Origin of the sequence: Bradyrhizobium sp. SZCCHNRI1009, assembly GCF_032487575.1 — a bacterium.
Taxonomy (GTDB): Bacteria; Pseudomonadota; Alphaproteobacteria; order Rhizobiales; family Xanthobacteraceae; genus Bradyrhizobium.
The window spans coordinates 573,130-686,663 of record NZ_JAUEUL010000002.1 but is presented as its reverse complement, the minus strand read 5'-3'; the positions used below and the strand labels follow the sequence as shown (position 1 = coordinate 686,663).

Annotated in this window: 106 protein-coding genes, 1 tRNA gene and 2 pseudogenes (2 of these 109 only partly in view); 59 read left to right on the top strand and 50 right to left on the bottom strand. The window is 65.9% G+C overall.

Translation table 11 applies throughout. The features are described from left to right. A protein-coding gene (locus QX010_RS06765; RefSeq protein WP_316178403.1) for an ABC transporter ATP-binding protein crosses the window boundary here: on the top strand, positions 1-823 show its 3' portion. It extends 284 nt beyond the left edge of the window; only the last 823 of its 1,107 coding nucleotides appear in the window; its start codon lies off the left edge, out of view; it ends in the stop codon at positions 821-823. 210 nt (positions 824-1,033) lie between these two features. Then, positions 1,034-1,504, top strand: a complete 471-nt coding sequence (locus QX010_RS06760) for a universal stress protein (protein WP_316178401.1) — start codon at positions 1,034-1,036, stop codon at positions 1,502-1,504. A 291-nt stretch (positions 1,505-1,795) separates the two neighbouring features. Here QX010_RS06760 and QX010_RS06755 read toward each other — a convergent pair whose 3' ends face one another. Both QX010_RS06755 and QX010_RS06750 read right to left on the bottom strand, forming a co-directional pair. Further along, on the bottom strand, positions 1,796-2,173 hold the full coding sequence (locus QX010_RS06755; protein WP_316178400.1) for a hypothetical protein: 378 nt from the start codon (positions 2,171-2,173) through the stop codon (positions 1,796-1,798). 37 nt (positions 2,174-2,210) lie between these two features. Then, complete coding sequence (locus QX010_RS06750) at positions 2,211-2,579, bottom strand: CapA family protein (protein WP_315802382.1); 369 nt, start codon at positions 2,577-2,579, stop codon at positions 2,211-2,213. A 212-nt stretch (positions 2,580-2,791) separates the two neighbouring features. On the opposite strand from QX010_RS06750, the gene QX010_RS06745 reads away from it, so the two are divergent. From QX010_RS06745 to QX010_RS06695, 11 genes are all read left to right on the top strand, one after another. Beyond that, entirely contained in the window at positions 2,792-3,976 is a 1,185-nt protein-coding gene (locus QX010_RS06745) for a hypothetical protein (protein WP_315802381.1), read from the top strand. Between the two features lie 119 nt (positions 3,977-4,095). Continuing rightward, a complete protein-coding gene (locus QX010_RS06740) occupies positions 4,096-5,265 on the top strand; it encodes a hypothetical protein (protein ID WP_316178399.1) in 1,170 nt (389 codons plus the stop codon). Further along, entirely contained in the window at positions 5,262-7,799 is a 2,538-nt protein-coding gene (locus QX010_RS06735; RefSeq protein ID WP_316178398.1) for a hypothetical protein, read from the top strand. Before QX010_RS06740 ends, QX010_RS06735 begins: the two co-directional genes overlap by 4 nt. A 93-nt stretch (positions 7,800-7,892) precedes the next feature. Continuing rightward, positions 7,893-8,717, top strand: a complete 825-nt coding sequence (locus QX010_RS06730) for a DsbA family protein (RefSeq protein WP_316178397.1) — start codon at positions 7,893-7,895, stop codon at positions 8,715-8,717. Positions 8,718-8,939: 222 nt separating this feature from the next. Beyond that, positions 8,940-11,780, top strand: a complete 2,841-nt coding sequence (locus QX010_RS06725) for an AMP-binding protein (protein ID WP_316178396.1) — start codon at positions 8,940-8,942, stop codon at positions 11,778-11,780. A gap of 11 nt (positions 11,781-11,791) precedes the next feature. Beyond that, a complete protein-coding gene (locus QX010_RS06720) occupies positions 11,792-12,238 on the top strand; it encodes a YbhB/YbcL family Raf kinase inhibitor-like protein (RefSeq protein ID WP_316178395.1) in 447 nt (148 codons plus the stop codon). Positions 12,239-12,646: 408 nt separating this feature from the next. Beyond that, complete coding sequence (gene acsA / locus QX010_RS06715; protein ID WP_315802375.1) at positions 12,647-14,458, top strand: acetate--CoA ligase; 1,812 nt, start codon at positions 12,647-12,649, stop codon at positions 14,456-14,458. After that, complete coding sequence (pdhA, locus tag QX010_RS06710) at positions 14,455-15,459, top strand: pyruvate dehydrogenase (acetyl-transferring) E1 component subunit alpha (RefSeq protein WP_315802374.1); 1,005 nt, start codon at positions 14,455-14,457, stop codon at positions 15,457-15,459. The genes acsA and pdhA overlap by 4 nt, the downstream gene beginning before the upstream one ends. 6 nt (positions 15,460-15,465) lie before the next feature. Continuing rightward, entirely contained in the window at positions 15,466-16,473 is a 1,008-nt protein-coding gene (locus QX010_RS06705) for an alpha-ketoacid dehydrogenase subunit beta (protein ID WP_316178392.1), read from the top strand. A gap of 8 nt (positions 16,474-16,481) precedes the next feature. Continuing rightward, positions 16,482-17,693 (top strand): dihydrolipoamide acetyltransferase family protein, encoded by a 1,212-nt coding sequence (locus QX010_RS06700; RefSeq protein WP_315802372.1) that lies wholly within the window; start codon positions 16,482-16,484, stop codon positions 17,691-17,693. Then, the gene (locus QX010_RS06695; protein ID WP_316178390.1) at positions 17,690-17,971 is read left to right on the top strand and encodes an acyl carrier protein; all 282 of its coding nucleotides are present in this window, start codon (positions 17,690-17,692) and stop codon (positions 17,969-17,971) included. The genes QX010_RS06700 and QX010_RS06695 overlap by 4 nt, the downstream gene beginning before the upstream one ends. Before the next feature lie 151 nt (positions 17,972-18,122). Here the strand turns inward: QX010_RS06695 and QX010_RS06690 are convergent, their stop codons facing one another. Beyond that, complete coding sequence (locus tag QX010_RS06690) at positions 18,123-19,094, bottom strand: bifunctional enoyl-CoA hydratase/phosphate acetyltransferase (protein ID WP_316178388.1); 972 nt, start codon at positions 19,092-19,094, stop codon at positions 18,123-18,125. A 388-nt stretch (positions 19,095-19,482) separates the two neighbouring features. Continuing rightward, complete coding sequence (locus QX010_RS06685; protein ID WP_315802369.1) at positions 19,483-20,007, bottom strand: dienelactone hydrolase family protein; 525 nt, start codon at positions 20,005-20,007, stop codon at positions 19,483-19,485. Between the two features lie 325 nt (positions 20,008-20,332). Here QX010_RS06685 and QX010_RS06680 point away from each other — a divergent pair, with 325 nt between their 5' ends. Beyond that, the gene (locus QX010_RS06680) at positions 20,333-20,989 is read left to right on the top strand and encodes a hypothetical protein (RefSeq protein WP_316178387.1); all 657 of its coding nucleotides are present in this window, start codon (positions 20,333-20,335) and stop codon (positions 20,987-20,989) included. Between the two features lie 24 nt (positions 20,990-21,013). Here the strand turns inward: QX010_RS06680 and QX010_RS06675 are convergent. Beyond that, positions 21,014-21,088 (bottom strand) — tRNA-Gln (locus QX010_RS06675). A 289-nt stretch (positions 21,089-21,377) separates the two neighbouring features. On the opposite strand from QX010_RS06675, the gene QX010_RS06670 reads away from it, so the two are divergent. Beyond that, positions 21,378-23,156 (top strand): acyl-CoA dehydrogenase, encoded by a 1,779-nt coding sequence (locus tag QX010_RS06670; RefSeq protein WP_315802338.1) that lies wholly within the window; start codon positions 21,378-21,380, stop codon positions 23,154-23,156. 1,108 nt (positions 23,157-24,264) lie between these two features. Next, positions 24,265-24,558, top strand: a complete 294-nt coding sequence (locus QX010_RS06665; protein ID WP_316178384.1) for an HdeA/HdeB family chaperone — start codon at positions 24,265-24,267, stop codon at positions 24,556-24,558. A gap of 125 nt (positions 24,559-24,683) precedes the next feature. On the opposite strand, the gene QX010_RS06660 is transcribed toward QX010_RS06665, so the two are convergent. After that, the gene (locus QX010_RS06660; RefSeq protein ID WP_316178382.1) at positions 24,684-24,941 is read right to left on the bottom strand and encodes a hypothetical protein; all 258 of its coding nucleotides are present in this window, start codon (positions 24,939-24,941) and stop codon (positions 24,684-24,686) included. 78 nt (positions 24,942-25,019) lie between these two features. Continuing rightward, positions 25,020-25,319 (bottom strand): hypothetical protein, encoded by a 300-nt coding sequence (locus QX010_RS06655; RefSeq protein ID WP_316178380.1) that lies wholly within the window; start codon positions 25,317-25,319, stop codon positions 25,020-25,022. Between QX010_RS06655 and QX010_RS06650 the strand changes: the two genes are divergently transcribed. Together QX010_RS06650 and QX010_RS06645 are read left to right on the top strand one after the other, a co-directional pair. Beyond that, positions 25,309-25,512 (top strand): hypothetical protein, encoded by a 204-nt coding sequence (locus tag QX010_RS06650; protein ID WP_315802334.1) that lies wholly within the window; start codon positions 25,309-25,311, stop codon positions 25,510-25,512. The two genes, QX010_RS06655 and QX010_RS06650, sit on opposite strands and share 11 nt — an antisense overlap. Positions 25,513-25,705: 193 nt before the next feature. Continuing rightward, positions 25,706-25,963, top strand: coding sequence for a hypothetical protein (locus QX010_RS06645; protein WP_315802542.1), 258 nt, complete (start codon positions 25,706-25,708; stop codon positions 25,961-25,963). 287 nt (positions 25,964-26,250) lie between these two features. Here QX010_RS06645 and QX010_RS06640 read toward each other — a convergent pair whose 3' ends face one another. Further along, positions 26,251-27,516 (bottom strand): DUF892 family protein, encoded by a 1,266-nt coding sequence (locus tag QX010_RS06640; RefSeq protein WP_316178378.1) that lies wholly within the window; start codon positions 27,514-27,516, stop codon positions 26,251-26,253. Positions 27,517-28,029: 513 nt separating this feature from the next. Here QX010_RS06640 and QX010_RS06635 point away from each other — a divergent pair. The 3 genes from QX010_RS06635 to QX010_RS06625 all read left to right on the top strand — a co-directional run bounded on the left by QX010_RS06635 (position 28,030) and on the right by QX010_RS06625 (position 29,304). Next, positions 28,030-28,407 (top strand): hypothetical protein, encoded by a 378-nt coding sequence (locus QX010_RS06635; RefSeq protein ID WP_315802332.1) that lies wholly within the window; start codon positions 28,030-28,032, stop codon positions 28,405-28,407. A gap of 1 nt (position 28,408) precedes the next feature. Then, complete coding sequence (locus QX010_RS06630) at positions 28,409-28,777, top strand: hypothetical protein (protein WP_315802331.1); 369 nt, start codon at positions 28,409-28,411, stop codon at positions 28,775-28,777. Positions 28,778-29,019: 242 nt separating this feature from the next. After that, entirely contained in the window at positions 29,020-29,304 is a 285-nt protein-coding gene (locus QX010_RS06625) for a hypothetical protein (protein WP_315802330.1), read from the top strand. A 29-nt stretch (positions 29,305-29,333) separates the two neighbouring features. Here QX010_RS06625 and QX010_RS06620 read toward each other — a convergent pair whose 3' ends face one another. Continuing rightward, on the bottom strand, positions 29,334-30,149 hold the full coding sequence (locus tag QX010_RS06620) for a hypothetical protein (RefSeq protein ID WP_316178375.1): 816 nt from the start codon (positions 30,147-30,149) through the stop codon (positions 29,334-29,336). Between the two features lie 251 nt (positions 30,150-30,400). Between QX010_RS06620 and QX010_RS06615 the strand changes: the two genes are divergently transcribed. Both QX010_RS06615 and solA read left to right on the top strand, forming a co-directional pair. Then, positions 30,401-31,165: a crotonase/enoyl-CoA hydratase family protein gene (locus QX010_RS06615; RefSeq protein ID WP_315802328.1), complete on the top strand. Its 765-nt coding sequence runs from the start codon at positions 30,401-30,403 to the stop codon at positions 31,163-31,165. 21 nt (positions 31,166-31,186) lie between these two features. Beyond that, positions 31,187-32,377, top strand: a complete 1,191-nt coding sequence (gene solA / locus QX010_RS06610) for an N-methyl-L-tryptophan oxidase (RefSeq protein WP_316178373.1) — start codon at positions 31,187-31,189, stop codon at positions 32,375-32,377. Here the strand turns inward: solA and bla are convergent, their stop codons facing one another. Beyond that, positions 32,378-33,265: a subclass B3 metallo-beta-lactamase gene (bla, locus tag QX010_RS06605; protein WP_316178371.1), complete on the bottom strand. Its 888-nt coding sequence runs from the start codon at positions 33,263-33,265 to the stop codon at positions 32,378-32,380. It lies immediately after the preceding gene. Positions 33,266-33,371: 106 nt separating this feature from the next. Here bla and QX010_RS06600 point away from each other — a divergent pair, with 106 nt between their 5' ends. From QX010_RS06600 to QX010_RS06570, 7 genes are all read left to right on the top strand, one after another. Further along, complete coding sequence (locus tag QX010_RS06600) at positions 33,372-35,048, top strand: bifunctional metallophosphatase/5'-nucleotidase (RefSeq protein ID WP_316178369.1); 1,677 nt, start codon at positions 33,372-33,374, stop codon at positions 35,046-35,048. 111 nt (positions 35,049-35,159) lie between these two features. After that, the gene (locus QX010_RS06595) at positions 35,160-36,089 is read left to right on the top strand and encodes a histone deacetylase family protein (RefSeq protein ID WP_315802324.1); all 930 of its coding nucleotides are present in this window, start codon (positions 35,160-35,162) and stop codon (positions 36,087-36,089) included. A 100-nt stretch (positions 36,090-36,189) separates the two neighbouring features. After that, on the top strand, positions 36,190-36,441 hold the full coding sequence (locus QX010_RS06590; RefSeq protein ID WP_315802323.1) for an exodeoxyribonuclease VII small subunit: 252 nt from the start codon (positions 36,190-36,192) through the stop codon (positions 36,439-36,441). Positions 36,442-37,401: 960 nt separating this feature from the next. Then, positions 37,402-39,327 (top strand): 1-deoxy-D-xylulose-5-phosphate synthase, encoded by a 1,926-nt coding sequence (gene dxs, locus QX010_RS06585; RefSeq protein WP_315802322.1) that lies wholly within the window; start codon positions 37,402-37,404, stop codon positions 39,325-39,327. A 30-nt stretch (positions 39,328-39,357) separates the two neighbouring features. Beyond that, a complete protein-coding gene (locus QX010_RS06580) occupies positions 39,358-39,915 on the top strand; it encodes a nucleoside 2-deoxyribosyltransferase (protein WP_315802321.1) in 558 nt (185 codons plus the stop codon). A 398-nt stretch (positions 39,916-40,313) separates the two neighbouring features. Beyond that, positions 40,314-41,051 (top strand): TlyA family RNA methyltransferase, encoded by a 738-nt coding sequence (locus QX010_RS06575; RefSeq protein WP_316178366.1) that lies wholly within the window; start codon positions 40,314-40,316, stop codon positions 41,049-41,051. Beyond that, positions 41,044-42,279 carry a class I SAM-dependent RNA methyltransferase gene (locus tag QX010_RS06570; protein WP_316178364.1) on the top strand — a complete coding sequence of 412 codons (1,236 nt, stop codon included), beginning with the start codon at positions 41,044-41,046 and terminating at the stop codon, positions 42,277-42,279. Before QX010_RS06575 ends, QX010_RS06570 begins: the two co-directional genes overlap by 8 nt. Positions 42,280-42,629: 350 nt before the next feature. On the opposite strand, the gene QX010_RS06565 is transcribed toward QX010_RS06570, so the two are convergent. Both QX010_RS06565 and QX010_RS06560 read right to left on the bottom strand, forming a co-directional pair. Continuing rightward, the gene (locus QX010_RS06565) at positions 42,630-43,184 is read right to left on the bottom strand and encodes a septal ring lytic transglycosylase RlpA family protein (protein ID WP_315802318.1); all 555 of its coding nucleotides are present in this window, start codon (positions 43,182-43,184) and stop codon (positions 42,630-42,632) included. Between the two features lie 300 nt (positions 43,185-43,484). Continuing rightward, positions 43,485-44,339 (bottom strand): DUF1194 domain-containing protein, encoded by an 855-nt coding sequence (locus QX010_RS06560; RefSeq protein WP_315802317.1) that lies wholly within the window; start codon positions 44,337-44,339, stop codon positions 43,485-43,487. Between the two features lie 224 nt (positions 44,340-44,563). Here QX010_RS06560 and clpS point away from each other — a divergent pair, with 224 nt between their 5' ends. Next, positions 44,564-44,869 carry an ATP-dependent Clp protease adapter ClpS gene (gene clpS, locus QX010_RS06555; RefSeq protein ID WP_035654766.1) on the top strand — a complete coding sequence of 102 codons (306 nt, stop codon included), beginning with the start codon at positions 44,564-44,566 and terminating at the stop codon, positions 44,867-44,869. Positions 44,870-44,878: 9 nt separating this feature from the next. On the opposite strand, the gene QX010_RS06550 is transcribed toward clpS, so the two are convergent. Beyond that, entirely contained in the window at positions 44,879-46,069 is a 1,191-nt protein-coding gene (locus QX010_RS06550; protein WP_315802316.1) for an adenylate/guanylate cyclase domain-containing protein, read from the bottom strand. Between the two features lie 9 nt (positions 46,070-46,078). Continuing rightward, a pseudogene (locus QX010_RS06545) lies at positions 46,079-46,250 on the bottom strand (chorismate synthase); the annotation flags it as partial. Between the two features lie 95 nt (positions 46,251-46,345). Here QX010_RS06545 and QX010_RS06540 point away from each other — a divergent pair. Continuing rightward, positions 46,346-47,107, top strand: a complete 762-nt coding sequence (locus QX010_RS06540) for a hypothetical protein (protein WP_316178361.1) — start codon at positions 46,346-46,348, stop codon at positions 47,105-47,107. A 1-nt stretch (position 47,108) separates the two neighbouring features. Here QX010_RS06540 and aroC read toward each other — a convergent pair whose 3' ends face one another. The 3 genes from aroC to fabI form a co-directional block, all read right to left on the bottom strand. Then, entirely contained in the window at positions 47,109-48,194 is a 1,086-nt protein-coding gene (gene aroC, locus QX010_RS06535) for a chorismate synthase (RefSeq protein WP_316178359.1), read from the bottom strand. Positions 48,195-48,310: 116 nt separating this feature from the next. After that, complete coding sequence (locus QX010_RS06530) at positions 48,311-48,910, bottom strand: histidine phosphatase family protein (RefSeq protein ID WP_315802313.1); 600 nt, start codon at positions 48,908-48,910, stop codon at positions 48,311-48,313. A gap of 12 nt (positions 48,911-48,922) precedes the next feature. Then, positions 48,923-49,756, bottom strand: a complete 834-nt coding sequence (fabI, locus tag QX010_RS06525; protein ID WP_315802312.1) for an enoyl-ACP reductase FabI — start codon at positions 49,754-49,756, stop codon at positions 48,923-48,925. Positions 49,757-50,059: 303 nt separating this feature from the next. Here fabI and QX010_RS06520 point away from each other — a divergent pair, with 303 nt between their 5' ends. Together QX010_RS06520 and QX010_RS06515 are read left to right on the top strand one after the other, a co-directional pair. Next, positions 50,060-50,548: a sigma-70 family RNA polymerase sigma factor gene (locus QX010_RS06520; protein ID WP_316178356.1), complete on the top strand. Its 489-nt coding sequence runs from the start codon at positions 50,060-50,062 to the stop codon at positions 50,546-50,548. Positions 50,549-50,639: 91 nt separating this feature from the next. Beyond that, the gene (locus tag QX010_RS06515) at positions 50,640-51,413 is read left to right on the top strand and encodes an anti-sigma factor (protein ID WP_316178354.1); all 774 of its coding nucleotides are present in this window, start codon (positions 50,640-50,642) and stop codon (positions 51,411-51,413) included. Between the two features lie 371 nt (positions 51,414-51,784). Here QX010_RS06515 and QX010_RS06510 read toward each other — a convergent pair whose 3' ends face one another. Together QX010_RS06510 and QX010_RS06505 are read right to left on the bottom strand one after the other, a co-directional pair. Continuing rightward, positions 51,785-52,747, bottom strand: coding sequence for a DnaJ C-terminal domain-containing protein (locus QX010_RS06510; RefSeq protein WP_315802309.1), 963 nt, complete (start codon positions 52,745-52,747; stop codon positions 51,785-51,787). 112 nt (positions 52,748-52,859) lie between these two features. Continuing rightward, a complete protein-coding gene (locus QX010_RS06505) occupies positions 52,860-53,264 on the bottom strand; it encodes an RT0821/Lpp0805 family surface protein (RefSeq protein ID WP_315802308.1) in 405 nt (134 codons plus the stop codon). 125 nt (positions 53,265-53,389) lie between these two features. Here QX010_RS06505 and pdxH point away from each other — a divergent pair, with 125 nt between their 5' ends. Further along, positions 53,390-54,040: a pyridoxamine 5'-phosphate oxidase gene (pdxH, locus tag QX010_RS06500; RefSeq protein WP_316178352.1), complete on the top strand. Its 651-nt coding sequence runs from the start codon at positions 53,390-53,392 to the stop codon at positions 54,038-54,040. Positions 54,041-54,181: 141 nt separating this feature from the next. Then, on the top strand, positions 54,182-54,934 hold the full coding sequence (locus tag QX010_RS06495) for an SDR family oxidoreductase (RefSeq protein ID WP_315802306.1): 753 nt from the start codon (positions 54,182-54,184) through the stop codon (positions 54,932-54,934). A gap of 245 nt (positions 54,935-55,179) precedes the next feature. On the opposite strand, the gene QX010_RS06490 is transcribed toward QX010_RS06495, so the two are convergent. Beyond that, entirely contained in the window at positions 55,180-55,500 is a 321-nt protein-coding gene (locus QX010_RS06490; protein ID WP_409997915.1) for a hypothetical protein, read from the bottom strand. 313 nt (positions 55,501-55,813) lie between these two features. Beyond that, positions 55,814-56,791: a magnesium transporter CorA family protein gene (locus tag QX010_RS06485; RefSeq protein WP_315802305.1), complete on the bottom strand. Its 978-nt coding sequence runs from the start codon at positions 56,789-56,791 to the stop codon at positions 55,814-55,816. Between the two features lie 344 nt (positions 56,792-57,135). Between QX010_RS06485 and QX010_RS06480 the strand changes: the two genes are divergently transcribed. Beyond that, positions 57,136-57,816 (top strand): L,D-transpeptidase, encoded by a 681-nt coding sequence (locus tag QX010_RS06480; RefSeq protein WP_315802304.1) that lies wholly within the window; start codon positions 57,136-57,138, stop codon positions 57,814-57,816. 94 nt (positions 57,817-57,910) lie between these two features. Here QX010_RS06480 and QX010_RS06475 read toward each other — a convergent pair whose 3' ends face one another. Continuing rightward, positions 57,911-59,380: an extensin family protein gene (locus QX010_RS06475; protein ID WP_316178348.1), complete on the bottom strand. Its 1,470-nt coding sequence runs from the start codon at positions 59,378-59,380 to the stop codon at positions 57,911-57,913. Here QX010_RS06475 and QX010_RS06470 point away from each other — a divergent pair. The 4 genes from QX010_RS06470 (at position 59,327) to QX010_RS06455 (ending at position 64,662) form a co-directional block, all read left to right on the top strand. Next, a complete protein-coding gene (locus QX010_RS06470; protein ID WP_315802302.1) occupies positions 59,327-60,955 on the top strand; it encodes a fatty-acid--CoA ligase in 1,629 nt (542 codons plus the stop codon). The genes QX010_RS06475 and QX010_RS06470 overlap by 54 nt on opposite strands. A gap of 165 nt (positions 60,956-61,120) precedes the next feature. Beyond that, positions 61,121-62,326, top strand: a complete 1,206-nt coding sequence (locus QX010_RS06465) for an ABC transporter substrate-binding protein (RefSeq protein WP_315802301.1) — start codon at positions 61,121-61,123, stop codon at positions 62,324-62,326. A 118-nt stretch (positions 62,327-62,444) separates the two neighbouring features. Further along, positions 62,445-63,668, top strand: coding sequence for an MFS transporter (locus QX010_RS06460; protein WP_410051463.1), 1,224 nt, complete (start codon positions 62,445-62,447; stop codon positions 63,666-63,668). Positions 63,669-63,801: 133 nt separating this feature from the next. Next, a complete protein-coding gene (locus tag QX010_RS06455) occupies positions 63,802-64,662 on the top strand; it encodes a DUF1499 domain-containing protein (RefSeq protein WP_315802299.1) in 861 nt (286 codons plus the stop codon). A gap of 86 nt (positions 64,663-64,748) precedes the next feature. Here the strand turns inward: QX010_RS06455 and QX010_RS06450 are convergent, their stop codons facing one another. The 3 genes from QX010_RS06450 to ribB all read right to left on the bottom strand — a co-directional run bounded on the left by QX010_RS06450 (position 64,749) and on the right by ribB (position 68,210). After that, positions 64,749-65,663 (bottom strand): MBL fold metallo-hydrolase, encoded by a 915-nt coding sequence (locus QX010_RS06450; protein WP_315802298.1) that lies wholly within the window; start codon positions 65,661-65,663, stop codon positions 64,749-64,751. 191 nt (positions 65,664-65,854) lie between these two features. Continuing rightward, positions 65,855-67,069 (bottom strand): acyl-CoA dehydrogenase, encoded by a 1,215-nt coding sequence (locus tag QX010_RS06445; RefSeq protein WP_315802297.1) that lies wholly within the window; start codon positions 67,067-67,069, stop codon positions 65,855-65,857. Positions 67,070-67,133: 64 nt separating this feature from the next. Then, positions 67,134-68,210 (bottom strand): 3,4-dihydroxy-2-butanone-4-phosphate synthase, encoded by a 1,077-nt coding sequence (gene ribB / locus QX010_RS06440; RefSeq protein ID WP_316178342.1) that lies wholly within the window; start codon positions 68,208-68,210, stop codon positions 67,134-67,136. 175 nt (positions 68,211-68,385) lie between these two features. On the opposite strand from ribB, the gene QX010_RS06435 reads away from it, so the two are divergent. Continuing rightward, positions 68,386-69,624 carry a PLP-dependent aminotransferase family protein gene (locus QX010_RS06435; protein ID WP_316178340.1) on the top strand — a complete coding sequence of 413 codons (1,239 nt, stop codon included), beginning with the start codon at positions 68,386-68,388 and terminating at the stop codon, positions 69,622-69,624. 12 nt (positions 69,625-69,636) lie between these two features. On the opposite strand, the gene QX010_RS06430 is transcribed toward QX010_RS06435, so the two are convergent. Next, a complete protein-coding gene (locus QX010_RS06430) occupies positions 69,637-70,917 on the bottom strand; it encodes an amidohydrolase/deacetylase family metallohydrolase (protein WP_316178338.1) in 1,281 nt (426 codons plus the stop codon). Positions 70,918-71,092: 175 nt separating this feature from the next. Between QX010_RS06430 and QX010_RS06425 the strand changes: the two genes are divergently transcribed. Beyond that, a complete protein-coding gene (locus QX010_RS06425) occupies positions 71,093-71,539 on the top strand; it encodes a hypothetical protein (RefSeq protein ID WP_315802293.1) in 447 nt (148 codons plus the stop codon). Between the two features lie 144 nt (positions 71,540-71,683). Further along, entirely contained in the window at positions 71,684-71,911 is a 228-nt protein-coding gene (locus tag QX010_RS06420; protein ID WP_315802292.1) for a hypothetical protein, read from the top strand. Between the two features lie 91 nt (positions 71,912-72,002). Here QX010_RS06420 and QX010_RS06415 read toward each other — a convergent pair whose 3' ends face one another. The 3 genes from QX010_RS06415 to QX010_RS06405 form a co-directional block, all read right to left on the bottom strand. After that, positions 72,003-72,824, bottom strand: coding sequence for an aldo/keto reductase (locus tag QX010_RS06415; RefSeq protein ID WP_315802291.1), 822 nt, complete (start codon positions 72,822-72,824; stop codon positions 72,003-72,005). A 192-nt stretch (positions 72,825-73,016) separates the two neighbouring features. Then, the gene (locus QX010_RS06410; protein ID WP_316178335.1) at positions 73,017-73,436 is read right to left on the bottom strand and encodes a hypothetical protein; all 420 of its coding nucleotides are present in this window, start codon (positions 73,434-73,436) and stop codon (positions 73,017-73,019) included. A gap of 317 nt (positions 73,437-73,753) precedes the next feature. After that, positions 73,754-74,635 carry an aldose 1-epimerase family protein gene (locus QX010_RS06405; protein WP_316178334.1) on the bottom strand — a complete coding sequence of 294 codons (882 nt, stop codon included), beginning with the start codon at positions 74,633-74,635 and terminating at the stop codon, positions 73,754-73,756. Between the two features lie 330 nt (positions 74,636-74,965). Between QX010_RS06405 and QX010_RS06400 the strand changes: the two genes are divergently transcribed. Beyond that, positions 74,966-76,162 carry an amidohydrolase family protein gene (locus QX010_RS06400; protein WP_315802289.1) on the top strand — a complete coding sequence of 399 codons (1,197 nt, stop codon included), beginning with the start codon at positions 74,966-74,968 and terminating at the stop codon, positions 76,160-76,162. 356 nt (positions 76,163-76,518) lie between these two features. On the opposite strand, the gene QX010_RS06395 is transcribed toward QX010_RS06400, so the two are convergent. The 8 genes from QX010_RS06395 to QX010_RS06360 form a co-directional block, all read right to left on the bottom strand. Further along, the gene (locus QX010_RS06395; protein WP_316178332.1) at positions 76,519-77,034 is read right to left on the bottom strand and encodes a MarR family winged helix-turn-helix transcriptional regulator; all 516 of its coding nucleotides are present in this window, start codon (positions 77,032-77,034) and stop codon (positions 76,519-76,521) included. 13 nt (positions 77,035-77,047) lie between these two features. Then, positions 77,048-77,752 (bottom strand): ABC transporter ATP-binding protein, encoded by a 705-nt coding sequence (locus QX010_RS06390; RefSeq protein ID WP_315802286.1) that lies wholly within the window; start codon positions 77,750-77,752, stop codon positions 77,048-77,050. Then, positions 77,749-78,540, bottom strand: coding sequence for an ABC transporter ATP-binding protein (locus tag QX010_RS06385; protein WP_316178330.1), 792 nt, complete (start codon positions 78,538-78,540; stop codon positions 77,749-77,751). The genes QX010_RS06390 and QX010_RS06385 overlap by 4 nt, the downstream gene beginning before the upstream one ends. Next, positions 78,537-80,423, bottom strand: a complete 1,887-nt coding sequence (locus tag QX010_RS06380; RefSeq protein ID WP_316178329.1) for an ABC transporter permease — start codon at positions 80,421-80,423, stop codon at positions 78,537-78,539. Before QX010_RS06380 ends, QX010_RS06385 begins: the two co-directional genes overlap by 4 nt. Before the next feature lie 182 nt (positions 80,424-80,605). Further along, a complete protein-coding gene (locus tag QX010_RS06375; RefSeq protein WP_410051928.1) occupies positions 80,606-81,793 on the bottom strand; it encodes an ABC transporter substrate-binding protein in 1,188 nt (395 codons plus the stop codon). Between the two features lie 42 nt (positions 81,794-81,835). Further along, the gene (locus QX010_RS06370) at positions 81,836-82,420 is read right to left on the bottom strand and encodes an amino acid synthesis family protein (protein WP_316178325.1); all 585 of its coding nucleotides are present in this window, start codon (positions 82,418-82,420) and stop codon (positions 81,836-81,838) included. A 42-nt stretch (positions 82,421-82,462) separates the two neighbouring features. Further along, positions 82,463-83,350 (bottom strand): UPF0280 family protein, encoded by an 888-nt coding sequence (locus tag QX010_RS06365; protein ID WP_316178323.1) that lies wholly within the window; start codon positions 83,348-83,350, stop codon positions 82,463-82,465. Continuing rightward, positions 83,347-84,798, bottom strand: a complete 1,452-nt coding sequence (locus QX010_RS06360) for a 6-hydroxynicotinate reductase (protein WP_316178321.1) — start codon at positions 84,796-84,798, stop codon at positions 83,347-83,349. The genes QX010_RS06365 and QX010_RS06360 overlap by 4 nt, the downstream gene beginning before the upstream one ends. Positions 84,799-85,083: 285 nt before the next feature. Here QX010_RS06360 and QX010_RS06355 point away from each other — a divergent pair, with 285 nt between their 5' ends. From QX010_RS06355 to QX010_RS06310, 10 genes are all read left to right on the top strand, one after another. Next, positions 85,084-85,566 carry a (2Fe-2S)-binding protein gene (locus tag QX010_RS06355; RefSeq protein WP_315802279.1) on the top strand — a complete coding sequence of 161 codons (483 nt, stop codon included), beginning with the start codon at positions 85,084-85,086 and terminating at the stop codon, positions 85,564-85,566. Then, positions 85,566-89,111, top strand: coding sequence for a molybdopterin cofactor-binding domain-containing protein (locus tag QX010_RS06350; RefSeq protein ID WP_316178318.1), 3,546 nt, complete (start codon positions 85,566-85,568; stop codon positions 89,109-89,111). Before QX010_RS06355 ends, QX010_RS06350 begins: the two co-directional genes overlap by 1 nt. 153 nt (positions 89,112-89,264) lie before the next feature. Then, positions 89,265-90,047, top strand: a complete 783-nt coding sequence (locus QX010_RS06345) for an IclR family transcriptional regulator (RefSeq protein WP_316178317.1) — start codon at positions 89,265-89,267, stop codon at positions 90,045-90,047. Then, complete coding sequence (locus tag QX010_RS06340) at positions 90,047-90,922, top strand: ABC transporter permease (RefSeq protein WP_316178315.1); 876 nt, start codon at positions 90,047-90,049, stop codon at positions 90,920-90,922. The genes QX010_RS06345 and QX010_RS06340 overlap by 1 nt, the downstream gene beginning before the upstream one ends. An 8-nt stretch (positions 90,923-90,930) precedes the next feature. Then, a complete protein-coding gene (locus QX010_RS06335; protein WP_316178313.1) occupies positions 90,931-91,809 on the top strand; it encodes an ABC transporter permease in 879 nt (292 codons plus the stop codon). Between the two features lie 14 nt (positions 91,810-91,823). Continuing rightward, on the top strand, positions 91,824-92,888 hold the full coding sequence (locus QX010_RS06330; protein ID WP_316178311.1) for an ABC transporter substrate-binding protein: 1,065 nt from the start codon (positions 91,824-91,826) through the stop codon (positions 92,886-92,888). Continuing rightward, positions 92,885-93,973 carry an ABC transporter ATP-binding protein gene (locus QX010_RS06325; RefSeq protein WP_316178309.1) on the top strand — a complete coding sequence of 363 codons (1,089 nt, stop codon included), beginning with the start codon at positions 92,885-92,887 and terminating at the stop codon, positions 93,971-93,973. The genes QX010_RS06330 and QX010_RS06325 overlap by 4 nt, the downstream gene beginning before the upstream one ends. 64 nt (positions 93,974-94,037) lie before the next feature. Next, positions 94,038-94,697, top strand: a complete 660-nt coding sequence (locus QX010_RS06320) for an AroM family protein (protein WP_316178307.1) — start codon at positions 94,038-94,040, stop codon at positions 94,695-94,697. Then, entirely contained in the window at positions 94,694-95,794 is a 1,101-nt protein-coding gene (locus tag QX010_RS06315) for a DUF917 domain-containing protein (RefSeq protein WP_316178306.1), read from the top strand. The genes QX010_RS06320 and QX010_RS06315 overlap by 4 nt, the downstream gene beginning before the upstream one ends. A 3-nt stretch (positions 95,795-95,797) precedes the next feature. Beyond that, complete coding sequence (locus QX010_RS06310) at positions 95,798-97,351, top strand: hydantoinase/oxoprolinase family protein (protein WP_316178305.1); 1,554 nt, start codon at positions 95,798-95,800, stop codon at positions 97,349-97,351. 10 nt (positions 97,352-97,361) lie between these two features. Here QX010_RS06310 and pncA read toward each other — a convergent pair whose 3' ends face one another. Further along, entirely contained in the window at positions 97,362-97,997 is a 636-nt protein-coding gene (gene pncA / locus QX010_RS06305; RefSeq protein WP_316178473.1) for a bifunctional nicotinamidase/pyrazinamidase, read from the bottom strand. A 170-nt stretch (positions 97,998-98,167) separates the two neighbouring features. Between pncA and QX010_RS06300 the strand changes: the two genes are divergently transcribed. Together QX010_RS06300 and QX010_RS06295 are read left to right on the top strand one after the other, a co-directional pair. After that, positions 98,168-98,461 (top strand): hypothetical protein, encoded by a 294-nt coding sequence (locus QX010_RS06300; RefSeq protein WP_316178303.1) that lies wholly within the window; start codon positions 98,168-98,170, stop codon positions 98,459-98,461. A gap of 59 nt (positions 98,462-98,520) precedes the next feature. Next, positions 98,521-98,721 (top strand): hypothetical protein, encoded by a 201-nt coding sequence (locus QX010_RS06295; protein ID WP_315802268.1) that lies wholly within the window; start codon positions 98,521-98,523, stop codon positions 98,719-98,721. Positions 98,722-98,723: 2 nt separating this feature from the next. On the opposite strand, the gene QX010_RS06290 is transcribed toward QX010_RS06295, so the two are convergent. Both QX010_RS06290 and QX010_RS06285 read right to left on the bottom strand, forming a co-directional pair. Continuing rightward, entirely contained in the window at positions 98,724-98,930 is a 207-nt protein-coding gene (locus QX010_RS06290; RefSeq protein WP_316178301.1) for a DUF3606 domain-containing protein, read from the bottom strand. A gap of 76 nt (positions 98,931-99,006) precedes the next feature. Further along, positions 99,007-100,557, bottom strand: a complete 1,551-nt coding sequence (locus QX010_RS06285; RefSeq protein ID WP_316178300.1) for an aldehyde dehydrogenase family protein — start codon at positions 100,555-100,557, stop codon at positions 99,007-99,009. A gap of 824 nt (positions 100,558-101,381) precedes the next feature. Between QX010_RS06285 and QX010_RS06280 the strand changes: the two genes are divergently transcribed. Together QX010_RS06280 and QX010_RS06275 are read left to right on the top strand one after the other, a co-directional pair. Further along, on the top strand, positions 101,382-102,008 hold the full coding sequence (locus QX010_RS06280; protein ID WP_315802263.1) for a LysE family translocator: 627 nt from the start codon (positions 101,382-101,384) through the stop codon (positions 102,006-102,008). Positions 102,009-102,142: 134 nt separating this feature from the next. Then, positions 102,143-102,913, top strand: coding sequence for a serine O-acetyltransferase (locus tag QX010_RS06275; RefSeq protein ID WP_316178298.1), 771 nt, complete (start codon positions 102,143-102,145; stop codon positions 102,911-102,913). A gap of 81 nt (positions 102,914-102,994) precedes the next feature. Here QX010_RS06275 and QX010_RS06270 read toward each other — a convergent pair whose 3' ends face one another. From QX010_RS06270 to QX010_RS06225, 10 genes and pseudogenes are all read right to left on the bottom strand, one after another. Continuing rightward, positions 102,995-103,546, bottom strand: a complete 552-nt coding sequence (locus QX010_RS06270) for a hypothetical protein (RefSeq protein ID WP_316178296.1) — start codon at positions 103,544-103,546, stop codon at positions 102,995-102,997. Positions 103,547-103,698: 152 nt separating this feature from the next. Beyond that, on the bottom strand, positions 103,699-104,169 hold the full coding sequence (locus QX010_RS06265) for a DoxX family protein (RefSeq protein ID WP_315802261.1): 471 nt from the start codon (positions 104,167-104,169) through the stop codon (positions 103,699-103,701). 185 nt (positions 104,170-104,354) lie between these two features. Continuing rightward, complete coding sequence (locus tag QX010_RS06260; RefSeq protein WP_316178294.1) at positions 104,355-104,609, bottom strand: hypothetical protein; 255 nt, start codon at positions 104,607-104,609, stop codon at positions 104,355-104,357. Between the two features lie 134 nt (positions 104,610-104,743). Beyond that, positions 104,744-106,366, bottom strand: coding sequence for a PAS domain-containing protein (locus QX010_RS06255; protein WP_410051922.1), 1,623 nt, complete (start codon positions 106,364-106,366; stop codon positions 104,744-104,746). Positions 106,367-106,942: 576 nt separating this feature from the next. Next, positions 106,943-107,326, bottom strand: coding sequence for a DUF302 domain-containing protein (locus QX010_RS06250; protein ID WP_316178292.1), 384 nt, complete (start codon positions 107,324-107,326; stop codon positions 106,943-106,945). A gap of 182 nt (positions 107,327-107,508) precedes the next feature. After that, positions 107,509-107,643: pseudogene (locus tag QX010_RS06245) on the bottom strand (EF-hand domain-containing protein); the annotation flags it as partial. Positions 107,644-107,693: 50 nt separating this feature from the next. Further along, positions 107,694-108,428 (bottom strand): thioredoxin family protein, encoded by a 735-nt coding sequence (locus tag QX010_RS06240; protein ID WP_316178290.1) that lies wholly within the window; start codon positions 108,426-108,428, stop codon positions 107,694-107,696. A gap of 707 nt (positions 108,429-109,135) precedes the next feature. Next, positions 109,136-110,836: a response regulator gene (locus QX010_RS06235; protein ID WP_316178288.1), complete on the bottom strand. Its 1,701-nt coding sequence runs from the start codon at positions 110,834-110,836 to the stop codon at positions 109,136-109,138. Then, a complete protein-coding gene (locus QX010_RS06230; RefSeq protein WP_316178286.1) occupies positions 110,826-112,352 on the bottom strand; it encodes an ATPase domain-containing protein in 1,527 nt (508 codons plus the stop codon). Before QX010_RS06230 ends, QX010_RS06235 begins: the two co-directional genes overlap by 11 nt. A 210-nt stretch (positions 112,353-112,562) precedes the next feature. Next, positions 112,563-113,534, bottom strand: the 3' portion of a protein-coding gene (locus QX010_RS06225) for a YihY/virulence factor BrkB family protein (protein WP_316178284.1). The gene runs 63 nt beyond the window's last position; 972 of the gene's 1,035 nt are visible here — the last part of the coding sequence; the start codon falls outside the window, past its right edge; it ends in the stop codon at positions 112,563-112,565.

Sequence of the window (113,534 nt, the reverse complement as noted above, 5' to 3'; positions counted from 1 at the left end):
CATCCTGTTCGGGATGGTGACGCGGCGAATCCCGGAGGTGCAGCAGCAGCAGGCTCTCGCGCGCGTGACCGAGCTGCTGCATATTGAGCAGCTACTGCAGCGCAAGCCCGGCCAGCTATCCGGCGGACAGCGCCAGCGCGTCGCCATGGGACGGGCGCTGGTGCGCGAGCCCGATGTTTTTCTGTTCGACGAGCCTTTGTCCAATCTCGATGCCAAGCTGCGGGTGGAGATGCGCACCGAGATCAAGAAGCTGCACGCCCGGCTCGGGCAGACCATCATCTATGTCACTCATGATCAGGTGGAGGCGATGACGCTGGCTTCACGCATCGCCGTGATGGACAATGGGCGGATCCGTCAGTTCGCCGCGCCGGAAACCGTCTATGAGCAGCCGGCGGACCTGTTCGTTGCAGGTTTCATGGGCTCGCCGGCGATGAACCTGGTGCCGGCACGCGTCGTTCAGGGTGATGGAATCTGGCTCGAAGTGGAAGACGCGCGCGGCAATGTGCGACTTGCCGTTCCGCCGGGAGCGTCAGCCTCGATTGGCGCTCATGTCGGGCGCCATCTGAAACTGGGACTCCGGCCGGAAATCATCACCCGTCAGGGCACCCAGAAGCCGAGCGGGTTGCTCTGCACGTTCCAACGTCCAGTCGATGTGGTCGAACCGACCGGACCCGATACCATGATCGTGTTCGATCTGGGCGGTGTAGAGATGATCGCGCGCGTCCACCCCGAGGACAAGGCGCCTGTCGGCAGCCTCTATTCTTTCGAGGTCAACATGGACAAGGCGAATCTGTTCGATCCCGACTCCGGCAAGCGGGTCTGACACCCCTCCGGCTGGATGCAGGACCAGCCTTGGTGTTGGAGCTTGATGGAAATCAACCTCCCCGCCTGCAAGATCGAAACAATAGCAGCCTGTCATCACGGTTGCTGCAAGTGCCTACGCTTTCTTTAGCGGCTCCGCTTTGCGGCACGCGGAGCTGTGGTCGAGAACTGCATCGGTCGGGCCGCAATGGTTTCACAGTCAGGATGCCGCATGCATAAACATATTCTAATCCCGACGGACGGCTCGACGTTGTCGCAGGCTGCGGTTGAGTACGGCATCGCCCTCGCCAAGTCGGCTAGCGCCACGGTCACGATATTGACCGTATCCACCCCCTTCCACACCTTTGCCGTTGAGCCGGCAATGGTCACGGACACGCCGGCGCAGTACGCGAAGCAGGTCGCGGCCCTTGCCACGAAGTACCTCGATGCGGCCAAGGAGGTCGCGTTGGCCGCTGGCGTCGGCTGCGAGGCCGTGCATGTCGAACATGATCATCCTTATCTGGCTATAGTCGACATGGCGAAAGCGAGGTCATGCGACCTGATCGTCATGGCATCGCACGGCAGGCGCGGGATCACCGCCATCATGCTCGGAAGCGAAACGAACAAAGTACTGACACACAGCAACGTGCCGGTGCTTGTCGTTCGCCCGCCGGACCGGCCGTTCGTCTCTGTCGAATCCTGAACTCGACCGCTTCTGCGGCCGAGGTATGACTGCTCGCGTCTCATGGATGCTGCGCCGGGCAATGCCGAAGCACCCCAGGATCTCGCCGAGACGGTCACCGTCTCAAGCTGACACCCGCCAAGGCAGACGGCCGGCGCTCACACCCTTGCCGAGCGCACTTTCGATGCCCACCGGCGTCCAATATCTTGCACGCCGGTTGACACACCTCGCCGCAGCCCAACCGTATCGCGGAGCGATCTGCTCGGCGCGCTTCGCTGAAATGTCGCAGGCTGCCTATCAGCACGCAGCCATTCAGGCCGCAGTTGGCGCCGCTCTTTCACGCTGCTCGGCCAGACTGCGCTGCAGGGCCTCCGCAAACATTACGACCTTCGCTTGGTACGTAGCCGATGCGACCTCACGTGCCGTGATTGCGAGACATCCGACTGGAGGCTTGCCCGCGAGTTCCTGCATCTGGCCGAAGGCTCTGTCAAGCGTGCAAAAGAACGCCACCGCAGGAAGTCTTGACCTGCTTGCCAGCAGGAAGGCGCGGACGGGCGACGAAAGTGACCAGGCCCACACCGGCGTGCCGACAACAACGAGATCATAGCTCGATGGATCCTTGGCTATCGTAGCAATGCGCGATGGGACCTGCCGTCGCGCTTCGATCACCGATCGTACATAATCACGCATCCCTCTCCGGCTTACGGCCTCGACGATCTCTTCGCTGTCACAGCTCAGCGCTGTCCAGGCCGGCGTAGCCCCAGTCGAGCACGTGGTTATTGGCCAGGACACAGCGGTCGATTCCTGCTGCGATGAGGCAGTCCGCGTTCTCTGGGCTCATGCGGTAGTTGATGCCCTTGTGAGCCCCGTCGTTACTGTGGGTCACGGCCGTTTCGAGATTGACGATCCGTGCATCCGGCTGCATGCGCGCGAGTTCGTCCAGGGCGGCGCCCCAGATGTAGGATGGTGCATTGCGCCGCGAAATGGGGCCGCTCGCCTGCTCGGCAAGGACCACATAATCCTCGGCCGACCGCGAGGCCTGCTGCTCAATGAGCTTCCGAGATGCGTCAGATGAAGCTGGACGGGTCGCAGTCATCGTCAGCGCGAAGGCGAAGGATCTTGGAGGGTCGAATTCGGGTCCGCTGCGACGGGCGGTTTCGCCCCGCTGTCTTCGGGGCCACGCGTACAAGGAAAGCTGAAGGCGCCGTCGTCGATGACGTGACGAGCATGCCGCGTCGATTGAGGCATCTCAATTTCAATAGATTGGACTTTGCCTAAGCTGGGGGTATCCGGGCTGGGACGACGACGATGACATTTCCCACGGGCTGGTGGATCCAAGGTGTCGCCATCATGGCGGCAGTCGCGCTGCTCGGCTCCTCTGCGCGCGCAGGATGCAGCTTCGAGGACGTTGCCAACGCGTTCTGCGGAACGCTCAAGGCAACATCGGACTGCAAGTCTGTTTGCGAGGATGACGCATCCTGCGCTGCCGCGGTCGCACTTGAAATAGCTCTTGCGGGGGTCGCCCTCGAAGGATCGGACACCGGAAAAGGACAAGGGCTGGTCGATCAATTCTGCGCGGAAGCCAAAGTGAAGGGAAAGGATATCGTCGGTGCGCTGAACACGATATTCGGCAATGCAATCGCGAAGGAAGTGCTCGGCGATTTGTCAACTGAGCTCGCAGCCGTGGGCTCAGCTGCCAAGGTTGTGCAGTGCGCCTGTGAAACGGAGCAGAGCACGAATTCGATCGGCGCCGATATCGGCGCGTGCATTCAAGATGCGTTGTGCGGGGGGCTGGGGATCGGCTGCAATTGCTCGCGGCCACCGCCTCAGATGGCTTATTGCGGATCGGTCGACGTCAAGCATTGCCAGACGGAAGGTCACTTCGATCAGATGAAGGACCCCGCCTGCGTTCCCTACAGCTCGATTGCGAACTGCAATGACAAGTGGCAGAAGTGCGGCTACGGCGACAATATCCCAACGGTGGAGAGGATTGAGTCGGCGGAGGGAACGCTGGCCGTTCAACTACCTCCCACGCAAGAGGATACGGGCTGTGACCCGGTCATATCTTGCTTTTGTCCCAAGCCGATGGTGCCGGCCTGGCACGAGATCTCCAATCCGAACAGCGACGTGCATCGCTGGCTATTCGCCTGCGATTGTCCATATGAGGCCAACAATCCGGATCATCAAACACACCCAGGCCCGATCCTACCGAGCGGCTTGTCTCAGTGCCTCTGCGACAATACGGGTAAGCCGGCGAACCTGGGTTTTGCGCCGTTCGGCATGTGTCCGCCGCCGGCGTGCCCCGCGGGACAGACGCGTATGGGCCTGACCGGTGCGTGTGTGACACCGTGCTCCGATCCAACCCAGGGCATGGCGTTTGATGGCAGTTGCTGTAATCCCGCGCAGATGACGTCCTGCGGGCAATGTTGTCCGGTGGGCACGATACCTGACCCGAACAGCGGCACCTGTGTGCCGAAGCAGGCGGTGAAATGAGATTGGCGTCGTGACGCCACGGCCGGCACGATCGGCCGTCTATCGATTGACGCATCTCAAATTCAATGGACGCGGGTTCGGTTATCTCTATCGGGCCAAGTCAGTGGCGGGCGATAGTCATGCAACTTCGAGGAAGTTGGTGGTTCCACGGCGCAGCGATCGCCGCCGCAATGCTGCTGTTAGCGTCGCCGGCGCGAGCAGGCTGCAACCCAAGCGACATATTCAATGCTGCCAAACAGACGGTGGGCGGACTGTCGAGTTGCGCGGATGCCTGTGCGGACGGAGCTGGGTGCGCTGCGGCGGCTGCAGCCACCGGGGTCCTCACCGAGGTCGCCGGCGCTGCGGGGCAAGGCGCGGTCAACTCGTTCTGCAGCAAAGTACAGGGAAACCTCACCCAGATCCTCGCCCAACTGCAGTCGGCGGGCGGCTCGAAGATTGGACAGGGCCTGCTCGGGGAGCTCGCCAATGTGCTGTCCGCCGTCGGTTCGCCCGCGAAGGTCATGCAATGCGCCTGCTCAACCGAGCAGGGGGCGGGTTCCCTTGGCTCGGACATCGGGCAATGCATGGAGGACGCGCTGTGCTGGCTTCAGGAAGAGATTGGTCTCGGCGCTTGCGATTGCACGCGACCACCGCCCCGTTTCGCCAATTGCGCTGCCATCGACCTGAAGAAGTGTGAAGGCAAGGACTTCCTCACCAGAATGCATGACCCTGCATGTGTTGCGCCCGGCTCGATCGGCCACTCCATCCCGAGCTGCCAAAGCACGGGGAGCTACATGGAGCCGTGGCAGCCGACATTGGCATGCACGACGAGTGCCGAGGGAACACTCATCGAGCAGTTGCCCCCTTCCGCTGAGGGTACAGGTTGCGAAGGAGTGCAGTATTGCTTCTGCCCGTCGCCGATGAAGGCTGACTGGCAGGAAGTCCCCAATCCTGATTCAGGCGATCATCGATACGCCTTCGCGTGCGAGTGCCCGGACGGCACGCATCCCGGCGCCATGATGCCGAGCGGGATCTCGTCATGTCTGTGTGACAACACGAACCAGCCCGCCAACTTGGGCTTTGCGCCGTTCGGCATGTGTCCGCCGCCGGCGTGCCCCACCGGACAGGTTCGCATCGGCGGCATCGGCGACTGCATCACGCCGTGCGCCGATCCGAGCCAAGGCATGGCGTTCGATGGGAGTTGCTGCAATCCGGCCCAGATGACCTCCTGCGGGCAATGCTGCCCGCTGGACACCATCCCCGACCCGAAGAGCGGCACCTGCGTTCCGCGACCTGAGCCCCCGAAATGAGGCGACAGAGCATCATGGAATATTGTCGTCATACCTCGTTGGCTATCGCCGCCCGTGCGATGCTGCGCATCGTCATCGTGTCGAGCTTGGCACTCGCGCTCGTCAGCACGGCATCGGCTCAGGCCCCCCGGAGCATCTACGCGCCGGGCCAGGCGGTCGTCACCGGCTTCTCCGGCGGTCTGCGTCCGTTCGAGATCGAGCCTGGCCAGGACCCCGATCTGAACTCCTTCATTAATCCAGACGGACCGTCGCTGCGCGTCGTTGATCTCAGCCGCATGGGCGGGCCGCCGGAAGCACAGGTGGTCGGCGCTCCGAAACCGTTCACGGTGAGCGCGAAGTGGATCGGACAGGTGTTCGGTGTTGCGCTGGACGACCAGTCGCCCCCCAACATCTATGTCGCGGCGACATCGGCCTATGGGCTGCCCATCGTCGCACCCGGATCGGATGGCAAGCCGCAGCACATCAGATCCGGGAGGACCGGTGCAGTCTTCATGCCGGCACAATGGGGCCCCGGAGGAGGCCCTGGGTCGATCTGGAAGATCAACGGCCTTACCGGCGAGGTGAAGCTATTTGCGAACGTCCTCACTGAGGGAAAGGCGAACTCGGGCGCAGCGCTCGGCGCGCTCGCGTATGATTCTGCCACGAAGTCGCTGTTCGTCGCCGACCGCGAGACCGGCCTGATCCATCGCCTCGACCCGAACGGCGCGGATCTCGGCGTCTACGATCACGGCACCGCCGGCACGGCCGCCGTCGGGCTTGCGCCGATGCCCGCTGCTGGCGGGGCCGGCATTAATCTCGCGAGCCCACAGTTTGATAGCGCCCGCCCCGAGACCTGGGGCTATGCCGCGACGGCACGGCGCGTGTTCGGTCTCGCGATACGCGATCGTCGTCTCTATTACGCTGTCGCCGACGGACTGCGCATCTGGTCGGTCGGCCTCAAGCCGGATGGTTCGTTCGGCTCGGACATCAGGATCGAGGTCGCAGTGCCACCCGCGGCCGGCCCGACCGAAATCTCGCGCATCACCTTCGATGATGCAGGGCGGATGTATCTTGCCGAGCGGCCGGCGCCGACTGGCGCGCAGGATTTCGAGGCGCTGTCGGCGCCATCGATCGGTCGCGCGCTGCGCTATACCATGATCGGCGTCACCGAGGCCCAACAGCCGATCTGGCAGGCCGTGCCGGACGAATATGCGGTGGGCTTCCCCGAGACCTTCCGCAACGACAATGGCGGCGTCGCCATCGGCTACAGCTACGATGAGCGCGGCAACATCAATCCCCGCTCCTGCGGCGGCTTCGTCTGGATCACCGGAGAACAGTTGCGCTACACGACCGACCCCAAGCTCTCCGCAGAGCTTGGTCATACAGACATGCTCGCAATCGACGGCCTGCAGGGAAATCCAGCTTGGCGCATCCGTCGTGGCGATGCGCCGCCGCGGATGAGCTATTTCATCGATTATGCCGATGCGCCGCCCGATCTGTCGGCCCGGGGGCATCTGGGAGACATTGCTATCCTGCGGATCTGCGCGGAGCAGCCGGCGGAGCTGCTCCCGGGCCCGCTCCCGGCCGGCGTGCCGCTGCCACCGCCGAGTTTCCGCGCCTGTCAGACGCATGTGTGCGGTCCCCCGGGTTTCCCGGTCTGTCCGATCAATCAGGTGTGGAGCAAGGGCGCTTGCGCGTCGAACTGCGCGCCGCCTGAAATCCTCCTGGGCGGCAGGTGCTGTTCACCTGCCGACCTCGGACCCGGCGGTGCCTGTTCGAGCGGCTCGATTCCATCGACTGACATTGCCAAACCGATGTGCGGGGTCACCCAGACGGCGATCGGCCCCAAGCAGGAGTGCTGCAACAACGATCACATCTATTCCGGTCCGGGTGGCGTTCAGGCTTGCTGCCTGAGCGCTCTCGTGAATGGCGTTTGCGAGCCCTCCATTCCGAAAATCCCAAACGGAAAGTGCCCGGATTGCTGTTCGCCCGGCTATGTGAAGATCGCGGGCAAATGCTGCCTGAAAAGCCAGGCGACTTCGAAAGGGGTTTGCTGTCCGATCGGACAGACGTCGAGCGCCGACGGGACACAGTGCCAGCCAACGTTCAAGATTCCCAAGATCTCGCTTTGCTGTGCCGCAGGCTACGTCCCGACCGCGGCGGGCAAGTGCTGCGCGACCGCAAACCTGACGACGAGCGGCGAGTGCTGTCCGGCCGCCGTCAATCCGAAGGATCGCTCGCGATGTGTTGCGCCAGCCCAGAAGAAGTCCGTTCCGCAAGAGCCCTGCGCCGCGGGCAAAGTTCGCGACGACGAGGGCGTTTGCGTGGCGCGAAAACCCTCGCCTGTGCCTGTCGTGCCCGGGCCGTCACCGCGACGTCCCTCGATACCCAAGGTTCCAGACAAGCGCGCGCCGTCTAACACAGGCCCGATCACCTGCCCGCCCGGCATGGTTCCCGGGCCACTCGGCAAGCGCTGCTGGCCGGCCGCACGTGGTCGCATTGCGCCGCTTGCGCCTCGCTGGACTGCACCACCGCCGCTCGAGAGAGGTCGCTAGGAGCTTTGTGTGGTGCCGATGATGATGCAGTGCTCGCTTGTCGTGGTGAAGAACACGAGTGGAAGGAACTGAGGGATGATTGGAGTAACTGACATGCCGAAGCTCTCGCGCATTCGTATTCGTGCCATCACAGCAGTCACGCTCGTTGCCGCGGCGATCGCCGTACCCAGGACAGCCCAGGCTGAGTGGCAGCGCGCGGACATCGACCAGGCGATCCAGCAATATCTCGCCGCGCACCCGGAAGCCCTGGGGCCGGCAATCGAGAAATACCTGGCTGATCACCCGGAGGCGGTGCGCACTGCCCTGATGGCGCTGATTGCCAAGCGCAACGCTGTCGCCCAGACCGCGCCCGCGGCTGCGGCGGCCAGCGTCAAGCAGGCGATCAGTGACAACGCCAAGGCGCTGTACAACGCGCCGTTGCAGACGACACTCGGCGCCGCTGACGGCACCAGGACGGTGGTCGAATTTTACGACTTCAACTGCGGCTATTGCCGCAAGGCGCTCGGCGACACCCTTGCGCTGATCGCCGACGAACCGAACGTGCGCATCGTGCTCAAAGAGCTTCCGATTCTCGGGCCGGACTCCGTCGAAGCCGCGAAGGTCGCGATCGCGCTGCAGATGCATCATCCCAGTGCCGGGGAATCCCTGGAGTTTCATCGCCGCCTGCTGGCGAAGAAGGGAAGGGTCGATCGTGCCGCGGCGCTTGAGGTGGCCGCAGATCTCGGCTTCAACGCAGGCGAGATCGAGAAGGATGCGGCGAGCGTCGAGGTGAACGAGGCCCTGCAGCAGAACACGCGCCTTGCCTCGGCGCTCGGCATCAATGGCACGCCGGGTTATGTCGTCGGCGACAGCATAGTCCCCGGGGCGGTCGGGGCCGCAGGGCTGAGGGCACACCTCTCGGCTGTGAAGGAACCATAGCGCGCGAGCGGCCGAGGCTTGGCACCAGCTCCGCCAAGTGCGTTCCGGTGACGTCCCCGCACAGGAACAGACGCACCTGACGCAATGCGTCGGTCATGGTGGCGACGCTGGTTGCGACATGGATGCGGCGGGCAACTGCTGGCGGTTGCCAGTGCCGCATCTGCGCATGGCCGAATTGACATTGCTCAATGGTCGCGTGAGCTATTCGAGCTACCTGATGTCATGGATGATTTTGCGCCAGGCACTCTCGAGCGTCGTCGCGCCTTGATCGCGCTCGTGAAGGATCTCGTCCACGAGCTTCATCCTCAGCGCGGCCGGTTCATGGAGGTCGAGCCTTCGAGTCGCATCGAGCGAGACCTCGGGATCGACAGCCTCGCGCGCACTGAATTGATCCTGCGCATCGAGCGGGCTTTCCACGTTCGCCTTCCGGCGCAGGCGGTTGGCGAGGCAGAAACCGTCGAGGATCTGGTCCGCGCGCTCGAACGGGCCGGCCCGACGCTGGACCGCCCGGTCTCAGTCGGGCACCCGGTTTCGGCGCTTCCGGCCGTACCGGCCGCAAGCGAGGCGCGCACCTTGATCGAGGTGCTGGACTGGCACGCCACGCGACACGCCGACCGGCTGCATTTGACAGTATTGCAGGACGAGGCGACGACGCTCGGGACGCTCAGCTATGGAGAACTTGCGGCGAAAGCCCGGCAGGTGGCCCGTGGTCTGATCGCACGAGACATCACGGCAGGAGACCGGATTGGATTGATGCTCCCAACCAGCATCGATTTTTTCGTCGCCTTCTTCGGCATTCTCTACGCCGGCGCGATACCGGTCCCGATCTACCCGCCGATGCGCCTGTCGCAGCTTGAGGACCATCTACGGCGCCAGACCATGATTTTGCGCAATGCCGGCACCCGGATGCTGATCACCATGCCGGAAGGACGGCGATTAGCCGGCCTGCTTCGCAGTCTGGTGCAAAGCCTGGTCAGCGTCGCCAGTGTCGCCGACATCGAAGCCTCCGCGGCGCCGGCGCCGCTACCCCATTTGAAGGATGCGAGTGCAACGGCCCTGATCCAGTATACGTCAGGCAGCACCGGTGACCCGAAAGGCGTGGTGCTCAGCCATGCGAAGCTGCTCGCCAACATCAGAGCGATGGGCACGGTGATGGAAGCCGGTTCCGCCGACGTCTTCGTCAGCTGGCTGCCGCTGTATCACGACATGGGGCTGATCGGCGCGTGGCTCGGCTGCATGCATTATGCAGCACCGCTCTACGTGATGTCGCCGTTGAGTTTTCTGATCCGACCGCAGAGCTGGCTGTGGGCGATGCATCGGTATCACGCAACGTTTTCAGCATCGCCCAATTTCGGTTTCGAGCTATGCCTTGCCAAGATCAGCGATGATGATCTCGAGGGACTCGATCTGGGCTCGCTGCGCATGGTCGCCAACGGCGCCGAACCGGTCAGCGTCCAGACTCTGCGCCAGTTTGCCGAGCGGTTCGGCCGTCACGGCTTTCCCGCAAAGGCGATGGCGCCGGTCTATGGCCTGGCCGAAAACTCCGTCGGCCTGGCTTTTCCGCCGCTCGGCCGCGGGCCGGTCATCGATCGCATCAATCGCGACGAACTGAGTATTCACGGCATCGCGAAGCCGGCACCGCCTGGCGATACAGCGGTCCTGGAGATTCCGGCGTGCGGCCAGCCGCTTCCCGGCCATGAAATCCGCGTGGTTGACGCGACCGGCCGCGAGCTGGGCGAACGGCGGGAAGGACGGATCGAGTTTCGCGGCCCATCGGCGACAAGCGGCTATTTCCGCAACGAGACGAAGACGCGCGAACTGTTCCATGGAGATTGGCTCGACACCGGCGACCGCGGCTACATGGTTGGGGGCGACATCTTCGTGACGGGACGAGTCAAGGACATCATCATACGAGCCGGCAGGCATCTCTATCCCCAAGAGATCGAGCAAGCAGTTGCCAATATCCCGGGCGTGCACAAAGGCGGCGTCGCGGTGTTCGGCGTACCCGATCGCGTCTCGGGGACGGAGCGCGTCGTCGTGCTGGTCGAAACCCGTGAGTCCGACCAACCTCGCCGCCTCGAGTTGCAGGCGCGCGCCCAGGAGGTTGTGACGGACGTCGCAGGCACGCCACCCGACGAGATCGTGTTGGCGCCGCCCCGCACAGTGCCGAAGACATCGAGCGGAAAGATTCGCCGCAGTGCGGCCCGGGAGCTATACCAAAAAGGCGATATCGATACGCACCAGGGCACACTTGGTTTGCAGTTGTTGCGTCTTGCCCTTGCCAGCGCGGCGACTCAGGCCGGTCGGCTTGGCCGACTGCTCTACGAGGACATCTATGCAGCATGGTGGTGGATCATGCTCGGCGGCGCCTTCGCTGCGGGATATCTTGCCGTGCTCATCCTTCCGACGCCGAGATCGCGCTGGTCGGCGCTCAGGCAGATCGGTCGCATTGCGCTCGCAGGGATGGGCGTTCCGCTTGCGATCAAGGGCCTGGAGAAAATTCCTGCGCAAGGGGCGGTACTCGTATTCAACCATTCCAGCTATATGGACGCCTTTGCTCTGGCTACGACACTCCCCGGGGAGCCAGCGATCGTCGCAAAGCGTGAATTGGCCGAGCAGCTTGTCGCAGGACCAATCCTGCGCCGGCTCGATATTCCCTTCGTCGAACGTTACGACGTCTCGGGCAGCCTGACGGATGCCGCGCGACTGGGTGCGCTAGCCCGCGACCGGCGGCTTCTCGTCTTCTTTCCAGAAGGAACGTTCACGCGCAGGGCCGGGTTGTCCGGCTTCTATCTCGGCGCCTTCAAGACCGCGGCAGAAGCCGATCTTCCCGTCCTGCCGGGCATCATCGCCGGCACACGGACAATGTTGCGCAGCGATCAGTGGTTCCCGCGCTACAGCGCAGTCAGCATCGAGATCGGCGATCCGATCCAACCCAGCGGCACCGATTTTCAATCCATCATTCGGCTGCGCGACCAAGTGCGACAATGGATGCTCGCTCGTTGCGGCGAGCCGGATCTGGAAGAACTCGTCAAGCCCGAGCCGATGTCCCCCGCAGCCTGAAGGAGAGAGCCATGAAGCTCGTTTCCAGCGCCTTTGCCGACGGAGCGGTCATTCCGCGGCACTTTACCTGTGACGGAGACAACGTTTCGCCTCCTCTACAATGGTCCGGTGCGCCAGCGGGAACGCGGAGCTTTGTGCTGCTCTGCGACGATCCCGACGCGCCCGCCGGCACTTGGCATCACTGGGCGGCCTACGACATTCCGCTCACGAAGACGGAGCTTGCCGAGAATGCCACGAATGTGATCATCAAGGAAGCGGTGAACGACTTCCACAAGACCGGCTATGGCGGGCCCTGCCCTCCACATGACCACGGGCCGCATCGTTATCATTTTCGGCTGCTCGCGCTTTCGACCGACCATGTCAGGGCCAAGGCAAACGCGTCCTGCCGGGATGTCGAGCGCGAGGCACGCAAATTTGCGCTCGCGGAAGCGGTTCTTGTCGGCCGCTATGAGAGATAGCGGTGCCAACCTGAGCGCACAGAAACATGACCCATTGTCAATCAGCGGTAAAGCGCGCGTGTCGGGCATCGGCAAGAAGCTCGCGAAACGCGCCCCCATTGATATGACTAGGGTGGCGTGATCGCGGCCCTCGAACTGGATCTCCGGCTCGCTCGCCTGGTGTCATCGACAATGACCGTCAGCTCATATGCGCCTCCAAACGCGGGCGCCGCACCTGCGTCGTCAGTGCAAACCCAACAGGACTCCAATTACGGCTGGATGAAACTTCGGGGACAGGTCACATGGTGCCAAACCGGCAGACCGCGGGGCTCACTGTTGACGCAGATCAACGAGCGTCCGCGCGCTCGGACCAAATTTTAGCTGGTACAGCGACGCGTCGGGCGCGTTCGCAATGAACCGGAGCCAATCATGACCACCACGGACGCGGCGAACTCCCGCGGCGGGAGTGAAGCTCAGACCGAGCAGCAATGGGAACGAATCCGCAAGCGCCCGCAAGACTACGTCGGCGCAAACCTGATCGATTATGATCAGGCCAGGCGGACCTTCTCATGGGCCGATGCGCGAGCCTTGCTCGACGGGCTTCCCGGCGGCGGTCTCAACATCGCCCATGAGGCCATCGACCGCCATATGAAGGCCGGTCGCGGCGACAAGCTTGCGCTGCGCTGGATCGGCCGCGACGACAGCACTCGCGATTTCACCTATGCCGCGCTCGGCGCCCAGGTGAACCGCTTCGCCAACACCCTGGCCCGGCACGAGATAAGGAAGGGCGACCGGGTCTTCTCGCTGCTCGGGCGGGTGCCGGAACTCTACATCGCAGCCCTCGGCACGTTGAAGAATGGCGGCGTGTTTTCACCCTTGTTCTCGGCGTTCGGACCCGAGCCCATCAAGGCGCGCATGACGATCGGCGGAGCCAAGGCGCTCATCACCACCGAAGCCTTCTATCGCCGCAAGATCGAGCCCTGGCGCAGGGAGCTCGCCAGCCTGGAAAGAGTGTTCCTGACTGAATGCTCGGCCACTTTGCCGCCCGATACGATCGACCTTGCTGCGGCGCTTGCGGAGGCCTCTGAAGTCTTCGAGACGGTGCGGACCCTCCCTGAGGATATGGCGCTGCTCCATTTCACCAGCGGCACGACCGGCACGCCCAAGGGAGCGGTGCATGTGCACGAGGCGGTCATCGCCCACAATGTGACCGGCAAGCTCGTGCTCGACTTTCATCCCGACGATATTTTCTGGTGCACCGCAGACCCGGGATGGGTCACCGGGACTTCTTACGGAATCATTTCGCCACTGACCAATGGCGTGACCATGGTCATCGACCAGGCCGAGTTCGACACCGAGCGCTGGTACCGCATTCTGCAGGATCAGAAAATCACGGTCTGGTACACCGCGCCGACCGCGATCCGCATGTTGATGAAAGCCGGCGCCGAATTTGCCAAGAAGTTCGACCTGTCGACGCTGCGCCTGCTTGCCAGCGTCGGCGAGCCGCTCAATCCGGAAGCCGTGATGTGGGGCATGGAGGCTTTCGGCAAGCCGTTCCACGATAATTGGTGGCAGACCGAGACCGGCGGCATCATGATCACGAATTTTCTGTCGATGGACGTGAAGCCGGGGTCGATGGGCCGACCACTACCCGGCATCGAGGCCGGCATCGTCGAACGATTGGAAGGCGGCGGGCTGCGCGAGATTGCCAAGCCGATGGCCATGGGCGAATTGGCCTTGCATCCGGGCTGGCCGTCGATGATGCGGGGCTATCTGAACGAGGAGGCGCGCTACAAGAAGTGCTTTGCAGGCGGCTGGTATCTCACCGGTGACCTCGCGATGCGCGACAGCGATGGCTATTACTGGTTCGTCGGCCGCGCCGACGACGTCATCAAGAGCTCCGGCCATCTGATCGGACCTTTCGAGGTGGAGAGCACCCTGATGGAGCACAAGGCCGTTGCGGAAGCCGGCGTGATTGGCATCCCGGAGCCCACTGCCGGCGAGGTGGTCAAGGCCTATGTGGCGCTCAACCCGGGCTTTGCGCCGAGCGACGCGCTGCGAAAGGAGCTCCTCGGCCACGCGCGGCAGCGGCTCGGACCGGCGGTCGCGCCAAAGGACATCGCGTTCCGCCAGAACCTGCCGAAGACTCGCAGCGGCAAGATCATGCGGCGCCTCCTCAAGGCCCGCGAACTCGGTCTGCCCGAAGGCGACCTCTCCACTCTCGAAAGCGAGGAACGATGACGGTTGCAGCCACAAAGCCGCATTTGTCGCGCGAGCACATGCTGGGTCTGCTCAAGCACATGATCCGCATCCGCCGCTTCGAGGAGAAATGTGCCGAATTGTACACTCAGGAGAAGATCCGCGGCTTCATGCATCTCTACGACGGCGAGGAAGCGGTCGCTGTCGGAGTGATAACCGCGCTGGAAAAACGCGATCGGATCGTGGCGACATATCGCGAGCACGGGCAGGCCCTGGTGCGCGGCGTGCCGATGACAACCGTGATGGCCGAGATGTACGGCAAGCAGGAAGGCTGCAGCCGCGGACGTGGCGGCTCGATGCACTTGTTCAACGCCGCGACCAATTTCTATGGCGGCAATGCCATTGTCGGTGGCGGCCTGCCGTTGGCGATCGGCCTTGCGCTCGCCTCCCATATGCAGGGCGATGATCTCGTCACGGCATGCTTCTTCGGAGACGGCGCGGTGGCCGAAGGCGAATTCCACGAAAGCCTGAATCTGGCGGAGCTTTGGCAGTTGCCGGTGTTGTTCGTGTGCGAAAACAATCTCTACGCCATGGGAACCGCGCTCGCCCTTTCGGAATCCGAAACTGACATCCAGCGCAAGGCGGCATGCTACCGCATCACTTCGGAAGCCGTCGATGGCATGGATGTGGTGGCGGTCGAGGCGGCGGCCCGCCGCGCGGTCCAGGCGGTGCGCAAAACGCGCATGCCCTATTTTCTTGAATGCCGCACCTATCGGCTGCGCGCGCATTCAATGTTCGATCCCCAGCTCTACCGCGACAAGGCCGAGGTCGAGTCGTGGCGTCCACGGGAGCCGATTGTGCGTTTCCAGGGATGGCTCGAGGCCAATCACATGGTCCATCCGGACGAGGTGTCCCGCATGACGGCCGAGATCGATGCCGAAATCGCTGAAGCAGTCGTTTTTGCTGAGGCCGGGACATGGGAGCCGACCGAGCAACTGAGCCGCTTTGTTTATGCAGACAGAGCGGTCCCCACCGGGATGTGAGGTTTCATGCAGCAGGTGGCACCCAGGACCAATGCAATCGAGATGACCTATCGCGAGGTGGTGCGTGCAGCGCTTCGGGACGCGCTCAGCCGCGACAACCGCGTCTTTCTGATGGGTGAGGACGTCGGTCGCTATGGCGGCTGCTACGCGGTGAGTCACGGACTGCTCGCCGAATTCGGGCCGCAGCGGATTCGCGATACGCCGCTCTCGGAGTCAGGCTTTACCGGCGCCGGCATTGGCGCAGCAATGGCTGGCATGCGGCCGATCGTCGAGCTGATGACGGTCAATTTCAGCCTGCTCGCGCTCGATCAGATCCTCAACAATGCAGCGACGGTGCGCCACATGTCGGGCAATCAGTTCGGCGTGCCGCTTGTGATCCGCATGGCCACCGGTGCCGGCCGCCAGCTGGCAGCCCAACATTCCCACAGCCTTGAAGGCTGGTACGCACATATTCCCGGCATCAAGGTGCTCGCGCCGGCAACCTTGGAAGATGCCCGCGGCATGCTGTGGACCGCCCTACAGGAACCCGACCCGGTGCTGATCTTCGAGAACGTCATGCTCTACAACATGTCGGGCAAGCTCGCGTCCGGTGCCGGAGCCGTCAATATCGACAAGGCTGCCGTGCGCCGCCAGGGCCGCGATATTTCTCTCATCACCTATGGCGGGTCGCTCTGGAAGACGCTCGAGGCTGCGACCGCGCTCGCAACCGATGGCATCGATGCCGAGGTGATCGATCTGCGCAGTCTGCGGCCGCTCGACGACGCCACGATCATGACTTCGGTGGCCAAGACCCGGCGTGCCGTCATCGTCGACGAAGGCTGGCGCTCCGGGAGCCTGGCGGCAGAGATCGGCATGCGCATCGTCGAACAAGCCTTCTGGTCGCTCGACGCGCCGATCGGGCGGGTTTGCAGCGAGGAGGTGCCGATCCCCTACCCTCACCACCTCGAAAACGCGGCACTGCCACAGACAGCGAAGATCGTGACCGCTGCGAAAACGGCGCTCGGCCGGACGTGAGGCGGGCCGTGGCCGAATTCCTCATGCCCTCTCTCGGCGCCGATATGGAAGCCGGCACGCTGGTGGAATGGCTGGTGAAGCCGGGAGACCGGGTCAAACGCGGCGATATTGTTGCGGTGGTCGAGACACAGAAGGGTGCGATCGAGATCGAAACCTTCCTGGCCGGCGAAATCGAAAAATTCCTCGTCAATCTTCACAGCAAGGTGCCAGTCGGAACGCCGCTAGCACTGATCCGTACCGACGGTGAAGAAAGAGCCGCCGTCACAGCGCCGGTGCCACCGCCGTTACCTCTGCCAACCGCGCATCCCCCGATTGCGGTGCCCTCCCAACCACCGCCCACGCCGATCGGCGCGCCAATGCCGCCACCGCTTGCGGCTGCTGTCGTGGGACGGCTTCCCGCTTCGCCTGCCGCACGACGGCTCGCCGCAGAACGCGGCGTCGATCTCTCCACCATCACCGGCAGCGGACCGGGCGGAGCAATCGTCTACGTCGACGTGGAGCGACAGTCCGGCGCAACCCCGCCACCAACCGAAAAGAGGCGCGCGGGCTGGCTTGATCTCGCGGCGATGCGGACAGCCATCGCGGCCGCAATGGCCCGGTCGAAGCGGGAGATCCCACACTATTATCTTGAACATCAGATCGACGTCACGCCATGCGAACACTGGCTGGCCGACCAAAACGTGGCGCTTCCGCCCGACAGCCGCCTTTTGATCGGCGCGCTTGCGCTGAAGGCGGTCGCGCTGGCGATTCGTCGCTTTCCAGCCTTCAACGGCTTCTACCGCGACAACAAATTCGAGCCGTCAAAGGCGGTGCATGTCGGGGTTGCCATTGCGATCCGCGGCGGCGGCTTGGCGGCGCCGGCTCTGCATGACGCGGACCGACTGCCGCTCCACGACTTGATGAGCAGCTTACGCGACCTGGTGCAACGAACGCGCTCGGGGCGGATTCGCAGTTCGGAACTGTCAGATCCGACGATCACAGTATCCAGCCTAGGCGAGCGCGGAGTCGAAGCTCTCTATGCCATCATCTATCCACCCCAGGTCGCGATCGTTGGCTTTGGTAAGGTCGTTACGCGTCCCTGGATCATCGATGGCGTGATCGGCCCCCGTTCCGTGGTGACCATGACGCTGGCAGGTGATCATCGCGTGACCGATGGACACGCCGGCGCCTTGTTTCTGGCCGAGATCGGCAGACTTTTGCAGGAGCCTGAAAAGCTATGACCGAGATCGAGATTCGCAGAACCATGCAGGGGGAGCTCAGCGAAATCGTCAAGCAGGAGCTTAACAACATCGCGCCAGAAGTCGATCTGGCAAACATTGATCCAGCAGCTGATTTGCGCGAGACCGTCGATATTGACTCGATAGACTTCCTGAACCTCGTGACCGCCCTGCATCACCGGACGGGCATCGATATTCCGGAGATCGACTATCCCAAACTCGTTACTCTCTCCGGAATGATCGCCTATCTCAGAGCCAAACTGGAATCGGCCAAGGAGTAAGTTGGTTGCGCCCGCGGGAATTGCGAGTTCTGAGCCTTGCCCGGCAACTTCAATCGCCGGCCGCTTGAATCAGGATGCAACGGGCGGCGGCGCGCGCCCCCCGGTCGGAGCGATGCTGGGCTCTGTCTAAGGACGAGAAGTCCTGTTTCTGCTAGGCAGTCGGCACGCGATAGCGTGCCCACAGCAACGCGATTGCACAAGATCCGAGTCTCGCCAGTGATTTGTCGGCCCGGCTCGTCAGAATGATGGGAACGCGAGCACCGATCACAACGCCCGCAACGTCCGCGCCGGCGAGATATTCGAGTTGCTTTGCCAGCATGTTACCCGCCTCGATGTCGGGCACAACAAAGATATCGGCCCGCCCGGCAACCGGAGAGACGATGCCTTTGCTCGTCGCCGCCTCCCTGGAAACGGCATTATCGAAGGCGAGTGGCCCGTCGATGACGGCTCCAGTGATCTGACCGCGATCCGCCATCTTGCAGAGTGCCGCCGCATCGATCGTGGAGCGAATCTTCTCGGTAACAGTTTCGATTGCCGAGAGAATCGCGACGTTAGGCGACGGATTGCCAAGCGCATGCGCAAGGTCAACTGCGTTTTGCACAATATCCCTTTTGTCGGAGAGATTTGGATAGATGTTGATGGCTGCGTCGGTCACGAAAAGCGGCCGCGGATAGAGCGGGGTGTCGATGACAAATATGTGGCTCATCCTGCGCTCGGTCCGCAGCTTCTCCTCAGCCAGGATCGGCATCATGAATTCATCTGTATGCAGGCTGCCCTTCATCAGCGCTTCCACCCTGCGGTCGCGGGCGAGGGCGGCCGCCTGTACAGCGGCCGCATGGCTGTGCTCAGCCGGAACGAGTTCGTAAGGGGTCAAATCGAGCTTGGCCTGCTCGGCCGCCGCCCGTATCTTCGCCTCGGGCCCGACCATCACGGGCAGAATCAAGCCCGCTCGCGCTGCTTCGATGGCACCGCTGAGAGACAGGGCATCAACTGGATGGACGACGGCCGTGCGGAGGGGCTGCAGGCCTTCCGCTTGCTCAATGATCCTCTGATAGTGACGGCCCTTCGCTTCGGGGCGGACAGACGCGCCTCCTTGCTGGACTGTGATGGTTCCGCTGTCCATAGGATTCATCCGACATGACTCCGCTCGGAGATGCTTGTCATATCCAGCCCCATGGATAGACGGGTGCCATGAGGTAAATCAAAGGTCTGACGACCAAGCAGGCGGCTTGAGAGAAACGTCAATCCAGCCACGGAGGTTGCGAGGCTGGAGCGGATCGGCGATATCCAGCATTGCTTCAAACTGCCTTTCTGCGCAGGGCTGGTCATGACACGTCGCGTGCCTGCATCGTTGTTACTTGGCAGCGAATTGCAGAAGCTCGTCAGCCTTGCGCCCAGCGTCGTGATCGTTGTGCCGTCACGGACTGGCTGTTCACGTTCGGCTGAGGCAGGTCGCATGTGGCCGGAGACGAAAACGATCCATCTCGTCTCCAATCGGCCCTCGAACAGCCCTACGATCCCTTGCGCTCGTTTTCGGTCCCGATACCGGGCGCCGACTTCTCCGAGCCAGCCCCGAGATAATGTTCGAACCAGCGAGCAGCATGCTCAATAACCGCCTCCAGCGCTCCCGGCTCGGGAAACAGGTGGCTGGCACCCGGAATGATTTCCAAGGCCTTCAAACCCTGCAGCCGTGCCAACGCCTCCTCGTTGAGTTCGATCACGCCGACATCCGCTCCTCCCACAACAAGGAGGGTGGGGGCCCGAACTTCATCAAGGAAGTCACCAGCAAGGTCCGGACGGCCGCCCCGCGATACGACAGCCCTCACGCGGCGGGGAAATTTCGCGGCCGCAACGAGTGCAGCCGCAGCTCCAGTGCTGGCCCCAAACAGGCCCAAGGGAAGCCTTGCGAGAGACGGCTGTGCATCCAGCCAGCTGACAACGCCAGCGAGCCGGTCCGCTAGCAGCGAGATATCGAAGACGTTGGCCCGATCATCCTCTTCATCGTCGGTGAGAAGATCGAATAGAAGCGTCGCCATACCCCGGGTGTTCAATGCGTCTGCGACCGCCCGGTTTCGCGGACTCAACCGACTTGAACCACTCCCATGTACGAAGGCGACAATTGCATAGGCATCTCCCGGGACATGCAACACTCCTGCAAGACCAATCGGCGGGATCCGGATGTCGTGGGTGTCACTTCTTACCTGTGCCATCGATAAAGCGGCTCCTCGGTAGAGGCCACAACCTTGTCCTCTCGATAGGCTTCGTTTCTTGACACAGATCAATGAGTGTCCGGTTCTCCGGTGACGATCTTACAATCACCAATTGTCACGGAGAGCGGAAAATGGCGCTCTTCGAGCGAGATTGGGTGTGATCTACGCGAAAGCTTCTATAGCGCGCGTCGGGTCGCTTGACTGGCTTTTCCGCGAATATAAGCAGACGAAGGCGTATCTTGAGAAGGTCTCGAAGCGGTCGTGGCCAAGCTATGAGCACAGCATGCAAGCCGTCTGCGATCTGCGAAACAAAAAAGGTGAGCGCATCGGATCGCTGCCGATCAAGAGTATCACCCCGCGCGCCGCGAATAGCGCGGGCGAAAGTGTCCTCTTTCGGCGCGGCGAAAAATTCGTCGGCCTATGCCGCAAGGCATGGCGCGTAGTTCACCGACTATACCCGGCCGAATTCGCCGTCGAGTGTGAACGTGAGGGGCAGACCAATTTCCTTCCGCATCCGTTGAACGATCTTCTGCATGCCGGAGAACGAGTAGGGCTTGCTGACAGTCTTGGCGCCTGCCGGCATGGCGGGATGACCGAACTTGAGGAAGCCGAACTTGCCGAGGGACAGGGCCGCGCCCTCTCGGCACCCTGCACAAGGGAAAGTTACGCCGGCTATGCCAAGCGCACAGCTTCGCGCCTGGCGGCCACACGCAAACGACGAGCTCACATCTTGGCGAGCACAACGCAAACGGAGTTTCAGAATGCGGTCTCTGGCGAGTTTCAGAACAACAAAATCGTGAAAATGTAAGATACTGACCGGGCAGCAGAAATCTGGCTGGGGCGGGAGGGATCGAACCTCCGAATGGCGGAATCAAAATCCGCTGCCTTACCGCTTGGCTACGCCCCATCAGGCTCGGCGGATCGGCGTAGCGTGGAGACGCCCGGCGATTCCGGATCGGCGTCCGTGGTCTACAGAGCGCGCCCGCCCATTTCAACCGCCGGGCGGCAGGAATTTTACGGCGCGCCCAAGTGATCCGGGGCTGCCGCCAATTCGTCAATTTGGACAAGCTCTTATCCCGCCCGTCCCGAGCCGCCGCGGCGGCCTGCCGCAACGACTTGCGAAAAAGTTGAGACCCGGCCGGTTTCATGGGATGACGGCGGCCAAACCGGCAAATTTCGACCCCCGAGGACACGCCATGACCTATCGCGCCCCGCTCAACGACATGCTGCTCGCCCTCAACCACGGCGCCGGGCTGAAGGCGGCGGTCGAGGCCGGCCATTACGGCGATTTCGACCCCGACATCACCGCCGCCGTGCTCGAGGAAGCCGGCAAGTTCGCCACCGACGTGCTCGCCCCGCTCAACACGATCGGCGACAGGAACGGCGTCAAGCTCGCCGACAAGAAGGTGACGACCGCGCCGGGCTGGCCCGATGCCTACAAGCGCTGGACCGAGGCCGGCTGGAACGCGGTGTCCGGCCCCGAGGCGCATGGCGGCCAGGGCCTGCCGCTCGCCATCAACGCCGCCTGCACCGAGATCTGGAGCGCCTCGAACGTCGCCTTCGGCCTGTGTCCGCTGCTGACACTCTCCGCCATCGAGGCGCTCGACGCGCATGGCAGCGACGAGCTGAAGGACATCTATCTCGGCAAGCTGATCTCCGGTGAGTGGACCGGCACCATGCAGCTGACCGAGCCGCAGGCCGGCTCCGATGTCGGCGCCTTGCGCACCCGCGCCGAGCGCGCCGCCGACGGCACCTACCGCATCACCGGCTCGAAGATCTTCATCACCTATGGCGATCACGACATGACCGACAACATCGTGCATTTCGTGCTCGCGCGGCTGCCGGACGCGCCGGCCGGCACCAAGGGCATCTCGCTCTTCCTCATCCCCAAATTCCTCGTCAACGCCGACGGCTCGCTCGGCGCCCGCAACGACATCTATGCCAGCGGCATCGAGCACAAGCTCGGCATGCACGCCTCGCCGACCTGCACCATGACGATGGGCGATCATGGCGGCGCCATCGGCTATCTCGTCGGCGAAGAGAATGCCGGCATGCGCTGCATGTTCACGATGATGAACCAGGCGCGGCTCGGCGTCGGCCTCGAGGGCGTCGGCGTCGCCGATCGCGCCTATCAGCAGGCGCTGGCCTATGCGCAGGAGCGCAAACAGGGCCGCGCCGTCGGCAGCAAAGGCACCGGCTCCGATGCGATCATCGCCCATCCCGACGTCAAGCGCATGCTGATGCAGATGCGCTCGCTGACCGCCGCCTCGCGCTCGATCTGCTACGCCACCGCCGTCGCGCTCGATGTCGCCGTGCGCGCCAAGGATCCGGCCGTCCGTGCCGAGGCCGCCGCGCGCGGCGCGCTGCTGACGCCGATCGCGAAGGCCTTCTCCACCGACATCGGCAACGAGGTCGCCTATCTCGGCGTGCAGATCCATGGCGGCATGGGCTTCATCGAGGAGACCGGCGCCGCACAGCACTATCGCGACGCCCGCATCACCGCGATCTACGAGGGCACCAACGGCATCCAGGCGATCGACCTGGTGACGCGCAAGCTCGGCGCCAATGGCGGCGCCTCCGTCTTCAAGCTGCTCGACGAGCTCACCGAGATCGTCCGCCGCGTCGAGGCCTCGAACGATCCGGCCTTCGGCACCACCGGCGCCAAGCTGCGCGACGCGCTGGGCGCGCTCGACCGCTCCAGCCGCTGGCTGCTGGACAAGCTCGGCACCGCGCCGAACGACGCGCTCGCCGGCGCCACGCCTTACCTGCGCCTGTTCGGCTCCGCGCTCGGCGGCTGCATGCTCGCCAACGAGGCGCTGGCCGCGCGCAGCGAGAACGAGACCGACGGCGCCCGCCACGTCGCGCTGGCCCGCTTCTTCGCCGAGACGTTCGCGGTGCAGGCGCCGTCGCTGGAAAAGACCGTCACCGACGGCGCCGACGCCGTGCTCGCCGCGGAGGCCGTGCTGGTGGCGTGAGGACTCGAGCCACACAATGTGCTGGTGGCGCGACATGCGCCACACAAAAGGTGTCGTCCCGGCCTTGAGCCGGGACCCAGACTCACCGGCGGTCATGGCTTGGCCCAATCGCTCCTCCATCGTGCCCCGCACTCCTCCCTGGGGTTATGGGTCCCGGCTCAAGGCCGGGACGACAGTTGAGGTTGTGGCCGCGCCCTGCCCCGCACTACGTCCTTGCAAACTTTGTGGCGATGAAGGTCGTTTCTTGCGCAGGCCGTCTACTCGGAATTCCGTCATCGCGAGCGCAGCGAAGCGATCCAGGGTCGAGCAAGGACTCTGGATTGCTTCGCTGCGCTCGCAATGACGCCAGGCGCACAGTCCCGATCCACACTGCCATACAAAATGCCGCATCAGATGAGCTCGTGATGAGATGAGCATTCGCGGTCTCGCGACGCCTGCCGCGCCCGAGTGATGCCCAGAAGTCCCGCCCTCTCCAGATGGAGGGCGCGAGGAAGGCCGGACCTCGGCTGAGGCCCGTGGCCCGCCTGCAGAAAAAAAGCAGGCGGCAGTCACCACAGGTACAGCCGGACAGACCCGGCCTTCCCCGCGCGATGGTTTTAACGGGCTATAGCGCGCTCTTCCTGGTGCACCGGGCTTTCTGGCCACCATGTCGCGACGACGCGCTCTCGCGCATCGCGCTGGATACTAGCATCGGAGTATCAGAACCACACGCCTTCACCGTCCGCGAGCCTGACGTTCGTCCGTGCTATCAGCACGCCGCCCGCCCGCGTCCACCGCATCCCGCTGCAAACGTCCGTGACGACCGCGAACCGTCCCCTACCGTGCAACGGGATGCGCGGACCATAATGCTGATTTGGGGAAGCCGCCAAGCGATTTATGTTTTTCGGAATCCATTGACACCACGGCTTCGGATCGAGGTGAGTTGCCCGACGGGCGCATCGGATCGCCGCACCCAACCGCCGCATCCTTGACTTCTGAGCGCGCTCCGGCCAGTGCTACCACTGCCGCTCGCCGCGACCGGGACCACGTCTTTCAGCTCGGTCTGCGAAGGGATTGGTAACGCTCTGCATAGTTCATTGTTTTCATCATATCCGTTTGGAGACGCCCCATGAAATCGCTCGTCGCTCCTCTGTTCACCGCGGCCGCTCTGCTGTCCCCTGCTCCGGCCTCCGCCGTCGTGCTCGATCTCTCGACCATGAGCTGCAAGCAGTTCGTCGAAAGCGGCGACGACACCATCAAGATGGTGCTGATCTGGCTGGACGGCTGGTACAAGGGCGACCAGGACGAAGCGCTGTTCGACACCGAGGAGTTCGTCGCCAACGCCAAGAAGTTCGGCACCTATTGCGCCGAGCATCCCTCGGTCAGCATTGTGACGGCCGCGGAGAAGATTCTCGGCAAGTAACAGGCCATCGACGAATTGCTGAAGCAGGCGGCGTAGGGCGGGTTAGCGACAGCGTAATCCGCCGTCTCGCCGCTCCTCGAACGGCGGATGACGCTGCGCTTATGCCCCTGCTCCGTCGGGACGGCTCATACGCCCAACCAGATCAGCCCGCCCGGCAACTCGTCCGCCGTAAAGTCGACCTGCAGCACGCGACGATGTCCGGGCTGCACGGACGGCTCCGACGCGTGCAGGATCGGTGTCGCATACAGCCAGATGTCGCCCGCGTGGCCGGACAAGGCCGCGATAAGTCCGCGCGACGCCGACGCATCGAGCGACGCCGGCAAATGCACCGCACCGGCGTCAGCAAAGCGGGACTTCTGGAGAGAGGAGAACTCGACGGTCATACGCGCGTGAGATTAGAGCGCACCCAAGGCGTTTGGCAATCGCCAGTTCGGCGACAGCGCAGCGGGGCACGGACACAATCAGACGCAACTCGTCGCGCCAGCTCCGCGCTCTCGTTGCGTTGAAGAAGCAAACCGCGCGGCTCGCGCGGTTGGTCCCTCTTCACGCGAGAGTCCCATGTCGATCAGCTCCGTCAGTTCTCCTCTCTCCACGGTCTCGGCCCAGGCCACCACCGCCCCATCGTCCACCACAGCAACTTCGTCGACGACCGCCACGGCCTCGTCATCGGCCACGAGCCCGGCCGACGGCGCATCGCAAAGTTCCTCCCGCAGCGGTGGCTCGTCTTCGAGCAAGGCAGTGGTCAGCGAGGTGTCGATCACGCTCGATGGCGTCACCACGACAACCATCACCTATTCCGACGGATCGACCGAGGTGACCAAGACCGCAGCCGCATCGGACAGCAGCAGCAAGGGCGCGGAGGGTTACAATGCGCAAGGCTACAATGCACAAGGCGCTTCCGGAAACGGCACGAGCGGCGGCACCGGCACGTCAAGCCAGAGCATGACGGTGTGAGCCGTCGTGCATCCGCGATGGCCTGACTAACAGTTCCCGCGCGGAACTGTGGCGTATCGGCAGTCGGCCGTGACACTGCGGTGACGCCGCCAAGCAACACTGCGCGTCAGATTTCGCGATCGGGCGATTGTTAATTTGCGCCGCCGGCACGATTCACTGCTGTTAGCAAACAAGGCAATCAGGGGGGATGTCGATGTTGCGGGGCGTGATGGCTGGGGGGCTGCTGATCCTGGCGATGGGATCGGAGCTTCAGGCGGCGGGCGAGTCGGGTGCGGAGACGCGGATGTCGTGCTCAGATGTCCGTTACTACGTCGAGAAGTACACGGCCGAGGTCGCCGAGATGTATGCGCGCAGCCGCGGCGCCACCGACGCGCAGATCAACCGTGCCCGGCGCTGCCTGACGCCGGTGCATGCCCGGCGCGCGGAGCGGTGGCGGACGTCCGCAGAATAAGTCGAGCCGCTGCGGCACGCGATCGCAGCGTTGGTTACTCCGTCATGCCCGGGCTTGTCCCGGGCATCCACGCGGTTCTCAGCGCGCGGTATGACGTGGATGGCCGGGACAAGCCCGGCCATGACGACGTGGAGGGAGACGAGCACATAGCTGCGATGTTCGACGCGAGCCTTGCCTCCAGGGAGGTCGGCCGCTGCGTAGAAAATAGGGCGGGTTAGCCGAAGACGTAACCCGCCATCTTCGCGGAAAAACGGCGGATGACGCTTGCTCATCCGCCCTACTCCCAATCACGCCTGCTCGATCGCGGCAGGCATCTTGGCGACGGACATCAGCGAGCGGGCGACCTGGTTGAGGAGCTGATCGGCGTTCTCCTCCTCAGCCAGCGACTTCGACAGCACGGCGACGACGGCGCTGTGGCGGAGCTGCTGGGCGAGATTGCGCGCGGTGGTGTAGCCGGACATCTCGTAATGCTCGACGCGCTGGGCGGCGCCGATCAGCGCCAGATCGGCGGCGGCATCCTCCTTGTCCTCGCCTTGCGCGATGATCTCCTGGCCTTCCTCGACCAGGCCCATCATGCCCTTGCAGGGTTTTGCCCGCGGCGTCTTGCCGAGCAGCTCGAAGCATTCGTTGATGCGCTCGATCTGCGCCTCGGTCTCGGCCAGGTGCTGCTCGAACAGTTCGCGGAGCTGATCGAAGCGCGCGGCCTCCGCCATCTTCGGCAGCGCCTTGGTGAGCTGCTTCTCGGCGTGGAGGATGTCGCGCAGCTCCTCGATCAGGAGATCGCCGAGGCCGGCCTCGTCGGCCGGCGGCGAGCTCTCGGTGACGATCGCATTGGCCGCGCCGTTCTCGGCCTGGATCGCCGGCGATTCCGTGAACACCCAGTCGCCGCCCTCGTTCCAGGGACCGCGGGTGTCGATCTCGCCGTGGTCGCCGGTGCCGGTGGAATCGTTGAAGAACTGATCGACCAGGCCCGGCGTCGGCGCGATGCGGCCGATGCTGAAGGCCGGCTTGTTCATGCTCTCCAACGCCAGCGCGAACGCCTTCATGTGGGTGATCTCGCGCGTCATCAGGAACTGCAGCGCGTCCTTGGTGCCGGCATCGTCGGTGAAATTGATCAGCCGCTCGTAGACGATCTTGGCGCGGGCTTCGGCGGCGATGTTGCTGCGCAGGTCGACGTCGAGCTCGCCGGTGATCTTGAGATAGTCCGCGGTCCAGGCGCTGCCCTGCGAGTTGAACAGGTTGACGCCGCCACCGCCGGCGATCGCGATCAGCGGATCGGCCTCGGCCGCCTCGCGGTCGAACTTGGCGGGCTTGAGATGCATGCGGGCGAGCGTGCCGACGACCTCGAGATGGCTCAGCTCCTCGGTGCCGATGTCCATCAACAGGTCCTTGCGATCGGGGTCCTCGCAATTGAGGCCCTGGATCGAGTACTGCATGGCGGCGGCGAGCTCGCCATTGGCGCCGCCGAACTGCTCCAGCAGCATGTTGCCGAAGCGCGGATCGGGCTCGTCGACACGGACGGTGAACATCAGCTTCTTGACGTGGTGATACATGGAAGGCCTCGGACGTTTGCGGGGACGGCAAGCAAGGTCCGAACGGCCGGGCATCACGGTTGTTCCTTACCTCCGACTGATGGCCTTGCGCGTTCCTGCCGGCCGCGCGGCCCGGCAGACCGGCCACGGCACGAAGGGTCGGGGGGCCACGTCAAACCAGCTCCCCCGCCGGCCAGGTCCATATGCACGCCGGAACGCACTTCACACCTGGGTTGCCGGCGTCATCGGCGCTTCGCGCGTTCGTGCCAGGGATCCGCAAGAGGAACCTGCCGGGGGTCAGCGCATGCGCCGCCGGGCGCCGGCTACTGCGCGACATCCTGTTGGCAGCTGAACGATGGCCTCTTGCTAAGGTTTTCCCTGCTCGCCTAAGCTGTTCCGCTGGAGAGTGACATGTTGATGCGAACACCGGCCAGGGAGAAGCCAGGTCTCGGCGAGCGAGTCCGCCGGGTCATCGAGCGACTCCGCGACCACGCATCGTCGTTTACGCTATCATCGCCCGCGAATGGGGCGACAGTGCGGAAGCCCTCCTACGTCGTCGAAGAGGAGCCTGACGACAGCAACATGGATGTCGCGCTGGCGGCGCTGATCGACCAGATCGAACGTCCCGCGCGGACGCCGCCGCCGCGATTTCCAGGTCTGGCACGCATCACCTCATCGCGTCAGGCGCCGCACATCCCGGTCTACGAGCGGCCGCCTTATTTCGACGTCGCGCCACGCCCCGTCGAGGTCGAGCCGCGGCGGATGCCCTATGATGAGCCAGCCGAGCGGATCGTGCCGGAGGACGAGCTGTCGGAGCTGCGCAAGGATCTGATGAGCGCGATCTCGGCGCGACTCGGATCGCCGGAGGATCATCTGGCGACGATCAGGAACCTGCTGAGGTCGGTGAAGTAGGATGTGGGGCCGCAGCAACATCGGCAAGACGGTCGAGGAGCTGACCGATCATCTGCGGCTGGTCGATCACGTGCGCGCGCTGCAGGACGGCCAGAAGGAGATCGCCGAGGCGATCCGGGCGGTGAACCAGCGCCTGACCTCGATCGAGGCCGAGTTCAGGGTGCTCAAGGCCGAGACCCAGCGCGACGCACTGCGCGAAGTGCAGCACGCCGTGCAGGGCGTTCAGGGCTCGGTCCATGACGAACTGACGCGCATGGCGACGCGGCTGGTGGTGCTGGAGCAGGCCCTGCGGCGCGAGGCCGTGCGGCAGCAGGCTCCGGCCGCTGCCTCGCGCGCAGCGCCCGTCCCCCGGTCCGACGGCGCCAAATAGGCGGCAGAGGCGGATCGATCGCGTGCGGCCGGTCGCGCCACGACGGGGCAGCCCGACGCCCGCGGGCCCTGCGGCGCGCCCATACGCCGCGAGGCGCGTTGAGACATTGTTAACCCGGCGGCGCGAGCCTCGCGGCGGACCTCACGCACGAGGCCAAAGGCGACGACAGTCCCGTCGCAGGGTGCGGACGTCAGCACCGGATCCGCAGCCCGCATCGGCCTCACATCCGAGCGAGGCGAGCCATGCCCATCAATGCCATCGGCTCCGTCACCACGACGTCAGCAGCCCCGGCGGCGACCGCCCTGGCGCGAACGGGATCGCGCTCCGCGGTCAGCACGGCCGGCGTCCCGACGGCGAGCAGGATCGTGATCAGCAAGGTCTCGATCACGGTCGCCGGCGAGATCATCACCACGACCACCTATTCGGACGGCACAACCGGGGTGACGGTCTCCACAGCGCCGCCGAGCACGGGGCTGCAGACCTACACCGCCCGGGGAACGCTCAGCGGCGGCCGCATCGCCGCGTGAGACGGTGCGCTTGGCGTCGCCGTCGGCCCTCAGCGCAGCCTGGCCGCGCGGCTCGCGATGTCGATGACAACGCTGCCGGTCTTGGCGTAACCCTGCGGCACCGAGCCCTCGCCCGCCGCGGGCTCGCGCATGTCTTCCGCATCCTTCGGCTTCGGAAAGCCTTTGCCACAGGCTGTCTCGATCGTCTCGCGGTCGGCGTAGCTCACGTCCGCAACGACCGTTCCGGGGCTCGGCCCGGCCGCGAGCTTCGACAGATCGAAATATTTGAGCTGCTCCGAACAGGTAACGATGTTGGTCAGGTAGGCTCCCGTCGTGTCCTCGGCCTGCAGCAGAAAATCATAGGACATCTCGATGGGCCCGCCGCTGGCATTGGCGAAGCCGACGCGCGCCACGCCCGTCTCGACCACCCCCTGCCCCATATGCCCGGTCAGGCAGACGAGCACGTCCTGCGCTTCGTCCCTGGTGGTGGAGATGACGCATTCATCCACCTGCATGCCCGGCTGGAAGCCGCGAAATTTGTAGGCGCCGCCGACCTGCTCGAACACGACCGCGCCGCCGAAATCGGTCGCGTGCGGCTCGCAGCCGCTGCCATAGCTCACGAGCAGCAGCGGATTGCTGGAGGCCAGGAAACGTCCCTGCTGCCGCTCCGGCTTCAGGGTGACGTCACAGCGGCGCCCCTCGGAGTCGGGATAGGATCTGGCGCGCTTGCAGGTGGTGCCGGCGATCGCGCCGGGCGCGCAGAACAGCGACAGCAGCGCGCGGTCGGTGGCGGCAGCCTCAGCGATCCCCGGGAAGACCTGACAGAGCAGCGGCAGCGACAGCAGTACTGAAAAGAGCTTGGTCATCGAATTGCCTTGCAAAACATCGCAGTTCTGCGCGGGACGATAGCGGACGCCGATACTGTTGCAAACCAGTCGTAAACCACGGCGAGACTCATGGCGTACGCTCGCCTGCGGTCACGCCCGCATTCCCTTCGCGACCAATGACCGCTTCAGCCCTTGGCGCGACCAGCGGATGATGTAGGCTGCGGTGAGATGCAGGACTGGACAAATGGCCGGCGGCAACGCAGCGGCCGGCGCACACGCATGAGGGGCCCATGACCGACCATCTGATCGTCACCGACGAGGGCGAGACCCGGACGATCAAGCTCCGGCGGCCGGAGAAGAAGAACGCCATCACCCAGGCCATGTATCTCGGCATGAGCGATGCGATCGACACCGCGCAGAACAACCCGCTGGTGCGATGCATCATCATCACCGGCGGCTCCGGCGTGTTCACGGCCGGCAATGATCTGGAGGATTTCCTGCATGCCGGCAATGCCGGCAGCGACGCCGCGCGCACGTCGGCGGCGACCAAGTTCCTGTATTCGCTGGCGCATAACGTCAAGCCGATCATCGCCGCGGTCGACGGCGTCGCGATCGGCATCGGCACGACGATGCTGTTCCATTGCGACTACGTGCTGGCGTCGACCACGGCGACGTTCTCGACGCCCTTCATCCATCTCGGCCTGGTGCCGGAGGGCGCCTCGAGCCTGCTGATGCCGCAGACCATGGGCTATCAGCGCGCGTTCGCGATGCTGGTCATGGGGCGCACCATGACCGCGGAGGATGCGCAGATCGCGGGCTTCGTCAATACGGTGGTGGCGCCGGGCCATACCGAGGTCGAGGCGCACAAGGTGGCGCGCGACATCTGCCGGCTGCCGGCCGAGGCGGTCGCGATCGGGCGCAGGCTGATCCGCACCGCGCCGGACGAGCTGACCCGCCGCATCGACCAGGAGGCCTATCTGTTCGCCGAGCGCATGACCTCCGAGGAGGCGGTCGGCGCCTTCAAGGCGTTCCTGTCGCGCAAGAAGAAGAAATGAGCGGAGCCGCGGCGGGCGCGCATGGCGCAGTTTGATGTCATCGTGATCGGCTGCGGCGCCGTCGGCAGCGCCGCATTGCTGCATCTCGCCAAGGCGGGCAAGCGCGTGCTCGGCATCGACCGCTTCCAGCCGCCGCACAAATTCGGCTCGACCCATGGGGAGACCCGCATCACCCGCGCGGCGATCGGCGAAGGCGTCGACTACACGCCGCTGGCGCAGCGCTCGCACGTGCTGTGGCGGGAGCTGGAGCGCGAGACCGGCGCACGGCTGTTCGAACAATGCGGCTGCCTGTTCATCCCGAGCCAGGATGGCGGCGAGGTCCACGGCGTCAGCAGCGCGCAGTTCTTCGCCAACATCGAAACCGCGGCGCGGCTGCACGGCGTCGACGGCGAGACGCTGTCGTCAGAGCAGTTGCGCGCCGCCTTTCCGGCGTTTGCCACCGCGGCGAACGACCGCGCCTTCCTCGATCGCGAGGGCGGCTATCTCATGGTCGAGGACTGCGTGCGCGCCGAGCTTGCGGTGGCCGCGCGCCATGGCGCGGAGCTCGTGACCGGCCGGCGCGTGACGGCGTTTCGCCGTGCCGCGGGCGCCCTCGTCGTGACCCTGGACGGCGCGACGGCCTCGGCGGACACATTGATCGTCACCACCGGGCCGTGGATCACCGAGCTGATCGCGCCGCTGCGCCGCCGCGTCAATGTCACCCGCCAGGTGCTGTACTGGTTCGAGGTGCTGTCCCATCCGGAGCGCTTCGGTCCGGATGCGCCGGTCTTCATCTGGGACGTCACCGGCCGCGACCGCGCGGCCTCCGACATCTACGGCTTCCCGTGGCTGGGCTCGCCTGACAATGGCGTCAAGATCGCCAACGAAGTGCTGACCGGCGAGACCGATCCGGACGACGTCGCGCGCGAGGTCACGCCGGACGAAATCGCCGCGACCTATGAGACCTATGTCCGCCCCTTCGTGCCGGATCTCGGCCCGCGCTGCCTGCGCAGCGAGGTCTGCCTCTATACCAACGCGCCGGGCGGCCGCTTTATCATCGACCGCGATCCCGGCGATGCGGACGTGATCTACGCCTCGGCCTGCTCCGGCCATGGCTTCAAGCATTCGCCGGCGGTCGGCGAGGCGCTCGCCGCGATGGCCCGGGGCGAGACACCGAGGGTCGATCTCTCCGGCTTCACGCTGGACCGGCTGGCCGCCGCCGATCCGGCCTGACTACTTGCCGGACTGCAGCGCCGCCGTCTGCTTGGCCAGCCCCTCGTTGAACTGCGTCTCCAGCTTGTCGAGATAGGCGTTGAACTCGCCCGGCTTGACGAACGGGTTGGCCGCGCCTTCCGCGATCTTCGCCCGCTTGCCGGCCATGTCGTACATCTCCGGATGGGGCGCCAGCAGGATGTCGGGATGCGCCGTCTTGGCCCAGGCGAAGGTCTTCTTGTAGTCGTCGACGATGCCCGGATAGGTGGGACGGCCGACCAGCCGGTTCAGCGCCACGGTGGCGCTGCAGAAGAAGATCAGGCTGCGGGTGGCGTCGCCGTCCTTCACGTCGGTCGTCCAGCTGGTGCAGCCCGGCGAATGGCCCGGCGTCTCGTGCGCCGTCAACGTCACGCCGCCGAGCGTGACGGTGTCGCCCTCGCGCACGGCGCGGTCGACCTTGACCGGCGGGAAGCCGAGATAGCGCTCCTCCTCGCGGCCCGGATAGAAGCCGCCTTCGAGCAGCGGCACGTCCTTGGCGCCCGCCACCATCTGCGCCCCGGTCTCCTGCTTGATCTGCGCCAGCCCGCCGGTGTGGTCGATATGGGCGTGGGTGTTGAGGATGTATTTGATGTCGGCGACCTTGAAGCCGAGCTTGCCGATGCTGGCCTCGATCTGCGCGGTCGATTCCGGCATCACGGTATCGATCAGGATGTGGCCCTGCGGTGTCGTGATCAGGTAGGAGGCGAGCCCGTTGGTGCCGACGTAGTAGACGTTGTCGATTACCTTGAACGGCTCGGTCGGCTTATTCCACGCCGCGATCATCTGCTTCATGAAGTCCGGCAGCGATTGCGCTGCAGCGGAGCCGGCGGCCAGCGACAATGTCGCCGCGAGCAGCATCATTCTTTTCATCCCGGACTCCCGATGTATTGTTGTTATAGAATCTTTTTATGTCATTGCGACCGCGGCGGGGCAATCTCGCTTCGGCCGTCGGATCTGCACCACACGTGACCCTGCCATGAGCCGTCTCTCCCGATTTGCGCTTGCCTGCCTGCTGACCGGCGCCGCCGTTGCAAGCATCGCCGGCCCGCCCGCCTCGGCCGAGGACGAGCCGGTCGCGTTGCGCATCCTCGCCATCAACGACTTCCACGGCAATCTGAAGCCGCCCTCCTCCGGCATCCGCGTCGCCGATCCCGCCGACCCGACCAAGAGCACCGTCGTTCCGGCCGGCGGCGCCGAGCACATGGCGAGCCTCGTCAAGCTGCTCGCCGACGGCCAGCCCAACACGATCTTCGTCGCCGCCGGCGACCTGATCGGCGCGAGCCCGTTTTTGTCGGCGATGTTCCACGACGAGCCGACCATCGAATCGATGTCGCAGATGGGGCTCGCGCTGTCGGCGGTCGGCAACCACGAGTTCGACGAAGGCAAGGCCGAGCTGCTGCGGATGCAGAACGGCGGCTGTCATCCGACCGACGGCTGCCGCGGGCCGCAGCCGTTCACCGGCGCCAAATTCCATTATCTCGCGGCGTCGACGTTCCTCGCCGGCACCGACAAGACGGTGTTTCCGCCCTACGAGATCCGCACCTTCGAGGACATCCCGGTCGCCTTCATCGGGCTGACGTTGAAGGGGACCGCGGGCATCATCTCGCCGGCGAGCGCGGCCGGCCTCGACTTCCGCAACGAGGCCGAGAGCGTCAACGCGCTGATCCCGGAATTGAAGGCCAAGGGCGTGCAGGCGATCGTCGTGCTGATCCACGAGGGCGGCTGGCCGTCCGGCGGCATGAACGAATGTCCCGGGCTGTCGGGGCCGATCGTCGACATCGTCAAGGACCTCGACAGCGCGGTCGACATCGTGATCTCCGGCCACACCCACCAGGCCTATGTCTGCACCATCGACAAGCGGCTCGTCACCTCGGGCGACAAGTTCGGCACGCTGGTGACCGCGATCGACGTCAAGCTCGACCGCACCACGCGCGACGTGATCAGCGCGACCGCCACCAACATCGTCGTCGACACCACGCTGCCGAAGGATCCGGCACAGACCGCGCTGATCGACGCCTATGAGAAGCTCGCCGCGCCCTACGCCAACCGGCCCGCCGGCGTGCTCAGCGCAACGCTGTCGCGGATGCCCGATGCGTCCGGCGAGAGCGTGCTGGGCGACGTCGTCGCCGATGCCCAGCTCGCGGCGACGCGGGCGGCCGACAAGGGCGCCGCGGTGATCGCGATGACCAATCCCGGCGGCATCCGCACCGATCTCGTCCGCCGCGACGACGGCGCGGTGACCTATGCCGACGTGTTCGCGAGCCAGCCGTTTCGCAACCAGCTGATGACGGTCACCCTGACCGGCGCCGAGATCAAGGCCGCGCTGGAGCAGCAATGGCTCGACCCGGCGCGGCCGCGCATCCTGCAGGTCTCCAGCGGCTTCTCCTATGCCTTCGATGCCGAACAATCCGCCGGCGCGCGGATCGATGCCGCCAGCATGATGCTCGACGGCAAGGCCATCGATCCCGCCGCGTCCTACCGGGTCACCATCAACAACTACCTCGCGCTCGGCGGCGACGGCTTCACCGCGTTCAAGAGCGGCCGCGATCCGATCACCGGCCCCTATGACGACGAGGCGCTGTTCGCCTATCTCAAGGCCAACGGCCCGCTGGCGCCGCCACCGCGCGGCCGCATCGTCAACAAGGCCTCGTGACGCCCCGCACGCCTGGCGGAAAGCCGGTCATATCGCCCGCGGGGCTCTTTCCGAGGCTGCGTTCAGCGCATAGATTGGGCACTCCCGCAACGCGCGAGTGGCAGAGCCCTGATGTCGACGCTGTATCTCTCTCATGAAGCCTGCCTCGATCACGCCACGCCGTCCGGCCACCCCGAGCGCGCCGACCGGCTGCGCGCCGTCGAGGAGGCGCTGACCGAGGAGCGCTTCGCCCTGCTCGATCGCGACGAGGCCCCGGAGGCGGACATCGAGCTCGCCCTGCTCTGCCACAACGAGCACTACGTCACCGAGCTGCGCCATATGGCCCCGACCTCGGGGATCATCTATCTCGACGGCGATACCTCGATGTCGCCGGGCACCTGGGAAGCGGTGATGCGCGGCGTCGGCGGCGCGGTCGCGGCGACCGAGTCGGTGATGTCCGGCCGCCACCGCAACGCCTTCGTCGCGGTGCGCCCGCCCGGGCACCATGCCGAGATCGCCAAGCCGATGGGCTTCTGCTTCTTCGACAATGTCGCGATCGCCGCGCGCTACGCCCAGCGCACCTTCGGCATCGCGCGCGCCGCCATCGTCGATTTCGACGTCCACCATGGCAACGGCACCCAGGACATCTTCTGGGCCGACAAGAGCGTGATGTACTGCTCGACCCACCAGATGCCGCTGTTCCCGGGCACCGGCGCCCGCGGCGAGCGCGGCGAGCACGACACCATCGTCAACGCGCCGCTGGCCTCCGAGGACGGCAGCCTCGAGTTCCGCTCCGCCTTCGAGAACCTGATCCTGCCGCAGCTCACTAAGTTCAGCCCGGAGCTCGTGATCATCTCGGCCGGCTTCGACGCCCACTATCGCGATCCGCTGGCGTCGCTCAACCTGCGGGCCGAGGATTTCGGCTGGGTCACCCGCAAGCTGATGGATCTGGCTGACAAGACCGCCGGCGGCCGCGTCGTCTCGGTCCTGGAGGGCGGCTATGACCTTCAGGGGCTTAAGGAATCCGTCGCGGCCCACGTCGCGGCGCTGACCGGGGCGTAATCCCCAGGTTCCGGCCGATCCACCCCGGCAGGGCCTGACAGGGCCGCGAGCGGGGTGTAAAAGCACGGCCCCGGAGTTGAGTGAGCTGCAGGGAACCCGCATGGCGGACAACACCGTAACCGACGTCAAGAAGCTGTCGTTCGAGCGCGCGATCGAGGAGCTGGAAACGATCGTGAAGCGGCTCGAGGACGGCAAGGTGCCGCTCGAGGAGTCGGTGACGATCTATGAGCGCGGCGAGGCGCTGAAGCGGCGCTGCGAGGAACTGCTGCGCCAGGCCGAGGCCCGGGTCGAGAAGATCACGACCGACGCCAGCGGCCATGCGGCGGGAACCGTACCGCTCGACGTGCAATAGCGGCTAGCGGCGGGCCTCTCCGGGCAACAGTCCGGATTTATTTCGCTGCCGTCCGGCGCGACTTTCACGCGCGGTCGGAGCGCCTCTCAATCGTGCAATTCGGCCGCACATCGGAGCAGCTGCATTGTCGACGGGCTTGGCCGCCAAGTGCCCCCTGGCGAAGTCTCTGCCCCGCGTTCACCGATCGAGAGCCGCCGCTACGTGCTTCGTTTACCATGCGACACGATTGGATCCTGGCAGTTCGACCATGGCGTCCCCGATCCCATGAGCGCGCCGGTCCACGGCTGCAAGCGTCCGGGCCCGATCATGACAACGTGCTGCGCTCATAGGCCTTCCGCGTCCGCTTCGTGACGGCCCACGAAAGGCCGCACGCCGGCGACTTCTTCATGATCGTCCGCGGACCGATCCCCTTACGCGAACGCATGGCTCACCGCGCCGCGGCGCGCGCAATCGCCGCATCGGCGGATTCTGGGCCGCGGGAAAAAGCCTGGACCGAGCTCGCGTCCCCGGTCTATTGCGGAGCGCTGGCTGCCGTCGATTTGAGCAGCGCACTGGAACCTCCGGCACGCCGCCGCGGTTGAGACGTGGCGCAAAGGTACCGTTTGCGGGCTTGCCAACGCCCGCCGGGTTGGCTTTAAGACGCACTTTGGTGTAAAGCTTCTCGCAACTGCGGGTTTTTGGAAGTGTCCATCCTCTCCAGAGAGAGGAATCTAAGCGCTTGCAAGAGCTAGCAAAACTCACTTGGCTGAACGACTTGGCGATCTTGGGCGACTAACGAGGACGGCAAGGCCACCAAGAGTGACTTACATCACATAGATCGATCCCAAACCCGGCTAGTCTTCGGACTGCGGCTTCGATCCGCGCGGATGTGACCTTCAAGACCTCAGGTTTCGCCGCCCGTTACGATGAACCTCTCAGATGTCGGCCCTTGAACCCGACCTGCAAAATTGGAATGTCACCGTGACCACATTTAGTAAGACGCCGCTTCTCGACACCATCAAGACCCCGGAAGATCTGCGCCGGCTGAAGGTCGAGCAGGTCCGGCAGGTCGCCGACGAATTGCGCCAGGAGACCATCGACGCGGTCTCGGTGACCGGCGGCCATTTCGGCGCGGGTCTCGGCGTGGTCGAGCTGACCACGGCCATCCATTACGTATTCGACACCCCGCGTGACCGCCTGATCTGGGACGTCGGCCACCAGGCCTATCCGCACAAGATCCTGACCGGACGCCGCGACCGCATCCGCACCTTGCGCACCGGCGGCGGCCTGTCCGGGTTCACCAAGCGCGCCGAGAGCGACTACGATCCGTTTGGCGCTGCGCACTCGTCGACCTCGATTTCCGCCGGCCTCGGCATGGCCGTGGCGCGCGACCTGTCGGGCGGCAAGAACAACGTGATCGCCGTGATCGGCGACGGTGCGATGTCCGCCGGCATGGCCTATGAGGCGATGAACAATGCCGGCGCGATGAACTCCCGCCTGATCGTGATCCTCAACGACAACGACATGTCGATCGCGCCGCCGGTCGGCGCGATGTCGGCCTATCTGTCCCGCCTCTACTCGGGCAAGACCTACCGTACCCTGCGCGATGCCGCCAAGCAGCTCGGCCAGCATCTGCCCAAGGTGATTGCCAACCGCGCCAGCCGCGTCGAGGAATATTCGCGCGGCTTCATGATGGACGGCGGCACGCTGTTCGAGGAGCTCGGCTTCTACTACGTCGGCCCGATCGACGGCCACAACCTCGACCATCTGCTCCCCGTGCTGAAGAACGTCCGCGACATGGAGACCGGCCCGATCCTGGTCCACGTCGTGACCCAGAAGGGCAAGGGCTACTCGCCCGCGGAAGCGGCAGCCGACAAATATCACGCGGTCGCCAAGTTCGACATCGCCACCGGCACCCAGGCCAAGGCCAAGCCGAACGCGCCGGCCTATCAGAACGTGTTCGGCCAGAGCCTGGTCAAGGAAGCCGAGAAGGACGACAAGATCGTCGGCATCACGGCCGCGATGCCCTCGGGCACCGGCATTGACATCTTCGCCAAGGCGTTCCCGAAGCGCACCTTCGACGTCGGCATCGCCGAGCAGCATGCGGTGACCTTCGCCGCCGGCCTCGCGGCGGAAGGCTACAAGCCGTTCTGCGCGATCTACTCGACCTTCCTGCAGCGCGGCTACGACCAGATCGTCCACGACGTCTGCATCCAGAGCCTGCCGGTGCGCTTCGCGATCGACCGCGCCGGCCTGGTCGGCGCCGACGGCGCGACCCATGCCGGTTCGTTCGACAACGCCTATCTCGGCTGCCTGCCGAACATGGTGATCATGGCGGCCTCCGACGAGGCCGAGCTGGTGCACATGGTGGCGACCCAGGTCGCGATCAACGACCGGCCGAGCTCGGTGCGCTATCCGCGCGGCGAAGGCCGCGGCGTGGAAATGCCCGAGGTTGGCGTTCCCTTGCCGATCGGCAAGGGCCGCATGATCCGCCAGGGCAAGCAGGTCGCCCTGCTCTCGTTCGGCACCCGGTTGGCCGAGTGCGAGAAGGCGGCCGACGAGCTCGCCGCCCATGGCCTGTCCGCCTCGATCGCCGATGCGCGCTTCATGAAGCCGCTCGACGAGGAGCTGGTGATGAAGCTCGCCCGCGAGCACGACATCCTGATCACGATCGAGGAAGGCTCGATCGGCGGCTTCGGCTCGCACGTGATGCAGTATCTGTCCGACCAGGGCATGCTGGACGGCGGCCTGAAGATGCGTTCGATGGTGCTGCCCGACGAGTTCCAGGACCACGACACGCCGGCGGCGATGTACGCCCGCGCCGGGCTGGACGCCAAGGGCATCGTCCGCAAGGTGTTCGAGGCGCTCGGCAAGGACTACGCGACCGAGTCGGTCAAGCTCGCCTGAGGGCGGGCTTGCGTCCCGCAGTGGTGAGCCATGAAGATCTATCTGGCAGGTCCCGACGTGTTCCTGCCGGATGCCATTGAAATCGGCCGGCGGAAGGCCGCGATCTGCGACCGCCACGGCCTGATCGGCCTCTACCCCCTCGACAACAGCATCGACCTCGCCTCCTCCGACGCCTCGCGCCAGATCTTCCATGGCAACGAGGCCATGATGGACGACGCCGATGCCATCATCGCCAATCTCACGCCGTTCCGCGGCCCCGGCGCCGATGCCGGCACGGTCTATGAGTTCGGCTACATGGCCGGATCCGGCAAGCTGTGTCTCGGCTACTGCAACGACCCGGCCATCTACGCCGATCGAGCCCGGCGCTTCACGGCGGTGACGGAGCAGGACGGCCGCCTGGTCGATGGCGAAGGCCTGACGGTCGAGGATTTCGGCCTGCCCGACAATCTCATGATGATCCACGCGCTCGAGCTGCGCGGCCATCCACTGGTGCTGCCGCGCGAGCGGCCGGCGAATGTCTGGAACGATCTCTCGGCGTTCGAGCTGTGCGTGAAGCTAGCGGCGGAGCGGCTGGCCACGGTCTCGTAGAGTGGGCAAAGCGGCGCCGCCAGGTGCAGCGTGCCCACCGTCCATCCACGCTCTGCAATCGAGATGGTGGGCACGGCGCGTCAATTGCGATACGAGCTTGCGGAAACACCGATGCACGCGCCTTTGCCCACCCTACGAGTCTCGCGTGGTGGCACGATCGATGACACGAACTCCCATGTCGTCCCTGCGAAAGCCGGGACCCATAACCACAGGACGGTGTGTTGGGCAGACACGTAGTTGCCATCTTCCTACAAACTACGTCCTGTGGTTATGGGTCCCGGGTCGGCGCACCGACGCGCGATGCGCGCCAGTGCTTGCCCGGGACGACACCGGAATGGTTGCGCGACCTCCACAACTCATGACCACTCCACAACTCATGACCATTCATCAAACCGCCCATGACCCCTGCCCGCAAACGCGCTGACATCCTCCTCGTCGAACGCGGCCTGTTCGAGAGCCGCGCGCGGGCGCAGGCGGCGATCGAGGCGGGGCTCGTGTTCGCCAACGACAAGCAGGTCGGCAAAGCCTCGGAGAGCATTCCCGCCGACGCCGTCCTGCAGGCCGAGCCGGCGCATCCCTGGGTGTCGCGTGGCGGCGTCAAGCTGGCGGCGGCGCTGGAGCATTACGGCATCGAGGTCGAGGACCATGTCTGCCTCGATGTCGGCGCCTCCACCGGCGGCTTCACCGAGGTGCTGCTGGCGAATGGCGCGGCGCTCGTGTTCGCGGTCGACGTCGGCCGCGACCAGTTGCACCCGTCATTGCGCAATCACCCGAAGATCATCTCGATGGAGCAGACCGACATCCGCAGCTACGACGGCAAGCGGCTGGCGCAGCGCCCCGACATCGTCGTGATCGACTGCAGCTTCATCTCGCTCAAGGCGGTGCTGCCGGCCGCGCTATCGCTCGCCGCCTCGCCGATGAGCCTGCTGGCGCTGATCAAGCCGCAATTCGAGGCGCAGGGAAAACACGGCAAGGGCGGCATCATCAAGGATGCAGCCGTCCATCAAGCCGTGTGCGACGACATCGCCGCCTTCGCCGCCTCGCTCGGCTGCAGCGACATCGCGATCTTTCCGTCATCGATCAAGGGCGGCGACGGCAACGCCGAATTCTTCCTGGGAGCGCGCCGCCATGGTTGAACGTCTCGTCATCGACCAGGTCGGCCATCGCGGCGATGGCGTGTCGCTGTCATCGGGCGAGGCGCTGTACGTGCCCTACACGCTGGCCGGCGAGACCGTGGAGACGGCCGTCGTGCCCGGCCATCCCGATCGCCGCAAGCTGCTCGCGGTGGAGACGGCGAGTCCCGAGCGGATCGCGCCGTTCTGCGCGCATTTCGGCGTGTGCGGCGGCTGCGCCATCCAGCACTGGATGCCCGGGCCGTATCAGCAATGGAAGCGCAACATCATCGTCGAGACGCTACGGGCCGCCAAGGTCGACTGCGACGTGGCCGATCTGATCGATGCCCACGGCGCCGGCCGGCGCCGCGCCACCTTCCACGCCCGGATGGGCACGCACGACGTTCTAAGGGTCGGATTCTCGGCCGCGAACAGCCACGATATCGTGCCGATCGACCGCTGCCCGATCCTCGATCCTGCTCTGGACGGTGCGCTGGAAGCCGCATGGGCCCTGGCTGAGGCGCTGAAGCCGACCGGCAAGCCGCTCGACATCCAGGCGACCGCGACCAGCAACGGCCTCGACATCGACATCCGCGGCTCCGGCCCGCTGCCGCCGCCGCGCATCGCGGCCCTGTCCCGCCTCGCTGAACAGCACCGGCTGGCGCGGCTGACGCGCCATGGCGAGCTGGTGCTGATGCGCAATGCGCCCGTGGTCACGATGGGCACGGCACAGGTGACGCTGCCGCCGGGCTCGTTCCTGCAGGCCACCGTGCAAGGCGAGGAGACGCTGGCGCAGCTCGTGATGGAGCGCACGGCCAAGGCCAGGCACGTCGCCGACCTGTTCTGCGGCGTCGGCCCGTTCGCGCTGCGGCTCGCGACGCGGGCGCGCGTCACCGCCATGGACAATGATGCCGGCGCGATCGCGGCGCTGCAGAAGGCGGCCGGGACGCCCGGCCTCAAGCCGATCAAGGCCGAGGCGCGCGACCTGTTCCGCCGCCCGCTGATGCCGCCGGAATTGCGCGACATCGATGCCGTCGTGTTCGACCCGCCGCGCCAGGGCGCGCAGGCCCAGGCCAGGCAGCTCGCGGCCAGCAAGGCGCCGGTGATCGTCGCGGTGTCCTGCAACGTCACCACCTTCGCCCGCGACGTCCGCATGCTGATCGACGGCGGCTACAAGCTCGAGACGGTCGTCCCCGTCGACCAGTTCCGCCACACGCCGCATGTGGAGTTGGTGGCGCGGCTGGTGCGGTGAGGCGGTGATGCGGGATGCCTATTAGTTGAGCGCAGAGCTTGCTCGGCACGAACGGTGCGCACCCTCTCCCCGTTCTTACGGGGGCGCGACGAGCTTCGCTCGCGCTGAGAGGGTTGGGGTGAGAGGCAGCCGTACGGGAAGTGTCAGCAGGGGCAAACGCACCGGGTGTGTGCGTGGATAGACCTGTCCCCCTCACCCGGATTGCATCTTCGATGCAATCCGACCTCTCAGCGCGAGCGAAGCTCGTCGCGGCCCCGCAAGCGGGGCGAGGTGCACTGCCGCCGCTGCGAGATCCCGGCCACTCAAGAAACACGAGAGGTCAAGCAGCGGCGCTGCCGTGTCTATGACTGCTACCGCACCACGCTGACCTTCACCGGGGCGACGCCGGTGTGGATCATGCCGAGCGCCTGGGCGGCGGAGTAGGACACATCCACCACCCGGCCCTGCACGAACGGTCCACGGTCGTTGACACGCACCACCACCGAGCGGCCGGTCTTGACGTTGGTGACCTGCAAACGGGTGCCGAACGGCAGGCTGCGATGGGCGGCCGTCAGCTCGGAGGGATCGAAGCGTTCGCCGCTCGCGGTCTTGCGGCCTTCCGAGTAGTAGCTGGCGAGGCCCGACGAGGTGGCGTGGGCTGGAGGCGGGCTGAGCTCGGCCTGCTGGACGCGCACCACCGACTCCGGCGCCGTCTCCGCACGCTGCACCTGCGGCCGGAATTCGGCGGCAGCTTGCTTCGTCGGCGCCGCCCAGCGCGCCTGCCGGACCGCCGACGATTGCGCGCAGGCGGCGAGCGAAGCCGCCGCCGCACACAGCAGCGCTGGCCTCAGAAGTTGGGATGCGAGCCCTGCACCCGGGCCATGGACGACTGACGAGGGACCTGCTGTCCGGTCGATGATACGCATGTTCTGTGCGCCTCCGCCTCAACCCGCTCATGGTCGCGGCCCAATCGCGGCGGCACAGTGGCAAAGAGAATTTTGGCGCCATGCAACCCCTGGTTTTCAGATCATGTGTGGCTGTGAGGTCACAGATTCGCCGGATCGGCAACAGGACGGGGTTTTTCCACACGAGATCGGGATACCAATCCTTGCACCCGACACGCGTCCGATGGGTGCGCAGTGCACGCCTCCGACCAGGACAGGCGGTGTGAAGCGCTGCGCGCCGGTCGATGGCGGATCAGGGGCGCCGGTGTGGCGCAGCCCGGGTCACCGGCCCCAGCGATCCTGCCAGATCTTCTCGCCGATCGTGCAGGACACGCGCGGCTCCTTGTCGGCGTCATCGGCGACCGGCACGATGCGCGGCGGCGGTGCCCGTCCGGCGACCTCCATCAGCAGCTTGGTGCGGATGGCCTCCTTGAACTCCTCGCGGCTCTTGATCGTGACCACGAACGAGCCGTGGCCGCCGGTGACGCAATCCTTGTAGTAGAGATCGAGGTTCTCGATATCCATGGTCGAGTAGGACGGCTCCTTGACCATGATCGGCAGGCCGTTGATCGTGATGCCCTTGTTGACGGCCTCGTCGCGCGCGATCGTCACCGGCGAGGGACCGTTGTTGTTGGGCCCGTCGCCGGAGATGTCGATGACGCGGCGCAGCCCGCGATAGGGGTTCTCATCGAACAACGGCATGGCGAAGTAGATCGCGCCCGAGATCGAGGTGCGCGACGCCCGGCGGATCGGCGTCTTCATGATCTCGGCGGCGACGGCGTCGGCACTTTCCGGTCCGTCGATCAGGCGCCATGGAATGATGATCTTCTGGTCGCTCGAGGCCGCCCATTCGAAATAGGTCACGGCGATGCGGCCGTGCACGCCGTTCTTCAGCGCCTGCAGGAACTCGCGCGAGCTGAGCGCCTGGGCGTAGCCTTCGCGCTGGATCGCCAGCTCGTCCAGATCCATCGAGTAGGACACGTCGACGGCGAGGATGAGCTCAACGTCGACGGAGGCTTCCTTCTCGCTCAGTTGCTGCGCCGGCTGGGTCCTCGGCGCGGCCACGACGCTGGCGACGTCGCCGCCAGCCAAGGCGCCCGCCAGACACGCCACCCCGATCGAGATCCACCAGCGCATGAGCTGCCCTCCAATCGCGTCTGATGATGGTGACATGCAATCCGCAGAGCGCAAAGCGGGAACGCACACATCCATTCACATTCCGGTTAGTCCCCTGGATTGCCCGGATGTCAGGCAGCCGCGTGCGCCCATCGCGCAAGGCATGCAGCCCGTGGTTTCCCGGAGCGTTCGAAGCCTGTATCGTGGCGTGACTGCCGCATCAGGAACACAGGCGCGCCCTTCAAATGAACGATGCCGTCACCAAGCCCAAGACGAAGGTACGCACCAAGACCGAGCGTCCGCGGCTCTACAAGGTGATCCTCGTCAACGACGATTTCACGCCGCGCGATTTCGTGGTGATGATCCTGAAGGCGGAATTCCGCATGACCGAGGACCAGGCCTACAAGGTCATGATCACGGCCCATAAGCTCGGCGTCTGCGTGGTGGCGGTGTTCACAAAGGACGTCGCCGAGACCAAGGCGACGCGCGCGACCGATGCCGGCCGCGCCAAGGGATATCCGCTGCTGTTCACCACCGAGCCGGAGACCTGAGCCGGCGAACTAATTCCCTTCCTCGCGCAGCCCGAACACGCGTTGCGCGGTCGCGAGGCCAGCGATCGGAAATTCGCCGAGATCGGTCCAGAGATCGGTCAGCGGCTCGGGACAGGCGCCGGCAAAGGCCTCGGACGCGACCACCGTGCGCTTCAGCTGCGCGGCCATCTTCTCCAGCCTTGCGGCGAGATTGACGGCGGGGCCGATGCAGGTGAAGTCGAGCCGGTTGCCGCCGCCGATATTGCCATAGAGCAACCGTCCGACATGCAGCGCCACGCCGAAACGAAACCGCTCCCCGATGTCGCCGACCGCATATTCCAGCGCGTCGACGCGGGCGCGCGACGCCCGCGCCGCTGTGAGCACGCGGCCGCAGACCTCGCTCGGATCGCCGCCCTGCGCGCGAATGGGGAACACCGCGAGCAGGCCGTCGCCCATGAACTTGAGCACCTCGCCGCCCTGCTCGCGGATCGGATCCACCTGGCAGTCGAAGTACTGGTTGAGGATGTCGACGACGTTCTCGGCCGGCAGCCGGTCCGACAGCGGCGTGAAGCCGCGCAGATCCGACAACCAGATCGCCGCATCGAGCGTATCGGTGTGGCCGCGGCGGATCTGGCCGCCGAGGATGCGCTCGCCGGCGCTGTTGCCGACATAGGTGTCGAGCAGCATCGAGGCGGTCCGGCGCAGCGTGACGATCTCGGTGTAGCGTGCGAGCGCAGGCATCAGCGACCGGATCGCGTTCAGCTGCGCGTCGGTGAAGCCTCTTGGAGATTTGGTGGTCCAGCTCGAGGCATGGACCGCGCGATCGATGAAGGTCATCGGCAAGGCGAGATAGTCGGTCACGCCCTCGGCACGCAGATCCATCAGGATCGGAAAACGCTCCGCCTGCGGATGGCGAGGATCGGCCCCGAACTCCCTGCCATGCTCGAACACGAGCGCGAGCGGACTGTCCGTGTAGGCCGGGGTGCTCTCGAAACCGAAATCGACCGTGCCCATCTCGACCTCGGCGCCCTGGCGCCAGATGAAGCTGCGGCCGGCGATATCGGGATGAAGGGTGCGGACGAACACGCCGACGCGCCACAACGGGATGCCGAGCCCGACCAGGCGCTCGCAGCATTCGGACATCATCTGGCTCGGCGTCGCCGCGGAGCGCGCACCATCGACCAGCCAGTCCTTGATGTCCCGCAGCTTGGAAGTGTCCATGGGCTGAGATTAAGCGACGGACGTGACAACAGTAAACAGGTACTCCGTGCGCGACCAACCGACCTGGCCGCGATGGCGCAGCAGATGATCGGCGAGCACGCAGGCCATCATCGCCTCGCCCACCGGGCCCGTGCGGATTGCCGACGCAGGGGTCGTGATGGCCCTTGGTGAGGCTCTTCGTGACAGCTCATCGAGACAGCGAGACGCACGCGGCGTGGCGGCAATTTTAGCCATTTGCGAGGAAGGCCGTTCAGCTCCGCGCGGTATCCTGACACGATGAGAGAGACCCTCCGCAGCGTATCATCCACCATTGTTCCTCAGACCTCGTTCGGACCGTTGCGGCTACTGCCGGCGCTGCCATGGCTCATCCTCGCCGCGGCAATGCGGGTGATCGCGTTTGCCGGCGGACCGGCCAGCCTGCCCGCTCTGGTCGTGGCCGCGGTCGCCGTGCTGCACGCCTTCATCGTCACGGCGCAGCGCTGTATCGAGGCAAGCGGCGGCCAGACGAACCTCGGCGAGCTGAGCGTCACCGACCAGCTTCGATTGTCCCTGGCCGTGCTATGGCGGATCGCCTTGCTGATGATCGCGGCTGCGCTAGCCCTGGTGTTCACGCCCTATGCGGGACAGAGCCCCCATCTGATGGCCGGACTGGATGGCATGGCCTTCGACCAGTTCACGCATCTCGGCCGGTTCTGGAGCGCATTCATCGCAGCGCTGGTGCTGCTGATGATCCTGCAGGCCGAGCGTAACAATGGCCGGACCGCGTTCTTCCCCGCACTCGGTGAGTTCGCTCGGCGCGGGCTATGGCTCGGGACCGCCGTGCTGGTGCTGGGCCTGGTCAACATAGGACTGGGCTACGGCCAGAATGCCGTCCGTAGCCTGATCTGGACGTTCGGGCAGACCGAGGCCAGTCAGTTCGCCAAGAACCTGGTGTTCTTCGTGTTCATCTTCTCGTTCGCGATGCTGCGGCTGTGGGTCACGCTCTCGATCGTGACCTTCGGGCTGAAGGCGTCGTATGTGTACGGCGAGAACGACTAAGCTACCCCACCTGGCCGCGATGGCGCAGCAGGTGATCGGCGAGCACGCAAGCCATCATCGCCTCGCCGACGGGAACCGCGCGGATGCCGACGCAGGGGTCGTGACGGCCCTTGGTCAGGATCTCGGTCTCCTGGCCTGAGCGGTCGACGGTCTGGCGCGGGGTGAGGATCGACGAGGTCGGCTTGACCGCGAAGCGCAGCACGATCGGCTGTCCCGTGGCGATGCCGCCGAGAATGCCGCCGGCATTGTTGGAGAGGAAGCGCGTGCCGTCATTGGCCGAGCGCATCTCGTCGGCATTCTCCTCGCCGGTCAGCTCGGCCGCACCGAAGCCGGCGCCGATCTCGACGCCCTTCACGGCGTTGATGCTCATCATCGCCGCGGCGAGATCGGCATCCAGCTTGCCGTAGAGCGGCGCGCCAAGTCCCGCCGGCACGCCCTCGGCGACGATCTCGAGCACGGCGCCGATCGACGAGCCGGACTTCCTGATGCCGTCGAGATAGTCCTCGAAGAACGCCGCCTTGTCCTTGTCGGGGCAGAAGAAGGGATTGCGCGCGACCTCGTCCCAGTCCCAGTTGCCGCGGTCGATCTTGTGCGGCCCCATCTGCACCAGCGCGCCGCGCACCTTCACGTCGGGCAGGACCTTGCGCGCGATCGCGCCGGCCGCAACGCGCGTCGCGGTCTCGCGCGCCGAGGACCGGCCGCCGCCGCGATAGTCGCGCAGGCCGTATTTGGCCTCGTAGGTGAAGTCGGCATGGCCGGGACGAAACTTGTCCTTGATCTCGGAATAGTCCTTGGAGCGCTGATCAGTGTTCTCGATCAGGAGCGCGATCGGCGTGCCGGTGGTGACCTGCGCTCCCGTGTCTGGATCGGCCATCACGCCGGACAGGATCTTCACCTGGTCCGGCTCCTGGCGCTGGGTGGTGAAGCGCGACTGGCCGGGACGGCGGCGGTCGAGATCACGCTGGATCTCCTCCGCTTGCAGCGGGATCCGCGGCGGACAGCCGTCGACCACGCAGCCGATGGCCACGCCATGGCTCTCGCCGAAGGTGGTGACGCGGAACATGTGGCCGAAGGTGTTGAAGGACATGAGCTGATCACCCAATCGGAAAAACCGTCATTCCGGGACGGTCCGAAGGACCAGACCCGGACTCTCGAGATTCCGGTTTCGCCTCTCACGACGCGCCCCGGAATGACGGGGACAAACTAACTGTACTTCTCGAAGCCGTTCTCGCCGAACACATAGACCGCGCCCTGCTGGATCGGCAGGTCGACGGCGCCGTGCGGCGTCTCGAAGCCCAGCGCGACCATCAGCGCCCGCGCCGTGCCGCCATGGGCGACCGCCACGATATCGCCAGACAGCCCATCGTACCAGTCGCGCACGCGGCGCTCGACGTCGGCATAGGTCTCGCCGCCCTCGGGCGCCAGCGACCATTTGTCGGTCAGCCGCCGGGCATAGAAGGCGGGATCGGCCGCCTGCATTTCCGGCAGCGTCGCCCCTTCCCATTTGCCGTAGCCGATCTCGCGCAGCCGGGCATCGAGCGCATAGCCCTCGGCTGGCAGCCCCAGGGTCTCACGCACCAGCTCCATGGTCGCGCGGGCGCGGCTGAGCGGGCTCGCGACGTAGGGCAGGCGCGCCGCATCATGGCCGTTGCGCGCAGCAAGCTCGGCCAGGAGGTTGCCGGCCTGCACCGCCTGCACCCGCCCGAGCGCGTTCAGCGGAATGTCCTGCGTGCCCTGCAGCCGGCCGAGCGCATTCCATTCCGTCTCGCCGTGGCGGATGTAGTAGATCGTGGGCCGTGGCATCGCGTGTTGACGTTAGTCCTTGGCGCCGACGGAGTTGCTGAGCGAGATGTCGGGCGCCTCGGGCCGCTTCATGCCGACGACATGATAGCCGGAATCGACGTGATGCACCTCGCCGGTGACACCACGCGACAGGTCGGACAAGAGATAAAGCGCGCTGTCGCCGACCTCGTCGATGGTCACGGTCCGGCGCAGCGGCGCGTTGTATTCGTTCCACTTCAGGATATAGCGGAAGTCGCCGATGCCCGACGCGGCCAGCGTCTTGATCGGGCCGGCCGAGATCGCGTTGACGCGGATGCTCTTCTCGCCGAGATCGGCGGCGAGATAGCGAACGCTGGCTTCCAGCGCGGCCTTGGCGACGCCCATCACGTTGTAGTGCGGCATCCACTTCTCTGCACCATAATAGGTCAGGGTGATGATCGAGCCGCCGTCGGTCATCAGCTTCTCGGCGCGCTGCGCGATCGCGGTCAGCGAGTAGCAGCTGATCAGCATGCTCTTGGAGAAATTGTCCTGCGTGGTCTCGATGTAGCGGCCGTCGAGCTGGTCCTTGTCGGAGAAGGCGATGGCGTGCACGACGAAATCGATCTTGCCCCACTTCTCCTTGAGCACGTCGAACACGGCATCGATGGTCGATGGATCGGTGACGTCGCAATGGCCGAGCACGAGGCCGCCGAGCTCAGCCGCCAGCGGCTCGACCCGCTTCTTCAGCGCGTCGCCCTGGTAGGTCAACGCGATCTCCGCGCCGGCCGCGCGCGCGGCCTTGGCAATGCCCCAGGCGATCGAGCGGTTGTTGGCCACGCCGAGGACCACCCCGCGCTTGCCCTGCATCAAACCTGAAATCTGCGCCATGCGGCTTCCCATCGAACTGATTATGAGAGCATGATCCGGAAAAGTGGAAACCGGTTTTCCGAAAGATCATGCTCAAACAAGGAGATGAGCATCATGCGTTTCCGTGGAAGCGCATCATGCTCTGAGGACTGGACGTACACCACCGGTCTGGCCCGGTACAGCCCCATTCCGCCCGCTCTGTGGCAAACGCCCAGCCAGCTTGCCCGGCTGGAATAGGCCTGAGATCGCGGGGTTATGATCTTTGCAAGGCGCCGGCTGCGGCCTGCGCCCTTGTCATCGCAGCGAACAGCCGCAGGGCAGTCCATGAACGCGTTCCGCCAGAGCGTCGAGACCATGATTCCGGCACTGCGCCGTTATGCCCGGGCGTTGGCGCGCGACATGGACGCGGCCGACGAGCTGGTCCAGGACACGCTGGTGCGGGCGCTGCGCTCGGAACGGCTGTTCCTGGGCGGCGACATCAGGAGCTGGCTGTACACGATCCTGACCAATCTGAACAAGAACCGCCGGCGCTCCCTGGCACGGCGACCTCACTTCATGCCGCTCCATGACGACAATGCCGACGCCAGCGGCACTGAGGCCGAGGGCCGGGACATCGAGCGCGCGCTGGCGACCCTGGTGGAGGAGCAGCGCGCGGCGCTTCTCCTCGTCGTGCTCGAAGGCATGAGCTACCGCGAGGTCGCCGACATCCAGGGTGTCCCGATCGGCACCGTGATGTCCCGCCTCGCCCGCGCCCGCGCCCATGTCCGTGCCGTGCTCGAGGGCGAGCGGCCGGCGCTGCGGAGGGTGAAATGACCACTGCACAAAAGCCGCCCTGCCATGTTCGGCTGCCCAAGCCTGCAGCGACCGCGCATCGCCGCAGCCGCTCGATTGCAACGAGATCCCGATGATGACCGAGCCGACCATTCCCGTCACCGAAGACGAGCTGCACGCCTACGTCGACAACGAGCTGCCGGCCGAGCGCCGCAGCGACGTCGAGCGCTGGCTGGCCGCGCATCCGGCGGACGCCGAGCGCGTGCAATTCTGGCGCAGCATGGCTGAGGCGCTCCATACCCGCTACGATTCCATCGTCAACGAGCCGGTGCCGCCGCGGCTCGACCTCGACGGTCTGGAGCGCCGGCCGCGGCGCTGGATCGTCGCAGCCATGGCGGCAAGCGTGGCGGCCTTCGCGGCCGGCGGCGCGGTCGGCTGGGTCGCGCGTGGCGCTGCGTCCTCGCCGTCGCCGCTGCAGGCCCTCGCCGGCGAGGCGCTCGATGCGCACCGACTCTACGTCGTGGAGGTGCGCCATCCGGTCGAGGTCCCCGGCGACGAGAAGGCCCATCTGCAGCAATGGCTGACGCGGCGCTGCGGCCGCACCGTGCAGGCGCCGGAGCTGGAAACCACCGGACTGAAGCTCGTCGGCGGCCGGCTGCTGCCGGGGCCGACCGGTCCGGCGTCCTTCCTGATGTACGAGAGCACCTCCGGCGAGCGCTTCACAGTGTATGCGACCAAGGTCGGGATCGAGGCGGCCGAGATGCGCTATACGGCGCAGGGCAACACCGCTGCACTGTCCTGGGCGGAGCGCGGCGTCAGCTACGTCGTCAGTGGCAGCAGCGACCGGACGCGTCTCACCCAGGTCGCGCGCCTTGTTTATGACCAGTCCGAACGGGCGGGCGGCTAGCGGCGGACCATTGCCCGATTTCGCGAGGTGCCGGCCTCGGCGCGATTACGGCCGTGATCAGAAGCGTTTGCAGGATGGCCGCAAACGCTGCGCGAGACGGTACTGATCCCCGCCTCGCCCAGGCGGGAGACACGCCAAGGTCGGCGCCGCAATTCGGTCACCGGAAATCTGGAATCAGGTCACCGGCACGTCTCAATATAGCGCCAAATGTTCACGAAAAAATGAGGAGTGTTCGATCCGCCGATCGACACGGAAGCGGCCTCGATCGGGGTTTTGTACCGCGCTGGTCCCCCTTTCGAGGCCGCACTTTTTCTCTCAGCTTTCCAGCTCGCCCCCTCAACTTTAAGCCGAGTGGCCTACAACGCGCAACCTCAGGAGAGGTTGCTGCGCGGATTGTAGGGATGGCGGTCGCGCCATTTGGTCATCAGGGCTTCGAGCTCGGCATCGTTGCCGTCGGGCAGCACGATCCGGGTGGTGACGAACAGATCGCCGACCGAGCCATCGCTCTTGGGCAGGCCCTTGCCCTTGAGCCGGAAGGTGCGGCCGCTGGAGGTGTTCTTCGGGATCGACAGCTCGACCGCGCTGCCGAGCGTCGGCGCCCTCACCTTGGCGCCCAGGACCGCCTCGTAAAGCGTGATCGGCAGATCGAGCCTGAGGTCGCTGCCCTCGACCTTGAAGAACGGATGCGGCGCGATCTGGATCGTGATCAGGAGATCACCTGGCCGGTGTCCGGGCGCGCTCTCGCCCTGCCCCTTCAGCCTGATCTGCTGGCCGGCGGTGACGCCAGCGGGGACCTTGACGTTGAGCTCCTTGCCCGACGGCAGCCGAACGCGCTTCTCGCCGCCCTTCACGGACTCCTCGAGCGAGACCGACATCGCAACCTTCAGATCGAGGTCGAGGCCGACGCCGCCGGTGTCGAACTCGAACGAGCCGCCGCCGCCACGTGCACCGCGCGGGCCAGCGCCGCCGAACATGCTGTTCAGGATGTCCTCGAATCCGCCACCGCCAAAGCCGCCACCCGGCCCGCCGCCGCTGCGGAAGGTATAATTCTCGAATCCGCCCCCCGGCCCGCCGCGGCCGGCGCCGCCGCCAGGGAAGCCCTGGAAGCGCGGCTTGCCTTCGGCGTCGATCTCCCCGCGATCGAACTGCTTGCGCTTCTCCTCGTCGCCCAGGATCTCGTTGGCCGAATTGATCTCGGCAAACCGCGCCGATGCCTTCGGATCATCCTTGTTGCTGTCGGGATGGTGCTTCTTGGCGAGCTTGCGATAGGCGCTCTTGATGGCCGCAGCGCTGGCGCTTCGCGGCACCCCCAAGACCTCATAGGGGTCGCGCATCCGTCACGTCTCCTTACAGAAAGTCAGATACTAACCTATGGGCTCCCCGCCCGCTTCGCATTTCATCTGGGGAGTCCGTTGTATTTTTGCAACGGGTTCCTGATGGTCCCGGCTAGCTTTGCTGCCAGGGTTTGAGCGTCTGGATGTCCCAGCGCCCACGCTCGATACGGCACGCCGAGCCCTGCAGCCAGCGCTCCGTCTTGCCGTTGACGTAGCTCGCGAGGAAATCGCGGCACGTGCGGCCGTTGTCGGCCGTGTAGGACTTGGCGATCGGCGTCACCGAGCCGCGAGCGCCGGTCTGCGGATTCTGCCAGGGCTGGCTGGAATCCTTGCTCCCCCTGGTCAGCACGTCCGACGCGGCGTTGCGGGCAAAAGCGAGATCGGCTTCGGTCGGCTCGCGCTCGGGCGGCGGGCTGACCGCGCCGGTGATCTCCGCATCGTCCATCTTGGCAAAGGCCGTTTCAGGGCGAGACAGGCTGCAGCCGCCGCCGGACAGGCCGATTAGAATGAGTGTCAAAGCGGTGCCGGCATGACCGATCGCGGATAGGCCAAGTCGGACCGATGCCCTATATAGGACCGGACCCGGATGGACTTGCGCGCGCTTGGCCGCGGGTGAACGCAAAACTCGGACTCCCCAAAGACATGACCGACCCCACGAGCATCAAACACCAGACAACCTTAACATCCGGTACATCGGCCGATTTTACCCAGGCCGGCGAGCCGTTTGCGCTGTTTGCGGCGTGGTTTGCCGAAGCCGGCAAGAGCGAGCCGAACGATCCGAATGCGATGGCGCTGGCAACGGTCGACGAGAGCGGGCTGCCTGACGTGCGCATGGTGCTGATGAAGGGCTATGACGAGGACGGCTTCGTCTTCTACAGCCACAAGGCCAGCCAGAAGGGCCGCGAGCTCGCCGCCAATCCGAAGGCCGCGCTGCTGTTTCACTGGAAGTCGCTGCGCCGCCAGGTCCGCATCCGCGGCCTCGTGACGCCGGTGACCGACGAAGAGGCCGACGCCTATTTCGCGACCCGGCCGAAGCAGGCGCAGCTGGGCGCCTGGGCCAGCAAGCAGTCGCAGCCGCTGGAGAGCCGCTTCGCGTTCGAGCAGGCGATCGCCAAGGTCGCCGCGCAATACATCATCGGCGAGGTGCCGCGCCCGCCAGGATGGAGCGGCTGGCGCATCACACCCGTCAGCATGGAGTTCTGGCACGACCGGCCGTTCCGCCTGCACGACCGCATCGAATTCCGCCGCGACGCCGCCGACCAGCCGTGGACCAAGGTGCGGATGTATCCGTGAGACATCGCCGAGCGCGCCAGCGCCCGGCTGCCGGCGTCTGATGCCTTGTCGGACGAATCGCCCGCGCGTGCGTGAATCGAGCGTCGCACCTGCAACCATTGTGGTAAGTTGATCCGTCCGGGATCGTGAGAGACCCAGTTCATGCCGACTCCTTCGAACCAGCCGCGGCGCACGATGCTGCTGACCGGCGCCAGCCGCGGCATCGGTCATGCCACCGTCATCCGATTCTCCTCCGCCGGCTGGCGCGTCATCACCTGCTCGCGGCATCCCTTCCCCGAGGAATGTCCGTGGGGCGCAGGTCCCGAAGACCACATCCAGGTCGACCTTGCCGATCCCGAGGACACGCTGCGGGCGATCGAGGAGGTCAAACAGCGCATGGACAGTGGCGAGCTGCATGCGCTGGTGAACAACGCCGCGATCTCGCCGAAGGGCGCCGGCGGCGCCCGGCTCGGCACCGTCGACACCGACCTCGACACCTGGAATCACGTCTTCCGCGTCAACTTCTTCGCGCCGATCATGATGGCGCGCGGCCTGATCAAGGAGCTGAAGGCGGCCAAGGGCTCCGTCGTCAACGTCACCTCGATCGCCGGCTCGCGCGTGCATCCCTTCGCCGGCGCGGCCTACGCGACCTCCAAGGCGGCGCTGGCCGCGCTGACCCGCGAGATGGCGTCGGATTTCGGCCGCGTCGGCGTCCGCGTCAACTCGATCGCGCCGGGCGAGATCGACACCTCGATCCTGTCGCCGGGCACCGAGAAGATCGTGCAGGAGCAGATCCCGATGCAGCGCCTCGGCACCCCCGACGAGGTCGCCAAGATCATCTATGTGCTGTGCACGGAGACCAGCTCCTACGTGAACGGCGCCGAGATCCACATCAACGGCGGCCAGCACGTCTGAGACCGTCGCCGCGGAGGGGCCTGCCCGTCTCCGGTTTGGTTCACGGCGGATTGCCGCGCGCGGCAAGTTCCAGATGGCCGTGCGAAGCGGCGATTAACACCGTTTCCGAAGATCGATTCGGCCGCCACAAACAAAACAGCGCTCCCGGAGGGAGCGCTGTTCAAGGGATGACATCGGCTGCTGAATTTCCGATCGTGGACTTTCGGGCGGCATTGCCGGGATACCGCTCGGCCGAGAACAGTCGTTCAGCCTTCGCACACCAGGCCACGAAGGATCTGCGCGGCGCGCCAGCGCAGGCGGTCGGACTCGACGTTGAGGGCGCTGGAGCAATCATCCTCGCGCTCGTCGTCATCGAGCTCGGCGCCGCAATAGCGGCAGGTGCGCGGCGACAGCGCATGGGCCACGACGATGTCGGCGCGGCTGCGTTGATAGTTGGCCAGCTCGATCACGTTGTTCGATGCCGTTATGCGTTTCTCAACCATTGCCGCCTCTTGGATAAGGCGCGATGAACGCGCCCTCGAGCTCTGCCTTGCATGCCACGCGCCGAGACGCTCGTAGTCGGTCATGCTCACGAGCAGATTTATCGCAGAGAAGTTTCGATCAAACGTTCAGGGTTCCCGTCAAATTTTACCTGAGGAATTGGGGCGGCTTTGCAGCGGCGTTGCGGCTGGCCTAACAAGTATTTCTGTTATGCGTTGCACGTTGCCGCTTGTGACACTTGCAGTGCATAGCGACTATCAGTCGGCGGCACGCGACCAACGAACATGTCGCCCACGCAGCTAACAACGGGGCACGAATGAGGCGCTGCGGATGGCGCTTTGCCGCAGCCTTCGCGCGGGCGAGCGGCCTGGGGCGGCCGGCGATTCCAGCTCGGCTGCGCTACAGCCACTTCTTCAATTTGAAGATGTAGTACGGCACGATCGCACAGATCAGCATCAGCACCAACGCCATCGGATAGCCGTGCACCCATTCGAGCTCCGGCATCATCTTGAAGTTCATGCCGTAGATCGATGCGATCAAGGTCGGCGGCATCAGGACCACCGCCATCACCGAGAACAGCTTGATGATGTTGTTCTGCTCGAGGTTGACGACGCCGAGCATCGCATCCAGCACGAAGGTGATCTTGCTCGCGAGGTAGGACGCGTGGTCGGTCAGCGAGGCGACGTCGCGCTGCATGGTCTTGAGCTGCTCGCGCATGTCCTTCGACCACTTCACGCCTTCGACCACCGCAGACAGGAAGGTGACGAGGCGGCCGATCGACACCAGGCTCTCACGCACCTTCGAGGTCAGGTCGCCCTTGCGCCCGATCGCGATCAGAATCTGCGAATATTGCTTGGCGTGTCCGTGACGCTCATTGTTCGGCTCGAAGATCTCGTGGCTGACCTGATCGATATCAGCCCCGACCTTCTCGAGAATGTCGGCGCAGCGGTCGATCACGGCGTCGAGCAGCTCCATCAGCACCATCTCGCCGGTGATCCCGGGCGCACAGTTGCGGGCGAGCTTGGCCTCCACCACCGCGAACGGGCGCGGCTGGTCGTAACGCACCGTCACCAGGCGGTGGCCCGCCAGGATGAAGGTGACTGCCGTGGTCCTCGGCATATCGGAGTCCGAGTGACACATCAGCGTGGCCGTCATGTAGCGGGCCCCGTTCTCGATGTAGAGACGGCTCGAGATCTCGATCTCCTGCATGTCCTCGCGGGTCGGCACCGCGATCCCGGCCAGCTTTTCCACGGCCCGGTCCTCGGCGCTGCTCGGGTTCACGAGGTCGACCCAGACCGCATTGTCGGGCAGAGCCGCGGGATCGGTGATCGCCAGCTTCTTCAGCGCGGCTTCGGACGGAACGAACACCGAGAACATGGACAAAACTCCGAATCGCGAAACGTGAATTTTCGGGGACGTAGCGGCGGGATGCTGCCGCCTTGTGACGCAGCTTGCCGGCCCGGTCCATGGGCTTTCTCGCGAAGGCCATGGTCTCAAGGGCAACGCCCCGGGAGAGAGACGATCGTGCCATTCGGAGCACAGCTGTGGATGACTGCCCGCATTTTTGCGGCAAAAAAGCAACAATCGCGGCGCTGCAGCGTGACCTGTGCGTGTATCGGCTGGAATTGAGAACGATTTTGACGATAATGGGACATGTGGAATCGCGCTGCAGTGGCGCGGCCGTACCATTGCAACGTCAGCTGTCAATTGGAATTGGTGACATGTCGCTGAAGGTGAAACTCGGACTCCTGGCCGCCGGCCTGATGCTGTCGGGCTGCATGCAGGCCACGACGTACGAGGCGACCAACACGCAGGCCTTCAAGCCGAAGGACAAGGAGCTTCTCGCGAAGATCCGCTACACCAACACGCCGGTGGCCGAGCCCTATCGGCGCGCGATCGTCGAGTATCACCGCAAGGAAGCCCCGGGCTCGATCGTCGTCGATTCCGACAGCCACTACCTCTATTACGTCCTCGATGGCGGCAAGGCGATTCGCTACGGCATCACCGTCGGCGAAGAGGCGATGGCGTGGTCGGGCATCGCGAAGGTCGGCGCCATGACCGAATGGCCGGCCTGGCATCCGACCAAGGGCGAGATCGAGCGCCTGGGCGTTCCGACCTTCGTCGCTCCGGGTCCCGACAATCCGATGGGCTCGCGCGCGATGTACCTCTATGCCAACGGCAAGGACACGCTGTTCCGCATCCACGGCACCAACCAGCCGGAATATATCGGCGCCTCGATCTCCTCGGGCTGCATTCGCCTGACGAACGAGGACGCGATCGATCTCTATAACCGCGTGAAGGTCGGCACCATCGTCGTGGTGCTGGATCCGAAGAAGGGTGATTCGCCCTACAAGCCGCAGATGGCGCTGCAGGGCGGCGGCACCTTCGCTGCGATGCAGTGAGCCCCGGCTGAAGCCGGTACGATATTCAAAAGCCGAGAAGCGCGTTTAGCAGCCTTTCCAAGGCGCCGGTCACCCGGCGCCTTTTTGTTTGGGGCTAGAACAATCCGCGGAACGGATCCCAGCCACGCCGGCCGTGATGGCGCTTCCGTGGAGCCGGCTTCGATGGCGAAGCCCGTTCCCCACTTGAGCTGTTCAGGGCGCGCTGGTCCCGCCCGGCTGTATTCCGTGCCTTGTCGGACGCTACGGTCGGCGCGCGCGTCTCTGCGGCGACGCGTCCGGACTTTTGCTGTTCAGGCGCAGACTTCGACGCGGTCTGCCGATTGCGGACCGTTCCGGCGGGCTTTGCGGCCGGAGGCTGCGCTTCCGTATCGGCCCGTCCGGAGCGGTCGTCAGCAGAAGGGCTCTGCGCGGTGGCCGGCGGCTCGGCCTTCTCGTCGGTACCGGCGCGACCGCTGCTGTTGTGTTCGGCGTCGGTGCTCGCGGTCTTCCGGACATTTTCGGTGCCAGCCTGCGCGGTCTCGCGTGACGGCGCGTCGTCGGGCCTGGCGGCGGGCATCAGGGGCGCGACCTTCGGCAGCGGGTCGAGCACGTCCCATTGGCAGATGCGGTAGTTGTTGCGGCGTTCGATCAGGTCGAGATGAATGTGGTCCTCGTGGTACCAATCCGAATCGGGGCCGAGCACCGTGGAGAAATGAGTGCAGACCGCGTGCAGCACGGACTCGCGCAAATCGCGCGGCTGATTTCGGTCGGTGAGATCGATCATGCGGCCGTCGGCCAGCTTGAAGCCGTGGACGTCCAGCGCATTGGCACGGCCGTGCTCCGATAGCTGCGCGCCGCTGACATTGTTGCGGCCGCGGCACTGATAGGAATCGAAATTGTCGAGCGCAGTGACCGCGCTGCCGAGCCGTTCGGCCAGCGGCGCCACATCGTTGCGCACCCAGTTGACGACCGCGGTCGCCATCGGACAACGCATGGTCGCCGCGGGCGTCAGCGCCACCCTGCGCTTGTCAGGCAGCACCACCGCCTCCAGCCGCACCAGGTCCTCGCCGCCGCAGCCCCCGGGCCCCTTGATCGGCGGAATCGATGGCGCGATCGCGACCTCTTCGGTCAGGGCCAGCCTGCAGGCCGAAGGCGGCGGCGGGGCTTGGGCATCCACCTTTGGACCGGCGCTGGCCGCGTCGCGCGGAGCGGCATCCTCCCCCTTGGCCGCTGCCCGCGCCGGCGCATCGGCAGGCCGCGGCTGCGGAAGCGGCACCTTGGCAACACCGTCGGCCAGCTTCGCTGCGGCCTCGGCGGCCGTGGGCAGGCTGCGATGCGCCGATTTCGCGGCCGCCGCCGGCGCCGCCATGAGCCAGCTCAATGCGATCGCCACGGCCACAGCGCTAACCATCACGCCCGGCGCGACGTCGTGGCCATCACAAGCCCATTTGCGTCGGGTGCGGCGCGCGCTAAAATTGACCAAAGAGACCAAAAGACCCTCGCTGCAAGCGAATACCGGAGGAACGACCTGATGCTTGGTTTGATGCAAGACTGGCCCCTGCTTTGTCACCGGATCATCGAGCATGCGGCGACAATCCACGGCTCCCAGGAGGTCGTGACCCGCTCGGTCGAGGGCCCCATCGTTCGCACCACCTATCGGCAAATCCACGACCGCGCTCTCAAGGTCTCGCAGAAGCTGACGCGCGACGGCATCAAGCTGGGCGACCGCGTCGCCACCATCGCCTGGAATACCGGCCGTCATCTCGAGGTCTGGTACGGCATCATGGGAGTCGGCGCGATCTGTCACACGGTCAATCCGCGCCTGTTTCCCGAGCAGATCGGCTGGATCATCAACCATGCCCAGGACCGCATCGTCATCACCGATCTGACGTTCGTGCCAATCCTCGAGAAGCTCGCCGACAAGCTGCCGAGCGTCGAGCGCTACATCGTGCTGACCGACGCCGCGCACATGCCGCAGACGACGCTCAAGAACGCCGTCGCCTACGAATCGTGGATCGGCGAGGCCGACGGCGATTTCGCCTGGGGCACCTTCGACGAGAACACCGCAGCCGCGATGTGCTACACGTCCGGCACCACGGGCGATCCGAAAGGTGTGCTGTATTCGCATCGATCCAACGTGCTGCATGCGTTGATGGCCAATAGCCGGGATTCACTCGGTACGTCCGCAGCAGACACAATGCTTCCGGTGGTTCCGCTGTTCCATGCCAACAGCTGGGGCATTGCCTTCTCCGCTCCCTCGATGGGCACCAAGCTGGTGATGCCCGGCCCCAAGCTCGACGGCGCGTCCGTCTACGAGCTGCTCGACACCGAGAAGGTGACCTACACCGCCGGCGTGCCGACGGTGTGGCTGATGCTGCTGCAGCACATGCAGGCGCATAACCTCAAACTGCCGCATCTGAAGATGGTGGTGTGCGGCGGCTCGGCGATGCCGCGCTCGATGATCCAGGCCTTCCTCGACATGGGTATCGGCGTGCGCCATGCCTGGGGCATGACCGAGATGAGCCCGATCGGCACGCTCGCTACCCTGAAGCCGCCGTTCCTCGCCGCCGACGGCGACGCCAAGCTCGACGTGCTGCAGACCCAGGGCTTCCCGCCGTTCGGCGTCGAGATGAAGATCACCGACGATGCCGGCACCGAGTTGCCGTGGGACGGCAAGACCTTCGGCCGGCTCAAGGTGTCCGGGCCCGCGGTGTCGAAGGCCTACTACAAGGTCGACAGCAACATCCTCGACGATGAAGGCTTCTTCGACACCGGCGACGTCGCAACCGTCGACGAGCATGGCTACATGCGCATCACCGACCGCTCCAAGGACGTCATCAAGTCCGGCGGCGAATGGATCTCCTCGATCGACCTGGAGAATCTCGCGGTCGGCCATCCCGCGGTCGCCGAGGCTGCCGTCATCGGCGTCTATCATCCGAAATGGGATGAGCGCCCGCTGCTGATCGTGCAATTGAAGCCCGGCCAGACGACGACGCGCGAGGACATCCTGAAATACATGGAGGGCAAGATCGCCAAATGGTGGATGCCCGATGACGTCGCCTTCGTCGACGGCATTCCGCACACGGCAACGGGCAAGATCCTGAAGACCGCGCTGCGCGACCAGTTCAAGAGCTACCGCTTCCCCAACGCCGCAGCTTAGCAACAACTCCCGTTCCGCGCGAGACTCACGGCCCCTGCGCCCCCGCGGGGGCCGTTTGCGTTCCGCGCAAAAAGTTCCATCGCCCTCGCCTCGACCAAAGGCGAATAGGAAGCCCATGGGCGGGTTCCTAAGGTCCGGCACCATAAAAAACGAGGGAACGCCACCATGCGAAAATCAATCCGCCTGCTGCCCTGGCTGCTGGGAGCATCACTGGTCGCCACGGCCGCTCATGCCGCCGGCAACAAGGTCGTGATCGGCGACATCGACGACATGTCCGGGCTCTATGCCGACGTGATCGGGCCGGGCGGCGTCGAGGCTGCAAAGATGGCGATCGAGGATTTCGGCGGCAGCGTGCTCGGCAACAAGATCGAGTTCATGGAGAGCGATCATCAGAACAAGCCGGACGTCGGCGCCCAGAAATTGCGCGAGTGGGCCGATCGCGACGGCGTCACCATGATCCTCGGCGGCTCCAACACGGGGGTCAGCCTCGCGATGGCCACCGCCGCCAAGGAGAAGAAAATACCGTTCATCGCGATCGGTGCCGCCGGCGCCTCGCTGACGGGCAAGGACTGCACGCCCTACACCGTCCACTACGCCTACGATACGACGTCGCTCGCCAACGGCACCGCCAAGACCATGGTCAGCCAGGGCGGCAAGAGCTGGTTCTTCCTGACCGCCGACTACGCCTTCGGCACCCAGTTGCAGGAAGCCGCGTCCAAGGTGGTCGAGGCCAATGGCGGCAAGGTGGTCGGAGCGGTCCGCGTGCCGCTCTCGACCTCGGACTTCTCCAGCTATCTGCTGCAGGCGCAGGGCTCGGGCGCGCAGGTTCTGGGCCTCGCCAATGCCGGCAACGACTTCACGAACTCGATCAAGGCCGCGGATGAATTCGGCATCGCCAAGACGATGAAGCCGGCGGCGCTGCTCGCCTTCATCAGCGACATCCACAGTCTCGGCCTGAAGACCGCGCAAGGTCTCTATCTCACCACCGGCTGGTATTGGGATCTCAACGACAAGACCCGCGCCTTCGCCAAGCGCTACTTCGAAAAGACCAAGCGCGAGCCGACCATGAACCAGGCCGCCTACTACTCGGCGACGACGACCTATCTCAACGCCGTGAAGGCGGCCGGCACCACCGACTCCGACAAGGTCATGGACCAGCTGCGCAAGATGAAGATCGACGACATGTTCACGTCGAACGGCAAGATCCGCGCCGACGGCCTGATGGAGCACGAGATGTACATCATGCAGGTCAAGAAGCCGGAGGAGTCGAAGTACCCCTGGGACTACTACAAGCTGATCCAGACGATGTCGGGCGAGGAGGCGTTCGGCAAGCTCGCCGACTCGGCCTGCCCGCTGGTGCATGGGCACTGAGCATCCGGCGCAGCCTGACCAAGGAAGCCGCGGCCCCTCCCTTTCGGCGGGGCCGTGGCGCTTGTGCCGCTGCGGCTTTGACGTGGCGCAAGATGGCAGTCTCGGCCGCATCTAGAAGATGGGCATGGGTTCAAGAGCGCGCGTCCCGGCTTCCACGACATGGCGCGACGTACCGTCGACGGTGCTGACGCTCGGGCTGGTGTCGCTGCTGATGGACATCTCCTCGGAGCTGATCCACGCGCTGCTGCCGGTCTTCCTCGCCACCGTGGTCGGCGCCTCCACGGTGACCATTGGCCTGATCGAAGGCGTGTCCGAGGCTACCGCCGCAATCACCAAGGTGTTCTCCGGCGCACTGTCCGACCGCATCGGCAAGCGCAAGCTGCTGGTCGCAATCGGCTATGGGCTGGCGGCATTGACCAAGCCGGTGTTTCCGCTCGCCGGCACATCCTGGCAGATCCTCGCCGCGCGCTTCGTCGACCGCATCGGCAAGGGCATCCGCGAGGCGCCGCGCGACGCACTGATCGCCGACGTCACGCCGGAAGGCATCCGCGGCGCGAGCTACGGCCTGCGCCAGGCGCTCGACACGATCGGCGCCTTTGCCGGCCCCCTCCTCGCAGTGGCGCTGATGGCGCTCTATGCCAACGACTTCCGGGCGGTGTTCTGGTGGTCGGCGCTGCCGGCCACGCTTGCCGTGCTGCTGATCCTGTTCGGCGTGCGCGAGCCGGTGGAGACAGCGCCTGCGCCGCACCCCGGCTGGCCGGTCCATGCGCGCGAGCTGCGCCGGCTGCCATCAGCCTACTGGATCGTGGTCGCCATCGGCGCGGTGTTCGCGTTGGCCCGCTTCAGCGAGGCGTTCCTGGTGCTCAAGGCGCAGGCCGACGGCCTCGCTCTCTCCCTCATCCCGTTGGTCTACGTGCTGATGAACCTGATCTATGCCGGCGTCGCCATGCCCGCCGGCATCCTCTCCGACCGCATCGGCCGCAACAACGTGCTGACCTGCGGCCTCGTGGTGCTGACAGCCGCCGACCTGACGCTGGCCTTCGTGCCCGGCCTGATCGGCACCGCGATCGGCGTCGCGCTGTGGGGCCTCTACCTCGGGCTGTCGCAGGGGCTGTTGTCGGCGATGGTCGCCGATACCGCCCCGCCGGACCTGCGCGGCACCGCGTTCGGCCTGTTCAACCTTGTGACCGGCGCTGCGCTGCTGGTCGCGAGCCTGCTGGCGGGATGGCTGTGGCAAGCCTATGGGTCGCAGGCGACGTTCGCGACCGGCGCGGCATTCTCCGTTGCAACCATCCTGTTGATGCTGACGGCCTTGCGCGCCCGCCCCATCCCAAGCGCCTGACGCAGTCAACGGATCAACCGCCCTCTCCGGGCCAGACCCCTCTTGAATTTAGCCCCTCCGCGTGGTCTCACACGGATGACCCGGCCGCCCGGCGCAACGCAGGCAGCGGCCCAACCCGGCAGTTCCTGACACGATGGCACGCAGGTTTCACGCCCCCTATCTGTCGGAGCCCATCTCCAGCCTCGCGACCTGGACCCGCAATCTGGCGGTGTTCTCGGTCGTCGCCGTGCTGGTCTCGATCCTGATCCTGCGCTTCGATTTTCTGGAGATGAAGCCGGCGCTGGCGACGTTCTTCGGAGCGCTGGGGCTTGCCGTCCTGTCGATCCTGCTCGGGCTCGCGGCCTTCGTCGCGATCTGGCGCAACGGCAGCCGCGGCATGAGCCGGATCCTGCTCGCCTTCATGATCGATGCCGTGGTGCTGGCCTATCCGGCCTACCTCGCGCTCCAGTACCGCAAGCTGCCGAAGATCTACGACATCACCACCGACCCGATCGATCCGCCGCGCTTCGAGGCCTTGGCGCCGCTGCGCAACGGCGACGGCACCAACACGGCCGTGTATGCCGGGCTGTATTCAGCCGAGCAGCAGCAGAAATTCTATCCGGACATCGAGCCGGTGCAGATCGAGCTGCCGCCCGATCGTGCCTATGCGATCGCGCTGAAGCTGGTCAACCGGCGCAAATGGTTCGTGGTCGACGAGCGCGCGCCGCAGCCGCCGCGCCGCGTCGGCCGCATCGAGGCGGTCGCACGCACGCCGATCATGGGCTTTCGCGAGGACATCTCGATCCGGATCCAGCCCGACGGCGAGGATTCCCGCGTCGACGTCCGCTCCGCCTCGCGCTATTTCGAGTCAGATATCGGCAGCAACGCCGCGCGCGTGACCAAGCTGATCGAGGATCTCTCCAGCGCCGGCGAGGCCGAGGCGCAGAAGCCGGTGAAGAAGGTGACGCCGCCGCCCATGGCAGCGAAGGGGAATGCGAAGACGGTGAAGAAGTGAGAGGCGAATAGGGATTACCGAACAGGGAGAACGTCGAGCACGACCGTGCTTCCTTGCCTCCTCCCTACTCCCTCTTCGCCTATTCGCTACACCAGCCGATACGTCCCGCCGATCACCGGATCACCTTCCGTCGCGACCACGCCGCGGGCGACGAGGTCTTCCAGATGCGCCAGCACGGAATAGCCGGCCGCCGTGGTGAGCCGCGGATCGATGCCGATATAGATCGCGCGCACCATGGTCGGGATGTCGGCCTCGCCCTTGGCGAGGCGATGCAGGATCGAGGCTTCGCGCGCCTGGCGATGGCGCATCAGGAAGCGCGTGTAGCGCGGTCCCTCCGGAATTTCCGGTCCGTGGCCTGAGAAATACAGCTCCTCGGGCCGCGCGGCGAGCCGCTCCAGCGAAGCCATGTAGTCGACCATCGAACCGTCGGGCGGCGCCACGATCGAGGTGGCCCAGCCCATCACGTGATCGCCGACGAAGGTGGTGCTACGCGCGCCCCAGGCGAAGGCGAGATGGTTGGCGGTATGACCGGGTGTCGCCAGCGCCTCGAGCTGCCAGCCCTGCCCCTCGATCACGTCACCATCGGCAACGGTGACATCGGGCGCGAAGTCCCGATCGACGCCGGATTCCGGGCTGTGCTTCTCGCTCTCGTAGCGCGGCCGCGACGCGCGATGCGGGCCCTCGGCATAGACGGTGGCGCCGGTCGCGGCCTTGAGCCGGCCGGTGTTCGGCGAGTGATCGCGGTGGGTGTGCGTCACCAGGATGTGCGTGACGGTCTCGCCTCTGACGGCATCGAGCAGCGCCTGCGCATGGGCCTCGTTGTCCGGACCCGGATCGATGATCGCGACGTTACCGGTGCCCACGATGTAGCTGACGGTACCGGTGAAGGTGAACGGGCTCGGATTGTTGCAGAGGACGCGGCGAATGCCCGGACGCACCTCCTCGACGACTCCAGCTGCAAGCGGGAAGTTGCGGTTGAATGGGACGTCTTCCTCGGCCATCTGCTGCCCTTAACTCTGCGCGGGCGCTTGAATGGCCCGCTTCCTCCGGCGTCATGCCCCGCGCAGGCGGGGCATCCGGTACGCCCTGGCATATCGGCTGATCACTCTCGTCTCGGCATACTGGATCGTCCGCTTGCGCGGACGATGACAGTCGAGGACTCAGGGCCCGTCCCCAAGATCGACCAGGCGAATTAGAAGAACGCCTGGATGCCGGTGATGGCGCGGCCGAGGATCAGCGCGTGGACGTCGTGCGTGCCCTCGTAGGTATTGACCGTCTCGAGGTTGGCGACGTGGCGCATCACCTGATACTCGATCGAAATGCCGTTGCCGCCGTGCATGTCGCGGGCGACGCGGGCGATGTCGAGCGCCTTGCCGCAATTGTTGCGCTTGACGATCGAGATCATCTCAGGCGCCATCTTGCCCTCGTCCATCAGCCGGCCGACGCGCAAGCTTGCCTGCAGGCCAAGCGCGATCTCCGTCTCCATGTCCGCAAGCTTCTTCTGCACCAGTTGCGTGGCGGCCAGCGGACGGCCGAACTGCTTGCGGTCGAGCGTGTACTGGCGGGCGCGATGCATGCAGTCCTCGGCGGCGCCGAGCACGCCCCAGGAGATGCCGTAGCGGGCGCGATTGAGGCAGCCGAACGGCCCCTTCAGGCCGGACACGTTCGGCAGCAGCGCGCTCTCCGGCACCACCACGCCGTCCATCACCACCTCGCCGGTGATCGAGGCACGCAACGAGAGCTTGCCGCCGATCTTCGGCGCCGACAGCCCCTTCATGCCCTTCTCGAGGATGAAGCCACGGATCTGGTTGTCATGCGCGGCCGACTTCGCCCACACCACGAACACGTCGGCGATCGGCGCGTTCGAGATCCACATCTTGCTGCCGGTCAGGCGGTAGCCGTCGGCGACCTTCTCGGCGCGGGTCTTCATGCCGGCCGGATCGGAGCCGGCATCCGGCTCGGTGAGGCCGAAACAGCCGACCCATTCGCCGCTGGCGAGCTTCGGCAGGTACTTCTTGCGCTGGCTCTCGTCGCCATAGGCGTAGATCGGATACATCACCAGCGAGGACTGCACCGAGTTCATCGAGCGGTAGCCGGAATCGACGCGCTCGATCTCGCGTGCCACGAGGCCATAGGCGACGTAGCTCGCATTGGCGCAGCCATATTCCTCCGGCAAGGTGATGCCGATCAGGCCGAGCTCGCCCATCTCGTTGAAGATCTCGCGATCGGTCTTCTCGTCGAGATAGGCCTTGGTCACGCGCGGCAGCAGCTTGTCCTGGGCATAGGCGCGCGCGGTGTCACGCACCATGCGCTCGTCCTCGGTCAACTGCTCGTCCAGCAGGAAGGGATCGTCCCACTGGAAGCTCGACTGGGCCGGCTTGTCCTTTGCCTGAGGGCGCGCGCTCATGAATGGTCCTTTCGCGTCTCGCTGCGCACGGGTCGCAGCAGTCTAGAGGTTAAATCCTGGAAGTTCAGCCTTCAAGCCGCTCGTTGGCGACGATCTCGATGCCGAAACCCGACAGGCCCTTGTAGTCATGCGCTGACGACGTCAGGTTCCGGATCGAGGTCACGCCGAGATCACGCAGGATCTGCGCACCGACGCCGACCTCGCGCCACTGCCGATGGCGATCGGCCTCCGCGGTATGCGGCTCTTCGACCGGCTCGACGGGAACGCCGGCCGCGCCGTCGCGCAGATAGATCAGCACGCCGCGACCGGCCTGCTTGAAGTGCTGCAGCACCGCCTGGATACGCTGCGGGCCTGCGATCAGATCCTTCACGATGTTGGGCTTGTGCAGCCGCGTCAGCACGTTCCTGCCGTCGCCGATGCCGTTGTAGACGAACGCGGCGTGGGTGATCGGATCGAACGGCGAGCGGTAGGCGAAGCCCTGCAGCGGCCCGATCGGGCTGTCGGTCGTGAACGTCGACACCCGCTCGATCAGCTTCTCGCGCGCCTGCCGGTAGGAGATGAGATCGGCGATGGTGACATGCTTGAGATTGTGGGCCGCGGCGAAACGAACGACCTGCTCGCCCTTCATGACCGTGCCGTCATCGTTCATCAACTCGGAGATGACGCCGACCGGCGGCAGCCCCGAGAGCTTGCAGAGATCGACCGCCGCCTCGGTGTGGCCCGAGCGCAGCAGCACGCCGCCGTCGCGCGCGATCAGCGGGAAGATATGGCCTGGCCGCGCAAAATCATTGGCGCCGGCATTGGGATTGGCGAGCGCGCGACAGCAGGAGGCACGCTCCTCGGCCGAGATTCCGGTGCCACCGTCCGGCTTGTAGTCGATCGAGACGGTGAACGCCGTGGTGTGATTGGAATCATTGTGCGCGACCATCGGGTCGAGCCGTAGCCGCCGCGCGTCGTCGGCCGTGATCGGCGCGCAGACGATGCCGGAGGTATGGCGAATGATGAACGCCATCTTGTCGGGCGTGCAGAGCGAGGCGGCGACAATGAGATCGCCCTCGCCCTCGCGGTCGTCGTCATCGGTCACGACGACCATCTCGCCCTTGGCGAAGGCGTACAGAACTTCCTGGATCGAGTCGGCCATTGCAAGTCTCGCTGCTTTTCCGGGCTGCTTTAGCCGGGATCGCAGGCGCGCGCCAGAGCGGCGGAACCGCCGCGCGAAGGTCGCCTTCCCCGGGAAAAGGACCTGCCCTGCCAGGACAAGCGCCCTGGTATCTGTTTAAAGTCGCCTCAAATCGAGAACAAGGGAGCCGCGCCTCATGGCCGCATTCGATTTTGCACCCCTCCTCAGCCCCGGCCTGCCCGCGCCGGCCGCGCGCTGGACGGGACTCGCAAAATACAGCTTCGTCGGTGGCAACAACGACGCCGACGCCGTGCCCGTGGAGGGCTTGCGCGCGGCTGCCGACGCCGTGCTCGCCCGCGAGGGACGCGCGCTCGCCACCTACGGCCTCGCGCACGGGCCTCAAGGCTACCGGCCGCTGCGGGACTTTCTTGCCGCCAAGCTGACGCGCGACGCGGGCATGTCGGCGCGCGCCGACGACATCATGATCCTGTCCGGCTCGCTGCAGGGCCTCGACCTCGTCAACCAGGCGCTGCTGACGCGCGGCGACACCGTGCTGGTCGAGCAGGACAATTACCAGGGCACGCTGGCGCGGCTGGCGCGACTGGGCGTCAAGGTCATCGGCATCCCGCTCGACCAGGACGGCATGCGAACCGATGCGCTGGCGACGGTGCTGGCCGATCTGAAGGATCGCGGCATCCGGCCGAAATACATCTATACCATTCCGACGGTGCAGAACCCGACCGGCACCATCATGCCGGAAAGCCGCCGTGCCGAGCTGCTGTGGCTGTCGCGCGCCTATGGCGTGCCGGTGTTCGAGGACGACTGCTACGCCGACCTGATCTGGGAGGGCAAACGGCCCCGTGCGATCCACGGCATGTCCGATCATGGCGGCGTGATCCACCTCGGCTCGTTCTCGAAATCGGTCGCGCCCGCGCTGCGGGTCGGCTTCCTGGTCGCGCCCTGGGAGATCATGTCGGTGCTGCTGGCCCTCAAGACCGATGCCGGCTCGGGCGCGCTGGAACAGATGGTGCTAGCGGAATATTGCAGGCCGCATTTCGCGACCCACGTGCCGCAGTTGGTGCGGGGCCTGCGCGCCAAGCTGGACACCCTGATCGAGGCGCTCAACGCGGAGTTCGGCACCTCCGCCGAGTTCGCGCCACCCAAGGGCGGGATCTTCCTCTGGGTCAAGCTGCCGGACCAGGTTGACGCGATGAAGCTGTCACAGGCAGCGCTCAAACGCGGCGTCTCGATCAATCCGGGACCGGAATGGTCCACCGACGCCGCGCATGCGCGGAGCCGCCTGCGGCTGTGCTTCGCCAGCCCCTCGCATCAGGAGATCCGCGAGGGCATCGCAGTGCTCGCCGATGTCTGCCGGGAGGAGTTCGGCGTGCCGCTCCGCTCGTCCAATGTGGAGCGGACGCGCGCGATCGAGTGATTTGCGCGCCGCTCACCGCACCGAAAAGGGCGACTGATAGGGCCGCCCGAACGGCACGCCATTGATCACCGTCTGCACCGGCTTGAGCTGCAGCTTGCCGTCGCGCTTGTTGCCGCGGGTATCGACGAAGCTGACGGGACCCTCGACCAGGTCCATGATTGCAACGTCGGCCGGCGCGCCGACCTGCAACGTGCCGATCTTCGGCGCACGGTTGATGATCTTGGCCGGCACAGAGGTGGCCATGCTCACCACCTGCTCCAACGAAAATCCCATCGCGATGAATTTCGCCATCACGTTGGGCAGGAACGGCATGCCCGGACTGTTGCCGGAGAACACATGGATGTCGGAGGAGATGGTGTCCGGGCCGCAGCCGCCGGGGATTGCGACTTCGGCCACGGTGAAATCGAAGCTGCCGCCGCCGTGGCCGACATCGAACAGCACGCCGCGCTGCTTGGCGGCGAGCGCCGCGGGCAGCAGCTTGCCGTCCTGGACGATGTTGGTGAAGGCGCCGCCCATATTCGGCGCGCCGGAATAGGCATGGGTCAGGATGTCGCCGGGGCGCAGCAGGTCAAGGATCTGTGACATCAGCTCGCCGGTCTCGACGCCGCCGATATGCACCATCATCCGCGCCGGCCAGCCGCACAGCTCGCACGCCTTGATAGCGCGCTTCAACGGCTCGAGCCCGTGCTTGAAGATCACGTTCTCCGACATCCGCACCTTGACCCCGAGCAGGAAGTCCGGGTTCTCGGCCAGCGCCATGGCACAGGCGTCGACCTGGGCGTTGTCGATGTTGTAGAGCTCGGCCACAGGGAACGCCGACAGGCCGTTGTTGGCGATGTGGACGAAGGCGTAGATGCGGGCGCGCGACTGGGCGGCGATGAAGCGGCGCAACGCCGCAAGATTGTTGACGCCGGCGTCGCCGGCCGAGACGACCGTCGTGGTGCCCTGGAATTGCACCAGTTCGTCCGGGGGAATCCCGATCGCCGAACCATAGGGGTAGACGTGACTGTGGAGGTCGATCAGGCCCGGCGTCACCAGCCGGCCGTTGGCGTCGATCGACCGCAGCGTCCGCTCGGCCGGTATCTCGGGCTCGACCGCTTCGACGACGCCCCAGCGGATCCCGATGTCGCGCCTGCCTCGGAGCGACTGGCTGGGATCGATCACGTCGCCGCCCTTGATCACCAGATCGAACTTGTCGGCCGGCCCCATCGCGGCGCCGGCGGGACCCGATAGCGCGGCCATGGCGGCCGCTCCGGACGACAGCAGGAATTTGCGGCGCGACAGCGCAGACATGGTCAGCCTCCCCACGCTTGTTTGTAGTTGCGGGGAGCATGCGCCTTGTCCCCCTCGCCATCAAGGTCGGCCCGGAAAGAATGAGACTTTGTGCCAACGATCTCGGCGCAGGTCTGTCGTTGCGCCGTTGACGCAGTGCATTAAGATGTCACGGCAGTCATCCCCGCGAGACCGCATGATTTCGATCTCCCGCCCTCTCATCGCAATCGTCCTCTGCGCATCATCAGCGTCTGCCGCCCGGGCCGACGACACCGTCGAGGTCGCCCGGACCTGGGGCCTGATCGGAACCTGGGCCGCCGACTGCAGCGCACCGCCGGTCAAGGGCCGCGGCGCCATCATCTCCTACGAAGTCACTGACGATCGTCACCTGATCTATCGTCGTGACCACGATCCGTCCGACGTCAACCAGGTGGCGAGCGCACGCGTCGAGGCGGACCAGACGCTGGTGCTCTCGATCGTGCTGCCCAAAGCGCGCCAGACGCGAGAGAACGGGATCACCCGGACCGCCGACGGCAACATCCGCTCCGTGTTCAATCGCGGCGAGGACGACAGCTACACCATTCGTGACGGCCGCTTCGTTGCCAACGGCAAGCCGACGCCAGCGCTCAGGAAATGCGACTGACGCGGCGGGCTCGAGGGGGCGCCGCGATTCGCCCGCGAGCTTGAAGACCAAATCTGAACGTGCATTCAGCAACTTCGTGGAAGTTCCTGCGGAACGTTCTTTCACACTTCAAGTTGATCCCGCACTTTCATTCTGGAGGACAACATGAAGAAAATCGCTCTCGCGCTCGCTTCCCTGGCGGTCGTCGCGCTCGCGGCACCGTCGATCGCCAATGCCGAGACCGTGGTCATCAAGCGTGGCGGCCATCACTACCACCACGGCTGGGATCGGTCCCGCGCCGAATACCGCATGCATCGTGAGTACCGGCCTCACCGTTATGTCCGGCCCTTCCACCGCCATCACGATCGCACCGTGATCATCCGGCGCGACTGATCTGCAACTTCGGCACAGCAATGGCCCCGCAAGGGGCCATTTTCTGTGGCGTTCGTTCTGACGCCCGTTCTTGCAGGGCTTCGCGTGGTCGTCAGCGGTCCCAGTCCGGCGCAAAGGCCGGATTGACGAAGCGCTTGTCCTTCGGGAGGGACGCGATGGTGGCGCGATCCTCATCGTCGAGTTGAAGCTTCATCGCATCCCAGTTCGCACGCTGACTTTCCGGGCGCGCTGCCTTGGGGATCGCCGCCACCCCATCCTGGTCCAACAGCCATTTCAGCGCGACCTGGGCGGCGCTGGCGCCATGCTTCCTGCCGATGGCCCCAAGCGTCTCGTCGGCGGCGGCCCGTCCCTGCGCCAGCGGGCAATAGGCCACCAGGGGAATCGAGCGGCCCGCCATGTAGGCCATCAGCTTCGACTGGTCGAGCATCACATGATATTCGACCTGATTGCAGGCGACAGGTGCCTGGATCTCCTCGACCGCCTGCTTCAGCAGCGCGACGGTGAAGTTGGCGACGCCGATCGCGCGCGTGCGCCCCTCCTCCTTCAGCTTCAGCAGCGTCTCCAGGGCGGCGGGCAGGTTCATCCCCTTGGCCGGCCAGTGGATGAGATAGAGATCGACGAACTCCAGCCGGAGCTTCTTGAGGCTCGTGTCGAAGGCACGGCGGATCGCATCCGGCGCGAGGTTCTCCGGCCAGACCTTGGTGGTGACATGCAATTCGGCGCGCGGCAGATTGGTCGCCGCAAGTGCAGCACCGATCGCGTCCTCGTTGGCGTACATCTCGGCGGTGTCGATGTGGCGGTACCCGAGCGCAAGCGCGCTCTCGACGGCCTCGCGGCAGACGGTGCCCTGCATGCGAAAGGTGCCGAGCCCGAGCTTGGGCAGGCGGATACCCTGGGTGTCGATGGCGTTCATGAAATCTCCTGGAATCGCGCGAGCCGCTCGCCAGCGAGCGCCGGCGGCAGCCTCGAAACATCAAGACCTTGGCGGGAAGTGCTCAGCTTGCCTTCGCTCCGCTTGCGAGTTCAAGCAAGCCGGCATCCACCTCGATCAAGATGTCGGGAGCGAGGTTCCTGGACGCAACAGGCGCGCGGGTAGACCGGCCGATCAGCGCCAGTTGCAGATGCCGCCGCTGCCAGGCCGGCACGGCCAGGTCTGAATGCGCGTATCCATCGCCTGCGCGTCGAGCGGATTGCCGCGCCGATGGACGAGCTTGGTGCGGGCGGCGCCGCGGGGCCGCTCGGCCGTCCTCGTACCATGAGGCCGCCGGGTGGCGACGGCGCGCGGGATTCCGGAACTGACGTCGGGGTCAACAGCAGAACGGACGGCGACCGCAGGTCGATCTGTTTTGGCTTCGATGGGCACGGGTTCGAAATGCGCCTCGGGGCCGAGCGGCTCCGGCGACAACACGGCCTTCGATAAATCGAGCTTGAGGAAGTCACCCGGCTGATAGGCCCCTGCCACAGCATCGGTCGCTGCGAGCAACACGGCGCATGTAATCGCGCCGACAACAGCTCTCAACACCATCCCATCCTCCCGTTCCCCCGCGTAACGCCACTTACGCGCGCCCCTGCCATGAGATCTCCGCGCGCCCGCTGACGGCAAAGGCGCACGGCTGCAAGAACCGGCTGCGAGCGCCTGAGTTCGCGCCACGCATCATGTTCGATAATCGACCGTTATCAGTTCGGAGAAAGCGCCCGCCAACCGCCGGTCGTTCGACGCATCATAGCCAAAGTTCCGCGCTCGTCTCTCATGTAGGTCACGGCGCCGTCATTTCCAGGCCCAAAACTGCTGATCACGGTTACCGCTGTGCACGCAAACGGGCGCTCGCGAGATAAGTCATACTAATTCGAGGAATCGATTCTGATGCGGCAGCGTAGCCTCTCGGCGACGCCCGGCGCGATATGCATGACGCCGGGCTTGGCCGCGAACTCGCCGTCGAAATTGAGCGGACTAGCGAAACCGCGCCACGGCTCGATGCACAGGAACGGCACGCCGCCGGGCTTCGACCAGATTCCAAGCTGACGAAAATTATCCCAGGCTAACTCAAGCGCCGGTCCCCTGGTTCCGACGAGGCGAACCGAACGGCTGGCCGGCTGATCGAGGATCACGGCATCATCGTCGAACAGGCGTTCGCTCAACGGGAGAACGCGCCCCTCGATCGGTGAGGGCTCCGGCCGCTCGCGCAGCAAACCGCCGGTCAGACGGCGGATCGGCGCCAGCTCAGGCTCTGCAAAAATCAGCCGATAGCTCTCCTTCGGCTGGCCGGGGAGCAGCGGCCAGTTGAAGGCGGGATGGCCGCCGAACGAGGCGGGCAGCATCTCCGCACCGGGGTTGGCGATCTCGACCGCCACGTCCAGCGCGTCAACGGCGATCCGGTAGCTCACCGTGAGACGGAAGGCGAACGGATAGCGCACCCGCGTCGTCTCGTCGTCGGTCAGTTGCAACACGCACGACTCGGCCCCGCGCTCCAGCCAGGTGAAACGCAGGTCGCGGGCGAAGCCGTGCTGGGCCATCGGATAGGTCTGGCCGCGGTGGTGGAGCTGGTCATTCTTGAGTCGGCCGACGATTGGAAACAGCCATGGCGCATGGCGCGGCCAGACGGCTCCGGCCTGCCAGAGCAACTCCAGGCCCCCGGCCGTCTTCAGCGAGCACAGCTCGGCGCCATCAGCCTTGACCGAGGCGGTGACGCCGCCCGCGCCGATCGTGTGAAGGTCGTCGCTCATCTGCCGTCACCCTCGTCGCAAAGAGATCACACGAGGTGATGCCGGATCGCGGCAGCAACGTCCAGGGTGCGGTTCATCACCAGCGCGGAGACCACCGCCACAAGCACTGGGGACGGGGATGTCGAACACGCGGCCGAAGCCGAGGATATCGCCGCGTTCATAGGGCCCGCGCGGTGTCCGAAGGGTAGGCAACCCGCGCCAAATCTTCGTGCAGGCCGCCGCTTGCCGGACCTGATCATTCGTGTACGAATGACCGAAACCGGCTTGATGCTGCGCCGCGTGCAGGCGCAAACTGCCGCAAATGCTTTGCCAGGAGAGAAGGATATCCCGATGGCCCATGACGCGCCGCAAGCAACCGGTCCCAGCAAGCTGGTCATTCGCAACATCGGCCTCATGCTGTCCGGCGCCCTGGAACGGCCCATCCTGGATGCTGACACGATCGTCGCCGAGAACGGCAAGATCACGGGAATCGGCCGCTTCAAAGACGTCGACACCGAAGGCGCGACGACCATCGTCGATGCCCATGGCACGACGGTGGCGCCGGGCCTGATCGACAGCCATGTTCATCCGGTCGCCGGCGACTGGACGCCGCGGCAGAACCAGAGCAACTGGATCGATTCCTATCTGCATGGTGGCGTCACCACGATGATCTCCGCCGGCGAGGTGCACATGCCCGGCCGGCCGCGCGACGTCGTCGGCCTGAAGGCGATGGCGATCTTCGCGCAGCGCGCATTCTGGACGCTCCGTCCCGGCGGCGTGAAGGTGCATGCCGGCGCGCCGGTGATCGAATGCGAGATGGTCGAGGACGACTTCAAGGAGCTCGCCGCCGCCGGCGTCAAGCTGCTCGGCGAGGTCGGCCTCGGCGGCGTCAAGGACGGCCCGACCGCGCGCAAGATGGTCGGCTGGGCGCGCAAATACGGCATCCAAAGCACCATTCACACCGGCGGTCCGTCGATCCCCGGCTCCGGCCTGATCGACAAGGACGTCGTGCTGGAGGCCGGCACCGACGTCATCGGACACATCAATGGCGGTCACACCGCGCTGCCCGACGATCAGATCCGCTGCATCTGCGAGGGCTGCAAGGCGGGGCTCGAGCTGGTGCACAACGGCAACGAGCGCTCGGCGCTGTTCACCTTGCGCACCGCGCGCGAGATGAACGATCTCCACCGCGTCATCCTCGGCACCGACGCGCCGGCCGGCTCCGGCGTGCAGCCGCTCGGGATCCTGCGCATGGTCTCGCTCTTGTCCTCGCTCGGCGATGTCCCGGCCGAGATCGCGTTCTGCTTCGCCACCGGCAACACCGCGCGGATGCGCGAGCTCGATTGCGGCCTGATCGAGGTCGGCCGCTCCGCCGACTTCGTCATCATGGACAAGGCGCAGCACTCGCCGGCCAAGACCCTGCTCGACAGCGTCCAGCTCGGCGACCTCCCCGGCATCGGGATGACCATCATCGACGGCATCGTCCGCACCCAGCGCAGCCGCAACACGCCGCCGGCGACGAAAATTCCGGAGATCGTGGCGAAGTAGTTGCCACAAGCTTCGTCATTGCGAGCGCAGTGCTCGTGAATGCGCCCTCTCCCCTTGCGGGAGAGGGCATGGAGGACGGAGCAGAAATCTCGGTCGGGTGAGGGGTATCTCTCCGCGAGTCTCGCTCGCCGAGAGATACCCCTCACCCAATCGCGAATGTGGATGGACCGGAGATGCCCTCTCCCACAAGGGGAGAGGGTGCTGTATCGGGCTGCGCTCATAGCGACTGAGCAAACAAGTAGGGTGGGCAAAGCGACGCCGCCAGGCGGCGCGTGCCCATCATGTGCAGATGCGCTCTCTGTGAGAATGGTGGGCACGCTTCGCTTTGCCCACCCTACGCGGGCGGTTTGCAACAGCTATTTCAGCCGGCTCAGCAGCGACAGCAAGCTCTCGCGCTCTCTCGCATCCAGCGGCGCCAAGGTCTCTTTGGAGATCGCGAGCGCCAGCGGCGCGGTCTTCTCCGCGAGCTGCTGACCCGCGCGGGTCAGGCTCACCAGTAGCCGGCGGCCATCCTGCGGATCCGAGCTGGTCTCGGTGAGACCGCGTGCGGTCAGCCGGTCGATCACGCCCTTGATCGTCGCGACGTCCATCGCCGTGAACCGTCCCAGCTGGTTCTGCGAGCACGGTCCGGTCTCGACCAGCTTCGACATGGCCGCCCATTGCGTCGGCGTCAGGTTGCTGCCGATGTCGCGGGCGAAGATCATGGTGTGGCGCTGCCAGACCTGGCGCAGGATGAAGCCGATCTGATCGTCGAGCACGTAGTTTGATTTCGCCGCCTTGGCCGTGGCCTTCGCAGCGGGCTTTGCCTGCGGCCTCGGCGCAGTCTTCGTCGTGGCTTTCGCCGATCGCTTCGGCGGGGGACTCTTGGCCATATCTTCCCTCGCCTCAGATCGACAGATGCGCGTCGCGGATGTCGGGCCGCGCGTCGAGCTCGGTCATGGTGCCGGAGAAGCAGATGCGGCCGCGCTCGATGATGTAGGCGCGGTCCGAGATCAGCTTGGCGAAATGCAGGTTCTGCTCGGAGACGACCAGCGAGACGCCTTCCTTCTTCATGGTCAGGATCGCATCGACCATCTGCTCGACGATCTTCGGCGACAGGCCTTCCGAGGGCTCGTCGAGCAGCACCAGCGACGGATTGCCCATCAGTGTACGGGCGATGGTGAGCATCTGCTGTTCGCCGCCGCTCATGCGGCCGCCCGGGCGGTTCTTCATCTCGCCGAGATTGGGAAACAACTGATAGAGTTTCTCACGCGTCCATTGCGGCGCATTCGGCCGCGGCTTCTGCCGCCCGACCTCCAGGTTTTCCTCCACCGTCAGCTCGGTGAAGATGCGGCGCTCCTCCGGAACGTAGCCGAGGCCGGCGCGGACGATCTCATGGGTGGGCGCCGACGAGATGTCCTGCCCCTCGAACATGATCTGGCCCTCGCGCAGCTCGACCAGGCCGACGATCGACCGGAAGGTCGTCGACTTGCCGGCGCCGTTGCGCCCGAGCAGCGCCACCACCTCGCCCTCGCCGACCTCGAGGCCGATGTCGAACAGGATATGCGCCGGACCATAGTGGCTGTTGAGATTGGCGACGGACAGCTTCATGCCGGCGCTCCCTCGCGACGATCGGCATCATAGAGCAGGCCTTCGCCGAGATAGATCGCCTGCACCTCCCGGTTGGCGCGCACCTCGGCTGGCGATCCCTCGGCGATCAGGCTGCCGCGATTGAGCACGAGAATGCGGTCCGCATGCTCGAACACCACGTCCATGTCGTGCTCCGTGAAAAGGACGCCGATCGACTGCTCGCGCGCGATTCCAGCCGTCAGCCGCATCAGCTCGACACGCTCGCGCGGCGCCATGCCGGCGGTCGGCTCGTCCATCAGCAGGAGCTTCGGCTGGTTGGCCAGCGCGATCGCGAGCTCCAGCCGCTTGAGGTCGCCATAGGCGAGCTCGCCGCACGGCCGCTCGGCATAGCCGGCCATGCCGACGAGATCGAGCAGGCGATCGGCCTCGCCGCGCTCGATTGAAATCATCGGGCTCCAGAAATCGAACAGACGGTAATGATGCGAGACCAGGGCGACCTGGATGTTCTCGCGCACGGTCATGGTCGGATAGGTCGCGGTGATCTGGAAGGTGCGGCCGACCCCGAGCCGCCAGACCTCGCGCGGCCTGTGCCCCGTGGTCTCCTGCCCCATCACCGTGATGCGGCCGCTGTCCGGCACGTTCTGGCCGTTGAGCATGTCGAAGCAGGTGCTTTTCCCCGCGCCGTTCGGGCCGATCAGCGCCAGGATCTCGCCGGCCCGCAGCGTGAACGACACGTTGCGGACGGCGTGAATACCGCCATAGGATTTCGACAGGCCTTCGACCGAGAGCAGCGACACGCCTGGGCTCATTGCGCGCCCTCCATCTTGGCCGACAGCGAAGCGCCCTTGGGGGCCGGTGCGCGACGCCGATGCATGACGGTTTCGACCACACCCACGATACCTTTCGGGAACACCACCACGATCAGCACGATGAAGATGCCGAGCACGAGCTTCGACCAGTCGGTCTGGCTGACCAGCCAGATGTTGAGCGCCTTGTAGACGATGGCGCCGAAGATCGCGCCGGGCACCGTCTCCACGCCGCCCAGCAGCACCATGACCAGCGCATCGACCGAGAGCGAGATGCCCATGTTGTCCGGAAACACGCTGCCCTTGAGATAGGCGAACAGGGCGCCGCCGATGCCGGCCGTGGTGCCGGCGATGATGAAGGCCGTCCACTGGATGCGCTTGCCGTTGATGCCGATGGACTCGCTGCGCAGCGGCGAGTCCCGCATGCCGCGCAGGGCATAGCCGAACGGCGAGAAGGTGATCAGGCGCAGCACGCCGACGACGAAGGCCGAGACGCCAAGCGCGAGCCAGTAGAAATGCGACGGCGACGCCGCCCATTTCTCCGGCCAGAGCCCGAGAATGCCATTGTCACCTCCGGTCACCGCGACCCATTGGAACGCGATCGACCACACAATTTGCGCTAAGGCCAAGGTGAGCATCGCGAAGTACACGCCGGAGAGCTGCACGGCGAAGGCCCCGAACACGGCCGCACCGAGCGCGCCGAGCAGCGGCCCGAGCAGCAGGCAGACAATCATCGGCAATCCCGCAAGCTTGGCGAGGAACGCGACGCCGTAAGCGCCCAGGCCGAAATAGGCGGCGTGGCCGAACGAAGCGAGGCCGCCGACCGCCATCAGGAAATGCAGGGACGCCGCGAAGATCACGAAGATCGCGATCTCGGCGCCGACGGTCAGCGTGTAGTTGCCGGCGATGAAGGGCAGCATCGCCGCCAGCGCCAGCGCGACGAGAGAGGCCAGCCGCTCGACCGAGCTCAGCGGGCGCCACGGAATGACGGTCAGGCCCGGCGTGCGGCGCGCCGGCGCCTCCTTCTTGCCGAACAGGCCCCAGGGCCGCACGACCAGCACGACGGCCATCACCAGGAACACGAGGATCAGCGAGATCGTGGGGAAGATGAGAATGCCGAAGGCATTGAGCTCCGACACCAGCACGGCGGCAACGAACGCGCCGAGGATGCTGCCGAGGCCGCCGATCACGACGACCACGAACACCTCGACGATGATGCGCAGGTCCATCGCGTGATGGACCGCGTCGCGCGGGATCTGCAGCGCGCCGCCGAGCGCGGCGAGGAAGACGCCGACCGCGAACACCGAGGTGAACAGCCATTTCTGATTGACGCCGAGCGCCGCGACCATGTCGCGGTCCTGCGTCGCCGCGCGCACCAGAATGCCCCAGCGGGTGCGCTGGAACAGCAGCCACAGCACCCCGAGCACGATCGGACCGAGCGCGATCAGGAACAGGTCGTAGCTCGGGATGTTCTGACCGAAGAAGTCGACCGCCCCCTTGAGGCCAGGTGCACGGCGGCCGACCAGATCGTCCGGTCCCCAGATCAGCACCACGAGATCTTCGACCATCAGGGTCAGGCCGAAGGTCGCGAGCAGCTGGAACAGCTCCGGCGCGTGATAGATCCGGCGCAGCAGCACGATCTCGACGAGGACGCCGATGGCCGCGACCGCGAGCGCCGCCACGACGATGCCGCCCCAGAAGCCGAGCGAGCCAGACAGCCGCTCCGTGAGCGAGAACGCCACATAGGCGCCGAGCATGTAGAACGCGCCATGGGCGAAATTGACGATGCGGGTCACGCCGAAGATGATCGACAGTCCCGACGCCACCAGGAACAGCGAGGCTGCGCTGGCAAGGCCGGTCAGGAACTGGACGAAATAGAAGGCCATGGGCGGTCCGCGTCAGGAGATCGTCTGTATCGAATGAGCCGCGTTCGAGCTCGTGTGCCCTGTCAATGAGCCGGCGAGCAAGCGTGGGGTGAGGGATCTCGGCCTGAACCTGTAGATCAGGCGTCGCGCGCCCTCACCCCGCCCGCTCTCCTCCGCGGGAGGAGGAGGCAGGAAGACCTCACTCAGTCCTTCGGACGGAGCTTGGAAACTTCGGCATCATCAGGCAGATAGTCCGAGCCCTTGCGATAGACGGTGTCGACCATGATGCCCTTGCCGTCCTTCAGCGCGGTCTTGCCAACATAAGCGCCGAGCGTCGACTGGTGGTCGATCTTGCGGAAGGTGATCTCGCCGAAGGGCGACGGAACGGACAGTCCCTCGGCCGCGGCGATCAGCTTGTCGGTATCGGTCGAGCCGGCCTTGGCGAGGATGGCGGCCGCCGACTTGATGGTCTGGTAGCCGACGATCGAGCCGAGCCGCGGATAGTCGTTGTACTTGGCCTGGTAGGCCTTCAGGAACGCGTCGTGCTCGGGCGTCTTGATCGAATACCAGGGATAGCCGGTGACGATCCAGCCCTCGGGCGTCTCCTCCTTGAGCGGATCGAGATATTCCGGCTCGCCCGTCAGGAAGCTGACGACCTTGCGGTCCTTGAACAGGCCGCGGGTGTTGCCTTCGCGGACCAGCTTGACGAGATCGGCACCGAAGGTGACGTTGAGGATCGCCTCCGGGTTGGCGGCGGCGACGGCCTGCACCACCGGACCGGCGTCGATCTTGCCCTGCGGCGGCCACTGCTCGTCGACCCACTGGATGTCCGGGCGCTTCGCTGAAAGCAGCTTCTTGAACACGGCGACGGCCGACTGGCCGTATTCGTAGTTCGGTGCGATCGTGGCCCAGCGCTTGGCGGGAAGCTTCGCGGCCTCCTCCACCAGCATTGCCGCCTGCATGTAGTTCGACGGACGAAGGCGGAAGGTGTATTTGTTGCCCTTCGCCCAGGTGATGGCGTCGGTCAGCGGCTCGGCCGCCAGGAAGAACACCTTCTTCTGGTTGGCGAAGTCGCTGACGGCCAGACCGATGTTCGACAGGAAGGTGCCGGCGAGCATCGCCACGTTCTCGCTCGACACCAGCTCGTTGGCCGCGGTCTGCGCGTCGGCCGGCTTGCCGCTGTCGTCCTTGGAAACGACGACGAGCTTCTTGCCGTTGATGCCGCCGGCCGCATTGACCTCCTCGACCGCGAGCTGCCAGCCCTTGCGATAGGGCTCGGTGAACGCCGGCAGCAGCGAGTAGCTGTTGATCTCGCCGATCTTGATGACGTCCTCGGCGCGCGCCGTGCCCGCCAATCCCGCGACGGCAAGGCCCAGGCCTGCCGCAAGCATCGTTCTCCGTCGCATCCCTTCAGCCTCCAATGTTGATTTGTATTACCGTAGACCGTCGTCGCCCTTGATCTCGGCGACCGTGAGCCCGCCGACCCTTGGCAAGGGACGCCCGCTGTCGGTGACCGCGAGCGCGACCATGATCTCGTTGGCGCGTGGCGCGTCGTTGATCTGCACTTCCATGCCGTCGAAATGACTGCGCACGAAGGCCGCATCTTTATGGCCGAGCGGAATGTCGAGCGTGCAGCCCACGCCGCCGCGCTTCTTCGACGACGGGATCAGCGCCGCGCCCTTGCCGAGCACCTTGCGCACCGGCGCCCCCATCTTCGGATGCAGGATCGCGGCGGCATGCTCCAGCTCGCCGTCGCTCCCGACCGCCGCGGCCTTGCCATAGCTGTGCGCCGCCGGCCCTTCGATGCCGAGCGCGGCCACGGCGCGCTTGGCCAGCATCTCGCCGAGCTCCTCGCCGATCGCGATCAGCGGCGTGAGATCCTCGACATAGCGGCCGGCAAACGGATTCTCGATCACCGCCACTGCCGCCGCCCGCCGTGTCGGCGGCGACACGGACCGGCCCATCTCCTGATGGACTTCCTCGACCACGGTCACGATCTTTCTGATGACGGCGCTCATCGTCGGCAGTCCCTCATGTTCCAGCACATCGTGCATCAAACCTCACGCCGCCGCCGCCCGCAACTGCTGCCGACGAACGATCTCGATCGCGCGCGGACCGACGACGCGAATATTGCCGCAGAGCTGCAGAACGGCGCCTTCGATCAGGCCGGCCGACAGCAGCGACTGCGCACGATGCTCGCCCGCGGCCAGCGCTTGGGCAATCTCGGCATCGCGGAGATCTCCGACATCGCATGTGACGAGGCGGTCACCGAGATCGCTGTCCGGCTGCAGCTCGCAGGCGGGTCGGCGAAGCACGGCCGGATGACCCGGAAGGTCAACGGCGTTGCCGATCACCGTCGCCGCCGCATCGGCCTGCGCCGCGCTGCGCGCGAGCACCGTCACCGCGTCGGCAATGCCCAGCGAGAAGCTGCGGCCGTGGCGGCCCGATGTGGCGACGCCGCCGATCGCATCGGCAGCACGAAGCGTCATCCTGCGCATCACGCCTGCGCCGTCGGGACGGTCCATCAGCCCGACGCTGAACGTGGCGGCATCCCGCAGATGGAGTGCGATGTCACCGCCATTGTTGACATAGGCCCGCGTCAGCTTCGCCGCGCCGCGCATGGCGCCGAGAATCTCCTCGGCGACGCTGCCCGCGACCGCGGCCATCGGCGTGATGAACATCTCGCGCGCGAACGGCGACACGGCCGCATGCATCCGCCGCGCAACGACGCCTTTCAATGGGCAACGATCGTGATCGGCTCCCTTGCGCAGATCGGACAGTTCCGCACACAGCTCGTCCAAGAGACCCGTGAAACGCTCGGCCGCCGCACGATAGGCCGCGCGAACATCGCCATCGGCGGCGTCGGCGCCGATGATCAGATCGATCGGGCCGTCCTGCAGATGCAGCCGCCGCTCGGGCAACAAGGCGATCTGTGGCCGCCGGGTCATGCGCCCGGCCTCGGCCACGGCAGCTGACGAATGTCCTTGCTGACATCCTTGAGCGACGTGAGCGGCTGGACGTAGTCCATGTGCCCACCGAGCGCCGCGTAGTCCGATAGCCTCAACGTGAACTCGATCGGTGCGACGATCGCCGGCGTCGGCACATAGCCGAAGGCGCCGGCCGGCATCTGGGTCACGTCGACCATGTAGGTGATGCCGCCGCCCGGCCAGACATAGACCGGCGCACCGCCGCTCGTGACCCGCGTCAGCGTATCCTTGACCGACCGCGTCAGCCGCACCGGATTGTCGGTGACGCCCGCGCGCAGCGAGCCGCCGGCACCGGCCATGAACAGCACGGTGCACAGTGCCGGCTCGCAGTTCTCCTGGATGCGCTCGACCGAGAACTGCAGCTCCGGCGGCATCTCACGCTGCACCGGCTTGAGCGACTCGTCGAGCACGTAGTAGGCGGCATGTTCGCCGGTCGTGGACACCATCAGCAGCGTCGTGCCAGGCTTCGCCGTCTTCGCATCGAACGGCCCGAGAATCGACAGCGGATCGGAGATGTCGGTGCCGCCCCAGCCGGTTCCGGGCTGCGCCACCTGGAAGTAGCGGCCCGGCGTGGAGCGCCGTCCCTTCATCTTGATGCCGGTCGCGGCAATGTCGAGCAGCTTGCCGGCCTGGTGCTCCGACAGCACGCCGGTGATGTGATCATCGACCACGACGACCTCGTCGACCTTGCCCTGCCATTGCTTGGCGAACATGCCGATCGTGGCCGAGCCGCAGCCGACGCGCATGCGCTCTTCCTTGACGCCGTTGACAACAGGCGGCTGCCCCGCCTGCACGATCACGCTGGAACCGCCGTCGACGACGAGCTCGACGGCCTTGCGGTTGCTGAGGTCCATCAGCGCGTCGCAGGTGACGCGCCCCTCCTTCTTGGAGCCGCCGGTGAGATGATGCACGCCGCCGAGCGAGAGCATCTGCGAGCCGTATTCGCTGGTCGTGACGTGACCGACCGCTTCGCCGTCGACCCGCACCGTCGCCGCTTCCGGGCCGAGATAGCGATCGGTGTCGATCTTCACCTTGACGCCGCAATAGCTGAAGATGCCCTCGGTTACGACCGTGACCATGTCGACGCCCTCGACCTGCGAGGACACGATGAACGGCGCGGGCTTGTAGTCGGGATAGGTGGTGCCGGCGCCGATCGCGGTGACGAACAGCTCCGGCTGATGCACGATCTTGCCGTCCCAGTCGCCGCTCGCCTGGAACGGCACCAGCTTGCCGCCATGCGACACCGTGCGCTCCAGCAGGATATGCGGATCGACGCGCACCAGCACACCGTCCTGATTGGCATAGCGGTCGCAGGCGCCAGCCGCGCCCGGCTTGATGTAGCACATCACCGGACAGGCATCGCAGCGGATCTTGTCCCCTGCACCCTCGCTCGCCGTCTCAGTCACCATGCAGAGAAGCCCATCTTGAAGCGGAGTTGACGGCAACCGTCCGCACGCCGCGGCAATTCGTTCGTATACGAATGATGTCGCGCCCCTCCGCCGACTGTCAAGCGCCACCGCGAACGAAAAGCACGATTGCCGGATAAACGATCAGTTTGCCCTGCACAATGACGACAAATCGTGCACACGCTGCAGCGCAAAACGTGGCACTTGCATGTTAGTACACAAACGATACGCTCGGAGCGATCACCATCGCATCCTCGTTAACGATAGCACAGCGGACGGCAGAAGGGCATGACGCCAGCAACGATTCGGCTGACCGTGAACGGACGGGCGCATGACGTTGCGGCCGCGCCGGACACGCCCCTGCTTCATGTGCTGCGCAACGACCTCGCTCTGAACGGTCCGAAATACGGCTGCGGCCTCGGTGAATGCGGCGCCTGCACCGTGCTGATCGACGGCCGTGCCGCCCGCTCCTGCGTCATTCCGGTGGAAGGCTGCATCGGCCGCGACGTCACCACGCTTGAAGGGCTGGGCTCGCGCGAGGCGCCCGATCCGGTGCAGCAGGCCTTCATCGCCGAGCAGGCCGCGCAATGCGGCTACTGCCTCAACGGCATGATCATGACGACCAAGGCGCTGCTGGCGATCAAGCCCGATCCGTCACGCGACGAGATCAAGCAGGCGCTGCGCTACAATCTCTGCCGCTGCGGTGCCCATGTCGAGATCCTCCGCGCGGCGATGCGCGCGGCCGGCCACACGCTCGAGGCGCTGGACTGATGAACGATCGCCTCACCAAGGACGCCGACACGCCTCGCGGCTGGCTGGTTGTCGAACGTCCCATCGCCGGCAACGATGGCCGGTTCGAAACCTTCATCCGGATCACGGCCGCAGGCGAGGTCTCCGCCTTCAACGGCCACGTCGATCTCGGCACCGGCATCCGAACCGCGCTGGGACAGATCGTCGCGGAAGAGCTGGATGTCTCCTTCGCCCGTGTCGTGGTCGTGCTCGGGGACACCGCGGTCGTGCCGAATCAGGGCGCAACCATCGCCAGCGAGACAATTCAGATCACCGCCGTGCCGCTGCGCAAGGCTGCGGCGCAGGCCCGCGCCTTCCTCCTGGCGCGGGCGGCAGCGCAACTCGACCTCGACGTCGTGGATTTGAGGGTCGAGGACGGACTGGTCCGCGGTCCCGACAACCGCGTCCTCAGCTATGGCGAGCTGATCGGCGATGAGACGTTCCGCCTCGCCCTCGCCGACGATATCGTCGTCAAGTCGGTGAACGACTATCAGGTCGTCGGCCGGTCGGTGCCGCGCGTCGATCTGCCGGCAAAGGCGGCCGGTGAACTCACTTATGTCCATGACGTTCGCGTCCCCGGCATGCTGCATGGCCGCGTCGTGCGTCCACCCTATGCCGGTGTCGATGCCGGCCCCTTCATCGGCACCAGCCTTCTTGGCGTCGACAGGGAGTCGGTGCGCGACGTACCGGGCCTGGTTGACGTCGTCGTCATCGGCGACTTCATCGGCGTCGTCGCCGAGCGCGAGGAGAACGCGATCCTCGCCGCCGAGCGGCTCCAGGCGAATTGGAAGCCGGTGCCGAGCTTGCGCGACCTCGACGATGTCGAGAACGCGCTGCGCGCCAATCCGTCCGAGCCGCGTCGGCTGCTCGACAAGGGCGATGTCGATGCCGCCATCGCCGGCGCCGCCAAGCCGATGCGGCGGACCTATCTCTGGCCCTACCAGATGCACGGCTCGATCGGGCCGTCCTGCGCGGTGGCCGACTATCGCGACGGGCAGACCCGCATTTATTCCGGCACGCAGAATCCGCACATCCTGCGCGGCGATCTCGCCAAGCTGATCGACTGTCCCGAGGATCACATCGAGCTGATCCGGCTGGAGGCCGCCGGCTGCTATGGCCGCAACTGCGCCGACGATGTCACCGCCGATGCGCTGCTGCTATCGCGCGCGGTCGGCCGTCCGGTGCGGGTGCAATTGTCGCGCGAGCAGGAGCATCTGTGGGAGCCCAAGGGCACCGCACAGCTGATGGACGTCAATGGCGGCCTCAATGCCGATGGCTCGGTTGCGGCCTATGAGTTCGCCACGCGCTATCCGTCGAACGGCGCGCCGACGCTGGCGCTGCTGCTGACCGGCCGCATCGCGCCGGAGCCTGCGGTGTTCGAGATGGGCGATCGCACCGCGATCCCGCCTTACGACTACGACCACATGCGCGTCACTGCGCATGACATGCCGCCGATCGTGCGTGCGTCCTGGATCCGCGGCGTCTCGGCGCTGCCCAACACCTTCGCGCATGAGTCCTATATCGACGAGCTCGCGGCGGAGGCTTGCGTCGACCCGATCGAATACCGGCTGCGCTATCTGAAGGACGAGCGCGCGCGTGATCTCGTGAACGCCGTGGCCGAACGCGCCGGCTGGACGCCGCGCCCCGTGCGGGAAGATAAGGCGCCCGACAACGGCGTCGTTCATGGCCGCGGCTTCGCCTACGCGCTCTACGTCCACAGCAAGTTTCCCGGCTACGGCGCGGCTTGGTCGGCGTGGATCGCCGATGTCGCGGTGAATACGACGACCGGCGACGTCAGCGTCACGCGGGTCATCGCAGGCCAGGACTCCGGCCTGATGATCAACCCGGACGGCGTACGCCACCAGATCGAAGGCAACGTCATCCAATCCACCAGCCGGGCGCTGATGGAGGAGATTCCGTTTTCGCGCGGCAAGGTCGCGGCCCGGGAATGGGGGGCGTATCCGATCATCACCTTCCCCGATTTGCCTGAGATCGACGTGCTGATGCTGCGGCGACCGGATCAGCCGCCGCTCGGCGTCGGCGAGTCCGCGTCCGTGCCGAGCGCCGCCGCGATCGCCAATGCGATCTACGACGCCACCGGCGTCCGCTTCCGCGAGCCGCCATTCACGCCGGAGCGCATTCTGAAAGGGCTGCGCGGCGAACAGGTCGAGACGCCGGCGCCGCAGTCGCTGCCCGCCCCCGAAAGACCGGCGACGACATGGCTCAAGCCCTTTGCCAGGCGGGGCGGCGTGATCGCCAGCGCCGTCGCGGCCTGCGCCGCGGCGATCGGCGTCGCCACCGCCGTGTTGCCCTGGCGTGCCATCGCACCGATCACACGCCCCGATCCCTCGGTCTATTCCGCCGCGACGATCGCGCGCGGCGAGGCGCTCGCGGCGCTCGGCAATTGCGCGGTTTGTCACACCGCGGATGGCGGCCTGATCAATGCCGGCGGCCGTGCGCTGGAGACGCCGTTCGGCACGCTGTTCAGCACCAACATCACGCCCGACGTCGAGACCGGCATCGGCGCCTGGTCCTATCCCGCCTTCGAGCGCGCCATGCGCGAGGGCGTGCACCGCGACGGCCGGCAGCTCTATCCGGCGTTTCCCTACACGCATTTCGCGCGAACCGACGATGCCGACCTGCAGGCGCTCTACGCCTACCTGATGGCTCAGACGCCAGTGAGACAGCGGGCGCCCGACAACGCGCTGCGCTTCCCGTTCAATCTGCGGCCGCTGGTCGCCGGATGGAATGCGCTGTTTCACGACACCCGGCCGTTCAGGCCTGATCCAACCCGATCCGAACAGTGGAATCGCGGCTTCTATCTCGTCGAAAGCCTCGGCCATTGCAGCGCCTGTCATTCGCCGCGCAATGCGCTCGGTGCCGAGCAGCGCAACGCATATCTGGCTGGCGGCTTCGCGGAGGGCTGGGAAGCCCCCGCGCTGACCGCGCTCTCGACTGCCCCGATCCCGTGGACTGAGGACGAGTTCTACACCTATCTCCGCTCCGGTCAGTCGCGCCTCCATGGCGTGGCCGCCGGTCCGATGGCGCCGATCGTGAAGGATCTCGCGACGCTGCCCGACGCAGACATTCGGGCCATGGCGGTCTATCTCGCCTCCTTCCAGACGCCCTCGCCCGAGGCAGCGAAGCTGGAGGCGACGGCAGCGGAGTTGGAGGCGCGCACCAGGGTGACCTCGGCGGCATCTCCGGCCGCCCGGCTCTATCTCGGCGCCTGCGCGGTCTGTCACGAGATCGGCGGCCTGCCGCTGTTCGGCAGCCGGCCCTCGCTGGCGCTGAACAGCAACCTGCACAGCGCCACACCCGACAACCTGATCCAGGTGATCCTGCACGGGATCATGAAGCCGGCCTCGTCCGATCTCGGCTACATGCCGGCGTTCAAGGACCATCTCAGCGACGTCCAGCTTGCCGAACTCGTCTCCTATCTCCGTCAGCAATTCGCCCCGGACAAGCCGGCCTGGACGGACGTGGACGCCGTCATCGGTCGCATCAGGTCGGCCGCGGTGCAGTGAGGCCGAGCATGCTCCTTCAGCGCCCGGCGCCCCGCCCACCACCCTGACGCGCATTCGGGCACCTGCTTGCCAGTAATTTCGCCTTGCGGCAGTCGCCCTGCCGCTTCTAGAATTCGGGACTACGTTCCAAAAAATGGAACAAACGGTATCATCATGAGCGCCCTGACCAACGCCATCGACATCCTGCGCTGCTTCTCGACCGCGCGGCCCGACCTCTCCTTTGCCGACGTCCAGGTCCTGACCGGCAAGCCGAAGAGCTCGACCTCACGCCTGCTCCGCTCGCTGCGCGATTGCGGCCTGCTCGAGCAGGATCCGCACAGCCGCCGCTACCGGCCGGGCCTGCTCACCTTCGAGCTCGGGCGGCTGCACCGGGCCCATGACGACCTGATCGCCACCGCCGAGCGCGAGCTGCGTGATGTCTGCGCGCGCACCGGACACACCGGCTACATCGCCGTGCTCGACGGCTATCAGCAGGTGGTGCTGCGCATCGTGCCCGGCTCCAACCCGCTGCGCGTCGTCAACCCGCCGGGCCAGCGCACGCCGGCCATCATCACCTCGAACGGCCGCGCCATGCTGGCGCGTCTGTCGGACCAGGAGATCCGGGCGCGCGTGCCGCTCGACTATCCGAAGGTCCCGGCCAACTCGCCGCAGAACTTCACCGAGCTGATGGCGCGGCTGAACGAGATCCGCCGGACCGGCATCTCGGACGCCGCCGACGAGGCCATCGAGGGCGTCGGCTCGCAGGGCTTTGCGCTGGCGAGCGGCGAGAGCGGTGAGCTGATCGGCATCGCCGTCTCCTACTCGGTCCAGGCCACCACCGAGATCGAGCGCGCCAACGTCCGCCGCGAGCTCGGCGGCATGGCCGCGAAGCTGCGGCGCATGACCGGCGATCCGCTTGGCCAGACCATCGAGCAATTGGCCGGACTGGCCTCCTGATGACGAGCAGCAGCGCGCCGCGCGTCAACAGCCTGGCGCTGTTGATCCTGCCGAGCGCGCTGCTTTTTGCGCTGTTCTTCTTCCTGCCGATCGGATTGATGGCGGTGATGAGCGTCCTGACCGGCAACCCCGTGGTCATGCCGAACGTCGCCCTCACCGCCAGGCACTATGCCCGCATGGGCGATGACGGCTACTATCTCGAGGTGATCTGGACCACGATCCGGATCGGCCTCTGGACGACCCTGGCCGCGCTCATGATCGGCTATCCGCTCGCGCATTGGATGGCGCGGATCAAGAGCCGCACCGGCCACGCGCTGCTGCTGATGGCCGTGCTGGCGCCGATGCTGACCGGCATCGTGGTGCGTACCTTCGCCTGGATGACGCTGCTGTCCGACAAGGGTGTCATCAACCAGATCCTGACCTCGCTCGGGCTGGTCACCAGGCCGTTGCAACTGATGTACAATGAGACCGGCATCATCATCGGCCTCGTCCACATCTATGTGCCGTTCATGGTGCTGACGCTGACCGGCGTGATCGGCCGCATCGACGAACGGCTGGAGCAGGCGGCGGAGAATCTCGGCGCCAGCCCGTGGCGCGCTTTTCTCGAAGTCACCCTGCCGCTCAGCCTGCCCGGCATCCTCGCCGGGTCGCTGCTCGTGTTCGCGCTCGCGATCAGCGCCTATGTGACCCCGATCCTGCTCGGCGGCTTCCAGGTCATGACCCTGCCGATCCTGATCTACCAGCAGATCTCCGCCAACTTCAACGTCGGCTTCGCGGCTGCGCTCGGCATGGTGCTGCTCGTCATTTCGCTCTCGCTCGTCATCGCGTATAATCACGTGCTCGGCCTCGTCTCGGGCCAGCGCGAGCTGCAATGAGGGCGCAGATGACGAGCCTTGCTCCAGGATCGCAGCCGCCGCTTGCTGCGCCGATCGATCTGGCGGCCGCACCCGCGCTTCGCGGCAGGAAGCGGCCGCTCCGGTGGGGTCGCAGGCTCTATCTCGCCGCCAACGGCGCCGTCCTCGTCTTCCTGCTGGCGCCAATCGCGATCGTGATCGTGTTCGCGCTGAATCCGACGCCCTTCATCCAGTTTCCACCGGTCGGCGTCTCCTTGCGCTGGTTCGAGAAATTCTTCGCCTCGCGCGACTTCATGCACGCGCTGCTCTTGAGCATCGAGGTCGCAGCGATGACCACGGTCGCGGCAACCGTGCTCGGCGCGTCGGCCGCGCTGGCGGTCGCGCGCGGCAACCTGCCGGGCTCTCGCCTGATCGTGGCGACCATGCTGTCGCCGCTGATGCTGCCTGCGATCCTGACCGGTCTTGCACTGTTCCAGTCCTATGTGCTGCTCGATGTCGGGCGCCCGTTGTGGGGCCTTGTCGCCGGCCATACGCTGGTGACGATTCCCTACGTCGTGCGCACCACCCTCGCCGTGTTGCATAATTTCGATGTCAGGCTGGAGGAAGCCGCGCAGAATCTCGGCGCCAGCCCCACCCGGACCTTCTTCGAGATCACGCTGCCGCTGGTGAAGCCCGGCGTACTGGCAGGCGCGATCTTTGCTTTCATCGTCTCGTTCGACCAATTCCCGGTGTCGCTGTTCCTGGTCGCGCCCGGCAGCGAGACCTTGCCGATCACGCTGTTCAACTACCTCAAATTCGATCTGGACGGCACCATCGGCGCCGCCTCGGTGATCTCGATCCTGCTCGCCTTCATCGTCGTCATCGCGCTCGACCGCACCGTTGGCCTGCGCTCCTACGTCAAACTCTAAGGGAGATTCCGGACATGACCGACTCATCGCGTCGCTTCCCCATGAGCCGCCGGCGCCTGCTGACTTCGGCTGCTGCGCTTGGTGCAGGCGTCGTCGCGGCGCCTTACGTCGCGCGCGCCGAGGAGCCCGTGCTGAACATCACCGGCTGGGGCGGCAAATGGGGCGACGTCATGAAGGCCGAGATCGGCCCCGCCTTCGAAAGCGAGTTCAAGTGCAAGCTCAGGACCGACACTGCGCTGCCGTTCCTGCCGAAGCTGCAGGCGAGCTCGCGCTCGGCGCCGATCTACGACGTGCTGCACACCAACTCCAACGAGCAGTGGGCAGCGGTCGAGATGGGCCTCGTCGAGCCGAAGGTCGACCCCAAGCTGGTGCCGAACATGGCCGACGTCTACCCCTACGCGGTCAGCGACAAGATCGTCGGCGTCTGCATCTTCACCAGCGCCATTGGCTTGGGCATGCGCACCGACAAGGGCTACGCCAACGTCACGTCCTGGAAGGAGCTGTGGGACGCGAAGTACAACGGCGTGCGCGGCGGCTATGTGATCCCTGTCAACAGCCTGGGACAGGCTTTCCTGATGATGTGCGGCACTCTCTACGGAAAGGGGCAGACCGATCTTGACGCGGCCTATGCGGCGCTCGAGAAGCTGAAGCCGATCAAGCTCGTCGACTTCACCGGCGCGATGGAGAAGCTGTTCCTGTCCGGCGAGGTCGGCCTCGGCGTGATCCACGACTCCGGCATCTACCGCTATGACGGACAAAACCAGCCGATCGACTTCGTCACCCCGAGCGAGGGCGTGCTGTCGCTGGAGCAGGTGCTGAGCATCACACCCGGCAGCAAGATGAAGGAGCTCGCCAACGCCTATGTGAACTACATGCTGCGCCCCGAGGTCCAAAAGCGCCTCGCCGAGACCGTCTGGTACTCGCCGGCCAACAAGAAGGTGAAGCTCGACGCCAAGTACGACGCCAAGCTGCTGACCACTCCGGAAAAGGTCAGCAAGCTGATCCAGGTCGACTGGAAGTGGTACAACGCGCAGAAGGACGTGATCGACAGCCGGGTCAACCGGATCTTCCGCGCATGAGCGCAAGCATCGAGATCGCCAGCGTCAGCAAGGTCTATGACGGCGGCGTACGCGCCGTCGACGCGGTCGCCATGGACATCCGTCCGGGCGAGTTCTTCTCGCTGCTCGGCCCGTCCGGCTGCGGCAAGACCACCACGCTGCGCATGATCGCGGGCTTCGACAGCCCCAGCACCGGCGAGATCCGCGTCGACGGCGCCGACATCACCCATGTCCCCGCGCACAGGCGCGACATGGCGATGGTGTTCCAGAACTATGCGCTGTTTCCGCACCGGACGGTGGCGGAGAACGTCGCCTTCGGCCTGCGCATGCGCAAGACCGACAAGGCCACGATCGCGTCCAAGGTCACGGCCGCGCTGGCGATGGTCGAGCTGTCCGGCATGGAGGACCGCAGGCCGGCACAATTGTCGGGCGGCCAGCAGCAGCGCGTCGCGCTCGCCCGCGCCATCGTCATCTCGCCGCGCGTGCTGCTCTGTGACGAGCCGCTCGGCGCGCTCGACAAGAAGCTGCGCCAGCAGATGCAGTTCGAGCTCAAGCAACTGCAGAAGACTCTCGGCCTCACCCTCGTCTTCGTCACCCACGACCAGGAGGAGGCGCTGGCGATGTCCGACCGCATCGCGGTGATGAACGCCGGCCGCGTCGAGCAGATCGGCACACCGGTCGAGATCTACGACCAGCCGCGAACCCGCTTCGTCGCCGACTTCATCGGCGACACCAATATCTTCCGCGGCCAGCGCGTGACGCTGGACCACGGGACCGGAATCGCGGTCGGCAATGGCCTGGTGCTGGCCCTGCCGGATGTGTCCGCAACGGCCGGTGGCGAGGTTCTGTCGGTCGCCTTGCGGCCGGAGAAGATCATGGTGTCGCCAGCCGGCCCGGTCGATGCCGAGAGCAAGGGCACGTCCGCACGCGGTACGGTCGAGAGCACGAACTTCCTTGGCGGTGCCGTCCTCTACCGCATCGTCCTGGACGGTGGCGAGCGGGTGCTGGCTCAGCAGCCGAATTCAGGAGCCGGTCCACTCCACGCACCCGGCCAAGCCGTCGCGCTCGGCTGGCGGCCGACCGATCTCGTCATTCTCGAGGATTGATATTGTGAACGTCATACTCCCGTCCCCTTCCCTCGATGTGGCGGATCGCCCTTCGCAACGGCGCATGGGCGTCGTCGTCATCGGCCAGAGCCCGCGCCCCGCGATCGAAGCCGAGATCGCAGCCGTGCTGTCTCCCGGCACGACCATCGAATTGCGCGGCGCGCTCGACGGCATGAGCCGCGGCGAGATCGATCGCATCCCGCCGGTCGACGGCGCCGATGCGCTGTTCACCTCGCTGCCGAACGGTGACAACGTGCGCATCAGCAAGAAGGCGGTCGAGGGCCGGGCCAATGCACAGCTCGCGAAATTTCGGCAGGACGGCATCGACGTCGCGATGCTGGCCTGCACGGGCAAGTTTCCCAACCTCGCGCCAGAAGGGCTCGTGATCCTGCCCTCGGCAGTGCTGCACAAGATGGTGGAAGCCGTGCTGCCGAGGGGCCGGCTCGGCGTGTTCTCGCCGCTGGCCGAGCAGACCGCGCTGATCGCCGGCAAATGGCAGCGTGATCACGTCGAGGTGGTGGGCGTCACGCTGCAACCGGGCTCCGATGACGCGGCCGTCGACGCCGCGGCGCGCGCGATGGCGGCCAAGCAGCCCGACCTCGTCGTGCTCGACTGCATGAGCTACACCAGCGCCAACAAGGCCCGCGTCCGCCGCCATTATTCCGGGCCCGTGATCCTGTCGATCGCCGCAGCCGCCCGCATTGTCGAGGAACTGTTGTCGTGAGCGGGGTGGAATTGAAGACGATCAGTCTCGACGACATCGAGGCGCTCGCGGTCGGCGCCTGGATCCTCGGCACCGGCGGCGGCGGCAGTCCCTATCTCGGCCTGCTCAACCTGCGTCGGCTCTATGCCGATGGACATCGCGTGCAGATGATGTCGCCGCTCGATCTTGCCGACGACGACTGGGTCGCCGTGGTCTCCAACATGGGCGCCCCCTTGGTCGGGCAGGAACGGCTCGCCGACAGCCGCAGCATCGCGCGTGCGGTGCGCATGCAGGAGGAGCTCAACGGCATCACATTTCGCGCCGTGATGTCGGTGGAGATCGGCGGCGGCAACGGCATGCAGGCGCTGATGGCGGCAGCACATCTGAACATCCCCGTGGTCGACGCCGACTGCATGGGCCGCGCCTTTCCCGAGGCGCAGATGACGTCGGTTGCGATCGGCGACCTCAAGCCGTATCCCTGCACGCTGTACGATCCGCGCGGCATCGAGGCCGTGGTGACCAAGGTGCCGAGCTGGAAGTGGATGGAGCGCGCCAGCCGCAAGATCTGCGTCGAGATGGGCTCGATCGCCTCGACCAGCAAAGCGCCGCGCACGGGGCGCGAGGTCAAGGACTGGGGCATCCATTTCACGACCACCAAGGCCATCACGATCGGCCGCGCGGTCGAGGCCGCGAACCGAAGCCACCAGGATCCGATTGCGGCGATCCTCGATTGCGAGGGCGGCCAGCGGCTGTTCAGCGGCAAGATCGTCGATGTCGAGCGCCGCACCACCGAGGGCTTCCTGCGCGGCTCTGCCGTCGTGGAGGGCAGCGACGACGATCGCGGCACGCGTCTGAAGCTGTCGTTCCAGAACGAGTGGATCGTCGCCTGGCGCGACGGCGAGGCCATCGCGATGTCGCCGGACCTGATCTGCGTGCTCGACAGCGTCAATGGCCACGGCATCGGCACCGAGACGGTGCGCTACGGCCAGCGCGTCACCGTAGTCGCGCTGCCCGCGCCCGCCGTGCTGACGAGCCCGCGCGGGCTCGAATTCGTCGGCCCTCGCGCCTTCGGTTACGACCTCGATTTCCGGTCGCTGTTTTCGCCCCCTGGAGCATAGTGAATGAAGCGGATTGGCATTGACGTCGGTGGCACCAACACCGACGCCGTCCTGATTGCCGACGACCAGGTCGTTCACTCCGTCAAGGCTGCGACCACCGCCGACGTGACCTCCGGCATCCTCGCGGCGCTGAAGGCGCTGCGAGAACATCCCGCGGCGGCCGTACCGGTCGATGCGGTCGTGATCGGCACCACGCATTTCATCAATGCGGTGGTGCAGCGGCGGCACCTGCAGAAGATCGGCGCGATCCGCATCGGAATGCCGGCCTCCGCCTCGCTGCCGCCGTTCTGCGACTGGCCGGGCGACCTCGCCGCGCTGGTCAGCGGCGAGACCTTCATGCTCGAAGGCGGCCACGATTATGATGGCCGCCCCTTCATGCCGCTCGACACCAACGGTCTCAAGGCCGCCGCGCGCGCGATCAAGGCCAAGGGCCTGCGCGCGGTCGCGGTCGCCTCGTCGTTCTCACCGCTCGATCCGAGCTGTGAGAACATCGCGCGCGAGATCCTGGCCGAGATCTGTCCTGATGTGGCCGTCACGCTCTCGCACGACCTCGGCCGCATCGGACTGCTCGAGCGCGAGAACGCCGCTTTGCTCAACGCCGCGCTGCACGACCTCGCGGTCACGACGGTCGCCGCCTTCCGCAAGGCGATCGCGGAGTCCGGCATCGATGCGCCGCTGTTCCTGACGCAGAACGACGGCACCGTGATGCAGGCGGAGATCGCGACCGCCTTCCCGGTCATGAGCTTCGCCTCCGGCGCCACCAACTCCATGCGGGGCGCCGCGTATCTGTCCGGCCTCGACGACGCCATGGTCGTCGACGTCGGCGGCACCACCAGCGACATCGGCCAGCTGCGCCACGGCTTTCCGCGCGAGGCCAACGCCGTCGTCGAGGTCGGCGGCGTCCGCACGCTGTTTCGCATGCCCGATCTGCTCTCGATCGGGCTCGGCGGCGGCAGCCACGTCACGCAGGATCCGGTCCGTGTCGGCCCGCTCAGCGTCGGATACCGGCTGACATCCGACGCGCTGGTGTTCGGCGGCGACCAGCTCACCGCGACCGACATCGCGGTCGCAGCGGGGCTGATCGACATCGGCGACAGATCGCGCGTCGCGCATCTGCCGAAAAGCCTGATCGACGCCGCGCTCGCCGACGCCCACCGCAAGCTCGAAGGCGACATCGACCGCATGAAGACCGAGGCGGGCGACGTGCCGCTGCTCGCGGTCGGCGGCGGCGCCTTCCTGGTGCCGGAGCGCCTCGCCGGCATCTCCACCATCGTCCGCGTCGACCATGGCGACTGCGCCAATGCGGTCGGCGCCGCCATCGCCCAGGTCTCCGGCGAGGCCGACCAGGTCTTCCGCGACATGACCCGCGACGAGGCCATCGCGGCGGCGCGGGCCATCGCCGAGGTGCGCGCCGTGCAGGCCGGCGCCGACCGCGACACGCTCAAGACGGTCGACGTCGAGGACATGCCGATCGCCTACCTCCCCGGCAACGCGCTCCGCGTCCGCGTCCGCGTCGCCGGCGCCATCGCCGAGCCGACCATCGGCGCGGCGGCGTAGTCCACGATCATCACGCCAGCTCGGCGATCCGCTCGACCCCGGCCTCCGCGCCCTGCGCCTTGGCCGCCGCCATCGAGCCGCCGAGGTCGATGCCCCGGCAGGCGTTGTCGACGATGATGGCCGCAAAGCCGAGCCGCCGCGCATCGACCGCCGAATAATGCACGCAGAAATCGGTGGCGAGACCGACCAGGAAAACCCGCTTCAGGCCGCGCTCGCGCAGGTATCCGGCGAGGCCCGTGGGCGTGGTCTTGTCGTTCTCGAAGAACGCCGAGTAGGAATCGATCGCGGCGCGAAAGCCCTTGCGGATGATGAGCTGCGCCTTGTCAGTCGCGAGCCCGGCATGGAAGGCGGCGCCCGGCGTGCCCTGGATGCAGTGGTCCGGCCAAAGGGTCTGCGGCCCGTAGGGCATCGTGACGCTTTCGAACGGCGCCTTGCCCGGGTGGCTCGAGGCGAACGAGCTGTGTCCCGCCGGGTGCCAGTCCTGGGTCAGGACGACGTGATCGAACATCCCGCTCAGCCGGTTGATCACCGGCACCACGGCATCGCCGTCGGCCACGGCGAGCGCACCGCCGGGACAAAAATCGTTCTGCACATCGATGATGAGCAGCAAATCCTCGTTGGCCCTGATCTGCATTCCTGCCTGCATCCGTTTCACGCGAGCTCCATCAAGGATGGCCCCAGGCCGCGGCGATCTCAAGCCGGGCCGCCGAATAATCCGCGGCCAGCCAGTCCCTCCATTTTGGAATCCCTGCTCTGCAGGCCGGGCCTGGAAACGCCCGCCGATTCATGGATTCTCCCGGCGGGAGAGAATGGCCGATGCCGACTGCCGTCACACACCGCTCCGCGAGCCAACGTTTCGAGCGCTGGGCGGTCGCCACCCTGCGCGAGGCCGGCGCGATCGTCGAATGCGAACGGCACGGCTGGATGCGCGAACGCGGCGACCCGGAAGCGCTGGCGCGGGCGCTTTGCGTCGCACGCGACGATCCACCACCCGGGCTGTGCAGTTCGGACGCGCTCGCAGCCATCGGTGAGGTCTTGGCTGCGACCGGCGACACCTGTCCTGATTGTTCACGGCACGGAGAGCCGGAAGATCCGCCGCGATTCAAATAGGTGATTCCGCGGCTACCCCAAGATGCCCTAGCCTGAGGCCTCCACCGGGAGACGCCATCATGCCGAAGCATCCGGTCCCATGGCTGCTGCGCAAGCCGTGCCCGACCTGCGGTCGCGCGCTCGCGGTGCGCGAGGGCAAGGGCGAACGTCGCCAGCTTGTTTGTCCAACCTGCGACGGGCCCGATCCGCTGCACTCGCCCAAGGCGCTCGGCTGGGCGCGGGGATCGCTTCGGCCGCCGCAGCGGCCGAAGCAGCATTGACGTCACTTGCGCGTCAGCTTGCGCTCGACCTTGTTGCGGCTATTGCCGACCTTCTTGACCGCCTTCTTCACTGCGGACGCCGAGCGGCCGCTCTTCTTGGCTTCGTAGCGGACTTCGTAGTCCTGTCCACCCGCGACGCGGGCGCGATCCTGCTTGCGGCCGCGCGCGGACTTCGCGGCGGATGTCGTCTTCTTCGCTTTCACTGCCATGGTGCATCTCCTTGTCAGCGCGCAACGCACGACGCAGCGAAGCGGTTCCGCCGATGAGGAAGACCCATCGCGTCGATCAGCCGAGGTCGAACCTGACGCCCTGCGCCAGCGGCAGGCTGCGGCCGTAGTTCACGGTGTTGGTGGCCCGGCGCATATAGGCCTTCCATGAATCCGAGCCGGACTCGCGGCCGCCGCCGGTCTCCTTCTCGCCGCCGAACGCGCCGCCGATCTCGGCGCCCGAGGGGCCGATATTGACGTTGGCGATGCCGCAATCGGAGCCGCGCGACGACACGAACAGTTCGGCCTCGCGCAGATCATTGGTGAAGATCGAGGACGAGAGGCCCTGCGGCACCGCATTGTGCAGCTCGATCGCGGCATCGAGATCGCGATACGGCATCACGTAGAGGATCGGCGCAAACGTCTCGCGCTCGACCGGGCCGCATTGTACGTCGATCTCGACCAGCGCCGGCCGCACGTAATAGGCCTCCGCGCAGCCACCGACCGCGACGCGCTCGCCGCCGAACACGCGGCCGCCGTGATCCCGCGCGGCGCTCAGCGCATCCTGCATGGCGTCATAGGCGCCGCGGTCGATCAGCGGTCCGATCAGGGTGCCCTGCTCCAGCGGATTGCCGATCGCCACCGAGGCATAGGCCTGCTTCAGCCGCGGCACGAGCTGGGCGTAGACGTCGGCATGCACGAACAGGCGGCGCAGGCTGGTGCAGCGCTGGCCCGCGGTGCCCATCGCCGCGAACGCCACCGCGCGCAAGGTGAGATCGAGGTCGGCGGTGGGCGTGACGATCGCGGCATTGTTGCCGCCGAGCTCGAGGATGGCGCGGGCAAAGCGGCCGGCAAGGCAGGCGCCGACGACGCGCCCCATGGCCGTCGATCCGGTCGCCGACACCAGCGGCACCCTGGCATCGTCGACCAGCATCTCGCCCACCGCGCGGCCGCCGAGCAGCAGGCCTGCGAGCCCCTCCGGGGCCTCGCCGCCCTCGCGGCGATAACGCTGCAGCGCGCGCGCCAGCAGCGCGTCGGTCGCGAGCGCGGTCAGCGGCGTCTTCTCCGACGGCTTCCAGACGACGCTGTTGCCGCACACCAGCGCAACCGCCGCATTCCAGGCCCACACCGCCACCGGAAAGTTGAACGCCGAGATCACGCCGGTGACCCCCAGGGGATGCCAGGTCTCCATCATCCGGTGCTCGGCGCGCTCGGTGGCGATGGTCAGGCCATAGAGCTGGCGCGACAGGCCGACGGCGAAGTCGCAGATGTCGATCATCTCCTGGACCTCGCCGAGCCCCTCGGAGACGATCTTGCCGGCCTCGATCGAGACCAGGCGGCCGAGCGCGGCCTTGTGGGCGCGCAGCTCCTCGCCGAACAGCCGCACCAGTTCGCCGCGCTTCGGCGCCGGCCTGAGTCGCCACTGCAGGAACGCGGCATGCGCGCGCGCAATCACCGCGGTCGCATCCGCCCTGCTGTCGTCATGCACATGGGCCAGCACCTCGCCGGTCACGGGCGAACGGGCGGCGCGCGTCCCGCCGCGCAGCCGCTCCGGCGCAACGCCGAGCGAGGTCAGGATCTCGGCCGTTTCCGCAACGAGTGTCAGGGGCGATGCTTGGCTGGGCGACATATGCAACTCCGGATTGTCCCTTGCGCCGGTGCACGCGAGACGTCATGAATGGTCCATCGTAAACGCCCCCGTGTAGATCAAATCCGGCTGCGGCGCGAGCACCCGCGCGCTGGGCAAACCGCCACTGGAGCCGATCGCCTATCCGCTCCCGCGAGTCGTTATCTCTCACGCTCGTTGCCCGCGTCGCGCCCTCCGGATGGGCCATGAGTCGCGCATCGGTGCGATCCCGCGACGCGGCGCGCCCGGGCTGATGGGATCGACGAACCCTCGCGAAACACGAGGGCGCAGGGAATGCCGGGAGCTGGCCGCCCCCATGGCCCGCCTGCGAAAAAAATGCAGGCGGCAGGAACCACAGGTTCAGCCGAGACATCCCGGCATTCCCCGCGCGATGGTCTTCACGCTTATATCGTGATCTCCCCGGTGTACGGCTCTTTAGCCACCGTCGCCCTCGGGATCATCGCCCGAAAGCTTGGCGCCAGCGTCGCGGCGCCAGGACCACACGACTTCACGTCCGCAAGCTGCCGTTCGTCCGCGTGCAAGCACGCTGCGGCAGGCAAGCGGCCATCGCCTCCCCGCCTCACGTGCCGTGACGATCGCGATACGCCCCTCGTGGCGAAGCAGGATGGACGCAGTAGAGCACATTTTCTGGAAAAGCGAAAGCACTTTTTTTTGAGCGCCGCAGCGACCGAAGGTCGTGCATGACACGTCTTGCGTTCGTGATCGTCGAGGAGACCTGTTGAAGCGGGTCTCGCAACAAAGATCATTGCGGCCCTTTCCGCCTCGATATACCAACGTCGCATGTGTCCTCGCGAGAGACGATCAGCATGACGATCGAGACCTGGCTCGCATTTGCGGGAACGTCCATCATCCTCCTGGTGATCCCGGGACCGACGGTTCTGCTGGTGGTCTCCTATGCGCTGGGCCAGGGATGGCGAACCGCGCTGCCGACGGCTATCGGCGTCGCGCTGGGCGACTTCACCGCCATGACCTTGTCCATGCTGGGCGTCGGCGCGCTGCTGGCGACCTCGGCGCTGCTGTTCACCGTGCTGAAATGGATCGGCGCGGCCTATCTCGTCTGGCTCGGGATCAAGCTGTGGCAGGCCGGCGGCGCGCTGAACGCCGTGCCGCGGACCGACAGGACCTCGGCGCTGAAGATGCTCGGTCACGCCTGGATCGTCACGGCGCTGAACCCCAAGAGCATCACCTTCTTCGTCGCGTTCCTGCCGCAGTTCCTCAGTCCGAACGGCAGCTTCCTCACGCAGATGGTCGTGTTCGAATCGACCTTTGTCGTGCTCGCCTTCGCCAACGCCGTCGGCTATGCGCTGATCGCCTCGCGCGCCCGCGCGCTCGTACGGAGCGAGAAGGTGATCAGCATCTTCAACAAGGCGGGCGGCACCCTTCTGATCGGTGCGGGCGTCGCCGCGGCGGCGGCGCGGACGGCGCAGAACTGAACGGGCCGCGACCTTCGGCAGGGAATGTCGCCGACCACATCGGCTGACAACGCCCGCGAGGCGTCGTCCAGGTTTCAGCAACGCGCAGGTCAGGCTATATTGCCGCCGTCACCTGTCATCGAGCAGGCTTTGCCGTGGCCGACACACACCCATCCAGTCCCGAGCTCTGGCCGTCGATCCAGCACGAGGCCCAACGCATCGCTGCGGCCGATCCCGTATTCAGCCGCGCTCTGTCGGCTGCAATCCTCGACCATTCTGATCTCGGCAGTGCCGTCGCGCAGCAGATTGGCGTCCGCATCGGTAGCGGCGATGCCGCGCGCGCCCGGTTTGCCGCGGTCGCGCGCGAGGCGTATGCCGCCGCGCCTGAGCTCGTCGAGGCGGCGGGTCACGACCTCGGTGCGATCGCGACGCAGGACCCAGCGACGACGGCGCTGCTGCCGCCGCTGCTGAACTACAAAGGCTACGTCGCACTGCAGGCGCATCGCGTCGCGCACTGGCTCTGGAGCAACGGGCAGCCCGACCTGGCGCTACTGCTGCAGGCGGACACGTCAACATCCCTGCAGGTGAGCATCCATCCCTCGGCGCGGCTCGGCACCGCGGTGTTTCTCGATCATGCTACCGGCATCGTCATCGGCGCCCACAGCAGCATCGGCGACGACGTCACCATCCTGCAGAACGTTACGATCGGACGACACGACACACTGCCCGGCCGCGCCCCGCGGATCGGCCGCGGCGTGCTGCTCTCCTCGGGCGCGACCGTGCTGGGCGACGTCGCGATCGGTGATTTTGCCAAGATCGGCGCCGGAGCACTCGTTACGTCCGATGTGCCGGCTGGCTGCACGGCCGTGGGCACGCCGGCCCGGCTGACGAACTGCCCGGAGCAGCCGATCGCCGTCGGCGCGTGAGGGCGGACGCGACAACCGCCCCCCCTGCCACTTCGTCGGATGTCCCGCGCGGCGCGCCGGATTGCCACCTCGACGTGGGGACTAGGCAGCGGGCTGAACCGCTGCGACGACGCGCGCCGTCAACTCCGGCACGGGACGCGCGCCATCGAGGCGCAGCACCGGACAGGGCAGCGTCGCCAGCCAGGCCTCGTGTTTTTCGCGTGTGCGGCTGACCCCGCCCACGTCATAGCCGGCTGCCCAGGCGATGAACGCCTCGGCGTCCTGGTGGCGCGGGCCGCCCGGAGCCACCGCCTCGGCACCATAGCGCAGCGCCTCGCGCGCGCGCAGCCGCTGCAGCCGGAGATCCTGCGCGGTGGAGACGAACACCACGAGGTCGAAATGCGCGATCAGCGGATCGCCCCAGCCCTGCAGCGATCCGCTCAGGACCCACCGCGCGAGCGGCACGAACATCTCGTCCATCAGGCGCAACCGCTCCGCCGCCGCACGCATCTCGACGTAAGGCGGCTCGGTCGGTTGCCAGAAGTAGTCGTCCGTATCGTGATGCGGGATGGCGAGCGCAGAGGCCACGGCGCGGCCGAGCGTCGTGGTGCCGGAGGCGGAAGCGCCGGTGATGTGAATGCGGCGGGAATTCATGGCGAGCGACGTAGCGACAGGAGCGCGAGACTTGAGAGCGTAGCACGACGGGATGACGGCTGCATGCCGGCCTGCGCGGTACCGGATGCGCGAAAGCCGCCCGCAGGCGGCTTCCGTTCAGCAATCGGATGTGTCTGTCGCGAGTCCGGAGGTCAGGCCGCAGCGCTCGCCGGCAGGGCCCGGGCGCTCGGCTTCGCCTGCGCGAGATGCGTCTTCCACGCCTCGATGGCGACGACGAGCGAGGTGATCGCCCAGAACACGGGATACTCATAGCCGCCGGTGTTCCAGGTCCAGCCGAAGCCCTTCACGACCTGCAGCGCGTAGACCGCAAACAGCAGCAGCGCGGTGGCGCCGAGCGCGGCAAAGCGCGTGCAGATGCCGAGGACCAGGGCAATGCCGGCGGCCGACTCGGAGGCGGCCGCGATCACGACCCACACCTCGGGGGGATGAAAGCCGGCCTTGGCGAAGAAGCCGGCGGTCGCCGCCGACACCGCGCCGCCTGCGAATTTTCCGGCAACGTGAGGAAACAGAAACAAGCCGCAGATGATGCGAAGAATGTTCAGGCCGTTCGAGAGATCAAAATTTTCCGCCTTGATACGAAAATCGTCCTTGGTGAGCCACATGGCGTCAACTCCTTTCCGCTTGCCGTCATAGTCCGGGAAAGACGGGCTGCCGCCGTTGCGGCAAATCAAAAACGCGCCTGGAAAAACGCAGAACAGCGTTGCGTCCAACGTGTTCGCTCGGGGATCGGCGGCCCATGCGCGACGATGGCACGCGGATGGACTCACGACTCCTGGGGCGGCCGGTTCTACAGCAGTGTGTCAAGCTTGCCGGCCGTGACGGAGATCAGTTCGCGGATTTTGTCGCACTCGGGCGCGAGCGATGCGAGGGCCGGATCCGATCTGATGCACCGCTCCAGATTATCGACCGCGCTTCGCCAGGCCTCCAATTCGCGCCGCAGCCGCCCGATCTCGCTGGTGACCACGGCATCGCGCAGCCGTTCCGATTGCGCGCCGATGATAGGCAACGGGGCCCGGTCGGGAAATGCGAGGATATCAGCCACGGATCACCCCGATGAGAGAGGGGAATTCGGCGAAGACGACAGGCGCACGACGCGCGGGGCGGCGGCATTGCCTGCAACCGCGCGGCGGCCTGGATTGACAGGCCACCGCGCGATCGGCGCTTTCCGATCCGGCGTCAAGCCGCCGCGCGCTCGGCCAGAGCCTGAGCTTCGGCCGCGGCACGCGCCATGCTGGACGACATCTCGCTCGTGACCGTGCTCTGCTCCTCGACGGCGGCGGCCGTTGACGTCACATACTCGCTGACGTTCTGGATCGCCTGCTTGATCGAGCTGAGAGACGTGACGACGCCCCCGGAGATGTTGTTGAGGCTGTCGATCTCCGTCGCGATCTTGTCGGTGGCGGTCTTCGCCTGGGTGGCCAGGTTCTTGACCTCGGATGCGACGACGGCGAAGCCCCTGCCCGCTTCGCCGGCCCTGGCGGACTCGATGGTGGCATTCAGCGCCAGCAGATTGATCTGGCCGGTGATGTTGTGGATCATCTCGACGATGCCGCTCATCGACTGGGCGGCATCGGAGAGCCGCTGCGCCTGCGCGTCGGCCGAGGTGACACGGTCCACCGCGCCCATGGCGGTCTCGCGCGACTTCGTCATGGCTTCGGAAATCTCGCGCACGGACGCGTTGAGCTCCTCCGCGCCCGCCGCCACCGATTCCATCATGGCGCGCACGCGCTCGTTGCCCATGCGAACGAAGACCTGCCGGGTGACGTCGGTGGCGTATTTGACCACCTTGAACGGCTTGCCGTTGAGGTCGAGGATCGGATTGTAGGAGGCCTGGATATAGACCTCCCGGCCGCCCTTGCCGATGCGCTTGTACTCGGCCGACTGATACTGGCCGCGGTTCAGGCTCGCCCAGAAATCGCGGTAGGCGCCGCTCTCCCGCTCGGACGGTTCGACGAACATGCTGTGATGCTTGCCCTGGATCTCGGCCAGGGTGTAGCCGAGCGCGCGCAGGAAGTTGTCGTTCGCGGTGATGACCGTGCCGTCCATGTTGAACTCGATCACCGCCTGGGACTTGCCGATGGCCTCGATCTGCCCGGCGAGGTCGGCGTTCTTCAGCTTCTGCGCGGTGACGTCGGTCGCGAACTTCACCACCCCGATCGGCCTGCCCGCCGCGTCGAGCACCGGATTGTAGGTGGCGAGGATCCACACCTCCTTGCCGCCCTTGCCGATGCGCTTGTACTCGCCGGCCTGGTATTCGCCGCGATTGAGCGCAGCCCAGAACTCGCGATAGGCTGGGCTGTCGCGCAGCGCGGGTTCAACGAACATGCTGTGATGCTTGCCCTGGATCTCGTCGAGCCGATAGCCCAGCGCGTCCAGGAAATTCTTGTTGGCACTGACGATGGTGCCGTCGAGCTTGAATTCGATCATGGCCTGCGCGCGGTCGATGGCCGCAAGCTTGGAGCCATCGGCCATGCTGCGCAGCTTCTTCTCGGTGATGTCGGTCGCGAACTTGACGACCTTCACCGGCTTGCCGGCGCTGTCGAGGACGGGATTATAGGACGCCTCGATCCAGATTTCGCGACCGCCTTTGCCGATGCGTTTGAACTCGGCGGCCTTGAGCTCGCCGCGGCCCAGCGCCGCCCAAAACTCGCGGTAGGCGGCGCTGTCGCGTTCGGACGGCTCCACGAACATGCTGTGATGCCTGCCCTGGATTTCGTCGAGCTGATAGCCGAGTGCGTTCAGGAAATTCTTGTTCGCGGTGATGATGGTGCCATCGAGCTGGAATTCGATCACGGCCATCGCGCGACTGATTGCTGCAAGCTGTGCTTCCGCGTCCGAGCGGCTGTTCGATCGAAACAACAAGGTAACCTCCAGGTGAATAGTTCGTTTGCAGATAGCCGGCGGCGATGACGATCGTCCCGCGCACCCGGCGACATGTCTGCGCAAAATTGATGCAACTTGTTCCAGTCTCGTTAAAGCGCGTTGAGAAACTCCGGCTTTTCCGTATTTCTACCGCTGTGACATGACGCCCGACATACAATTACGGCGCACGGAAGCTGCGCTGCGGCCCCGAAGCGTCGGCAATCGGCCGCGCGGCGCGAAGATCGCGCGGCGTCAAGGCGGTCGATCGCATGTCTGCCGCAGCCCTGCTGCGTCAGACAGCGGTTGGGGGACCAGGCGGCCGAGCGTCGCCTGGTTGGCGCGCAGCGCCTCTCCGAGCAGCCGCACCAGTTCGCAGCACTTCGGCACCGGGGCAACCGCCAGTGCAAGAACGCCCGATGCGCGCGGGCGATCACCGCGCTCCATCCGCGCTGGTGTCGTCATGCACCTGGGCTGGCGGGCCTCGATCAGCGGCGGTCCCGTTGGACAGCGGAGCTAGACCGCCTCGACCACCGCCTTCAAGGCGTCAGAGACCTTTGTGGCGAGCGTCGCAAGCGCCGCGTTCTCGATTGCCTGCATCGAGGCGACGGGATTCACGGCAGCGACCTCGACCTTCCCGCCGATCTCCTGGACGATGACGTTGCAGGGAAGCATGGTGCCGATCCGGCTCTCCGCCTGCAATGCCTCATGCGCCAGCTTCGGATTGCAGGCGCCCAGAATGGTGTAGGGCCGAAAGTCGGCGCCGATCTTCTGGTGCAGCGTCGCCTGCACATCGATGCGGGTCAGAACGCCAAAGCCGCGCGCCTTCAGCTCCGCGGTCACCCGCTCGATCGCTGCTTCGAACGATAGATTCACCGCTTTGGCAAAATAGTAGCTCATGCTCGCCTCTTTCCGGCTGGTCTGCCGCCGCGTCAACACGGTTCGTCGCGCGCGGCCATGGGATCTTGCGGCGGCACTGTTGCGCGTCCGTGCGGCGTGCACTTGATCGAGATCAGCGAAATGGCCGCCCGTGCCGGACTCGCGGCGGCGCAGGCCAGGCCATCACGCCGTTTTGACGCCGGTCATTGCGGCCCGTGCATGAACGCCTGCATCTCTTCCGGGGTCAACTTGCCGTCCTTGTTGCTGTCCATGGCCCTGAAGATGCGCTCATGCGTCGCCTGGAATTCCTGCAGCGAGATCGTGCCGTCGCCGTCGGTGTGACGGCGCGGCGGATCACGCTGCGCCGATCCGCCCCGCCCGTTTCGATCTACCGGCCGCAATGACAGTCTCGCGCGCCGGTTTCCTCATATTCATCGTGCAGGCGCACCCAATCGGAGAGATTGCCGCGGCCGGTCTCGTTGCGACCCTTGGGCGTGAGATCGAGATAGTGATAGGCGCCGATCAGCGGATCGCCGCCGCGGGAGCGGACCTGGAAGGTGCAGAAGATGGTGCCGGCATCGTCCTTGGTGAACACGGTCAGCCCCGGGAGCTCGGGCGACCTGCGCGTCAAGGGGGCGAAATTGTAGACGGCCTGGCCCGTCACGATCTGCTCGTCCGAGAACGAGACCTGAAAGTCGAAATTGAAATCACCGCCCTCGGATGACACCCAGTCGAACGCCCAGCCCATGCGCGCCTTGAACGGGGCGATCTCGGCGAGCGGCGCACGCGAGACGGCGACCAGGCTGACGTCGTGATGGCGGAGGTGCTGGTTGGCGCCGTCGATGTGGTCGCACAGGAACGAGCAGCCGGGACAGCGGTGCGGATCGCCCGGCGCCATCATGAAATGATAGACGATCAGCTGGCTCCGTCCCTGAAACAGGTCAGCCAGGCTCACGGGTCCATCCGCCGCCTGGAAGACATAGTCCTTCTCGACCCGGACCCACGGCAGCGCCCGGCGGGCGGCAGCCAGCGCATCGCGCTGCCTGATGAAGGCCTTCTCCTGGGTGAGGTGGGCGCGATGAGCTTCGGTCCATTCGTCCGCGGTGACTATTCTGGGGGTCATGTCTGGAGTCCTCCGTATCCTTCGCAGAGGACGATGCAAGGCTCGGCGGCCCGACACCGACGCCATCTATTTTGTCGGCAGGTCATCGCAGCGCGGCCGGGTGCAGCGAACCGCGGATCGACTGGACAAGGCCAGCTTCGGGCGCCCCCGCTCCCGTCTCAGACCGGCGTGCGCGCTCGACCTGATCCACCGTCTGCTCCCGTCCGTTTCGGGGCGGCCATGACAGACGTGTCGGATCAGAGCAGTGACTCCCGCAGCGGCCGGACCGAGCCGGCGCGCTGCCGCAGCTGCGGCCAACCGGCGCGCGCGGTTCAGAGCATCCTGAACCCGCGAACCGGCGAAGCGGCGCGTCTGTTCAATTGTACCGCCTGCGGATCTGTCAACTGGATGGACGACCGGCGGTGAGCAACCGGTTCGGTCGCGACTGGCTGCCGGCAAAAAAAATCTGATCCGCGAGGAACAAACCCGCATTCAGCCGTTTTCGATGATCGCGGGCTTCCCCGCTTCGAGCCGGCGGCAGAGGGATGATCGTGCTCCCACTGTGCAATCGCGCGCGAGCGACTCCATCCCTCCTCGACGAACGTCTGCCTCGAGGTCAGCTCCGATGACGGCCAGATCGGGCATGTCGCAGTTTCGGTGCTGATCGAGCGCGGTTGACGGCTGTGAAAGGTCCAAGGCCGCAGCTCGCTATCAGCGCTCCCAGCTCCCTATGAGGAAATGCGGGCCTGCGTCCAAACGTGGCCCATCTTCACCGCGTCGAGCGCGGCGGCCAGCTCATCGATGCGATACGGTTTCGACAGGATGCGGACGCCGGCCTCCTTGGCGGCGTGAACGGCAGCGCCGGAATAGCCGCTGGTCAGCAGGATCGGCATGTCGCCGCGCCGCTTCTGAATCTCGCGTGCCAGCTCGACACCATTCATGCCCCCCGGCATCATGACGTCGGAGAACACGAGGTCGACCGTGCGTCCGTCGGCGAGCGCGCCGAGCGCGGCCGCGGCGCTGGAGGCGCGGGTCACCTCATAGCCGAGCTGGCGCAGCATCTCGCCGACCAGGGCCGCGACCTCGTCGTCGTCCTCGACCAGGAGAATGCGGCCCTCATCATGCTGGCGCGCCCGCGGCCGCTGCAGGTCGAGGAGATGGTGCTGCTGCCTGGACGCCGCCTGCGCGGATCGCGGAAGGTACAGCGCAATCGTCGTGCCCTTGCCCACCTCCGAGTCGATGCGGACGGTGCCGCGCGACTGGGTGACGAAGCCGTAGACCTGGGCGAGTCCGAGCCCTGAGCCCTTGCCGACATCCTTGGTGGTGAAGAACGGCTCGAACACCCGCACCCGGACGTCCTCCGTCATGCCGGTGCCGGTGTCGATCACCGAGAGGCGGACATAGTCGCCGGCCAATTCGTCGTCCTGCAGGTTTCGCAGGTTCTCGGCCCGGACCAGGATCGTGCCGCCGGCCGGCATCGCGTCGCGGGCATTGACGGCGAGATTGAGCACCACGAGCTCGAGCTCGCCCGGATCGACCTCGACGGGCCACAGCGCGTCGGGGAAGTCGAACTCGACGTGCACGTCGCCGCGCAGGCTGCGGTCGAGCAGCTCGCGCATGCCGCCGATCTGGCGGGCAATGTCGACCGGCTCGGGCCGCAGCTCCTGCCGGCGCGAGAACGCCAGCAACTGCCGGGTCAGGCTGGCGCCGCGCTGCGCCGCCTGGATCATGCCGTCCATCAGGCGGCGGCGCCGCGCCGGATCGCCCTGGCGGTCGAGCATGTCGAGGCCGCCGGAGATCACCATCAGCAGGTTGTTGAAGTCGTGCGCCACGCCGCCGGTCAGGCGGCCGATGGCCTCGATCTTCTGCGCCTGGCGCAGCGTCTCCTCGACCCGTGCGCGCTCGGCCATCTCGATGCGAAGATGCTCGTTCGACTCCGCGAGCGCCCGGGTCCGCTCGACGACGAGCTGCTCGAGCTGCTGCGCCGCCTGCTCGCGCGCCTGGATCAGTGCGCGGATCTGGTATTGGCGGCGCCGCGCCCGCAGCGCCGATTGAACAGCGCTTGTGAGCGTGATCGGCTGAATCGGCCGTTCGAGCAGCGAGACATTGCGCAGCGCGCCGACCAGATGGCGCCGCCAGGTCACGACTGCACGCTGTTCGCGGTGACTGGTAAGCACGATGAAGGGCAGGTCGGACCAGGCCGGCTGGCGTTCGACCCATTGCGTGAGGGGAGCGGTGTCCTGGGCAAACAGCCCTTCCTCGGCGACGAAGACCGCGCCGACGCCTGCGCTCATCTCATGGAGCAGATGCGCCAGGTCCGAGCAGACCGTCGTCTCGATCCTTGCGCTGCGGAGCAGCTCCGCCGATGCCGGCCCGTCCCGCCCGATCGGCGCGAAGACGAGGACACGGTGATCTTGCTCAATGCTCATCCCGCAGTTCCATGTCGGGGAAATCCGTCCCGGTGAAGCGCGGATTGCCGGAGAAGATGCCGCTGAAACCCATGAGCGGCGGGCCGAGGCTGATGCCGGAGCCGCTCAGGCGAAACTCGCGGATGCTGTGCTCGTGGAAACCGCTGCGCTTCTTGACCACCGACAAGGCGCGCCGAACCGCGCCGCCGACCTCGAAATAGCGCAGCATCAGGACGGCATCGCTGAGATAGCTGATGTCCAGCGGCGTATCCATCGGCCCGACCATGCCGTGCTGCGCGAGCACCAGGATCGTCAGCACGCCCTGCTGGGCCAGATAGGTCAAGAGCTCATGCATCTGCAGGATCAGAAACCGCTCGTCCGGCATCGCGTTGAGATAGCCGTTGAGACTGTCGATGATGATGAGGCGGGCATTGTCCTGCTCGACGCTCTGCCGGACGATGGCGCCGAACTCGCCGGGCGACAGCTCGGCCGGGTCGACCTGCTGAAAGCGGATGCGCCCGGAGTCGATGTGTTCATCGAGCGGCAGGCCGAGCGTCCGCGCGCGGGCTTCGACGGTGCCGCGGCCCTCGTCAAAGGCAAAGAATACCGCATGCTCGCCGCGCTGGGCCGCCGCGATCGCATAGATCAGCGCAACCGACGATTTGCCGACGCCGGCGGCGCCGATGAGCAGCGCGTTGGTGCCGCGCTCCAGGCCGCCGCCGAGCAGCTGGTCGAGTTCGGCATTGCCGCTCGGCGTGACATCGCCCGCAAACGTCCGGTGATGCTCCGCGGCGACGAGGCGCGGAAAGATCTTGAGCCCGCCGGACGCAATGGTGAAGTCATGGTAGCCGCCGCGGAATGCGATGCCGCGCATCTTGATCACGCGCAGCCGGCGGCGCTCCGCGCCGTAGTCGATCGCGAGCTGCTCCAGCATCACCACGCCATGCGCGACCGAGTGCAGCTGCAGGTCGTCCTGGGCCGACGACAGATCGTCGAGCAGGACGACGGTGCAGTTGCGCTTGGCGAAGAAGTGCTTCAACGCGAGCACCTGGCGGCGGTAGCGCAGCGGGCTCTGGGCCAGCAGGCGAAGCTCCGACAGGCTGTCGATCACGACGCGGCTCGGATCGATCCGCTCGACCTCGTTGAACATCAGGCCGGTGGTCTCGCTGAGCTCGACCTCGGCCGGATGAAACACGGTGAGCTCACGCTCGGGGTCGAGCGTGGTTTCCGGCGGCACCAGCTCGAAGATATCGACGCCGGCCAGCGACCAGCCGTGCCGCCGCGCCACCAGCTCGAGCTCGCGCCGGGTCTCCGACAGGGTGATGTAGAGCACGCGCTCGCCGCAGCTCACGCCCTTAAGCAGGAACTGCAGCGCAATGGTGGTTTTCCCGGTGCCCGGCCGGCCTTCATACAGATACAGGCGATTGGGATCGAAGCCGCCGCCGAGAATGTCGTCGAGGCCTTCGCTTCCGGTCGAAATGCGCGGCAGATCCGTGGGCCCGCCCTCGTCGCCTCCGCGAACAGGCTGCTCCGTCATGCAAAAGCTCCGTTATGACAATCGAGACGACGCGGCAGCGAAACCGATAACTCGGGGATTCGCGACGACCGGATAGGAACACAGTCGATCCGCCTCGGGTTCCCCAGTTCCATAGTTCCATCCCAGGCAGCGGGCGGTTCTACGGGATTGTGGCGCGGGAGCCATGCACGGCTGACGCCGATCGCACCCGTCTTCTCAGCCGACGGCCGATCAGCTCGCCCGGCCCACCGTGTCAGCCATCGTGGCGCCGCGGGTGCCGAGCGGCTGTGCGACGCCGGTGGTGGTGTCGCGCAGGGTCTGATGCTCCAATTCGGCATCGAGCTCGGCACCGATCAGGATCACGATGGCGGAGATCCAGATCCAGGTCATGAAGCCGATGGCGGCGCCGAGCGAGCCGTAGGTCGCGTTGAAGCTGCCGAAATTGGCCGCATACCAGGAAAACAGCGCCGAGCCCGCGAGCCACAGCGCCGCCGCCAGCGCGCTGCCCCAACTGATCCAGCGCCATTTGGGCTCCTCGCGGTCCGGCCCGTAGCGGTAGATCAGGGCCAGTCCGAGCGCGACGCAGATGAAGATCGCGGGCCAGCGGCCGATCCGCAGCACCAGATCGCCGGCCCCGGACATGCCGAGATAGTTCAGCAGCACCGGGAGCACGACGACGGCACCGATGGCGAGCAGCGCGAACAGGATCGCGCCGCCGGTGAACAGCAGCGAAATCGCGTTCAGCTTGATGAAGCCACGCCTCTCGGGTTCGCGATAAACGATGTTGAGCGTGTCGAAGAGCGACTTCATCGCCGCATTGGCGCTCCACAGCGAGATCGCGAGGCTGACGAGGAAGGTGATGCCGAGCGCCTGACGGCCGTTGGCAGAAACACGCGTCAACTGGTCGCGCGCGATGTCGATGGCGCCGCCGGGCATCAAGCCCTGCAACTGTTCCAGATGTCCGGTGATTTTGGCCGGATCGGAGAACAGGCCGTAGATTGCCACCAGCGCGGCCAGCGCCGGAAAGATCGCCAGCAGGGTGTAGAAGGTCATGCCTGCGGCGAGCGCAACGATCCTGTGCTCGGTGACATTCTCATAGACCCGGAGCAGGACGTCCTTCCAGCCGCGCGCGGGAATCTCCGCGGGCGAACGCGCCAGCCGGCCGTGTCCAGCGCCGGCCCGGCTCGCGCCTCGCGAGCGCTC

Excerpts from the sequence above, each read along its gene's own strand:
- QX010_RS06615 (WP_315802328.1), top strand. The coding sequence starts at position 30,401 with ATGACCGACCATCTGATCGTCACCGACGAGGGCGAGACCCGGACGATC.
- QX010_RS06370 (WP_316178325.1), bottom strand. The coding sequence starts at position 82,420 with ATGAGCGCCGTCATCAGAAAGATCGTGACCGTGGTCGAGGAAGTCCAT.
- QX010_RS06705 (WP_316178392.1), top strand. The coding sequence starts at position 15,466 with ATGCAGCAGGTGGCACCCAGGACCAATGCAATCGAGATGACCTATCGC.
- QX010_RS06690 (WP_316178388.1), bottom strand. The coding sequence starts at position 19,094 with ATGGACAGCGGAACCATCACAGTCCAGCAAGGAGGCGCGTCTGTCCGC.
- QX010_RS06235 (WP_316178288.1), bottom strand. The coding sequence starts at position 110,836 with ATGAGCATTGAGCAAGATCACCGTGTCCTCGTCTTCGCGCCGATCGGG.
- QX010_RS06475 (WP_316178348.1), bottom strand. The coding sequence starts at position 59,380 with ATGCTCGATGATCCGGTGACAAAGCAGGGGCCAGTCTTGCATCAAACC.
- QX010_RS06660 (WP_316178382.1), bottom strand. The coding sequence starts at position 24,941 with ATGACCGTCGAGTTCTCCTCTCTCCAGAAGTCCCGCTTTGCTGACGCC.
- QX010_RS06670 (WP_315802338.1), top strand. The coding sequence starts at position 21,378 with ATGACCTATCGCGCCCCGCTCAACGACATGCTGCTCGCCCTCAACCAC.
- QX010_RS06415 (WP_315802291.1), bottom strand. The coding sequence starts at position 72,824 with ATGAACGCCATCGACACCCAGGGTATCCGCCTGCCCAAGCTCGGGCTC.
- QX010_RS06310 (WP_316178305.1), top strand. The coding sequence starts at position 95,798 with ATGAAGCGGATTGGCATTGACGTCGGTGGCACCAACACCGACGCCGTC.
- QX010_RS06510 (WP_315802309.1), bottom strand. The coding sequence starts at position 52,747 with ATGCGCGACCCCTATGAGGTCTTGGGGGTGCCGCGAAGCGCCAGCGCT.
- QX010_RS06240 (WP_316178290.1), bottom strand. The coding sequence starts at position 108,428 with ATGACCCCCAGAATAGTCACCGCGGACGAATGGACCGAAGCTCATCGC.
- QX010_RS06400 (WP_315802289.1), top strand. The coding sequence starts at position 74,966 with ATGGCCCATGACGCGCCGCAAGCAACCGGTCCCAGCAAGCTGGTCATT.
- bla (WP_316178371.1), bottom strand. The coding sequence starts at position 33,265 with ATGAAAAGAATGATGCTGCTCGCGGCGACATTGTCGCTGGCCGCCGGC.
- QX010_RS06460 (WP_410051463.1), top strand. The coding sequence starts at position 62,445 with ATGGGCATGGGTTCAAGAGCGCGCGTCCCGGCTTCCACGACATGGCGC.
- QX010_RS06695 (WP_316178390.1), top strand. The coding sequence starts at position 17,690 with ATGACCGAGATCGAGATTCGCAGAACCATGCAGGGGGAGCTCAGCGAA.
- QX010_RS06465 (WP_315802301.1), top strand. The coding sequence starts at position 61,121 with ATGCGAAAATCAATCCGCCTGCTGCCCTGGCTGCTGGGAGCATCACTG.
- QX010_RS06580 (WP_315802321.1), top strand. The coding sequence starts at position 39,358 with ATGAAGATCTATCTGGCAGGTCCCGACGTGTTCCTGCCGGATGCCATT.
- QX010_RS06380 (WP_316178329.1), bottom strand. The coding sequence starts at position 80,423 with ATGGCCTTCTATTTCGTCCAGTTCCTGACCGGCCTTGCCAGCGCAGCC.
- QX010_RS06250 (WP_316178292.1), bottom strand. The coding sequence starts at position 107,326 with ATGAGCTACTATTTTGCCAAAGCGGTGAATCTATCGTTCGAAGCAGCG.
- QX010_RS06725 (WP_316178396.1), top strand. The coding sequence starts at position 8,940 with ATGGATGATTTTGCGCCAGGCACTCTCGAGCGTCGTCGCGCCTTGATC.
- QX010_RS06405 (WP_316178334.1), bottom strand. The coding sequence starts at position 74,635 with ATGAGCGACGACCTTCACACGATCGGCGCGGGCGGCGTCACCGCCTCG.
- QX010_RS06755 (WP_316178400.1), bottom strand. The coding sequence starts at position 2,173 with ATGCGTGATTATGTACGATCGGTGATCGAAGCGCGACGGCAGGTCCCA.
- QX010_RS06300 (WP_316178303.1), top strand. The coding sequence starts at position 98,168 with ATGCCGACTGCCGTCACACACCGCTCCGCGAGCCAACGTTTCGAGCGC.
- QX010_RS06560 (WP_315802317.1), bottom strand. The coding sequence starts at position 44,339 with ATGCGCTGGTGGATCTCGATCGGGGTGGCGTGTCTGGCGGGCGCCTTG.
- QX010_RS06630 (WP_315802331.1), top strand. The coding sequence starts at position 28,409 with ATGTGGGGCCGCAGCAACATCGGCAAGACGGTCGAGGAGCTGACCGAT.
- QX010_RS06575 (WP_316178366.1), top strand. The coding sequence starts at position 40,314 with ATGACCCCTGCCCGCAAACGCGCTGACATCCTCCTCGTCGAACGCGGC.
- QX010_RS06350 (WP_316178318.1), top strand. The coding sequence starts at position 85,566 with ATGAACGATCGCCTCACCAAGGACGCCGACACGCCTCGCGGCTGGCTG.
- QX010_RS06520 (WP_316178356.1), top strand. The coding sequence starts at position 50,060 with ATGAACGCGTTCCGCCAGAGCGTCGAGACCATGATTCCGGCACTGCGC.
- QX010_RS06345 (WP_316178317.1), top strand. The coding sequence starts at position 89,265 with ATGAGCGCCCTGACCAACGCCATCGACATCCTGCGCTGCTTCTCGACC.
- QX010_RS06425 (WP_315802293.1), top strand. The coding sequence starts at position 71,093 with ATGATTTCGATCTCCCGCCCTCTCATCGCAATCGTCCTCTGCGCATCA.
- QX010_RS06720 (WP_316178395.1), top strand. The coding sequence starts at position 11,792 with ATGAAGCTCGTTTCCAGCGCCTTTGCCGACGGAGCGGTCATTCCGCGG.
- QX010_RS06320 (WP_316178307.1), top strand. The coding sequence starts at position 94,038 with ATGGGCGTCGTCGTCATCGGCCAGAGCCCGCGCCCCGCGATCGAAGCC.
- QX010_RS06745 (WP_315802381.1), top strand. The coding sequence starts at position 2,792 with ATGACATTTCCCACGGGCTGGTGGATCCAAGGTGTCGCCATCATGGCG.
- QX010_RS06750 (WP_315802382.1), bottom strand. The coding sequence starts at position 2,579 with ATGACTGCGACCCGTCCAGCTTCATCTGACGCATCTCGGAAGCTCATT.
- QX010_RS06445 (WP_315802297.1), bottom strand. The coding sequence starts at position 67,069 with ATGAGCGCGCGCCCTCAGGCAAAGGACAAGCCGGCCCAGTCGAGCTTC.
- QX010_RS06295 (WP_315802268.1), top strand. The coding sequence starts at position 98,521 with ATGCCGAAGCATCCGGTCCCATGGCTGCTGCGCAAGCCGTGCCCGACC.
- pncA (WP_316178473.1), bottom strand. The coding sequence starts at position 97,997 with ATGCAGGCAGGAATGCAGATCAGGGCCAACGAGGATTTGCTGCTCATC.
- QX010_RS06490 (WP_409997915.1), bottom strand. The coding sequence starts at position 55,500 with ATGACCGACTACGAGCGTCTCGGCGCGTGGCATGCAAGGCAGAGCTCG.
- QX010_RS06410 (WP_316178335.1), bottom strand. The coding sequence starts at position 73,436 with ATGGTGTTGAGAGCTGTTGTCGGCGCGATTACATGCGCCGTGTTGCTC.
- QX010_RS06540 (WP_316178361.1), top strand. The coding sequence starts at position 46,346 with ATGAGAGAGACCCTCCGCAGCGTATCATCCACCATTGTTCCTCAGACC.
- QX010_RS06735 (WP_316178398.1), top strand. The coding sequence starts at position 5,262 with ATGAGGCGACAGAGCATCATGGAATATTGTCGTCATACCTCGTTGGCT.
- QX010_RS06395 (WP_316178332.1), bottom strand. The coding sequence starts at position 77,034 with ATGGCCAAGAGTCCCCCGCCGAAGCGATCGGCGAAAGCCACGACGAAG.
- QX010_RS06365 (WP_316178323.1), bottom strand. The coding sequence starts at position 83,350 with ATGACCCGGCGGCCACAGATCGCCTTGTTGCCCGAGCGGCGGCTGCAT.
- QX010_RS06360 (WP_316178321.1), bottom strand. The coding sequence starts at position 84,798 with ATGGTGACTGAGACGGCGAGCGAGGGTGCAGGGGACAAGATCCGCTGC.
- QX010_RS06290 (WP_316178301.1), bottom strand. The coding sequence starts at position 98,930 with ATGGCAGTGAAAGCGAAGAAGACGACATCCGCCGCGAAGTCCGCGCGC.
- QX010_RS06385 (WP_316178330.1), bottom strand. The coding sequence starts at position 78,540 with ATGAGCCCAGGCGTGTCGCTGCTCTCGGTCGAAGGCCTGTCGAAATCC.
- QX010_RS06355 (WP_315802279.1), top strand. The coding sequence starts at position 85,084 with ATGACGCCAGCAACGATTCGGCTGACCGTGAACGGACGGGCGCATGAC.
- QX010_RS06730 (WP_316178397.1), top strand. The coding sequence starts at position 7,893 with ATGCCGAAGCTCTCGCGCATTCGTATTCGTGCCATCACAGCAGTCACG.
- fabI (WP_315802312.1), bottom strand. The coding sequence starts at position 49,756 with ATGGCGCAGATTTCAGGTTTGATGCAGGGCAAGCGCGGGGTGGTCCTC.
- QX010_RS06665 (WP_316178384.1), top strand. The coding sequence starts at position 24,265 with ATGAAATCGCTCGTCGCTCCTCTGTTCACCGCGGCCGCTCTGCTGTCC.
- QX010_RS06340 (WP_316178315.1), top strand. The coding sequence starts at position 90,047 with ATGACGAGCAGCAGCGCGCCGCGCGTCAACAGCCTGGCGCTGTTGATC.
- QX010_RS06590 (WP_315802323.1), top strand. The coding sequence starts at position 36,190 with ATGGCGGACAACACCGTAACCGACGTCAAGAAGCTGTCGTTCGAGCGC.
- QX010_RS06565 (WP_315802318.1), bottom strand. The coding sequence starts at position 43,184 with ATGCGTATCATCGACCGGACAGCAGGTCCCTCGTCAGTCGTCCATGGC.
- QX010_RS06480 (WP_315802304.1), top strand. The coding sequence starts at position 57,136 with ATGTCGCTGAAGGTGAAACTCGGACTCCTGGCCGCCGGCCTGATGCTG.
- QX010_RS06375 (WP_410051928.1), bottom strand. The coding sequence starts at position 81,793 with ATGCTTGCGGCAGGCCTGGGCCTTGCCGTCGCGGGATTGGCGGGCACG.
- QX010_RS06330 (WP_316178311.1), top strand. The coding sequence starts at position 91,824 with ATGACCGACTCATCGCGTCGCTTCCCCATGAGCCGCCGGCGCCTGCTG.
- QX010_RS06280 (WP_315802263.1), top strand. The coding sequence starts at position 101,382 with ATGACGATCGAGACCTGGCTCGCATTTGCGGGAACGTCCATCATCCTC.
- pdxH (WP_316178352.1), top strand. The coding sequence starts at position 53,390 with ATGACCGACCCCACGAGCATCAAACACCAGACAACCTTAACATCCGGT.
- QX010_RS06595 (WP_315802324.1), top strand. The coding sequence starts at position 35,160 with ATGTCGACGCTGTATCTCTCTCATGAAGCCTGCCTCGATCACGCCACG.
- QX010_RS06485 (WP_315802305.1), bottom strand. The coding sequence starts at position 56,791 with ATGTTCTCGGTGTTCGTTCCGTCCGAAGCCGCGCTGAAGAAGCTGGCG.
- clpS (WP_035654766.1), top strand. The coding sequence starts at position 44,564 with ATGAACGATGCCGTCACCAAGCCCAAGACGAAGGTACGCACCAAGACC.
- acsA (WP_315802375.1), top strand. The coding sequence starts at position 12,647 with ATGACCACCACGGACGCGGCGAACTCCCGCGGCGGGAGTGAAGCTCAG.
- QX010_RS06570 (WP_316178364.1), top strand. The coding sequence starts at position 41,044 with ATGGTTGAACGTCTCGTCATCGACCAGGTCGGCCATCGCGGCGATGGC.
- QX010_RS06740 (WP_316178399.1), top strand. The coding sequence starts at position 4,096 with ATGCAACTTCGAGGAAGTTGGTGGTTCCACGGCGCAGCGATCGCCGCC.
- QX010_RS06335 (WP_316178313.1), top strand. The coding sequence starts at position 90,931 with ATGACGAGCCTTGCTCCAGGATCGCAGCCGCCGCTTGCTGCGCCGATC.
- QX010_RS06530 (WP_315802313.1), bottom strand. The coding sequence starts at position 48,910 with ATGCCACGGCCCACGATCTACTACATCCGCCACGGCGAGACGGAATGG.
- QX010_RS06640 (WP_316178378.1), bottom strand. The coding sequence starts at position 27,516 with ATGTATCACCACGTCAAGAAGCTGATGTTCACCGTCCGTGTCGACGAG.
- solA (WP_316178373.1), top strand. The coding sequence starts at position 31,187 with ATGGCGCAGTTTGATGTCATCGTGATCGGCTGCGGCGCCGTCGGCAGC.
- QX010_RS06270 (WP_316178296.1), bottom strand. The coding sequence starts at position 103,546 with ATGAATTCCCGCCGCATTCACATCACCGGCGCTTCCGCCTCCGGCACC.
- pdhA (WP_315802374.1), top strand. The coding sequence starts at position 14,455 with ATGACGGTTGCAGCCACAAAGCCGCATTTGTCGCGCGAGCACATGCTG.
- QX010_RS06230 (WP_316178286.1), bottom strand. The coding sequence starts at position 112,352 with ATGACGGAGCAGCCTGTTCGCGGAGGCGACGAGGGCGGGCCCACGGAT.
- QX010_RS06600 (WP_316178369.1), top strand. The coding sequence starts at position 33,372 with ATGAGCCGTCTCTCCCGATTTGCGCTTGCCTGCCTGCTGACCGGCGCC.
- QX010_RS06390 (WP_315802286.1), bottom strand. The coding sequence starts at position 77,752 with ATGAAGCTGTCCGTCGCCAATCTCAACAGCCACTATGGTCCGGCGCAT.
- QX010_RS06455 (WP_315802299.1), top strand. The coding sequence starts at position 63,802 with ATGGCACGCAGGTTTCACGCCCCCTATCTGTCGGAGCCCATCTCCAGC.
- QX010_RS06625 (WP_315802330.1), top strand. The coding sequence starts at position 29,020 with ATGCCCATCAATGCCATCGGCTCCGTCACCACGACGTCAGCAGCCCCG.
- QX010_RS06325 (WP_316178309.1), top strand. The coding sequence starts at position 92,885 with ATGAGCGCAAGCATCGAGATCGCCAGCGTCAGCAAGGTCTATGACGGC.
- ribB (WP_316178342.1), bottom strand. The coding sequence starts at position 68,210 with ATGGCCGACTCGATCCAGGAAGTTCTGTACGCCTTCGCCAAGGGCGAG.
- QX010_RS06265 (WP_315802261.1), bottom strand. The coding sequence starts at position 104,169 with ATGTGGCTCACCAAGGACGATTTTCGTATCAAGGCGGAAAATTTTGAT.
- QX010_RS06760 (WP_316178401.1), top strand. The coding sequence starts at position 1,034 with ATGCATAAACATATTCTAATCCCGACGGACGGCTCGACGTTGTCGCAG.
- aroC (WP_316178359.1), bottom strand. The coding sequence starts at position 48,194 with ATGTCCTTCAACACCTTCGGCCACATGTTCCGCGTCACCACCTTCGGC.
- QX010_RS06285 (WP_316178300.1), bottom strand. The coding sequence starts at position 100,557 with ATGTCGCCCAGCCAAGCATCGCCCCTGACACTCGTTGCGGAAACGGCC.
- QX010_RS06620 (WP_316178375.1), bottom strand. The coding sequence starts at position 30,149 with ATGACCAAGCTCTTTTCAGTACTGCTGTCGCTGCCGCTGCTCTGTCAG.
- QX010_RS06420 (WP_315802292.1), top strand. The coding sequence starts at position 71,684 with ATGAAGAAAATCGCTCTCGCGCTCGCTTCCCTGGCGGTCGTCGCGCTC.
- QX010_RS06435 (WP_316178340.1), top strand. The coding sequence starts at position 68,386 with ATGGCCGCATTCGATTTTGCACCCCTCCTCAGCCCCGGCCTGCCCGCG.
- QX010_RS06450 (WP_315802298.1), bottom strand. The coding sequence starts at position 65,663 with ATGGCCGAGGAAGACGTCCCATTCAACCGCAACTTCCCGCTTGCAGCT.
- QX010_RS06645 (WP_315802542.1), top strand. The coding sequence starts at position 25,706 with ATGTTGCGGGGCGTGATGGCTGGGGGGCTGCTGATCCTGGCGATGGGA.
- QX010_RS06255 (WP_410051922.1), bottom strand. The coding sequence starts at position 106,366 with ATGGCCGTGATCGAATTCCAGCTCGATGGCACCATCATCACCGCGAAC.
- QX010_RS06685 (WP_315802369.1), bottom strand. The coding sequence starts at position 20,007 with ATGGCGACGCTTCTATTCGATCTTCTCACCGACGATGAAGAGGATGAT.
- QX010_RS06515 (WP_316178354.1), top strand. The coding sequence starts at position 50,640 with ATGATGACCGAGCCGACCATTCCCGTCACCGAAGACGAGCTGCACGCC.
- QX010_RS06550 (WP_315802316.1), bottom strand. The coding sequence starts at position 46,069 with ATGGACACTTCCAAGCTGCGGGACATCAAGGACTGGCTGGTCGATGGT.
- QX010_RS06495 (WP_315802306.1), top strand. The coding sequence starts at position 54,182 with ATGCCGACTCCTTCGAACCAGCCGCGGCGCACGATGCTGCTGACCGGC.
- QX010_RS06430 (WP_316178338.1), bottom strand. The coding sequence starts at position 70,917 with ATGTCTGCGCTGTCGCGCCGCAAATTCCTGCTGTCGTCCGGAGCGGCC.
- QX010_RS06470 (WP_315802302.1), top strand. The coding sequence starts at position 59,327 with ATGCTTGGTTTGATGCAAGACTGGCCCCTGCTTTGTCACCGGATCATC.